The following is a 110,398-nucleotide window of genomic DNA, read 5'->3' on the forward strand; positions in this document are numbered from 1 at the left end:
CAGGCCGTCTCCGAGTTTGACGCCACGACCACGGGTCTGACCGTCAACGTCGAGGAGCTGTCGCGGAACGTGCCGATCGCGCGTGACGCCGGCGCCGTGGCCCTGCTGGCCCCGGGCGTCACGGCTTCGGACAATGCGTTCGGCGGCATCCCGACCATTGGCGGCTCTTCGGCCGGTGAGAACACCTACTTCATCAACGGCCTGAACATCACGAAATTCCGTGAGTTCACAGGTTCGTCGACCGTTCCGTTCGAATTCTATCAGACGCTCGAAACCAAGACCGGCGGCTATTCGTCGGAATTCGGTCGCGGCACCGGCGGCGTGCTGAACGGCACGACCAAGTCGGGCGGCAACGAGTGGGAGTTCGGCATCACCGCCTACTGGGAGCCCGATACGCTGCGTTCGGACTCGCCGGACACCTATCTGGCCCAGAACCACTTCGACGAAGTCAACTCGTCGGACATCATCGTCGACTTCGGCGGCCCGATCATCCCGGACCGCCTGTTCATCTTCGGCCTGGTCGACTTCCGCGACCGGGAGTTCCTCAACATCGGTGCCCCGACGGTCGATCCGGCGTTCGGTGCCGGTGCCAACGGCGCCCGTGTGACGTCGGACGATCCGTTCTACGGCGCCAAGGTCGACTATCTGATCAATGACGACCACCGTCTGGAGTTCACCTATTTCTCGGACGAGCAGACGCAAGAGACGAACAGCATCTTCGTCAACACCAGCGGGAACTACGTCGGTGAGTTCACGCCTTCGAGTTTCAAATTCGGGGGTGAAAACTGGATCGCCCGCTACACCGGCATCTGGACCGACTGGCTGACGACCTCGGTGGCCTACGGTGTGAACCAGTACAACGAAGCCCGGACGTCGCCCGGCGACGACTGTGCCTACATCTCCTCGACCCGGCCGGGTGACCCCCGTCGGGGATGCTGGGGCTCGCTGACCAGTCAGGTGGCGCTGAACGATGACCAGCGCACGGTTTTCCGGGCCGATGTCGACATCTACGCCGACTTCCTGGGGTCGCACCACTTCCGCCTCGGTATCGATAACGAGACGCTCGAATCCTATCAGGAGCTCGACTACTCCGGCTCTGGCTACAGCTACTGCCGCCCCGGCGGATTCACGCCGACAATTACCTGCACGGGCGACGTGACCGGTGGTATCTGGTACCGCTATCAGAACCACTTCAGCGCGACGAACTTCCCGGCCGGCCGGCCTGATCTGGAAGGCTCGCCACGCCGCGTCCGCATCCGTGCCTACGACAACGATGGCGGCTGGAAGTCGACGCAGAATGCGTTCTACATCCAGGACTCCTGGCAGGTGACGGACCAGTTGACCCTGAACCTGGGCATCCGGAACGAGGGCTTCGAGAACGAAAACCTCGCCGGCGTGGCCTTCGTGGACCTGCAGGACCAGTGGGCGCCGCGTCTGGGATTCACCTACGACGTCACCGGCGATCGAACCTCCAAGCTGTTCGGCTTCTATGGCCGCTATTTCCTGCCGGTGGCCGTGAACACCAACCAGCGCCTGGCCGGAGCCGAGTTCTTTATCTCGGACACCTGGAACCTCGACCTGACGGGCGGGCCGAACGACGCCAACGCGGACGGCATCGACGATACCACCGGCGAGCCCATTCTCGGGACCTGGGCCGGCGCCAGCACCTTCGCTGACGGCTCCCTGAAGCCGATCGCCACCCAGGTCGACAAGGACCTGGACCCCATGTACGTCGACGAATTCATCCTCGGCTATCAGCAGGAGCTCTGGGACGGCTGGACCGTGGGTGTCACCGGCACCTATCGCGAACTGGGCAAGGCGATTGACGACGTCGCGATCGACGCTGCCGTGCTGGCCTATTGCGACACCGCAACCGACCTGGACTCGTCGATCTGCTACAACGTCTGGTACGGCTTCCACCAGTATGTGCTGACCAATCCGGGCGAGGACATGGTCATCACCCTGTCGGGTGCCGACCTGACCGCTGCGGATGCCGGCCCGGGCGGTCTGGGCCGCACCTTCGATGATCGCGAGATCACCCTGTCGGCGGCCGATCTCGGCTATCCGACGCCGGACCGGACCTACCGGGCGGTGGAAGTGTCGATGGAGAAATCCTTCGACGGTATCTGGGGCGCCCGGTTCAGCTACGTCTGGTCGGAAAGCGAAGGCAACTACGAAGGCGCTCTGAAGTCGGACAACGGCCAGACCGACCCGGGGCTGTCGCAGGACTTCGACCAGCCGGGTCTGACGGACAATGCCTACGGCCTGTTGCCGAACCACCGCGCGCACACCTTCAAGGCGTACGGCAACTGGCAGGTCTCGCCGGCCTTTAACATCGGGGCCAACCTGATCATCCAGTCGCCGCGCAAGTTCGGCTGTATCGGTGAACATGCGACCGATGACTTTGCCTATCAGTACGCCAACGCGTCCTGGTTCTGTGATCTGGACGGCAACGGCACGCTCGAGCCTTCGCCGCGCGGTTCGCAGTTCGAGAGCGACTGGTTGAAGAACCTGGACCTGACGTTCGCTTTCAACCTGTCGGAAGTCTTCACCATTCCCGGTGACTCCCTGGTTCTGCGGGCCGACGTGTTCAACGTCTTCGGCTTCGAAGCCGAGACGGACTACAACGAGTACGGAACCCTGGGTGACATCACGGGAACTGGCTTCATCGGGGTGGATCCGAATCTGCCCTCGACCCTCAACCCGAACTACGGGCGTCCGACGTCCTATCAGGCCCCGCGTTCGGTTCGGCTGAGCCTGGCCTACCGCTTCTAAAGCAGGGACAGGCGAAAAACTGGGGCGGCGGACCGGGAGGTCCGCCGCCCTTCTTCTTTGGACGCAGGCGTGCGCCGGGCCGATGCAGCGCCGGGTGGGATCGCCTAGTCGTTGCGCCTTCTGTGCAGGGGGAGGTGGTCCCGCAGACGCTCGACATAGCTGCGACCCACTTCGACCCTTGCCCCTGACTCAAGCACCAGCACCAGCTGGTTTCGGCGGGACCGTTCGACTTCGGTGATGGCCGCGGGCCGAACGAAGTAGGACCTGTGCACGCGCGTCAGCTCCAGCGGGTCGAGCCGGCGCTCAAGATCGCTCATCCGGGCACGCAGGATGTCGGTACGCGTGGCCGTGTGAAGGAGGACGTAGTCTCTCGCTGCCTCGATCCAGACAATCTCTGACGTGCCCAGCCTTTTCATGCCGCGGGCCGTCGGTATCCACAGCTCGCGCTCGTAGGGATCGGGTTCAGCCGTCTCCGGAGATGCTGCTGGAGGCGATTGGTCGGGGACTGGCCCCCGTAGCCGACGCCGGGCGCGGTCGATGGTCTCCTGCAGGCGCCGCGCATTGAATGGTTTCAACAGGTAGTCGAGCGCGTCGAGCTCAAAGGCACTGAGCGCAAAATCGGAATAGGCGGTCAGGAAGGCGAACAGCGGCGGCGAGGGGGACTGGGCCACTGTGCGGGCCACATCGAGCCCCGTCAGTCGGGGCATGGCAATGTCCAGAATGGCCAGATCCGGCTTGTGCTGCAGAATGAGGTCCAGCGCCTCATCGCCGGATCTCGCCGCGCCGACGATAGAGATGTCGTCAAACCGACCGAGCGCCAAGGTCAGCGCTTCGAGTGCAAACGGCTCGTCCTCTGCGATGACGATGTTCACCTCGCCGCTCCCTCCCGTGTGATTTCGGGCAGATCAAGGGTGACGCAAAAGCCGTGAGGGGTGGGCCCCGCGACGAGAGCCGCAGCGTCACTGTACAGGGCGCGAAGCCGGTCCCTCACATTGGCAAGACCAATCCCCAGGCCGGGCGCGGCGGTCGTAACCGGACTGGGGTCCTCGCATCGATCGAGGACAGTCAGCCTCAAACCGGCCGGCCGACGCTCGGCCCGGATAACCACATCGGTGGTCGATGTGTTGCGCGCCACGCCATGCTTCACGGCGTTCTCCACCAGGGGCTGGAGGATGAAGTTCGGCACCAGGAAATCAGCCTCATCGGCGCCCGCTTCGACGACAACGTTCAGGCGCTCCTGAAACCGGACCGCCTCGACGGCCAGATATTCCTCGGCCAGTTCGATCTCGGCTCTCAACTCGGAAAACTCGTGCGGTGACGTGTCCGTAACGCCGCGGACGAACCGACTGAGACGGTGGACCATCTCTTCGGCGTCGTTCTTTCGATCAAGAGCGATCAGCGAGGCCACGGCGTTCAGGGCATTGAAGACAAAATGGGGATTGATCTGCAGCCGAAGCGCCATCAACTGGGCCCGGCTGGCGCGGCTTTCGGCCATGGCCAACCGCTCCCTGCGATCGCTGTCGCGACGGACCAGATCGAGCAGCACGCCAAAGCAGAACACCAGGCCGTAGATGAAGACGAAGGAAATGAAGTTCATCGCCATCAGACGACCGAAGGATCCCAGGGGACGGCCGAAGATCCACGGCTCTATGGCGACGCTCGCGAAGGCGTGAAACAGGCCGAGCGCGACTGCCGTGCCGGCGAGCCGGGCCCCCATCGTCAGGTCGATTGACCGTGCCCGTCGCACCAAAGGGCCGAGGGCGAACTGCCAGGCGGTCGCGCAAAGGACAAGGCCGATAATCGAGCAGATCGCCGTGTAGGCGATCAACCCGGGCGTGGTCGTATTCCAGTTGCTGGAGAAGATCAGCACATAGGCGAGACAATAGAGCCCCCACAGTGTGAGGTTCAGCCCCTGTATGGCGATTGTCTCGATCTTCAAGTCGGCTCCGGGACGGTCTCGAGTCTGCCCCACCTATAGCGCCGTTTGATGTCGTGAGCGTTCCTTTCGTCGCGACTGAAGCGCGGTTGGTCGCAATGCCGGCGTGGCGGGGTCGTTTCGTCGAATGTTGGCTGCAACGAGGGGGCACTGGCCCGATCAGCCGTCGGATTGACGGGCGTTCGCCACGAACGCGATGGGCGGATGGCCGCAGGAAAGCCGATGAGGGGTCGAACCCGGATCACAATCCACCTGGACACTGGCCACCTGGACAATGGTGATCATGCCGGGGCAGCAGAGATCGAGCGTCGCGTCTCTCGACTGGTGTCGGAAATCAACCGGGACTGCGCCCCCGTAGCGTGCCGATACAGTCGCGCGGTCGAGCCTTCCGTTGACTATTCGAGGACCGGGGGCCCGACAGTCCCGGCCAATCGGGAGCGCGTTCTGGGGGCGCTCGCTTTGGCACGACGGGTTTTGCCCAGGGCCTCTATCAACGCGATGCTGGTTTTTCTCCACGTCTGCGAGCGGGAAGGGCTCAGCATGCGTGAACTGAGGTATCTGACGGGTATGAGCGATCCCATGATTTCGCGCACATCGCGCGGGCTCGTCAGCCGCAGCGCGCCGGGGGCCCTGGCACCCGCTCTCGGCTGGCTGGATGTTCGGGTCGATCCCGCCGACCGCCGAAGTCGCACCCTGCATCTTACCGCCCTGGGCGCCGAACTGCGGGATCGGCTGGACGATTGCGGCTGTGCGGCCGGTGAAATCGGGCAGGCACAAAACGATCCCGGGGCGGACAGGCCGGACTCCCCGGACGTGGCGGACCCGTCAGTCGATGCGAAGTCCGCCGCGATAATCGATGTAGTCCCGGTGCTCGACAACCATTCCGTCTGAAAGGGTCACGATTGTCACGGCAGGATAGCGATAACGCACCGGGCCGTCGGGGCCATCCACCTCGGTCAGGACGTCGCCGACGAAGACCACCCTGTCCGCAGCCTCAAATATGGAGGAAAGCTCGTAGTCGATGTGGCGGAGCGAGGCTTCACGCCACCCGCGTATGCCGGCCAGAATCGCGTCCCGTCCTTCCCAGTTGAATGGATCAGGCAGGATCAGCGAGGTCTCATCGACGAAGCGGGCATCCTCCGCATAGATCCGCGACAGGGCATCGACGTCCAGATCTCCGTAGGTGTCGAGGTAGGCCACCGCGGAGGCAATGGTAGCGGCGTTGCCGCTCTCATCCGGGGACTGGGCCAGGGCCGGCGTCGCGGCAATCCAGCCGAGCAGGATGACCAGTCGCGATACATATCTGAGCATGGAAGGTCCCCGGAGCGTAGTTGAGGTCACTTTTGAGCGGCGTGTTCCGAGTGAATACAATAAATAATACAGTAGGAATAGGTCCGTACGTGGTTGTGGAACATACTTGCAGCCTTGCAAGAAATATACGCGTCCAGAATGTCGGGGTTGCCGGTCGTAACTCGTGGCCAAGTTGCATGACGTCGTCGATATGATGCGGCCATAATGACGGTAAATGGGGCGGATTATTAAATAACGGGTGCGCCGTAGGGGTAAGATTACAGGAGATTCACTTGGCGAGCGCGCACGCCATCATATGGTGCGGAACGCACTAATGATTGGCGCCCTGATCGCCGCAACGCCCCAGGAGAGACTCTGATGATGCGCAACTCCCTCGCCGCCGCGCTGGCGGCAATGACGCTGGCAGCAGGGAGCGGCGTCGGCCCCGTTCTGGCTCAGTCCGCGCCGGTTCCGGCCGGGCATCAGCCGTCTGACCAGGCCGAGCAGATCGCCCGACGGTACGTATCCGCCTATTCCGAAGCCGACTGGGACACGATGTCGGCGCTGATGTCGGACGACTTTGTGTTTGCGGACCGGACCAGTCCCGAACTGGGGGGGCAGGAATTCGACAAGGAGGGCACCCTGGCGATGTTCCGCCAGTACGAGACACAGGGGCGCATCGTGGGCCTGTTTCTCGACTTTCCGCGCGTCTTCTCCAGCAATGGCGTGGTCGTTTTTTCCGGCCACGTGAACGCCTTGAGCCGGACGTCCGATCCCGACTACGGGATCCGGTGGCGGGCCGAGCAGGTTCTGATTTTGACCGTTCGTGACGGTCAGGTGGTCCGGCACGACGACTTTGCCAACTACGCGGCACCCGTGATCTCGCGCGAGCGGCTGGAGGCTGACCAGTGAAGGCCGGCACACTGCGTAGCCGCCTGCTGGCGACAGCCTTCGGCGCCATGACGCTCGCAGCCCAGGCCGCCTGCATCTCGACCGCGCAGGCCCAGGACCGAGCTGTCGAAGCCCCCTCCTCCGCAGGGGTGCTGGTTTTTACGCCGGAGGATTTTGCCTGGGCGCGCCCTAACACCGCTCTCGATATGGCGACCCGAATCCCGGGTTTTGCTGTGGACGACGGGGACCAGTTGCGCGGTTTTTCCGGGGCAGCCGGCAATCTGCTGATCAATGGGCGTCGGCCGGCAACCAAGGGCGAGAGCGGCTCGTCTGCGCTGGCCAGAATTCCCGCCGACCAGGTGGTGAGGATAGAGCTGATCCGCGGCGGGGCGCCCGGCATCGATATGCAGGGGTTCAGCGCCGTCGTGAACGTGGTGGTGTCCCGCGACTCCGCCGAGCTTCAGCAGACCCTTCAGTACAGTGTTACAGCCTTCGAAAATGCCGACACCCTGCATGGTGCCCGCTACGAAGCCGAACTGCGTCGGGGTGACCATGTGTTCAGCGCCCTGGTCGTCGACGATGTCTCCTACAGTGACGATCAGGGGGTCGCACAGGTCACGCGCATTGACGCGAACGACGCCGTGACGACCGCGCAGGAGACGACACAGTTCGGGGGTGGCTCCAGCTATCTTCAGCTGGGCTACGGGGGCCCCCTTGCAGGCGGCCGGATCGAGTCGACAGCGAAGTACGTCGTCTATGACTTCACCTCCCGCACGGATGCGGTCGCGCCGGACCGGCAGGGTCTCAGCCTGTCGGTTCAGGACGGATCCGAGTACGAGGCGGGACTGACCTTCACGCGCCCTCTGGCCGGCCCCTGGGGCCTCGAGGCGCGGCTTATTCACTCATCGTCGGACGAGGATGGCCTGGCCCTGGACGAAGGGGTGACAGGGGGCGTCAGCGACCCCATCCAGCGCTTCGACTATCTCCGCTCTGCATCGGAGACGATCGCTCGCACCGTTGTGCGCCGCGAGCGGGGCGACGGCGTGGGCTGGGAGTTCGGCGGAGAGGTCGCCCTGAACACCCTGGACAGCGCCCAGAGCTTCGAGGTCGGGGGCGTCGCCGTACCGCTGCCGTCAGCCTCGATCAATGTGGAGGAGGTTCGGGGCGAAGTCTTTGCGAGCGCGAACTGGAATCCGCGGCCCGATCTGAGCGTCGAGGGTGGCGCGCGGATCGAGACGTCGCGGTTGAGGCAGAGCGGGGATGCGAGCGCGGAAACACGCCTCACCTATGTGAAACCGCGATTGCTGGCGACCTGGACCCCTCAGCCTGGAAACCAGTGGCAGTTCCGCTTTGAGCGGGAGGTGGGCCAGCTCGACTTCAACGACTTCGCCGCGTCGGTCGACCTGGCAAATGACGATGCTTTTGGCGGCAATGTCGACCTCCGTCCGGAAACGCGCTGGGTAGCCGAGGCCGGATGGGAGCGACGCTTCATGGAGACCGGGGCCCTGACCGCCACGTTCCGCCATAGTGCCGTCTCGGACGTCATCGACATCATCCCGGTCGGGCCGCAGCTGTCGGGCGTCGGAAATATCGGTGACGGCAGATCGACGGAGATCGAGGCCTCCCTCAGTCTGCCGCGGGGGTTCCTGGGCCTGACCGGCGGCCGCATACGGATAGACGCGCGTCGCCAGTGGACCTCGGTCACCGATCCGACCACCGGCCAGAGCCGCCCGTTTTCCTACAGGTCGCCCTGGGCGGGATCCTTCGACTTCGAGCAGGATATTTCCCGCTGGAAAGCGCTCTGGGGGTTCACCTACCATTTCGATGAGCGCAGGACCCAGTACGACCCGGATGCCACAAGAACCCTCAACACGGACGGCTATCTGTCGGCCTTCGTGGAGTACAAGCCTGATCCTTCGCTCTCTGTTCGCCTGACGGTCTCCAGCTGGCTGTCGATCAACACCGAGCGCACACTCTACGCGGACCGCGCAACCCGCAATGTCGCCCTGGTCGAGCGTCGTGACGTCGACACGGACACGGTTTTCAGGTTGCAGCTTCGCAAGGCGCTCTAGCAACCGCCCGCCAAGGCCGTGGCCTGCCGGACGGGCATGACCACGGTCGGCCGGGCAAGGCCTTGGCGGCCGCTATCGGAGCGTGGGGAGCAGGAATTTACCGGGATGGGGCCAGACCTCATGCTCCGGTCGATCAAACTGAAGCAGTTCGATCAGGGCATTCCCGTCCCGGATGAACGCCGTGGTCACACCCACGGAAGGCGTGGCGGGTTCCAGCACGACCTGCCGCCCCTTGAGCGCCGAATGGAGATCATCGACGACGTAGGCCACGTGGATCTGCTCCTTGATGAGCCGAGGCAGGGTGTTGTCGTCGTCGAACCTCATCCACTCAATGGCATACGGGGCATCGAAATAGCCCAGGGCATGCATTCTGAGTTCAGGAACATGGACCATTCCCGGCATCACATCCGGGACCGGGATGCCGATATGGTGGAACGTCAAACGCTGCGCTGAAGCGGCCGGGTCAGGGGTCATGGGCGTCCTCTCCTGCGATGCCGAAAGGGAAGCGGACCGGGACAGTCGTCTTGCGATTAGCCCAGCCTCCGGATCGACGTGTGGCGTTTGCCGACCGGCCCAACCGAACGGCGCCGTCGTGGTCACGCCCGGCTTCGCGCCCAGTGCCTGATCCTGTTGGAAAAGAACGACACTGTTCCGATGCCTATCATGCTGCGGACCCCTGGTTCAGCCTCGACGGTTGCTGTGTGTCGCTCTGCGGGCGTCGCTCGTCGCAAAGGCTGGAACGTGGCGGTTCGACCAAACCGGCGCGGGCCGCGTGCTCCGGTGGTGATCCGTCACCGTTGTCGCCAGGGTTCGCCCGCCCTATAGGCTGGCGGCACAGGGCAGACACGGGAGGGCCGTCATATGATCGTTTCTCAGCAGCTGACCTCGCGTCCCTTGGGCCTTCGGCGGTGAGGAACGGCGTGTCGGCCGGAGACCTTACGGATCGAGAGAATGTGGTGATGTCGCTGGTCTGGGGCCACCAGCCGGTCACGGCCTACCGGATTCGCCGCTTCTTCGCCGAGTCGATCGTCACGCATTTCACCAACAGCACCGGCACCATCTACCCCATCATCCGCCGTCTGGTCGAGCGCGGCCTGCTCGTTTCGACCCCTGTTGCAGAGAGTGGGCGCGGGGCAGAAATGCTGACGTGCTCGCCGAAAGGGGAGGCGGCGATTGCGGCCTGGATCCGGCGTATCGACGGGGCGGAAATGGTCCTTGAGGACCCGATCCGCACCAAGATGTCCGCCATGGATGTCCTGCCGCTGGCCGAACGGCTGGCGTGGCTGCGGGATCTGCAGGCGGCCATGACTGCTGAGCTGATTGCCTTGCAGGCCTTCGCCGAGCGCAACAGCGACATGCCGTACCAGTTGCTGCTGCACGACAATGCGCGGTCAACGCTCGTCAGCCGGCTGGAATGGGTTTCGCGGGCCTTGATTCTGCTGACTCGTGACGAGCCGCCCCAGGTCTGACCCGCCTCGCTATCCATGCTGAGGGAGGTCCTGACGGAGATGACCGGTTGATTCAGCCGGCTATTGATACGAACTGACTATGCGAGCGACCTGGCTCCCGGGGCGCTCGAAACGACTTCAAAGGACCCATGATGACCGACACACTGCGGCTTTCCCACTGGATCAACGGCGAGCGCACGGCTGCCGACCTGTCCGGCGAAAGCCTGAACCCGTCGGACACGCGCGATGTGGTGGCCCGCATGCCGGTCGGCAGTGCGGCCGAGGTCGATCAGGCGGTCTCCGCCGCGAAGGCCGCCTTCGACGGTTGGGCCGGGGTGTCTCCCGAAGTGCGCTCGGACGTGCTGGACCGGGCAGGTTCGCTCGTCATGGAGCGGCGTGAGCACATCGGCCGGCTGCTGTCGCGCGAGGAGGGCAAGACCTTGGCAGAGGGGATCGGCGAGACAGCGCGTGCCGCCCGGGTTCTGAAGTACTTTGCCGGGGAGGCGCTTCGCCTGCATGGGCAGAACCTGGCGTCGATCCGCCCGGGCGTGGAGGTCCAGACCTATCGCCAGCCCATCGGCGTGTTCGGGCTGATCACCCCCTGGAATTTCCCGATTGCCATCCCGGCGTGGAAGATCGCGCCGGCCATCGCCTTCGGCAATACGGTCGTGATCAAGCCGGCCAGCCTGACACCTGCCACCGCCGAGGCTCTGATCGCTATCCTGCACGAAGCGGGTCTGCCGGACGGGGTGGTCAATATGGTCATCGGCGACGGCGATGTCGGGCGGGCCATCGTCGCGCATGATGATGTGGCCGGGATCAGCTTCACCGGCTCCCAGAAGGTCGGGGCGGGCGTGGCGGAAGGCGCCATGAAACGTCAGGCGCGCGTGCAACTCGAGATGGGCGGGAAAAATCCGCTGATCGTGCTCGACGACGCGGACCTCGATCGTGCGGTCCAGATCGCTCTCGATGGCTCCTTCTTCTCGACCGGCCAGAGATGCACGGCCTCCAGCCGCCTGATTGTCCAGGACGGCATCCACGATCGCTTCGTCGCGGCCCTCGTCGAACGGCTCAAGGGGCTGAAGGTGGGCGATGCGCTGGATCCCTCCACCAACATCGGCCCTGCGGTGAGCGAGGACCAGCGCGAGGTGAGCTATCGCTATATGGACGTCGCGCGCGGCGAGGGGGGGCGCATCATCACCGGCGGGGACCGGCCCCAACTGGACAAACCCGGCTGGTATGTCAGGCCGACCCTGATCACCGACACGGCGCCCGCCATGCGGATCAACAACGAGGAGGTCTTCGGCCCCGTCGCGTCGACCATCCGGGTGGCCTCCTATGAAGAGGCGCTCGACGTGGCGAACGGCGTCGAGTTCGGCCTGTCGGCGGGGATTGTGACGTCCAGTCTCAAATACGCGCGTGATTTCCAGCGTCGGGCGAAGGCCGGCATGACGATGGTCAATCTGCCGACTGCCGGCGTAGACTATCATGTCCCCTTCGGGGGCTCGAAAAAGTCATCCTATGGAGCCCGCGAGCAGGGCTTCGGCGCCGCCGACTTCTATACCCAGATCAAGACCAGCTATTCGGCAGGTTGAGGGGACGGACGCCGAACGCGTCCGGGACCTGAAAGGCCGGTGAGGCGAGGGGCGATTTCTGGCCACCGGTGGTAAACCGGACAGCGTCCCTGAGGCCGTCTATCTGAAGCGCCGCGCGAACTATTGCTGTAAAGGGATCGGGTGTCGTCACGCTCCAGGCTTGTTGCCGCATCCGCATTCGCCCTGACCCGCTGGCGTGCCCGGACGCTAGCGGATCGCGGGCGGCTGGAGCGCTATCAGGTCGCGCGTCTCAAGGCGCTGAAGGCGGATGTCAGCCGGACGATGGCCTACTACCGGCCTTTCAGGGATCAGCCATTCGAGGCATGGCCCGTGATCGAAAAGGCCGAAATGGCCGCGCATTTCGACCAGATGAATCTGGCGAGGATCGACGCCGCGACCGTCCGGGCCGCCATCGCTGCGGGACAGGAACGCGTCGGCGGTTTCGTTGTTGGACAGAGCACCGGGACCAGCGGCAACCGCGGCTATTATCTGATCAGCGACAGGGAGCGTTTCGTCTGGCTGGGGGTCATTCTGGCCAAGACCCTGCCGGACGCCCTGTGGCGGCGGCATCGGGTAGCGCTTGCGCTGCCGGGCCTGTCATCCCTGTACCGTTCGGCCAGCAGCGGCAGCCGGATCAGCCTGGGCTTCTTCGATCTGGGCGAGGGGGTGGAGGCCTGGGCCGATGACCTGACCGCCTTCGCGCCCGACACCATCGTGGCGCCGCCCAAGGTGCTGCGCTGGCTGTCGGAGCAGGGGCGCCTCTCGGCCCAAACGATTTTCAGCGGAGCCGAGGTGCTGGACCCCGTTGACCGCGAGATCATCGAGGCCGCCACCGGCCGCGTCGTATGCGAAATCTATATGGCGACCGAAGGCCTGTTCGGCGTCAGCTGCCCTCATGGCGTGTTGCACCTGGCCGAAGACGTCGTTCACTTCGAATGGAGCCGGCCGTCGCGGGACAGTGCGCTGCAATCGCCGATCGTCACCGACTTCACCCGCCGGACACAGGCGCTCGTGCGGTACCGCATGAATGACCTTCTGGAGCTCTCGGACCAGCCCTGCCGCTGCGGTTCGCCGTATCAGGCGGTGAAGCGGATCGAGGGGCGGGCCGACGACATGCTTCAGCTTGCGGGTGCCGGCGGCGCAGTACGGATCGTGACGCCGGACGTCGTGCGCAACGCCATCGTCGACAGCCACCCGTCGATTCGGGATTTCCGGCTTGTGCAGACCGGGCCGGCGACGATCCGTGTCTGGTTGGCGGCCGATGTTCCCGGCGAAGCCGAGGACCGGGTCAGGACCGGGCTGGGCGCCCGGCTCGCAGCACTCGGTGTTCTGCCGGAAATCATTGTGGCGCGGGGCTTCGACCTTCCGTTCGACCGCAAGCTCCGGCGCGTGCGCCGCGATTTCAGCTAGAGCGACATCTCCAGGCGGGTTTCCTCTTCGGGGCAGGGCAGTCCGTTGGCGTGCTGCCAGATCGGCCGGGCCAGCACATCCAGCGGACCGGTGGCGTACCGCTCGCGGGTCCGGTTGCGCTCCTGCAGGCGCAGCATGCGCCGGTCCTGTTGCAGCACAGGCCAGTGAAAGGCCTTGAGGGCCAGTTCCTTCACGATCGCCGGCAGCCAGCTGCGGGTGCTGGCGAAATGCGCCCAGGGCCGCGTCACGCCCACGTCGACCGGGGTAAAGACCACCACGATCGACAGCATCGCCCCGCGCGCGGACTCCAGACGCACCTCACCGATCGTCGGCGGCCACAGCCGACCGATGCTGCGCGCCCGCGACCCCTCCATCACGGCAGACAGCAAGGCGGTGTTGCGGCGATGCTCGAAATAGACGGCCTCGGCGCCCCACTCCCCGCTACGCACCGCGACGGAAACGGGATGCCGCCTGTCGGGCGGCCGGACCAGCCAGGGGTGGACGAAGTGCGGATGGGCGGGGTCGAGATGGTTCTCCAGCGCATCAAGCAGGCCCGCCTCCGAGGGTGCCAGCCGCCACCAGAACCGGTCCAGGTCCGCGTCGCGCATCGCATCCGGCAGCGTCGGGAAAGGCGGCGGCGTTTCCGCCAGACAGGTCCAGACCAGCCCCACCTCGACCCGAACGGGCAGAACGGAGGCGGACACGGACGGGCAAACGGCTGCGCCCGGCACCTCGATACATCGGCCTTCGCTGTCGAAGCGCCAGCCGTGATACGGGCAGGTGATCGCGCCGTTCGTCATCCTGCCGTGCGACAGGGGCGCGCCCCGGTGCGGGCAGCGGTCGCGCAGCACGGTGACGCGGTCCCCGGAGCGGAACAGGACCAGGGGCTGGCCCATCAGCCTGGCCGCATGCGGTCGCCTGGAGCTGATCTCATCCAGCGAGGCGACAGGGTGCCAGCCTTTGGCAATCGCGACGGGCCAATCCATCACCACCCCTCTTTCTGCATCAGCGGTACGGCGTAGCGCTCAAGCAGGTGCGAGAGCCCGCGCACCACGGCCCGTCGGCCGGGACCGAGATGGCCAGCATGGATCGCCATATATTCGATCACCCCGCGCGAACCCCGGTTGCGCTTGAACTCGCCCGCGCCGGCCGATCCATGAAGCGCCATCCCATGCTCCATCGCCCAGTCGGAATAGAGATAGCTGGCGATACGATAGAGGGCCTCATTCCGGGGCCGGGCGGTGTCATAGCCGACGACCGGCGGGGTCGCGACTCCGTTCCTGGCCCACACGCCGACCACAGCCATGATCCGCCCCGAGGGGTCCCGCGCGACCCGGTGATGCAGCAAACCGATCTCCTGGGTGAAGGCGATGAAGCGCGGGGTGAAGACCGGGTTGAGCCCTGAATATCGGCCCACATAGAGCATGTGGTAGAGCGCGGCGATGCGCTCGGCGTCGCCCGCGTTGATGGTCGTCAGATCCTCGACGGTCAGGCCCGACCGGACGAGCGCCCGACGATCCCGGACGGTGTGGTTGCGAGGCCGCCAATCGCGCGCGGGATAATCGACTACCCAGACCTGCCGCGACGGCAGCAGCAACCAGCCATCGGCCCGCGCCGCCTCAAGCAGCCTCGGGCTGGCCCAGGTGTCCAGCGAGCGCAGGATCAGGAAGTGATCGGGGAACCGGTCGGCGAGAAGCGCGCGCGCCCCGGCAAGACCGGCGCCGTCCCAGTCGCCGTGAAGGTTGGTGGACAGTAGCCAGTTGTCCAGATGAACCGCCCGATTGATCCGTACGGCGCGCAGCAGGCCGTCGAGCACCCCGATGGCGGTGCGGGCGGCGAGGCGGCCCCGCGTCATCCCCACCATGTCCATCTCTTCGCGGGCGTACAGAACATAGGCGCTGTGCGGGCTGGACACATAGCTCCGGCCATAGCCGCCGTCATCGACTGTGACCGGCAGACTGTGGTCGCCGAGGCGCATCAGCATCGGCCGCGATGTGGCGTTGGCGACCAGCGCCGGAGCGCCTTCGCGGGCCAGGGCGGCGGCGTAGCGGCCGGCGAGGGAGCCGTCCCGCGTCATCGCTTCGGCGTCCTCGATCAGATGCGGGGTCACGACATCACCTCGCCGTCCCATTCGATATCGGCGGTCGTGGCACCCGCAGGTGAGCGCGCCGATCGCAGCGCCTGGAGAGTGAAGCCGACCGCATCGGCCAGACACCCGACGGTCACGCCACTATTGCCTTCGCGGTCGATCACGTCGCACGACTTGTGCCAGTCCGCAGCCAAAGCCCCCGGTCGACCGGTCGCCAGTGCGGTCGGCAGGCCCAGCAAGGCCATGGCCGGCCCCATGTGCCGCAGCGTTCCGCATCGAGGTTCAGGACAGGCGACGCCCTCGACCACCGCCCGGGCGAGGGCAGGGTCGGCATCGAAGAGGTGCAGGCCGCTGACCGCACGCGGATTGCATTCTATGGGCCAGGTGATCCCGTCCGCATCGACGATGACATCCAGCGACAAATGGCCCGTCATGCCGGTCGCCGCGCCGATCCTCGCGCTGATCTCGCGGACGGCGGGCAGGGCCACGGCCTCGACCATGAAGGCGGCGGCGCGACCCGCCCGCCAGCGGGGGCGATAGGCGCCGAAGGATGAAACCCGACCTTCGTGCAGAGCAGCCCAGGAACAGTATTCCTCACCCCTTACGCGTCGCTGAGCCACCCACCGCCGTGGGGGCGAACGGTGGAGGCGGGAGATCTGACGGGCGGACGGCCCGATCACCGTCTGGGCGCCGAAGCGGGAGAACTCGGGCTTCAGCACCAGGTCCGGCAGGGGATGCGGCAGGTGGGCGGGATCATCGAGAAGGGCGGTTTCAGGCACGTCGATCCCGAGGCTGGCCGCAAACGCCGGAAAATCCGCCTTGGAATGCAACTTTCGCAGCAGGCCGAGGTCCGGTGCGAACAGGCGGTCGGCATAGCCGTCCCTGTGGGCGGCCTCCGACAGCCAGAACACTTCCTCGCAGGTGGGGATGATCCGGTCCGCACCGATCGCATCGACCAACTGGCGCATGGCTGAGCGGAAGGCGCTGAAGGCGTGGCGTGGCGGAGGCAGGCGATGCACCGGGAAGGCGGGTCGCAGGGCGCGGGCCGCATGAGCGGGCGCGCTGTCGGCCAGATGCACCTCATAGCCGGCGGCGCGGCAGGCGCGGGCGAGGTCCTGGGCGACGGGCGCGCGGGCACCGGTGATGAGAACCGTCCGGCTCATGCCTCCGCCTGCGCCTCAGCGGCCCGCTCGCGACAGTGGCTGGGTGTGAGGCGAATATCGGGGCTGCGGCTCCAGACCTGATGCAGGGCGTTCAGCGTCTTCCGGCCAGAGCCCGTGTCACCCAGGAAGGCCGTAGTCAGCCCCGGAGGCGGCATGTCCCGGCGTATGGCGTCAGATGACCAGGCAGCATCGGCCACAAGGAAATGCGGCCCCCGGCGCGCATCCTCGATCAGAAGGCCCCAATGGCCGGGGCAGTGACCCGGCAGCTCCACCGCCAGCAGCGATCCGTCGCCCAGCAGGTCTGCCCCTCGCTCGAATGGTGAGAGCCAGGACGGCAACGGCGTGGACGGGGCATCCTCGAAGAACCGGGCCCGGGCGGCTATGTCGGCGGGCAGGAGCGCGCGCAGGATGCCGCGGCGGGTGCTGGTCAGACGCCCCCCGCGCCCGACATCCTGCAACCCCGCCCGGGCACAATGAATCTGCGCATTGGGAAAGGCATGGATGCCCGCGACATGGTCGCCGTGGAAATGCGACAGCACGAGGTGCCGGACAGCCGTGGGCTCGTAGCCGAGCGCCGCGCACTGGCTGGCTGCATCCTGTCCCGGTGTGTGGCTCACCGGAGTGGCCCAGCGGTAGAGACGCTCCGGAAAGGGGCGGGTGGCCGCCATGAAGGCCGGGTCATAGCCGGTGTCGAACAGGACAGGGCCTTCGTCCGGATGGATGAGCAGCGTCGCCAGGGCGGGGAAGGCCACCGGCTGCCAGCGTCCGTCGCGGAGGGTCATGCACTCCGGATGACGGCAATGGCCGGTCAGCAGCGGGATCGCGTGAATCTCACGCATGGGTCGCCTCAGCCAGAGCCCATGCGACCGACTCCGCCGGCTGACGGCCGGGGTTCCAGCCAAGCGCTTCGCGGGCTGCGTTCATATCGAACGTCTGGGACCAGCCCAGCACCATGGCGACATAAGGAGTCAGGATTGGTTCGGGGCGGCCGGGCAGCCGCTGCGCCACGCCCTGGGCAAGGCCCGCGGACGCCAACGCCAGATGGGCGGGGATGTCGAAGATGCGGACCCGACGGCCCAGATGCGCGAAGACCAGCGCGGCCAGCTCGGCGACAGGCAGGGCGATCCCGCCCGAGATGTTGAACGCCCGTCCGCTCACCGCCTCGGCCCGCGTCTCGGCGGCGAGAAAGGCGTCGGCGGCGTCACGCGCGTCGGTGGGCTCTATCAGGGCGCGTCCGCCGCCGGGCAACGGCAGGACGCCCTTTCTCGCCGCGCGCAGCAGGCGAGGCAGAAGCACGGTGTCATGCGGGCCTATGATAGCGCGGGGGCGCAGGGCCACGGTCGCGAAACCTTCCCGCGCCGCACCCAGCGCCAGGCGCTCGGCGGCGTGCTTTGTCGCGGCATAGGCGTTGGCGAAACGATCGGGCAGGGGCGAGTGCTCGGTCAGGCCCAGCTGGTCCTGCGCCCGTGTGTAGATGGATGGCGTCGAGGCGAAGATGAAGCGGCGGCAGCCCGCCCTTTGCGCGGCTTCCAGCAGCCGCGCGGTCGCCTCGATATTGGCTGCCCGGAAATCCCTCTCGCAGCCCCACGGGGCCGACAGGGCCGCCAGATGGAATACGGTCTGCACGCCGTCGAGCAGCGGCTCCAGCGGATCGCATGTCAGGTCCGCAGGCAAGAAGCGCAGGTTCGGGTCGGCCATGGCGCCGCCGACCGTCGTGTTCCGCCCGGTCGCCCGAACGTCCCGCCCCCTGGACCGGAGCTGCGCCGTGAGGATCCGGCCGAAGCCGCCGGTCGCACCCGTCACCAGCGCCGGGCCGGTCACCATCGGATCACCGCGCCGCCCAGCGAGACCCCGGCCGAGGTGCCGATAATCAGGCCGTGCCGGCCCGGGTGCAGTAGCCCGCGCTGGCGCGCCACATGCCAGGCGAAGGGCAGGCTGGTGGCGATCTGATTGCCGATGTCGGCGAAGATGTCGACGACCTTTTCGTCACCGGACGGAATGGCGCGCTTCAGATGCTCGAGGCCGGCAGCGCTGGCCTGATGCGGAATGACGACGTCGAGGTCCGCAGGCGAGATACCGGCGGTGGACAGCAAGCCAGCGAGAAATCCGCCGAAGCGCCGACTTGTCGCCCTGAACACGCCGCGCCCCTCCATGTGGAATTTCGAATGGGCCATGAAGGCGTCGAAATCCTCATCAGGCCGAAGCCGCGTCCCGCCGGCCTCGAGCCGGCAGACGTCGGCGGCCTCCCCATAGGTGTTGAACCGGTACGCCAACCGCACATGTGGGCCGTTGGCCTCCAGCGCGAACGCCGCCGCGCCGTCGCCGAACAGCACCGAGGCCTCAGGGTCCGAAAAGTCGAGCGCCGCAGAGGCGATGTCGGCCGACACAATCAGCGCCCGTCGCCAGCGGCCGATGGAGAAGCCTGTCAGCACATGGTCCAGGGCCAGCAGGAACGACAGGCAGGTGGCATTGATGTCAAAGGCCGGAATGCCGCTGTCTCCCAGCCCCAGCCGACGCTGGATCAGCACCGAGGTTCCCGGAATGGGCTGTTCCATCACCCCGCAGGCCCCGAGGATGACATCCAGGGACGCCCGGTCCCATCCGGCTTCAGCCAGCGCGGCCTCCGCGGCCCATGCGCCCATTTGCGAACTGGTTTCGGCGGGCGAGGCCCATCGGCGCTCCCTCAGATGGAAGCTCGCGGCTGTGGAGCCTTCCGGCCGGTTCGTCAGGGCGTCGAGTTCGCGGGCGGTGACCACCCGCTGCGGCAGGTAAACGCCGCTGCCCGCGATTGCGAAGCTGTCTGATCGGTCACGTTCACCCGTCACGCGCAAGACTTAGCGGCGTGAACGCCCTCCGTATAGCCGGGTTCTGGGGGGGGCCTTGGCGGGGCTGTCAGTCCAACGCCAACAAGTCTCCGCTTCGGGCCCGGCGTGGCTCGCGTGAGCGGAGGTGAAGGGCGTGCGGCCACGTTCGTTCAAGCGGCATTGGTTTCTGGCGGACGTCGTTCGCCGGGCGACCTGGCTGTATTTCCAGCCACCCTCAGCTTCCGTGATGTCGAGGAGCTGCTGGCCCAGCGGGGTATCGATGCCAGCTGCAAGACCATACGTTGCTGGACGATCAAGTTCGGCCCGCCGCAGCCAAGCCCCGTTCTCAGATTCTGTCGGATCGGGAATTCAGGGGTAGGCGATGGCGGTGCTGTCAGTCCAACGACAACTCGTCTCTGGAAGACGCAGATAGGCGGGGGGCGCGGGAGCTCGGCCGGTGGCGGCCACGACTGCCTGAGGCCGGGAGGGAAGGGCGAGTTTTGGCCACCGGTGGTCAACCTGTCAGCGCTGAAATCCTTGCGTGCGCTGTGCAGCTGGAAACCAAAGATGTGCAGGACCGCCTGCGGAACGTTCATTGTCCAGAAGGCGGGGAGGGACCGCTTCCGATACCCTGCGGCATCCGGTAGTGGAAGGAGTGCCATCCGCTGATCAGACCCATAGCGTCGACGACTTCAGAGCTCTGGCGCGCCGACGACTGCCGCGTCCGATCTTTGACTATCTGGACGGAGGCGCCGACGCGGAGTGGTCTCTGGCCCGCAACGTCGATGCGTTCGGAGATTACGAGATCGTCCCCGACGTCCTGACGGATGTTTCATCGATCCGGACGGCGACCACGATCTTTGGACAGCCCGCCGCGTGGCCGCTGATGCTTTCGGCGACGGGCCTCACCCGGATGTTCCATGGCTCTGCGGAGCCGGCGGTGGCCCGGGCAGCAACAACTGAGGGCATTCCGTACTGTCTGTCGACCATGGGCACGACGCGCCTGGAAGATCTGGCGGCGGCGGTTCGCGTCCCGATGCTGTTCCAGGTCTATGTGTTCAAGGACCGTGGGCTGACGCGGGAGTTCGTGTCCCGATGTCGCGAAGCCGGATATGCCGGACTGTGTCTGACAGTGGACACGCCGGTCGCGGGCAACCGGCTGCGTGACCGCCGGAGCGGTCTGTCTCTGCCGCCGAGGCTGACCGCGCGCTCCCTTGTGGATTTTGCCCTTCATCCCGGCTGGTCGATCCCGGCGCTGACGGGGGCCCGGTTCGATCTGGCCAATGTCAGTCACAGGACCGATGCGCTGGCGACGAATCCGATGAGCCTGTTTGATTTCATCGGCCGTCAGTTCGATCCCGGCCTGACCTGGCTCGACGTCGAATGGCTCGCTGCCGAGTGGAACGGCCCCCTCGCGATCAAGGGGCTGATGACGCCAGAGGACGCTACGCGCGCGATCCGTTCCGGGGCGAACGGTGTGATCCTCTCGAACCATGGGGGACGACAACTGGATGGCGCGCCCGCCCCGATCGATCAGGTCGCCGCCGTGAGAGACGCGCTGGGCGACGGCCCCGATGTCATATGCGACGGGGGCGTTCGGCGGGGCTCAGACGTATTTAAGGCTCTTGCTCTGGGCGCGACGGCGTGTTCGATCGGCCGGCCGTATCTGTATGGTCTGGCCGCAGCGGGCGAGGCCGGCGTCGCCCGAACGCTCAAGATCCTGCGCGCGGAGTTTGAACGCACACTGGCTCTGGCGGGGGTGCCAGAGATACAGACCCTGTCGAGACGTCACATCCGGCACAGGCCGCGGTAGCAGCGCGACACCTGCCGGGTGCAGGTCAGGAAAGCCCCCGACCCACCATGCCGGACGAGGCAAGCATGTCGCCGATGGCGCGGTCGAAATGTTCGTCCATCGCCTTGCGGGCCGCCTCTGCATCGCGGCGCAGCACGGTCTCCGCCATCTCGAGGTGTTTGGCGATGATGGCGGCATGTTCGGCGTCGGTGCGGCGCGTTCGCCAGGCGGCCGGAACCGCAGACTCCAGAAGGGGCTCGAAGGCGCCGATGATCTTGGCCATCAAGGCATTGCGACTGGCATCCGCAATGGCCTTGTGCATGGCGATGTCGGCCTCGATCAGGGCGGGCGATCCGCGCGCGGCGTCGGCCATGGCCCGGGCCAGATCCCGGATGCGCAGGGCCTCGTCGTCCGAACGGCGCACGGCGGCCAGCGCGATCGTCTCGGTCTCGAGACAGCGACGGGTCTCCCAGACCTGCTGCACGGTGATCTGTTCGGTGCGCACCGCATGGTCCAGCGAGATTGACAGCGTCTGGCTGGACAGGGCGCTGACCCGGGGGCGACGGCCGTTGGCGGTGTCGATGATGTTGAGCGCGGCCAAGGCTCCGAAGGCCTCGCGCACGACCGGGCGGCTGACGCCCAGACGTTCGCCGAAGGCCGCTTCGCTGGGCAACTGATCCCCGACCTTCAACTGTCCCTTGCCGATGTAGTCTGCGACCTGACGCATCACATACTGGACGCGCGTTTCGTCGGGACGGCTGTCAGCGAGCATGGCGGGGGCACCCGGATCGAATGGGAAGGTCAGGCTATCACAGTCACGAAAGGCGCCGCTAGGCGGCGTTGAGGGCCACCTGCCCGCCGGCCCGCCGGTAGTCGCTGGGGCACAGGCCAAAGCGGCGCGTGAAAGCTCGGGCGAAGCTGGCATTGTTGAGATAGCCGGCGTCATAGCCGACCACCGAGACCGGCCGGTCGCTGGAGGTCAGATCGCGTGCCGCGCGCGACAGCCGCTGATCGGCCAGACAGTCGGCAACGCTCTGGCCGAAGACTTCCCGAAAGCCCTGGGTCAGCTTGGTCCGGTTCAGCCCCGTGGTCCGGGCAATCCGGTCGAGGGTCAGTTTCTCGTCGAACCGGTCGGCGATCAGACGCCGCGCCGCCATCAGCCGTTCCATCTCGGTCCGGCTCAGACTGGTCGAAGGCGTGTGGGGGACCAGTTCTCCGCGCTCCGCAGCCTCAAGGATCTCGCACAGCAGTTCCTGACATTTGGCCCGCCGGTACATGTCGCGGGCCGCGCCCTGAATGGCGGGGGCTGCGGCGGCTGTCGCCAGGGCCGCGAGGCGGTCCCCCATATAGAAGTCGCCGTCGCCGGCCCCGGCCAGAATGCCCCCGAAGGGGCCCTCGCCGATAAAGGTGACCGTGAGAGACGTCGCGCTACGGTCCGATGGATTGTCCATATCGGCCGCGGTCCCCAGGGACAGGATCGCCTGCGCCCCGCGTCGTCCTGATCCCTCCCAGTCGAGCGTGCAGCGCATGACGCGCACATCGACGGCCTCGATCAGGGGAGGTTGGCCAGCCCGGCCGATCATGACCCTCAGGCCGGGCTCAAGCGTGAGATGCAGGGGAGCGTCGATCACAGGCTGTCCTGTCGTTTCCGCGCGGCGTCGGCCCTGGGCTCTGTCCATCCGCTGTTGGGTTACCGTACCCTATCAGACAGGTTTTGCAATGCCTGTATTACAGGTTGGGGGTGGCGGGCCGCGCAGCTTTCCTGCGGCTCGGCATAATCGCGGCTGCCCGCTGGATGGGAATGGAGGTTAGGGTCCGGCAAACGGAGGACTGACCCATGGCTGAACCGATGATCCGGCTGGCGGAAGGCGAGGTGAAGGGTGCCCGGGAATCCGGCGCGCTGCGGTTCCGGGGCGTGCCCTATGCCGCCGGGCCCATGGGCGACCGACGCTTTCGGCTGCCGGAGGCCCACCCCGGCTGGACGGGCGTGCGCGACGGAACAGTCGCCGGACCCAACGCCCCGCATGTCGTCAAACCCTTCCCTGGACTGGACGTCACCCCGCTGATCGGCACCGGCTGGATCGAGGGCGACGACTACCTGAATGCCGACATCTGGCTGCCGGACGATGGCCGGACGGGCAGGCCCATCATGGTCTTCATTCATGGCGGGGCGTTCGTGCTGGGCTCCAGCACGGCCGCTGTGCAGGACGGCACGGCCTTTGCCCGCGACGGCATCGTCATGGTGTCGATCACCTATCGCCTCGGGATTGAGGGGTTCCTTCCGGTCGACGGGGCTCCCGCCAACCTGGGCCTGCACGATCAGATCGCCGCGCTGAAATGGGTGCGGGCCAATGCAGCGGCCCTCGGCGGCGATGCCAACAACATCACCGTCTTTGGCGAATCAGCCGGCGCCATGTCGGTGGCCTGTCTGGTCGCGTCGCCTCTGGCGCAGGGCCTGTTCCGTCGCGCCATCATCCAGAGCGGTCACGGGTCGATGGTGCGCCCCCTGCCGGTCGCGCGACGCCTCACGCGCAAGGTCGCGAAGATGCTGAAGGTCCGGCCGGACGCCGACGGCTTTCGTCGCATCCGGATCAAGGACATGCTGCGGGTTCTCGAGGCGGTCATCCAGCCGACGGTGCGGCTGGACCTGCGCGACGAAAGGGGCCGTGAGCCCACCTATGGGCTCAGCAAATTCCTGCCGGTGTTCGGAGATGAGGTCCTGCCCGAGCGGCCGCTCGACGCGCTGGGCAAGGGCGTCGGGCGCGACATCGATATGCTCATTGGCAGCAACCACGAGGAAATGAACCTCTACTTTGTGCCGACCGGCGTGCGCGCCAAGCTGCCGGGATGGCTGGCGCCCCTGATCCTCGGACGGGTCGAACGGAACGCCGGCAGGATCCTGAAGGCCTACAGGCAGAAGGGTGAAAAGCCCGGCTGGACATTTACCCGTGCGCTCAGCGATCTGGTGTTCCGATATCCCGCCCGGCAGTTCGCTGCCGCCCATGCGGGGCGCACCCACGTCTATGAAATGGAATGGCAATCCCCGGCCTCGGGCGGTGAGCTGGGCGCCTGCCACGGCATCGAGCTGCCGTTCGTGTTTGACACGCTGGCGTCGACGACCGGCCCCGAGGGCCTGACCGGCGAAGCACCGCCGCAGACCCTGGCCGACCGGGTGCACGGTCTCTGGGTCCAGTATGCGAAAACCGGAGACCTGCCTTGGGGGGAGTATTCCGCCGCCGATCCGCAAGTCTATGCACTGGACGCCGGCGAGGCCCGGGCCGAGCCGTCCATGGCCTGCGCTGCCATCCTGAGTTGAGTTCGAGATGTATCTGGACAAGCTGAAGCTGACCGACCGAGTTGCGGTGGTCACGGGCGGAGCCGGGGCCGGGGGCATCGGTCTGGCCGCCGTCGAGGCGCTGACTGAAGCAGGGGCCCATGTCGTCATCGCTGATCTGGACGAGGCCGTGATCGAGGGCGCCCGGTCGACGCTGAGAGGCAAGGGGTATGAAACCGATGGCGTGGTGATGGACGTCACCGACCGGGACCGGGTCGAGGCCGTCGCGGCCGAGGTTCAGGGTCGACACGGACGCATCGACATTCTGGTCAACAATGCCGGGATTGCCCTCAGCGAAATTGCCGCCGAGGACATGGAGGAAGCGCGCTGGAGCGCGGTGCTGGACGTCAATCTCAATGGCACCTTCTGGTGTGCCCAGGCGTTCGGCCGGCATATGCTGGACAGGGGGCAGGGCGCCATCGTCAACGTCGGATCCATGAGTGGCTTCATCGTCAACCGGCCCCAGGGACAGGCGCACTACAATGCCTCCAAGGCGGCCGTCCACCACCTGACCCGCTCGCTGGCGGCCGAATGGGGCGGGCGCGGCGTCCGGGTCAATGCGGTCGCCCCAACCTATATCGCTACGCCGCTCAATGCCTTTGCCGACCCGGACGCGCCCATGTTTAAACGCTGGATCGACTCGACGCCGATGGGGCGTCTGGGAGAACCGCATGAAGTCGCGTCGGTCATCGCCTTCCTCGCCTCCGATGCCGCCAGTCTGATGACCGGAGCGGTCGTGCTGACCGATGGTGGCTATGTCTGCTGGTGAGCGCCCGGTCGCCGGCATTGAACTGGGCGGGACCAAATGCGTGGCCGTGCTGGGCACGGGTCCGGACGACGTGCGTGACGAGGTCCGCGTCCCGACCACGACATCTGACGAAACCCTCGGGCGACTGACCGATGTGCTGGCCGGATGGGCCGAAGGCGGGGAGATCAGTGCCGTCGGCGTTGGCAGCTTCGGTCCCCTGCAACTGGAGCCCGACGCTCCAGACTATGGCCGGATTGTCCGCACGCCCAAGCCGGGCTGGAGCGGCGCGGACCTGACCCGTCTCGCGATCCCTGACTGCCCCTTTGGCCTGGACACAGACGTGACCGGCGCCGCCCTGGCAGAGGCGCGCTGGGGGCGGGCGCAGGGTCTGGCCAGCCACATCTACATCACGGTCGGAACCGGTGTCGGTGTCGGCATCATCGTCAATGGTAACCCCGTCGGCGGCCTCGGTCATTCAGAGGCGGGCCATCTTCGCGTCGGTCGATTGGCGGGCGACAGCTGGCCGGGCGCCTGCCCGTGGCACGGCGATTGCGTCGAGGGGCTGGCCAGTGGCGCGGCCCTGGCGGCACGTCTGGGGCAGTCGGCCGAGACCCTGTCAGAGAGCGATCCGGTCTGGGAGACCGTGATCCACGCGCTTTCCGGCCTGATGCACAATCTGGTGCTGACTGCGACGCCGCAGCGGATCCTGCTTGGCGGCGGCGTGGTCACGGGCAAGCCCTGGCTTTTGACCCGGCTGCAGGAGGCGCTTGTGGAGATCCTTGCCGGCTACGCCCATGCCGAGGCGCTCGAAATGAGGCAGTATCTGCAATCGCCCGGCTTGGGAGATCGGGCTGGCCCGATGGGCGCGCTGGCGCTCGGGTTGCAGGCTCTGGACAAGGTTTCGTGCCGATCGGCACAGTGACCAACCTTTCATACAGGTCGGGTTTACCCTAGCCCTAGGGGCAATCGCTACCGGACTCATCCGGAGCACTCCGAGGGGGGACAAACCATGCGCTACGCCACAATTCTCGCCACCAGTGTCGCCACGCTCGCGCTCAGCGCCGGCGCGACTTTCGCCCAGCAGGCTCCTGCGACGGAACCCGCTGCCACCCAGGTCGACGAGATCATCGTCACGGCCCGGAAGCGCGAGGAACGTCTCGCCGACGTGCCCCTCTCGGTCACCGCCATCACGGCGGAAACGCTGGAGCGCCGTCAGTTGACCTCGGTCCGCGACGTTGCGCTTGTGACCCCCGGTCTGAACATCAACTCGGACGCTGCCGGACGCGGCTTCCTGTCGATCCGGGGCATCGGCACCACCCTGCTGGACTCGGTTCAGCCGGGCGTCGGCATCTTCGTCGACGGCGTCTATCAGGCCAACACCTCCTATCTGAATAGCCCGACGCTGGCCGTCGAGCAGATCGAGGTGCTGCGCGGGCCGCAGTCGACCCTGTTCGGCCAGAACACCCTGGGCGGAGCGATCAACGTCACCACCAAACAGCCGACCAACACGCCGGAAGGCCGGGTCACCGCCACCTATGCCGGCCCGGACAACTATTACATCTTCGGCGCCACGGCTTCGGGACCGCTGATCGAGGACACCCTGTTCGCCCGGGTCTCGGTCGGAACGCAGGGCCGCGACGGCTTCATCGAGAACAGCCTGCTCGGCTATGAGGACGCCAACCGCCTGGAGCAGAGCACCGTGCGCGGCGCCCTTCGCTGGCTGGCCCCGGGCAATGCCGTCATCACCGTCAATGCGTTTGCCGACTCCGTCGATGGCACGGCGCCGCTCTATGCCGTGACCAGCGGACCGACCGACTATGTCGATGATGCCCAGACCAATGTCCGCAGCCAGGCCGAGTACGACTACACCGGCATCAACGGCAAACTGGAGTTGCCGCTGGGCGAGGCCACCGATCTGACGGCCATCGTCTCGTACGACCGGCGCGACAACGAGGTGTCTTCGGACGGTGATTTCCAGCCGCTGGACCTGATCCGCTCCACCGGTTTCGGCCAGCTGGAAACGACCAGCGCCGAACTGCGCTTCGACACCCGTTGGTCTGACAGCGTCTCGACCCTGTTCGGCGTGTTTAGCTCCAACCAGACCAATGAACAGAGCTCGACCAACCAGTTGATGTTCCTCCCGGGCACCCCGTCCGTCACGGCCAATGCCGAGTCGGACGCGGACATCTGGGCTGTGTTCGGAACGGCCTTCTGGGATATCGCGCCGGATCTCGAGCTGACCGTCGGCCTGCGTTACGACAACCAGGTGATCAATTTCCAGAACGTCGTGACCTCGCGCTACGAGGCCGAGGAGTGGCAACCGCGTGTGGCCCTGCGCAAGCGGCTGGACGACAATACCATGATCTACGCCTCGGTGGCGCGCGGCTTCCGCGGCGGCGGCACCAATGGGCCGGGCGCGCCCAACCCTGTCTACGACGGTGACTCGGTCTGGACCTATGAGGCTGGCACCAAGCTCAGCAGTGCCGACAACCGCTTCACCCTGGCCGGTGCGGTCTTCTACAACGACTATAGCGACATCATCGCCCAGAACAGCCTGGCGCCCATCGTCGGCGGCGGCGGCTTCGTCGGCATCAACCTCAACACCGGTGACGCCGAAAGCTATGGCATAGAGGTCGAGTTCACCGCGCAGCTGACGGACGTATGGACGCTGAGCGGCGGTGGTCTGCTGCAGAACGCCCGCATCACAGACTCGACCCAGTATGAGGTGATCACCGGCCGGACCCTGCCTAGCGACCGGATCCCCTTCCTGCCCGACTGGACGGTCAATCTGCAGAGCGACTACGTCATCCCCTATGGCGCGGGCGATTTCGTCTTCACCGCCGGGGTGTATGGCAAGGGCGACCGCAACGGCGCCAGCCTGTCGAACACCTTCGCGCCGAAGCTGGACGAATACTTCCTGGTCAACACCTCCCTGACCTATCAGGGCGATGGCTGGGAGGCCTCGATCTTTGCCAATAACCTGCTCGATGAGGACTATTACGAAGCCTATATCGACAGCTCGGTTCTGACAGTCGCGGGCCTGCCCGCGCTGGGCAACCTCGGGCAGATCGGCGACGGTCGCCGCGTCGGCATCCGTCTGGGCTACAGCTTCTGAGGCCTGACGTGACCGACCTTGTCATCGCGCATGGGCCGGCGGGGAGGGGGGGATGAACGCCCCCTCCTTCGCCCCGGGGCCGACCGGCCTCAAGTCCGAACTGGTCGACCGCCTGCGCGCCCTCTTCGGGGAGCGGCTGAACCTGACCGAGGCGATCCGGGCCCAGCACGGTGCCAGCGAGTCGCACTTTGCGACCGTGCTGCCGGATGCCGTGGTGTTCCCCCAATCGACCGAAGAAGTGGTTGCCCTGGTCAAGGCCTGCGTCGCGCATGACACCCCGATCATCCCCTATGGCGCGGGCACCTCGATTGAAGGCAACACCACGCCGGTCCGGGGGGGTGTGACGGTCGACCTGTCGCAGATGGACGCCATCCTCGAGGTCAATGCCGAGGACTTCGACTGCACGGTTCAGGCGGGTGTCCGACGCGAGCAGCTGAACGCGCACCTGCGCGATGTCGGCCTGTTCTTCCCCATCGACCCAGGCGCCAATGCCACGATCGGCGGCATGGCCTCGACCCGAGCTTCGGGCACCAATGCGGTGCGCTATGGCACCATGCGCGAGGCCATCCTCAGCCTGCGGGTGGTCACTCCCGACGGGCGCGACATCCGGACCTCGCGGCGGGCCCGCAAATCGGCCGCCGGCTATGACCTGACCCGGCTGATGATCGGGGCCGAGGGCACGCTCGGCATCATCACCGAAGTCACCCTGCGCCTGCATGGTATCCCTGAGTCCATCCTGTCGGCGGTTTGCAGCTTCGACACCATGGCGGGCGCGGTCGATACGGTGGTCCAGTCGATCCAGCTGGGGATACCGCTGGCCCGCGTCGAGATTCTGGACGACGTCCAGATGCGGGCCGTCAACGCCTGGTCCGATCTCGACTATCCCGAGACCACCACCCTGTTCTTCGAGTTTCACGGCTCCGAGCGCTATGTCCAGGAGCAGGTCGAGACCGTGTCCGAACTGGCCACCGGCAATGGGGGCAATGCCTTCCAGTGGGCGGTTCTCCCTGAGGATCGCGACCGGCTGTGGAAAGCCCGGCACCAAGCCTACTATGCGGCCGTCGGCCTGCGGAAGGGCTGCGTCGGCTGGCCGACCGATGTCTGCGTGCCCATCAGCCGGCTCGCTGAGTGCATTCTGGAAACCAAGGCCGACCTCGAGACCGCGTCCATACCGGGCCCCATTCTCGGCCATGTCGGCGACGGCAATTTCCACGTCGTCTTCGTCATCGATCCGAACAAGCCCGAGGAACAGGCCGAGGCCGAGGCGCTTAACCACCGTCTGGTCCGGCGCGCCCTCGACATGGGCGGCACATGTACAGGCGAGCACGGGATTGGCCTCGGCAAGCAGGACTGGCTGGTCGAGGAGTTGGGCGAAGCGGTCGAGACCATGCGCCTGATCAAGCGCGCGCTGGACCCGAACGACCTGTTCAATCCCGGCAAGATCTTCAGTCTTTGACCCGCCATTTGGGAGTATCCTGATGGGAACCGATGCCGGCCTCACGGTCACGGATGCCGTGGCTGAAGCGGCTACACCCCCAGCGCCCCCGCCGACGTCGCTGACGCGCACGGCCTGGGGTGGGATCCTGCTGCTGGCCCTGATCGTCCTGTGCGGGGCCACAACCCGCACCCTGTTCGCGCCGATACAGGAGGTCGCAAAGATCAGTCTCGGCCTGTCCGACTTTCAGATCAGTCTTGTGCAGGGCATCGCCGCAGCCGTGCCCGTGGCCATCATCTCCCTGCCGCTCGGCTGGCTGGCGGACCGGGCGACGCGGACCCGGATCCTGATCGGCCTGGCGATCGCCTGGACGGTCGGGACGATCGCTACGGCGTTCGCACCCAATTTCGAGATGCTGTTCCTCGCCCGGATGCTGGCGGGTGTCGGCGGGACCTGCGTGGTGCCCGTGGCCATTTCGGTGGCGGCGGACATGTCGCTGCCCGCCAGCCGCGGCCGGTCCCTGCTGTTCCTGTCGATGGGCAATGTGTTCGGCGGCGCGGCAGCCTTTGTCGCGGGCGGGGCCCTGTTCACCCTGTTCTCGGGACAGGTCGACCCGCCCTTCGTCCAGCTGGAGGCCTGGCGCGAAGTCTGCCTTTTGCTGGGCGTGTTGAGCGCGGTCCTGATCCTGCCCCTTCTGGCCCTCGCCGAGCCAGCCCGCCAGGAGGTTGAACAGGTCAATGCCAGCTTCCGCGCCATGACGTCGGCCCTGTGGCGCCGCAGGGGCTTTCTGGCGCCGCTGTTCGTCGGCCAGATCACAGTGACCATGGCGGATGTTGCGGCCACCATCTGGGCCGCGCCGGTCCTCAGCCGCGACTTTGCCCAGAGCCCCGGTCAGGCGGCTGCCCTGATCGGCGGCGTGCTGATTATCGCAGGGGTTGTCGGGTCCATCATGGGCGGCGTGGTCGCCGACTGGGGTCACAAGCGCAACCTGCGGGGGGGCGTCCTGATCGGGGCCGTGGTTGCGGCGGCCATCGGCGTGCCGGCCGGCCTGTTTCCGATCATGACCGATACGACGATGTTCGGCCTGGTCCTGCTGATCCTGATGATTTCCGGCACCGTCTGCGGGCTGGTGACTGCCACCGCCATCGCAGTACTGGTCCCCAACGAGGAACGCGGCACCTGCCTCGGCGCCTTCATGATCCTCGGGACACTGATTGGTATGGGGGCGTCTCCGATCCTCGTCAGCCTCGGAAGTCAGATGCTGGGCGGCGAGGCGAAGCTGGCCTTGTCGCTCGCCATCGTCGGAGTCGGCGTGGGCGTCGTGTCACTGGCGGGCTTCGTGATCGCGATGCTGAACGCGCCAAAGCCCGTGCCCGATGCCACAGCGGACTGAGGGCGCAGGCGGTTGATCAGCAGATCCCGGGTAGCCGGTGGCGTCGCTCAGATGGAGCCGACGTGCCAGCTCCCCTTCGAGTCCGCGGGGTCTAGGGCGACGCTATTTAATCGTCGATATTCTGTGGGTAGCGATGGCGGACAGAGAGGGATTCGAACCCTCGGTACGCTTTCACGTACACACGCTTTCCAAGCGTGCGCGATCGACCACTCCGCCACCTGTCCATTTCCACATCGCGGAAACGCGCGGGCAGTCGACCCGCGAGAGGCGAGGCTGATAGAACAGACTGGCCCTCTCGGCAAGTCGGGGGAGACACCCCATATGCCTTGCCTCACTTGTTTTGATCGAGACCCGCCATGTTGTCGCAAAAGACCCAAATGCCCACGGCCGAGACCGCCCTGCCGGGCCGCGCCGAGCCCCTGCCCACCGATGAGTTCCACTTTGTCAGCGGTAATCCGCTGAAGGGCCCTTATCCCGAGGGGTTCGAGACGGCGGTGTTCGGCATGGGCTGTTTCTGGGGCGTCGAGCGCATCTTCTGGCAGCTGCCGGGGGTGTGGGTGACGGCGGTCGGCTATTCCGGCGGGATGACCCCCAATCCGACCTATGAGGAGACCTGCACCGGGCGCACGGGCCACACCGAGGTTGTCAAGGTGGTGTTCGACCCGAAGGTGATCTCCTACGGCGACCTGCTGAAGGCTTTCTGGGAGAACCACGACCCGACCCAGGGCATGCGCCAGGGCAATGACATCGGCACCACCTATCGCTCGGCTATCTATTATGTGAACGAGGCCCAGAAGGCCGAGGCGGAGCGGTCGCGCGAGGCCTACCAGGCGGCGCTGGCCAAGGCGGGTCGCGGAGAGATCACCACCGAGATCGAGGCGCTGGGGCCCTTCTATTACGCCGAGGACTATCACCAAGGGTATCTGGCTAAGAACCCGGCCGGCTATTGCGGGATCGGCGGGACCGGCGTGGTCTGCCCGATCGGCGTCGGCGTGGAAGCCTGATCGATGGACCGGGCGGGGATCGGACGGGTCTGCCTGGCGCTGCCGGCGACGGAGCTGACCCATTCGTTCGGCGAGGACCACGACGTCTACAAGGTGGGCGGCAAGATGTTCGCCATCGTGGGCGGTGAGGGCGCGCTCAGCTTCAAGGTCTCGGACATTGCCTATGAGGTGCTGACCGAGGCCGGGCACGCGGCGCCCGCCCCCTATATGGCGCGCGCCAAATGGGTGCAGGTCGAGGATCCGGCCAGCTGGGACGAGACCGACCTGGCCGATCACCTGAAGACCGCCCACGCCCTGATCGCGGCGAAGCTGACGAGGAAGGCGAGGGCCGAGCTGGGGCTGGGGTAGGGGGTGAGGCTCCTGTCTTCTGACGGCGGCGCTGCCCCCTCCACCCTCCTTCGCCCTTCGGGCTTCGGACGGTCCCCCTCCCCCGATGGGGGAGGAGATGAGCGGAAGCGCCTCTCGCCGCGCGCGGCAGAGGTGGAGGGCAGGCGGAGCGCCGGGCCTTCGCCCGGAGAAGATGTGTTTTACCGTTTCGACGAAGGCTGACGCTCCGCGCGGTGGTTTTCCGGAAGCTTGCGTCGGGTGGCGGTGTTATCGCCTTACCGCAGCGCCCCCGGCGGGCGGGCGAGGCCTGCGCCCCGTCCCGGAACGGCCGAGTATCCCCCTCGACCCTTGCCCTGATCCCGCACCCGGAGGCGGAGATCGAGGGTGTTCAGGCCCTGAGGCCTGATCCCGCTCCATCGCTCCCGCCGCTCACAAGGTCGCAGGCCTTACGAGCCCTCCGTGCAACGGGACGGGGGGAGAGTCGCACAGGCTTGGGCCGAGGCGGGGAAGTCGGGGCGGGAAACGGTGGGGGTGTTGAACGGGCGGAGGAATTCGGGGGCGGCTATCGTAGCTGTGCCCTTTAGCCCATCGTCATCCTCCGACTTGATCGGAGGATCGGTCCATCCAGACCGTCTCCCGTCGCGGGCGGCACCGATCCTCGGGTCAAGCCCGAGGATGACGGACTTTCTGTCTCCTCCCATCACGGATGGGGAGGAGACAGGCGAAATCAGCTGCGTTTCAGGAGCCGGTGGATGCGCGGATGGATTGGGCATAGGCCTGGGCCGATCCGAAGCCGGGACCCGGGGGCATTTGCCCGTCGCAGACGGCGTTGGCGGCCCCGAGGTTCCCTTCTTCTTCGTTGATCGGGGCAGGGTCCGACGGCCAGTCAAACTCTTCGATGAGGGTGCCATCCAGGGCAAAGAATGTGATCTTGTCGGCGCCGAAGGTCAGTGCTTCACAGTTGAACACGAGGTCCACAATCAAATATCCGGAAAGCCCGTCGGACTGGGGGGAGACCCGGACGCCGAGGGCTTTGCGGGCAGTTGGAGGACCGCTGATGCTGTTCACATCCAGAGCAGCGAAGAATTCAGGGCCTTCATCGACCTGACGCCAGTCGCCCGGCTCCTGGACGCCGGACATGAGGCTGGTTGCGGCCGCGATGATGGCGATGAAATTGAGCATCCTGGGCTTTCCTTGAGGGTCAAACGGAGGGCGGCAACCGGGTCGTCACTCCTTCGCCCGCTGCGTTTCGATCCAGCGCTCCATGTGATCATCCAGCAAGCCAAGCGGCAGCGGGCCGGGGACGAGCAGGGCATCGTGGAAGGCACGGACGTCAAAGTCCTCGCCCAGGGCGGTCTCGGCGCGGGTGCGGATCTGGCGCAGGCGGATCTCGCCGATCTTGTAGGCCGTGGCCTGCCCCGGCCAGCCGACATAGCGCTGCAGTTCGGTCTCGATATTGTGCGGGGCCAGGGCCGAGTTCTCAGTGAAGCAGGTGCGCGCCTGTTCGACGGACCAGCCCATCCAGTGCATGCCGGTGTCGGCCACGAGGCGGCAGGCGCGCCACATCTCGTAGCTGAGGCGGCCGAAGCGTTCGTAAGGGGTGCGGTAAAAGCCCATCTCCTCGCCGAGGAATTCGGCATAGAGGCCCCAGCCCTCGGTAAAGGCAGTGACATTGGCGTCGCGCCGGAAATAGGGCTGATCGGCGGCTTCCTGTTGCAGGGCGATCTGCAGATGGTGGCCGGGCACGGCCTCGTGCAGGGTCAGGGCCGGCAGCTCGTACAGCGGGCGCTGATCCAGTTTCGAGGTGTTGACCATATAGCCGCCGGCGACGCCGTTTTGCATGGAGCCGGGAAAGTAGCGGCCGGTGGTGTAGTTTGCCTCGATCCCGGCGGGGACGGGCCGGACGCCATAAGGCAGGCGGGGCAGGGTGCCGAACAGGGCGGGCAGGCCGTCATCGGCGCGCTTGGCCATCTCCGAGGCCTTTTCCAGCAGCTCTTCGCGGGTGTTGGCGTAGAATTGCGGGTCGGTACGCAGGAAGGTCAGGAAGCCGGGGAAGTCGCCGGTCCAGCCGGCGGCGCGCATCTCGATCTCCATCCGGCCGCGAATACGGGCGACCTCATCGAGGCCGATCTGGTGGACCTGTTCGGGGGTCAGGTCGGTGGTGGTGTAGCCGCGGACCAGCCAGGCATAGATGTCGCGGCCGCCCGGGCGATGGACCAGTCCGGGGGTTTCGGGCGCGACCGGCAGATAGTCGTCCTTGAGGAAGTCCCGCCAGGCGCGGCGGCGCGGTTGGATGTGGTCGCGGACGATGGCTTCGGCGCGGGCCTGATAGGCCAGTCGCTCGGCCTCGGGGAGGGAGGCCGGAAGGTTGGCGGTGGGGCGCAGCAGGGGATCGGTGGCGGCGGTCAGGGCGACATCGGTGTCGGCAAGAAGCAGGGCGCTTTCGACCACGGAGCGCGACTGGAGAAGGCCGGTGTCGAGGCCCCGGCGGGCATTGGCCAGGGTGGCGTCGAACAGGGGGGCCATGTTTTCCAGCCGGGTCAGCCAGGCCTCGACAGCGTCGCGGTCGGTCAGGCGCGCCGAGCCGGCGATATAGGCCGCCGACTGGCCAAAGCCGCCCTCGGAGTTGAAGGCCATGCGCGAGACGTCGAGGTCGATGCCCTCGATGGCGCGGGTGATCAGCCAGCTGGCAAAGGCGTGGTTCTGGGCCTCGGCCGGGCTGAGGGCAGAGACGTCGATAGCGGCCAGACGCTCGGACAGGGCGACCAGCTCCGGGCGGCGGGCCAGTTCGCCCTGACGCGACAGGTCGGGCAGACGGGATTTCGCGGCCTCGTCGCCTTCCTGCGCGGCACCGAACGGGTCGTGGCGTTTGAGAAAGGACTCATAGTCCGCGATGACGGCGGCCAGGGCCTGACTGGCGGTGGGGGCCGTGGCGGTGGGCGGCGTCGCCGGTCCGGAGGCCGGTGTCGCGCAGGCCGAGGCGCCGATCATGAGCGCCGCGAGCGCCGTCGCAAGAACCGGTCTGTTCATATGTCTTTCCCCCTGACGTCGAGCGGCCAGTCGAGACGAGGGGGCTCGTCCCGTCAAGCGAAGGCTCAGCCGCAGAAGGCGAAGAAGCGCTCTACGCCGCCAGAGGAGGCAGGGTGGGCGACCATCAGGGCGCGGCCGTCGGCATCATGGAGCCCCAGCCAGCCCAGCCGACGGAATCGCTGGAAGACCGGGGGCGTGGTCGATGCCTCGGCGATGACCTCGCCATGCTCGAACAGCTCGGAGGCCTCGATGCGGCCCGTGAAGCGCTCGGTCTCGCCGCCGGACTCCAGATAGATGACCGGCTGGCGGTCGGCGTCGGCCGGGCGCATCAGTTCCAGCCGGCCGCTGCCGCGCAGGCATGACAGGGTCAGCCAGACGTCGTCGCTCTCGACCCGGCCGTAGACCAGGCTGGCGGCGTCCGGGTCGCTATCGAGGAACCAGTCGTGGTCGGCGATCGGCTGGGGCGCTCCGTCCGGATTGCCCGGGGGCATCAGCTGATCCGGCGTGGCCTCCATGGAGGCGCAGGCGCCCAGCGACAGGGCGCCGCCGACGGCGACGATCAGGGGCCAGGCGGAGGGGCGCATGACGGGTCCACGGCTAGCGAGCGCAGGAGCGCGCTCAGTCCGCACAGATTTCCGTGAAGCGGCGCAGCTTGGCAAGGTGGGGGCGCGAGAAGGTGACCACACGGGTCTGGTCGCCGGACACGACCTCCAGAGAGCCGGTGGCGACGAAATTGGCCATGGCCGGATGGTCAGTGCGCAGCGTCAGCGAGAAGGGATCGGAGGCGTCTCCGGCCGCCATTTCGGCCGTGCCGCTCGCGTCACCGGAGCGGAAGCTGGCGAAGCCCGACCGGGCCGGCAAGTCATAGAAGCTGACGACCACCCGGCCCGAGCCCGGCGCGCAGGCCAGCGTGGTGGTCAGCCGGTCGGTGTCGGGAATTTCGCGGGCGAGCACGGTCTCGCGGGCGTCCTCATAGAGCGACCACACCCAACCGTCGGCCTGCGACGGCCCGGCGGTCAGGCTCAATAATGCGGCAAGCGTCGTCAGGACCATGGTTCCCTCCCCGGTCCGGAAGAGATGATCAGCCGCGCGGGGTTCCGCAAGAGGCGAAGAAGGCCTTCACGGCCGCCTTGTCCGAAGACGACGTACCCAGAGCGGTCATGCCATTGGCCGTTTCGACCGTCATAGTGCCTGTGGCGGCCAGCGCATTCAGGGCCGAGTCCGCCTTGTCGATGGCGGCCTCGTGCAGGACGCCGCCGGTCATCGGGTCTTCATAGGATTGTTCGTCAGAGGCCGTCTCGGCGACGGCGCGGACCGAGCCCAGAGTGGCGACCTTGTCGTCGCCCGCCGTGCAGGTCAGCATCAGCACCAGCTGGTCCGAATTGGCAACGCCATAGGCCAGCTTGGCGGTGTCGCCTTCCTTGTGGAAATGCCAGTCCAGCGCGGGGGCGGGCGGGGCAATCTCGACCGGAGCCGCAGCCACGCTGTCGAGCAGCGTCGGGGCGACGCCCTCTTCGGCGGTATAGCTCTGCGCAGCGTGGGCAACCAGGCCCAGGGCGGCGACGGCGGGGATCAGGATCTTCAGCATGGCAACACCTCTGTTGCCGGAAGAAACGCGGTCGGCCGTTAACGGTTCACGGCCAAGCTTGGACCCCCGGCAAAAACTGCCGGGGGTGCGTCGGGGGATAGGAGGGGAGCGATCAGAACGGGCTGAAGCGCTCGACCAGAGACTGGGCCGCCGGGGTGGCCTGCATGCGGCTGATGTCGCCCCGGCCACCGTAGGAGATGCGGGCCTCGGCGATCTGGGTGTGGTCGATGCTGTTGGCCGAGGAAATATCCTCGGGGCGGACGATTCCGGCGACCGTCAGCTCGCGCACCTCGCGGTTGGTGCGGACCTCCTGACGGCCCTGGATAATCAGATTGCCGTTGGGCAGAACGTCGGTGACGACCGCGGCGATGGTCAGATTGACCCGTTCCGAGCGGTTGACGCTGCCCGAGCCGGAGGCGTTCGCCTGGCCCTGGACGCCGACCATGTTGGCGGGGTCGAACCCGCCGGGGAAGGCCTGGCCGAGGCTGTTCTCCAGCCCGAAGAAGTTGGTCACGCCGCCGGAGGCGTCATTGGTGCGGCTGCGCTCGGTGGAGTTCTGGGTCTGGGCGCGGTCGTCGATGTTGATCCGAACGGTGACGATATCCCCGACGCGCCGGGCGCGCTGGTCACCGAAGAAGGTGCGCGAGCCGCTGCGCCAGAGGCTGTTGGCGCTGGCGGGCCGGGTCTCCGGTGCGGGCAGGTATTGCTGCTGGACCGGAACGAGGGCGGCGGGATAGCCGATCGGGGCCAGTTCCGGGCCGCGCACGGCCTCGACGGCGGTCGAACAGGCGCCCAGCGACAGCGGCAGGGCCAGGGTCAGGGCGGCGAGGGTCAGGGCTTTGCGCATCAGGGGCCTCTTAACGACGGGACGCGGTACGGAAGGTCTGGGCGGCGGGGCCGACCATGGCCTGGCCGGGGGCAGTGGCGATGGCCTCGATGGTGCGGCCGGACTGTTGATTGACGATGGGCACGGGCTCACCCACGGCGGCGTCACGGGTGGCGCGGCCGGTGATGGTCAGGGTCAGGCCCTGATCGACGTAGGAGACCTGCACCAGATCGTTGCGGGCGATGACCTGCGGCTGGGCCAGATCGCGGGCCAGCACCGGGGTGCCGGACCGCAGGGCGCGGCGCGCCGTCAGGCCGATAACCTCTTCGGCGTCCGCCGGGCCGCCGACCGGGGCGCGATGAGCCTGCACCGGGGTCCAGGCCACATCCTCGGGCCGCACAATGTCGCCGGCGGCGAGGCTGCGGGTGAAGGTCAGCACCTCGACGGTCTCGCCCGGACGGCTGGCCGTAGTGGAGGCGGTGGTTGCGGGGGCTGCGCCGGCGCCGCCCTGACGGACGACCACGCGACGCAGGCCGCGCGGGTTGGTCCAGACCAGACCGGCCTGACCGGCGCGGGACTGAACCATGGCGGCGTCGAGCACGACGGTCGGGCCCGCGCGGCGGGCGATGACGATGTCGGCGGCAGCGCCTGCGCCCTCGAACAGCTCGCCGAGGGTCACCTGGCCGTCGTCGTCGACCGGATTGTCGCGCAGGGTGACGGGCGCCGTGGCCAGGGCCGCCGAGGCGGCGAAGGCGAGACAGACACCCAGGGTGAGGCGGCGGATCATCCGGGCCATCATCCCTTCACCTGGGCTGAGACCGACATCATTTCGTCGGCGGTCGAGATGACCTTGGAGTTCATCTCATAGGCGCGCTGGGCGATGATCAGGGCGCTGATCTCGGAGACGGCATCGACGTTCGACGCCTCGGTATAGCCCTGCAGCAGCTGGCCGAAGCCGGGCTCGCCGGGGGCGCCCGGGGTGGCCGGGCCGGAGGCCGAGGTCTCTAGCAGCAGGTTGTCGCCGATGGCCTCGAGGCCGGCCTCGTTGAAGAAGGTGGCGATCTCGATCTGGCCGACCACGGTCGGTTCGGTCTGGCCCGACTGGATCACCTGAACCTCGCCCGCCTTGGAGATGTAGACGTCGATAGCGTCCTGCGGGATGCTGATGGCGGGCTCCAGCGCATAGCCGTCGTCGGTGACGACCTGGCCCTCGCCATTGACCGAGAAATTGCCCGCGCGGGTGTAGGCGGTCTCGCCCGAAGGCATGGTGATCTGGAAATAGCCCTTGCCGTCGATGGCCAGGTCCAGACGGTTGCCGGTCTGGGTGGGCGCGCCCTGCTGGGTGATGCGATAGACGCTGCCCGCCTTCACACCCGCGCCGATCTGGATGCCGGTCGGCACCACCGTGCCCTGGGCCGAGGAGCTGCCGCCCATCCGCTCGACGTTCTGGTACAGCAGGTCCTGGAACTCGGCCCGCTGACGCTTGAAGCCAACCGTGTTCATGTTGGCGATGTTGTTCGAGATGACCTCGACGTTCAGCTGCTGGGCAGCCATGCCGGAGGCGGCGGTCCGAAGCGCGCTCATGAGCGATGTCTCCTTGAAGCGAAGGGGGTGTGGGGGCGGCGGGCCATCAGGTCACGCGCCCCAGCCGCTCGACGGATCGGCGGCTCAGATCATTGTTCTGTTCGATCATTTTCGAGATCCGCTCATAGCTGCGGCTGATCTCGATCAGATTGGTGATTTCGAGGATCGAATTGACGTTCGACCCTTCCAGCATGCCCTGGTGGATGCGGGCGTCGGCGGCGTCGACGGGCTGGGCGTTCGAGGTGTTGCGGTAGAGGCCGTTGCCACCCTTTTCCAGCACCGACAGGGTGTCGAAGCGGACGACCGACAGGCGCCCGACGACCTGTCCGTCCTGGCTGATGGTGCCGTCGCCGGCGACCTGGGGGGAACCCCTTGCCGGGTCGAGGCGGATCTCGCCCCCGTCGCCCAGGACCGGCAGGCCACCGGCCGTGACCAGCAGGCCTTCGGGGCTGATGGTGAAGGCGCCGTCGCGGGTGTAGGCCTCGCCCGCCCCATCCTGAACGGTGAAGAAGGCGCCTTCGCCCTCGATGGCGAAGTCCAGCACGCGCCCGGTCTGTTCCAGTTGGCCCTGGCCGTAGTCGCGGCCCACGCCCCGATCGAGCACGAAACTGACGCCCGGACGGATGGCGTCATTGCGCGCGCCCTCGCCGATCTCGGTGCCGACCATCAGCTGCTCGACCTTGAAGCCGGTGGTGTTGGCATTGGCGATGTTGTTGGCCACCACGTCGAGCTCGCGACGCAGGGTCATCTGGCGGGACAATCCGATGTAGGCGACGTTTTCCAAGGCGGAACTCCTTCGCTCCGACCGTCGCAAGCGCCGTGCCAGTAAGGTTAACGCATTAAAATCAGTGCGTTAGGTTTTTACTGCGACGCTTTGCCCGGCAGAAAATGCCGGTTCTAAACGCCCCGTTAACCAAAACCCGGTTCTTTAGGCGGGTCAGAGTGGGGCCAGAGCGCATGCTGAAATTTGGCAAGAAGAAAAAGGCCGATGCCACCGATGTCGCCGTGGCCGAAGGCGGCGAGGGCGCGGAGGGCGAAGGCGAGGGCGCACCCGCCAAGAAGAAGCTGCCGCTGCTGTTCATCGTCATCCCCGTGGCCCTGCTGGTGCTGGGCGGAGGCGGGGCCGGGGCCTTCTTCATGCTGTCGCCCAAGCCTGCGGCGGCTGAGGGTGGCGAGGAAGCCGGCGGACATGACGCGCCCAAGGCGGACGGCCACGGCGCCAAGAAGGCCGACAAGGGCGGTGGTGGACATGGGGGCGGCGCTGCCGAGCCCGATCCGGCGCTCGGCAAGATCACCGAAGGGCCCGATGGCGTGACCTTCTACACCCTGCCCGACATGGTGGTGAACATTCAGACCGCCGACGGTCGCCCGGCCTATCTGAAGCTGCGCCTGACGCTGGAGCTGGAAGATGCCCATCTGGCCGATCAGCTGATGGCCGAGATGCCGCGCCTGCAGGACATGTTCCAGGGCTTCCTGCGCGAGCTGCGCACCGAGGACCTGAACGGCTCGGCCGGAAACTTCCAGCTGCGCGCCGAAATCCTGCGGCGGGTCAATCTGATCCTGGCACCCGGGCATGCGAATGCCGTGCTGATCGAAGAGATGCTGGTGAACTAGGATGAGCCAGGCCGCCCTCGCAGACAGCGAAGACGATCCGTTCGGCGCCTCGGGGTCGGGCGAGGAACGCGCGGGCCTGATGCCCGAGCGCGTCCTGAACCAGGAAGAGATCGACAGCCTGCTCGGCTTCGACATGAGCGGCGACGATGATGAGCGGTCGGGCATCCGGGCGATCATCAACTCGGCCCTGGTGTCCTACGAGCGCCTGCCGATGCTCGAGATCGTCTTCGACCGCCTGGTGCGGCTGATGACGACATCCCTGCGCAACTTCACCAGCGACAACGTCGAGGTCAGCCTCGACAACATCTCGTCGATCCGCTTCGGCGACTATTTGAACTCGATCCCGCTGCCGGCGATCCTCGCCGTGTTCCGGGCCGAGGAGCTGGACAACTATGGCCTGCTGACGGTCGACTCGAACCTGATCTATTCGATCGTGGACGTGCTGCTGGGCGGCCGTCGCGGTACGGCGGCACTCCGGATCGAGGGGCGGCCCTATACGACGATCGAACGGGTGCTGGTGCAGCGCATGGTCGAGGTGGTGCTGAACGACGCCCGCGCGGCGTTCGAGCCCCTGACGCCCGTGCATTTCAACCTGGACCGGCTGGAGACCAATCCGCGCTTTGCGGCCATCGCCCGCCCGGCCAATGCCGCCATCCTGGTCAAGCTGCGGATCGACATGGAGGACCGCGGCGGTCGGATCGAACTGCTGCTGCCCTATGGCACGCTGGAGCCCATCCGGAAGATGCTGCTGCAGCAGTTCATGGGTGAGAAGTTCGGCCGCGACAACATCTGGGAAGGCCACCTTGCCACCGAACTCTGGACGACGGGCACCGAGGTGCGCGCCGTGCTGGACGAGCAGCAGGTGCCCCTGTCGAAGGTTCTCGACCTGAAGGTCGGCGACACGCTGATGCTGAATGCCACGCCGGACTCGGCCATCTCCATCCGCAGCGGGTCCATTCCGCTGACCACCGGGCGGATGGGCCGCAAGGGCCAGAAGATCGCGGTCCGCGTGGAGGCGCCCATCCGCGCCGAACTGGCCGAACGACTGGCAAGGCAGAAGGGATAGCCATGATCGGAACCGTTCTCGATGCCATCCTGATGCTGCTGCTGGTCAGCGCCATCGCCTACGGCGTGCGGCTGGACCGGCGCCTGAAGGCGGTCAAGGAAGGCCAGGCGGCCTTTGCCGGAGCGATCGCCGAACTGAACACCGCGGCCGGACGGGCCGAGTCGGCGCTCAAGACCCTGCGCGATGCCGGGCAGGAGACCGACCTGCTGCACGACCGGATCGTCAAGGCGCGCGCCCTGAAGCAGGAACTGGAAGCGCTGATCGCGCGCGAGGGACGCGAAATCCGCACGGCGGTTGCGGCCCGACCCGAGCCGGTCGCCGACGAGGCCCCCCGCGCCGCTGCACCCTCCGATCTGTTCGAGAAGGTCGAGAGCCTGGCGGTGGCCCCCGGGGTCAAGCCCGAGGCGGTCGACCGCTTTGCGCCGGTGCTGCAGGCGCTGGCCGCTAACCACGCTGCGAAACAAAGCCTGAACCGCGCCCGCCGTAGTCTGGACGAAGACCTCTTCGCCGCCTGACCTCATCCTGAAAGCCCCCATGTCCAAACTGCCCCGCATTCTGCCGCTCGTTGCCGTCGCCATTGGCGGGGTGATCGCCGTGCGCGCCGCCGGTACCGTGCCGGGCCTGTTCGAGGGCGCGGTCGCCTGGGCCGAGGAAGCGCCCGCCGCCGAGGGCGCCGCCCCCGCGCCCCAGACGCCGGTGACCGGAGTCTGTACCCTGACCGACGAGCAACTGGCCGATCAGGCCGGGATCTCGCCCGCCGAACTGCGGGTCATCCAGTCGCTGTCCGGACGCCGGGTCGAGCTGGACGCGCGGGAAGAAGAGCTGGCCACCATGCTGCCGCTGCTGATCGCCGCCGAACAAAAGATCGACGCCCGCATCGCCGAGCTGAATGAGGTGAAGGGCGAGGTCGAGACCATGCTCGGCCAGCTGGACGAGAAGGAACAGGCGGAGGTCGACCGTCTGGTGCAGGTCTACTCGGCCATGCGTCCGCGCGATGCGGCGGCGGTGTTCACCACCCTGGACGACGATGTGCGCCTGCCGGTCGCGGCGGCCATGCGCCCCCGGGCCCTGGCGGCCATTCTGGCGCAGATGCCGCCCGCCGCTGCCCGCGAGCTGACCGAGAAGCTGGCCAACCGCAACAGCCGTCCGGATCTGGAAGCCCGTGCCGCGGCGGCCAGCCAGGGCGCTCCCGCTCCGGCCGCCACCCCGCCCGCTGCGACCCCGCCGGCGCCTGCGCGCACCCCGCCGGCCCGTCAGCCCGCACGCCAGACACCGGCCCGCACGCCGGCCGCGAACCCGCCGGCCCGCCAGACACCCGCGACCCCTCCGCCGGCTGCCGAGCGCGCCACGCCGCCCGCGGCGACGCCGTCGGATACCCCGGCCAGCCGGACGCCGGCCCGCCAGACCGTCCAATAGGCCCGACCGACCGACGGCCCCTTGCCTTGATCGACCAAGGCCCTATGACGGCGGCCTTGATCCGTTTCCGCCCGAGGGCCTGACATGTCCGATACCCCGCCCGACCGCCTGTGCGTCGATCCCGACAGCAAATTCCACGATGAGGCCGTGCTGGCCCGTGGCGTCGGCATTCGCTTCAAGGGCGAGGAAAAGACCAATGTCGAGGAATATTGCGTCTCGGAAGGTTGGGTGCGTCTGGCCGTCGGTAACCGCGTGGACCGTCGGGGCAAGGCCCTGACCGTCAAACTGCAGGGGCCGGTCGAGCCCTATTTCCAGGACGTCTGAAGCCACCCTCGCGATCAGGCTTTGCGCCCCCGCCTGGACCCGTTAGGACTGCAGGTCTGTGATCGAGGGGAGAGGGCCATGCGGCTTGCAGCATCAGCACTGGCGGGGGCCATGGGCCTCCTGATTCTGGCGGGCGGATCGACCGCCCTGGCCCAGAGCGTCGAGGACATCCGCATCGCTGAACAGCTGCGCGACCGCGCGCTTGAGGGCAGCGGGGCCTTTGAAATCGTCGAGGAACTGACCACCCGGTTCGGGCCGCGTCCGGCGGGATCGGCGTCGGAACAAGCGGCGGCGCGCTGGGGCGCCGAGCTGCTGACCGGCATGGGCTTTGCCAATGTGCAGGTCGAGTCCTTCCCCCTGAAGCTGTGGGAGCGCGGCGAGACCCGCGTCGAGATCGTCTCGCCCTTCCCGCAGGCGCTGGTCGCGACCGCGCTGGGTGGAACGGTGTCGACGCCGCGCGGCGGCATTGAGGCCGAGGCGGTGATCTTCGAAACCTATCAGGACCTGCTGGACCAGCCGGAAGGCTCGCTGACCGGCAAGATCGTCGTGGTGCTGCAGGATACCGTGCCGGCCCAGGACGGGCGCGGCTATGGCACCAGCTCGCCGATCCGGGGGCAGGGGCCGTTCGAGGCGGCCCAGCGCGGCGCGGTCGGCTATGTGCTGCGCTCGCTGGGCACCCATGACCACCGCTTTGCCCATACGGGGGCGACCCGGGTGGGCGAGGGACAGATCCCGGCCTTTGCCATCAGCCCGCCGGACGCCGACCAGCTGCGCCGCGCGTCGCACCTGACCGATGACCCGATCCGCATGCGGCTGGTCTCGGGCGCGGGCTTTGTCGCCGACAGCCATTCCCAGAATGTCGTGGCCGAGGTGGTCGGCTCGGAATTCCCGGATCAGGTGATCGTCATCGGCGGCCATCTGGACAGCTGGGACCTGGGCACCGGCGCCATCGACGACGGGGCGGGTATCGCCATCACCACCGCCGCGCTGAAGCTGATCGAGGACCTGCCGGTCCAGCCGCGCCGCACGATCCGCGTGGTCTGGTGGGGCTCGGAGGAAGTCAGCCAGCCGCCGCCCGCCCAGGGTCTGGCCGGGGGTCGCTTCTATGCCGAACGCCGGGCCGGAGAGCTGGAGATGCACGTCGCGGCCAGCGAGAGCGATTTCGGCGCCGGCCGGATCTACAGCCTGGCCCTGCCGGCCGGGGCGGGCGACAGCGACCTGCGTCGCGCGGCCATGCGCGTGCTGACGCCGCTCGGCATCCTGTTCGACGGGGCTCCGGCGACCGGCGGCGGACCCGACACCACGCCGCTGGTGCAGGGGGGCGTGCCGCCCTTTCGCCTGAACCAGGACGGCATGGACTATTTCGACACCCACCACACCGCCGATGATGTGCTGGACCGGATCGATCCCGGGAATCTGGATCAGAACGTCGCCGCCTGGGCCGCCTTCCTGTGGCTGCTGGCCAATTCCGACGTCGACTTCCGGGCCTTACGACCGGCGCAATAGTCCCGGGCGAGCGTGGCGAAACTGGTAGACGCAAGGGACTTAAAATCCCTCGACTTCGGTCATGCGGGTTCGATCCCCGCCGCTCGCACCAGCCCCTGCGGGGTCACTTCGTGTTTCGCGGGGAGGGTCGGCCTTAACGCGGGCGGAAGGGCTTGGCACAACAGGGGCTCCTCCAGCCGAACGGACCCATGAAAAGAGCCCGACACGCCCGCATCGTCGCCACGATCGGACCCGCCAGCCGCTCGCCCGGCATGGTCAAGACCCTCGCGCAGGCCGGGGTCGATGTCTTTCGTCTGAACTTCAGCCACGGCTCGCATGACGACCATGCGGCCGCGCTGAAGGCGGTGCGCGGCGCCGAGATGGCGTTGAAGCGACCGCTGGGTGTGCTGGCTGATCTGCAGGGGCCCAAGCTGCGGCTGGGCCGGTTCCGGGATGTCGAGATCGACATCAAGCCCGGGCACATGATGCGGTTCGACCTGAACCCCGAGCCCGGCGACGAGACGCGGGTGCAGATGCCGCATCCGGAGATCTTCAAGGCCCTGCGCGAGGGCATGTTACTGCTGCTTGACGACGGGCGGGTGCGCCTGCGCGTCGGCAAGCGGACGGACGACTGGGCGGATGTCACGGTCGAGAGCGGCTCGAAACTGTCGGACCGCAAGGGCGTGGCCGTGCCGGAAGCGGTCATCCCGGTCTCGGCCCTGACGCCCAAGGACCGCGAGGACCTGGCCTTTGCGCTGCGGATCGGCGTGGACTGGGTGGCGCTGAGCTTTGTCCAGAAGGCCGAGGACATGGCCGAGCTCAAGCGGCTGGTGAACGGCAAGGCGGCCTGTCTGGCCAAGATCGAAAAGCCCCAGGCCCTGAACGAGCTGGAGGCCATCCTCGACTATTCGGACGGGGTGATGGTGGCGCGCGGCGACCTCGGCGTCGAGCTGGATCCCGAAGAAGTGCCGGTGGCGCAAAAGGCCATCATCCGCGCCGCTCGCCACAGGGGGGTGCCGGTGATCGTGGCGACCCAGATGCTGGAGTCGATGACGGGCGCGCCGGCGCCGACACGGGCCGAGGCCACCGACGTGGCCAATGCCGTCTATGAGGGGGCCGACGCCCTGATGCTGTCGGCCGAGACGGCCTCGGGCGACTATCCGGTCGAGGCGGTCACCATCATGAACCGCATTATGGAGCGGGTCGAACGCGATCCGGTGTGGCCCAGCCTGATGGACGCCGAACACGCCGGCATGGACGACATCGACGCGGATGCCTTGGTCGCCGCGGCACGCAAGGCCGGCGAGGCCCAGTCGACGGCCTGTATCGTGGTGTTCACGACCCTGGGCGGTACCGCCCGGCGGATGGCGCGCGAGCGGCCCCTGCACACGGTTCTGGCCCTGACGCCCAATCCGGACACGGCGCGCAGACTCGCGCTGGTGTGGGGGCTGGAGCCGCGTCTGGGACGCCAGCCGGACTCGCTGGAACAGGTGACGGACGATGCTGTGGCCGGGGCCATGGACTATGGGCTGGCGCAACCGGGGCAGAGGATCCTGATCCTGGCCGGGACGCCGTTTGGCGCGCCGGGGGCTGCGAATCTGTTGCGGCTGGCGCATGCTCCGTCGAAGGTTAAACGGCGGAAGTGATCCTCCCCTGCTGAGCGTAGCGAAACGGGGGAGGGGGACCGCGCGCAGCGGGGTGGACGGGGCGACCCCTGACACCGGCGCTTGTTGTCGCCCCCTCCACCACTCCGTGGTCCCCCTCCCCCGCGGGCGGGGGAGGAGATGACGTTATGATCAAATATATCGGCTCGAAGCGGGCGTTGCTGGGGCAGGTGACCTCGGCGATCGGCGCGCTGGCGGGGCCGGGGGCGACCGTCTGTGACCTGTTCAGCGGCTCAGCGCGGGTCGGGCATGCGCTGAAGCGGGCGGGCTATTCGGTTTGGTCGAACGACCACAATGCCTATGCCCACACCCTGGCCACCGCCTATGTGCAGGCGGACCGCGAGCGGTGGCTGGACCGGGCGGAGGCGGTGCTGGCCGAACTGCGCGCGCTGAAACCCGAGGCGGGCTGGTTCACCCGGGCCTTCTGCGAGGACGCCCGCTATTTCCATCCCGACAACGGCGCCCGGATCGACGCCATGCGCGAGCGGATCGAGACGCTGGATCTGGAGCCGGAGCTGAAGGCGATCACGCTGGTCAGCCTGATGGAGGCGGCCGACCGGGTCGATTCCACGGCGGGCGTGCAGATGGCCTATATGAAGCGGTGGGCCCCGCGGGCGCTGAAGCCGCTGGAGCTGCGGATGCCCGATGTGCTGTCCTCTGTGGGGGCACCGTGCCGGGCGACGCAGGCCGATGCGGTCGAGATCGCGCCGGAGGTCGAGGCCGATCTGGTCTATCTGGACCCGCCCTACAACCAGCATTCCTATCTGGGGAACTACCACTGCTGGGAAAGTCTGGTGCTGTGGGACAAGCCCGAGACCTACGGCGTGGCCAACAAGCGGATCGATGTGAAGACACGAAAGAGCGCCTTCAACAGCCGGCCGGGCATCGGGCCGGCGCTGGCGGCGGTGATCGACGGTCTGCGCGCGCCCAATCTGGTCGTGTCCTTCAATGACGAAGGCTATCTGGACCGCGAGACGCTGGTCGGCATGCTGTCGGCGCGCGGGTATGTGCAGGTGATCGAGATCGCCCATCCACGCTATGTCGGCGCGCGCATCGGCATCCATAATCCCAAGGGGGAAAAGGTCGGCACGGTCGGCCGCCTGCGGAATGTTGAGCTGCTGTTTGTGGTGACGCCCGACCCGGTGGCCCTGCCGTACGCGGCCTGAAGGCGGGAACCCGGGGGGGATGCCCCCCGTTTGGTGACCATGCAAACGATCACCGACAGCCGCACCGAAAGCCTGGGCCACGAGGTCCGTATTCCCCGACGCGCCCCCGTGCGGAGCGCTCGCGCCGCCGATGCCTTTCAAACTGTCGCCTGGCGCGCGCCTGAGCCTCGCCGGGATCGCTACACCCCCGCCAATGTCGCGCACGACCCCTATGCCGAGGACGAGGAAATCCCGCACTGGATGATCCTGGTCGGCGGCGGGCTGCTGGCGGCGCTGATGGGCGCCCTGCTGGGCGGCGCGATGGCGCTCTAGGCGCTCATCCTTTCCTCGATCAACAGCCGGATCGGCGCGAACGAGCGCCGGTGCTGGGCGCAGGGACCCAGGCGGTCCAGCGCCTGCCGGTGCAGGGGTACGCCATAACCCTTGTGCCGGGCAAAGCCATAGCCGGGGTGCTCTCTCTCAAGCTCATGCATCAGCCGGTCCCGCGCCGTCTTGGCGAGGATCGAGGCGGCGGCGATCGAGGCCGAGCGCGCATCGCCCTTGATCACTGCGACCGAGCGGCATCCGACATCGAGGGCATGATTGCCGTCGATCAGGGCGAGGGCGGCACAATGGGCCAAACCCTGGACTGCGCGACGCATGGCCAGTTCGGTGGCGCGCAAGATATTCAGCCGGTCGATCTCCTCGACCGTGGCGAAGGCTACAGACCAGCACACAGCTTGCGCCTTGATCGCGGCCTCGGCCTCCTCGCGGGCCGCCTCGGACAGGGCCTTGGAGTCGTTCAGGCCCGGGGGCAAACACGCCGGATCGAGGATCACAGCGGCCGCGCTGACCGGTCCGGCCCAAGGGCCCCGGCCGGCCTCGTCCACGCCGCAGACCAGGCCGTGGCCGGCCCATTCCTGCTCGAGCGAAAAATCGGGAAGGCCGGTCACGCGGCGATGCCCCCGGCCAGCGGCGCATGGCGGTGGCAGGTCGTCACATGGTCGTTGACCATGCCGGTCGCCTGCATGAAGGCATAGACGATCACCGGACCGCAGAATTTGAAGCCTTCGGCCTTCAACGCCTTGGCCATGGCGACCGACTGCGGGGTCTGGGCCGGGACCTGTTTCATCGACGGCCAGGCATTCTGGACCGGTTCGCCGTCGACGAAGGACCAGAGCCATTCGGACATGTCGCGGCCTTGATCCTGCAGCTCCAGCCAGCGCCGGGCGCCCGAGATGGTGGCGTCGATCTTGGCCGCCGATCGCACGATGCCGGCATCGTTCAGCAGCCGCTGACGGTCGGCCTCGCCATAACGGGCGACCGTCTCGGGGTCGAAGTTGTCGAAGGCCGCGCGAAAGGCCTCCCGCTTCTTCAGGATGGTGATCCACGACAGGCCCGCCTGGAACCCGTCCAGCACCAGCTTCTCCCACAGGGCGCGGGAGTCGCGCTCGGGCACGCCCCATTCCTGGTCGTGATAGGCGACATAGAGGGGGTCGGTGCCGCACCAGCCACAGCGGCCGGTCGTGTCGGGCACGGGCGAGTCGGTCATGCCCCCAGAGTCGCCGGGCCGGGTCGCCGACGCAAGAGTCACGTCCCGTCAGGTCCGGCGAGCCAGCCGCTGTGGCAAGGGGAAAGGGTGAGCCGCCCTGTCCTCCTGTCTGCGCTGTTCGTCCTCGGCCTGGTCCTGCTCGGGGCCGGGGAAAGCCGGGCGCAGGACAGCAAGATGATGTCCCATACTCCCGGCGTGGTCGGCGAACTTGGCCAGACCAGTCCCGATGCCCTGATCGCCTCGCAGCTGTGGATGGCTGAGGCCTATGAGCGCGAGGGTCTGATCGATGAGGCGATCCAGACCTATGAAGCGGCCCTGCTGTCGATCCTGCAGTTCCGGGGACAGGGCCATGCGTCGATGGCAGAGCCCATGGTGCGGGTGGCGCGGCTGACGCAGGATCCGGAGACCCGGATGCGGTGGCTGGAGTCCGCGCTGCGGATCCGGGAGGTTGGCTGGGACACCGGCGATGCGCGGCGGATGGCGCTCCGGATGGAGCTGAGGCGGGCGTCCGATGGACGGCTGGGCCCTCTGGCGTGATCCCGGGAGGGGGACCGACCGAGGTCAGGGGGCTGGACAAGTCCTCGCCGAAACGAAACAACCACGGCTTCCACTCACGGAGGATATAACCATGCGTATCGCCCTTTTCGCCGCCGCTGCTGCCGCTCTGGCCCTTGCCGCCTGCTCGCAGGAGACCGGTGACAATGCCGCCGAGACCGCTGACGCCGCCGGCGCCACCGTCGCCTCGGCCGCCGAAGACACCGCCGAGAATGCTGACGCCGCGGCCGAGAACACCGCTGAGGCCACGAACGAAGCGGCCGAAAACGTCGACGCCGCGATCGAGACGCCCGCAGAGCACTAACTCGACGATCAAGAGAGACGCGCCCGGAGTTCGCTTCGGGCGCGTTTTTCGTTTCAGAGGCCGGTCCAGTCCGGGCGTTGGACCCTTGCGGGCGTGCCCTCGACGGTCAGGTCGCCGTCCAACCGGTCGAGTCTCAGCAAGGCCATCACGCGGTTCCCCTGGCCGGACAGGGTCTGGCCCGCGCGGCGCTCGCCGTTCAGGACCTCGGTGCCAAAGGCGGGCAGGGGGCCGTCAATGTCGAGGGGCAGCATGCGGTTGCGGATGGCGCCGCGCCGCTTCATGCGTGAAGTCGTCTCCTGACCGATGAAACAGCCCTTGGAAAAGTCGATGCCGTTCAGCAGGTCAAAGTTGGCCTCGATCGGATAGGTGGTGTCCTGACCGCCGTCTCGGGCGGGGTCGGGAATGCCCAGCGAAAGTCGGTGATGGTGCCAGGCCTCGGGCGTATCCGTGACGGGCAGGGGCTCGCCATAGCGCCGGTGGCCGAGGGTGGAAAGACGCGGGTCGGGTGCGCCGGGCACATCCGGGGCAGCCGGCCACAGGACCTGGACCGTGCCGTCGATGGGCTCGATCGTAACGTGGGCGCGCAGCCGGTAGAGGTTCAGCCGCTGGATCAGGGCATCGCGACGGTCCGACGCCACGTCGATGAGCACGCCGTCTTCCTGGCCCAGCAGCAAGAGATCGAACAACAGCCGCCCCGGCGGAGACAGCAGGGCCCCGAAGCGCAGATCGCCGGGCTGGAGCGTCAGTACCTCCTGTGTCAGCAGGCCGTTCAGGAAGGTGCGGGCGTCCGGACCGCTGACCCGGATGAGGGCGCGATCAGGGAGGGAGGCGATGCGGGGCGACATGGTCCACAGATAGGAGGCCGAAGGGACCTTGGCGAGGGGCCCCCCGCCCGCGAGGACCGCTGCCGTCGGCCAAGAATCCGTATACGGTGCGACCATGCCCGCCGCCTTTCCAGTGCTCTACATCGCTGAAGCCGACCCGGAGATGGCGGTGATGGGTTCGGGCGTGCTGAACCATCTGGTCGAGGCCCTGCCGCAGGCGCGCTTCACCGTGGTGGGATCGCCAGCCAGCGCGCCGCTGTTCGCCGGCGTGCCGCGGCTGGACCGGACGCTGGTCCTGAAGGGCGAGGGCGTGGCCGAACTGACCGGTCTGTGGAACCAGGTGCGGGGAACGCACTGGGGTCTGGTCGTCGACATGCGCGGCACGAAATTGTCGGGCTGGCTGCGGCGCAAGAAGCGGGCGGTGCGCGGCGAGATGCCGGAGGGACTGCACGCCGTCGAGGCGGCGGCGCGGGTGCTGCAACTGGACGAGGTGCCCGCCCCCTGCCTGCATCCGACGCACGATGATGTGGCCGAAGCCCAAGCCTTGCTGGGGGCGGTCGAGGGCCCCTTGCTGGCCATCGGGCCCGGCGCGGACTGGATCGGGCGGCTGTGGCCGGCGGAGCGCTATGCCAAGGTTGCGCTGGCTTTGTTGGGCGAGGGCGGTCCGCTTGAGGGCGGGCGTTTGCTGATCGTCGGCGCGGCGGGGGATCGCGACGCGGCTCACACCATCCGGCTGGCGGTACGGCGCGAGCGGGTGATCGAGGCGCAAGGAAAGCTCTCGCCGCTGGCCGCCGTCGCGGCGCTAAGGCGGGCGGACTTCTATCTGGGCGGAGATTCGCTGTGGACCCAGCTGGCGGTCGCGGCCGGTGTGCCGGTGACCGCCGTGTTCGGGCCGTCCGATGAAACCCTACGCGGGCCCTGGGGCGGCCAGACGCTGCGGGGGCCGCGCAGCTTCGAGGAATTCCGCACCCTCGACCCGCGGTTCAACCAGGCGCTTCAGCATATGATGGACCTTCCGGCCGAGAGGGTGTTGAAAGCCTGCGTGCGGCGCCTGACCACGGACGCCGCCTGATCTGACCGGCAGGAGGTTCGCCATGGGCAACAGCTATGACCTGATCGTGCGGGGCGGCGAGGTCGCCAATCACGCCGGACGGGGGCCTGCCGATGTCGGGGTGCGCGACGGGCGGATCGCCTTCGTCGGAGACCTGTCGCAGGCCTCGGCGGGGGAGGAGGTGGATGCCGCCGGCCTGACCGTGCTGCCCGGCGTGATCGACACCCAGGTCCATTTTCGCGAGCCGGGGCTGGAGTGGAAGGAAGACCTCGAGACCGGCAGCCGGGCGGCGGCGCTGGGCGGGGTGACGGCCGTCTTCGAGATGCCGAACACCGACCCCACGACCACCGATGCCGAGGCGCTGGCCGACAAGCTGGCCCGGGCGCGTGACCGGATGTGGACGGACCACGCCTTCTACGTCGGCGGTACGCATGAGAATGCGGCCTATCTGGATGAGCTGGAGCGGCTGCCGGGCTGCTGCGGGGTCAAGGTCTTCATGGGCGCCTCGACCGGCACCCTGCTGGTCGCCGACGACGACGGGGTGCGCGACATCCTGAAGCGGGTGAACCGGCGGGCGACCTTCCACTCCGAGGACGAGTACCGGCTGGCCGAGCGGCGCAGTCTGGCGCGGACCGGCGACTGGACCAGCCACCCGGAGGTGCGCGACGTCGAAAGCGCGATCCGCAGCACCCGGCGTCTGGTGGGGCTGGCCCGCGAGGTCGGGGCGCGCATCCATGTGCTGCACGTGACCACCGCCGAGGAGATCGAATTCCTGGCGGGCGCCAGGGATGTGGCGACGGTCGAGGTGACGCCCCAGCATCTGACGCTGGACGGGGATGAGGCTTACGTCCGGCTCAAGGCGCTGGCGCAGATGAACCCGCCGATCCGCAACCGGCCGCACATCGAGGGGCTGTGGCGCGGCATCGCCCAAGGGGTCGTGGATGTTCTGGGCTCGGACCACGCCCCGCATACGCTGGAAGAAAAGGCCCGGCCGTATCCGGCGTCACCGTCCGGCATGCCGGGCGTGCAGACGCTGGTGCCGGTCATGCTGGACCATGTGGCGAAGGGGCGGATGACGCTGGAGCGGTTCATCGACCTGACCTCGGCCGGGGCGCAGCGCATCTTCAACATCGCCGGCAAGGGGCGGATGGCCGAGGGCTATGACGCCGACCTGACGCTGGTCGACCTGAAGGCGAAGACGGTGCTGAAGCACGCCGACATGGCCACGCGCTCAGGCTGGACCCCGTTCGACGGCATGGAGGTCCAGGGCCTGCCCATGGCCACGATCGTGCGCGGCCGGGTGGTGATGCGCGACGGCGAGCTGCAGGGCAGCGCCCACGGCCGCCCGGTGCGCTTCCAGGAAACGCTGGCACCTAGCGCGGGCTGAGGATGAAGGCGGCGATGTCGGGCACCACCGGCGCGGCCAGCGGCAGGTCCGGGTCGCCATAGGTGCGGATGTTGGCGGCGCGCTCGGCGGGCGCCTCCTTGAGCACGTGGTTGACGCCGTCCCAGACGACGAGGGTGGCGTCGGGCTGCGCGGCCTTCATGGCGTCGGAATCGACCGTGGTGACCTGAATATCGGTGGTGCCCTGGGCGATCAGGACGGGACCTTCATACGCGGCGATCAGCTTGCGGGGATCGAGCGCCAGCCAGGACATCAGATAGGGCTGGACCGAGGGCCGGAACAGCGCCTCCAGCCCGGGGATGGGTTCGACCTCGCGCCCGGCCTCCAGCTCGGCCAGCGCGGTGAAGGCCTGTGTCCGCATCGGTTCGGGCAACTGCGGGCCCAGCTGTTCCTCGAGAATGATGCGGGCCGGGCGACCGGCGCCGGAGACCAGCACCAGACCACAGATGGCCGAGGTGTCGCGTTCGGTGGCGGCAAGCGCGACCAGCGTGCCTTCGCTGTGACCGATCAGCCAGGCGCAGGGCAGGCCTGCCCGCGCGGCAGCCTGTTCGGCCCAGTCCACGGCGTCATCAACCATATGAGAAAAGCGCAGGTTCTGCTCGGGCATGCCGGTGAACAGGCTCTCCCCGACGCCGCGCTTGTCATAGCGGACGGTGGCGATGCCTTCTTCGGCCAGACCCTCGGCCAGCAGCCGATAGGTCGAGGCGCGGATGCCTTGGGCAATGTTTCCGTTGCGATCGGTCGGACCTGAGCCTGCAATGATGACGCCGACCGCGCGGGTCTCGCCGGACGGGGCCAGCAAGGTGCCGTGCAGGGGGCCGGCCTCGGTCTGGAGGGTGACGGCGGTGCCGGGGTCCTGAACGGTCAGGGACAGGGCGGCGGCGGCGAGCAGGGCGGACAGCATGAGAGTCTCCCGGGCAGGTGCAGGGTCAGAAGGGCTGGCGGTCGGGGTCGGCGCGCCAGACCCGCCAGCTCTCGACCACGGACAGGATGGCCGCGACGAGCACGGCGACGACGACGGCGATGACGCCGAACGGCTGGGGCACGAAGGGCGCGCAGGCCAGACCGAACAGACCGATCAGGAACAGCAGGCGACCGGCGAGGCGGTTCGAGCGCTCCCACGCCAGCTTGCTCTTGAAGGCCCATGGCGTGCGGACGCCGACGACGGGGTTGGGGCCGACCCGGCCGAGGAATGCGCCGGTGAGCATCAGGATGGCGCTCAGACCCGCCATCGGCAGCACAGTGTCGATCGAGGTGGCGCCGGACAGGCTGAGGGAGGCCACGAACAGGGTGACTCCGGTCATGGACAGCAGGATCACCAGCTGGGCGAAGCGCAGCGACCGGGCGCGGGCGGCGTCGCCTGCGTGGCGGGCGAACCAGCCCATGCCGCCGCTGAGGACCAGCAGCAGCGCGCCCAGACCGAAGATGAGGGCGCCGACTGTCTCGCGGCCCGCCCAGTCATCCGCCTCGCCCCGGATGTTGAAGTGGACGGGCATCAATCCGGTAGGCCCTGCGAAAAAGACCCAGAGGCCGATGCCGAGGATGATGGCGGAAATGCCGAGCCCGGCGAGGTCGAGGGCCGAGGCGGGTCTGCGGGTGTCAGTCACGGTCCTTGTCTCCATCAGCGGGCGCACGGGCCCCGGTGATCGACAGGAGGAAGGCGAGGGCCTCCTCCACGGCGGAAATGTCGAGGCGATAGCGGATGGTGGTGCCGTCGCGCTCGGGGCTGACCAGGCCGGCCTCCTTCAGCGCATTGAGGTGGCCGGTCACCGTAGGCCAGGTCATGTCGAAGGCCCCCGCGATGTCGCCCGAGGCCATCGGACCTCGCCGCAGCATTTCGATGATCCGGCGCCGCACGGGATGCGACAGGGCCTTGAACAGGGTGTTCATGGTATCTTCCTAATTAGGAAAAACCCTAAATGCAAGGCATGGGGGCATGATATCGTCATCCTCGGACTTGATCCGAGGATCGGGCCGGGCAGTCGTTTTGCTGCGATGCACAGACTGAGCGGCCTCGCCGGACAGGGCAGAGAGCTGCACCGATCCTCGGGTCAAGCCCGAGGATGACGCGGACTGTCAGATCGAGAAGCTGACGCCGCAGCCGCAGCTGGAGGCGGCATTGGGGTTGCGGACGACGAACTGGGCACCCGCGAGATCGTCGACGAAATCGATCACCGAGCCGGCGAGGAAGGGCAGGGACACCGGATCCACGACGGCAGTTCGGCCGTCGGCACGGATGGCGATGTCATCCTCTTCGGCGGTCTCGACCAGATCGAACCGGTACTGGAAGCCCGAGCAACCGCCGCCATCGACCGCGACCCGCAGCATGAGGGGCGTGCCCCGCGTCTCAGACAGGCGCGCCAGCCGCGTGGCGGCGGCCGACGACAGGCTCAGGCCGTGAGAGGCCGCGCGGGCCGCGGCGTCGCCTGTGGCCTCGACCCGGAAGTCTGTGGATCGTTCGGTCATACCGCCCTATATGAGGCCGCCACGGGCTACCGCAATGCCTGTCACCCCATCGGGATCAAGTCCGCTGACCGATCGTCGCCTCGCCCCCTATGCCCTGGATGCCGCAAACACGTTGGGACGGCGTGTGCCGGAGCCCGCCAGCCGAACGCGCACGGCCTTTGCCCGCGACCGCGACCGCATCATCCACTCGACCGCTTTTCGACGCCTGAAGGAAAAGACCCAGGTGTTCGTGGCGCATGAGGGCGATCACTACCGCACCCGCCTGACGCACAGTCTGGAGGTCGCCCAGATCGCCCGCTCGCTGGCCCACGCTCTGGGTCTCGACACCGATCTGGCCGAGGCCGTGGCGCTGGCGCATGACCTTGGCCACCCGCCGTTCGGCCATGCGGGCGAGGATGAGCTGCAGGCCTGTATGGAGCCGTGGGGCGGCTTTGATCACAACGTGCAGACCTTCCGCGTCGTGACCCGGCTGGAAGAGCGCTATCCGGATTTTCTCGGCCTGAACCTGAGCTGGGAGACGCTGGAGGCCATCATCAAGCACAACGGCCCGGTCGACGGGATGCTGGATCGCCCGGCATGGAAGCCGGTGGCGGAATTCTCGAAGGACTGGGACCTGAGGCTGGACAGCTTCGCCTCGCTGGAGGCCCAGGTCGCGGCCATCGCCGACGACATCGCCTACAACAACCACGACGTGGACGACGGGGTTCAGGCGGGCCTGTTCACCCTCGATGACCTGATGGAGGTGCCACTGATCGGGCCGATCCTGAAGGGCACGCGCGAGGACTGGCCCGATCTGGATGCGCGGATGATCCGGCTGGAGGCCGTGCGGCGCATGATCGGGGCCATGATCGAGGATGTTCTGGCCGAGACGTCGCGCCGGCTGAAGGCCGACGCCATCGAGACCGTCGAGGATGTGCGGAAGGCAAAGCGGATGCTGGTCGCCTTTTCGCCCGACATGCTGGCCGATCTTGGGGCGCTGCGCCGGTTCCTCTTCACGCGCATGTATCGGCACTACCGGGTCAATCGCACGCGCAGCCAGGCGCGGCGGATCCTGTCCGAGATGTTCCAGCTGTTCGTCGCCGAGCCGGACATCCTGCCGCCGGAATGGGCGGCACGCGCCAGCAGCAGCGACGCGGGCCGTCGGGCGCGTGCCGTGTGCGACTACATCGCGGGCATGACCGACCGCTATGCGATCGAGGAGCATCGCAAGCTGTTCACCCTCGATCTGGCGCTCGATCTGTGATTCGAATGCGGAGGTCCGGGGCGCTAGGATAGGCGCCCGGACGCGCGATTCGCGTATTCACCACCTCGAGGGCCCCCATGTCGCACGAAGACCCCTATCGCCAGGATCCGGGCGCCGGTCGCGAACGCGGCGCCTATACCCCGCCGACCGACGAGGACCTGCCGTTCCGGCGGGGCGGGGGCGGCTATGACGCCCGCCGGGGCGGAGCGGGCGGGCCGCCGGTCACCCTGATCATCAGCGCGGCGGTCCTGCTGCTGCTGATCATCGTCGTGGTGCTCTATTACCGGGCGGGGCCGCGGGGCTCCGAGGATGCGCCGCCCGCGATCGGCACGCCGGTCGGTGAGTTGAAGGTCGAGGCCGCCGAGGATGCCCAGCCCGTCGATCCGGCGGAAGGCATCGATGTCTATGACGAGGCGGAGCCGATCGTCACCGCCCCGACCTATGTGCCGCCGCCCGAAGCGGTCCAGCCCAACGCCCGTCCTGCCGAGACCCCGGCCCCGGCGCGGGCCGAGCCGACGCCCACTCCGGCGCCGTCGTCCTCGGTGGCCGTCGGCGGCAATTCGGCCGTCCAGATCGGCGCCTTCTCGACGCCCGGACTGGCCGATCGTGAATACGGCCGGGTGGTCGGGCGCTACAGCCAGTACACTGAGGGCGCGGTAAAGCGGGTGCAGGAAGTGACTTCGTCCAGCGGATCGACCCTGTACCGGACCATGATCTCGGGCCTGAGCCGCGAGCAGGCCCAGGGGCTGTGCGATGCCATCAAGGCCTCGGGCGGCGACTGTATTGTGCGCTGATCCGAGGTGACGCGGGCGATCATCCTGGGCTGTTCGGCCCCCCGGCTAACCGAGGCGGAGGCCGACTTCTTCGCCGAGGCCCAGCCGTTCGGCTTCATCCTGTTCCGGCGGAATATCGAGGACCCGGAGCAACTGGCCGGGCTGGTGAGCGCGCTTCGCGCCACGGTCGACAACCCGGAAGCGCCGATCCTGATCGATCAGGAGGGCGGGCGGGTGCAGCGGATGATCCCGCCCCACTGGACGCGCTATCCGCCGGGTGACGCCTATCTGAAGGCCGCACGGGATCTGGGCGAGGCGCGCGAGGCCGCCCGGCTGGGCGCGCGTCTGATGGCGCATGACCTGCACGCCATGGGCATCGACGTGGACTGCCTGCCGGTGCTGGATGTGCCGGTGCCGGGCGCGCACGACATCATCGGCGACCGGGCCTATGCCCACGATCCGGAGCGGGTGGCCGTCCTGGGCCGGGCCGCCGCCGAGGGGCTGATGGCGGGCGGGGTGCTGCCGGTCATCAAGCACATCCCCGGTCACGGCCGCGCCCTGTCGGACAGTCATCTGGAGCTGCCGGTCGTGAACGCCGACCGCGATCACCTGGAGGCGTGGGACTTCCTGCCGTTCAAGGCCATGTCCGACATGCCGATCGCGATGACGGCCCATGTGGTCTACACGGCGCTGGACCCCGACCGGCCGGCCACGACCTCGCCTGTGGTCCTCGACATGATCCGCGAGGAGATGGGCTATCAGGGCCTGATCGTCTCGGACGACCTGTCGATGCAGGCGCTGAAGGGTGATCTTGAGCACCGGACCAAGCGCGCGCTGAAGGCGGGCTGTGACGTGGCCCTGCACTGTAACGGCGACATGGACGAGATGCAGGCCGTGCTGGCGGGCTCCAAGCGACTGAAGGGCAAGAGCCTGCGTCGGGCCGAGGCAGCGCTGGCGCGTCGCGTGCGGACGCCCGAACCGCTGGACGTCGTCGAGGCGCGGGCGCGCTTCGACCGTATGATGGCTCCGTATCTTGAGGCGAAGGCCGGGCCGGACGTCGGGGAGGCGCAGGGGTGACCCGGCCGTTCCAGCCCAATCTGAACTTTGCCGCGGTCGAGGCGGTCGAGCCGGAGGAGGCCTTCGTCGTCGATCTGGACGGCTATGAGGGGCCGCTGCATGTGCTGCTGGCGCTGGCGCGGAACCAGAAGGTCGATCTGCTGACCCTGTCGATCACGAAGCTGGCCGAACAGTATCTGGCCTTTGTGCACGAGGCGCGACGCCGGAACTTTGCCCTGGCGGCGGACTATCTCGTGATGGCGTCCTGGCTGGCCTATCTGAAGTCGCGCCTGTTGCTCCCGCGCACCCAGGCCACGCCCGATGCCGAGATTCCGGCGGAGGAAATGGCGGCGGCCCTGGCCTTCCGCCTGCGCAAGCTGGAGGCCATGCGGACGGCCGGCGAAGCCCTGATGCGCCAGCCGATCCTGAAGCGCGATGTGTTCACCCGGGGCGACCCCGAGGCCACGGTCATTGTCCCCTCGGACCAGATCGATGCCAGCCTCTATGAGCTGATGAGCGCCTATGTGAACCAGCGGCGTCGGGCCGAGCGGCGAGCCTATAACCCCGGCCTGCGGGTCGAGGCCTTTCCGCTTGAGGCCGCACGGGACTGGCTGCGTGACCGGCTGCCGGACATGGACGGCTGGACGGCGCTGGGCGAGATCGCTCCGCAGGCTGAAACACCCGACGAGAGCGGTGAGCGGGAGGGGCCCAGCCAGGCCAGCTATGTGGCCTCGACCCTGTCGGCCAGCCTGGAACTGGTCAAGGAAGGGGCGCTGGACGTGAACCAGGCCGAGGCCTTTGCCGATGTCTATCTGCGGCGCCGCGCCCAGGGCCAGCCGCTGGAGCTGACGCCATGAGCGACGAGGCGACCGAGGGGAAAAAGGGGTTGGCCTTCCGCCCTGATGACACCGAGATCGAACGTCGGGTCGAGGCGCTTCTGTTCGCGGCGGCCGGGCCCTTGTCGGCGGCGGACATCGCCCGGCGCCTGCCCGAGGATGCCGATGTCGGACGGGCGCTGGCGCGGCTGGTCGAGCGGTATCGCGACCGGGGCGTGACCCTGCAGGTCGTGGCCGATCGCTGGAGCTTCCGTACCGCGCCGGACCTGTCGTTCCTGATGACCGAGGAGCGCGAGGAACCGCGTCGCCTGTCAAAGGCCGCGCTCGAGACCCTGGCCATCGTCGCCTATCACCAGCCGGTGACGCGTGCCGAGATCGAGAGCGTGCGCGGCGTGTCCCTGTCGAAGGGCACCCTCGACCAGCTGCTGGAGATGGGCTTCGTGCGGCTGCGCGGACGGCGGCGAACGCCCGGCCGGCCCGTCACCTACGGTACCGCCGACCAGTTCCTCGAGCATTTCGGCCTGGCCAGCCTGAACGACATGCCGGGGGTTCAGGAGATGAAGGCCGCGGGTCTGCTGGACATGTCCATGCCCAGCGGCTTCGAGGTGCCCGACCCGGGCCGCGCGTCGGACGGCGATGACGAGCTGGACCTGCTGGACCACGAGGACGCGCCCGAGTTCGCCCAGGACTTTGTGGGTGACCCCGAACGCTAGGCGGGCGGCAGGCGATTGACGCCCAGGATCCAGCCTTCCTCGGTCTCGACCTGACGGATCAGCTCCTCGGAGGCACCCTTCGGCGGGGCGAAGGCCGCCGCCAGTTCGCCGCGGTCATCCATGTGGGCAAAGGCCTCGGCGGTGACCCGGACCTGGGCCTGGTCCTTGAACTCGCCCTCGTTCGGTTTGGCATCGAACAGCGACGGCCAGACCTCGACGACCAGGGCCGACAGGGGCTCGATGTCGGATGCGTCGAGCGCGCGCCAGCCCGTGCCGAAGGGCCAGACGGCGGCGGAGGTATCCAGCTTTTGCAGCAGCCGGTTGACGGCGGCGATGCCGACCAGGGTCTGGCCGCCCACGGCGCCGGCGCCATGCATCTGCCAGACGCTCTTGGGTTGCAGGCGCCCCTGCCGGGCGGCGTGCTCGGTCGCGCGGAACTCGGGGATGTCGGCCCCGGCGCCCTCGGGCGGCTTGGTCGCCGTCAGCCAGCGCTGGGTCTGTTTGGCGGGCGCCCCCCAGAACGGCCAGGCCTGATCGGTCATCAGCCGGTTCATCTTGGCCGCGACCTGATAGCGGTTGTTGGTATTGTCCGCCTTGTCGACCACGTTCGAGGCGATGAAGTTCCACATGCCCCGCCAGCTGGTGTCCTTCAACTGAAGACGCGCGGCCGTCCCGGCCGGATAGCCGAAGTTGAAGTCGAAACCGACCAGCACCCGGTCGCCGCGCTTGCGGTGATCGGCCAGCAGGGAGGCGATCAGCGCCTCGCCCTCGGCGCGGGTCGCGACGTTGTGGGTCTCGGTATAGAGGCGGAAGCGCACGTCGCGCTTGGCCACGCCGACCCACAGCGACTGGTCGCCCAGCTTGCGGCTCTCGGCGGCGGTCCAGTCGGCGATCAGATAGGCGTCAAACAGGCGGGCCACGGCGGGCGCTCCCAGAGAAAAGGCGGAACAGGAATGGGCGGGCTTCTAGACCCGCAGGAACTGAACGCAAAGCGCAAAGGCGGGGTTCAGGGCCGGATCAGGGCCTCGAGGTGCGACAGCCAGCGGCGTCCGAGGCGCAGGGCCTCGGACGGCGAGCCCTCTGGCGACGGGGCTGCCGTATCCCACAGGTTCAGCTCGAACTCGGGATGGCGGGCGTCCATGAACATCAGGCGCAGGACGACCAGTTCGGCATCTGGTGCCAGGATGTCGAGCGCCTTTCGGGCCTCGCCACGACGCACGCGGGCGACCACATGGCCGTCGACGATGATCTCGGCGCCGTCGATCTCTTCGAAGCCATAGACGAGACCATGGGCCCCGCGCGCCCAGAGGACGGCGATCTGGCCCTCGTCGAAGTCGAGACCGGCCGCCTTGCCCTCGGCGGGCGAAAAGGCCTCGACCTCGGGCGGCACGCCGAGGGTCTTGAGCAGGGTACGGCGGAGGCGACGCTCGCTCTCCATCCACCAGGCGAGGGCCAGCATGACGGTGGTCAGGGCCGCGGCCGCCAGCGCGACCAGCAGCATGAAGCGCACCGCCTCGCCCACCTTCAGTCCTCCAGCGTCACGACCACCGGCACGTGGTCACTGGGCTTGTCCATCTCGCGCGCCTGGCGATGGGTCTGGATGCCGGCGAAGCGGTCGGCGGCCTGGGGCGAGAGCAGGTGGAAGTCGATGCGGATGCCGTGGTCACGCTGCCAGGCGCCGGCCTGATAGTCCCAGAAGGTGAAGGTGCCCGGGGGCTCGTGGCCCAAGGCATGGCTGTCCGACAGGCCGAGGTTGCACAGGGCGCGGAAGGCCGCGCGGCTCTCGGGCTGGAACAGGGCGTCATCGACCCAGGCGGAAGGATCGCGGGCGTCTTCGGGCGTCGGAATGACATTGTAGTCGCCGCACAGCACGAAGGCTTCTTCCAGCGCCAGTAACTCGCGCGCGTGACGGTTCAGGCGGTCGAACCAGCCGAGCTTGTAGCTGAACTTCTCGGTGCCGACGGGATTGCCGTTGGGCAGGTAGAGACCGCCGACGCGGACGGGCCGGGGGCCTTCGACCACGGCCTCGATATAGCGGGCCTGTTCATCCGACGGATCGCCCGGCAGGCCCTTGCGCACATCCGACAGCGGCAGTTTCGACAGCAGGGCAACGCCGTTGTAGCTCTTCTGGCCGTGGGTCTCAACGTTGTAGCCGAGCGACTCGAAGGGCTCGCGCGGGAATTTTTCGTCCACGCATTTGATTTCCTGAAAGCAGGCGACGTCGGGCTGATGCTCGCCCAGCCAGGCGAGCACGGTCTCGAGGCGGGCGTTGACGGAGTTCACGTTCCAGGTGGCGATGCGCATGGGCGGAAGCTAGTGCGATTTCCCGCGCGAGGCGAGGGGGCGGGCAGAGGCCCTTTCGCCCACGAAAAAGCCCGGCGCACCGTGATGCGCCGGGCCGTTCCATTGCCTGGGGCGAAGCTTATTGTTCCGGGACGTTTTCCGGTTCCACGGTGGCGCCCAGGGCGTCGCCGGTCAGCTCGCAGGGCTTGCTGAAGATCTGCACGGCGTCGACGCAGGAATAGACCTGCTGGGTCGAGCCGTTTAGGAAGCGCACGATCATGCCTTCGCCGGTCGAGCATTTGACCTCATAGAAAGCGCCACGATCGGCCGGGCCGTCGCCCATCCAAGATACGTCCTCGACGTTGCAGGCGGCGACCTCGGTGTTGGCGACCAGCTTCGGCCATTCGCCGCGGGTTTCTTCGGCGGTGGTCAGCTGGCAGGTGCCGGTCGAGATCAGGGCATAGCGCCAGCAGGGCATGGCGCTCCAGCTGCCGGACTCACTCTTCTCAAGGCGATAGCCGTCGGCGCTGGCGCAACCCAGCTCATACACGCGGGTGTTCAGCGCGACCGCTTCGTCCGCGTCGCATGAGACGCCCGCCTCCCGCGCATAGGCGCTGATGACCTGGACGCGGTTCTGGTTGCCCGGCAGGGCGCACTGCAGGCCGACCTCGGCCTCAGGATTTTCACGGCGCAGTTGCCAGGCGAGGCTGGACTGCAGCACGCAGTCGGAGGCCGTTGGTGCGCCCTCGACCGCTTCCAGAATGTAGCCCGGGCCCGAGGCGCAGGCGACTTCATACAATTTGGCGCCACCCTCGCGCATGCCGAGCAGCGAGGATTCGGTCACTTGGCAGGAGGGGACGGCGACGGCGGCGACGCTGGTCGCCTGGGCCATCACTTCCTCAGCCGTCGGGGGCGCGGGCTGACGACCGCGCTGGCGCTGCTGGTTGCGATCACTGCGACCGCCGCCGATCCGACCGGGCAGGACGACCTCACCCTGGACCTGGCCAGAGGCTTCGGACGACTCCTCGCTACGATTATTGCCGCGGTTGTCCTGAGCCAGTGCCGGGCTGGCACCCAGCAGGGCGAGGGCGAGGGCGGACCCGGCAAGGGCGGTGAGCTTGATCGATGAGGACACGGAGGAGGCTCCTGGCAACTTTCACTTTTGTAACCCTTGGCGTGCCCATGTGACAGGGTCAAGGCAGGAACAGGGCAATCTCCCCGGGTGGACGCCCAAAGGCGAAATGGTCTATCGAAGGTTTCGATTGGAGACGCACTTGGCCGACGGCGTGATACGCGAGGACGGGGAGAGGGAAGAGACGGCCCGCGGCCTGACCTGGCCCTTTGCGCGCATCCCGGAGGCCGGAGAGGCAATCAGCGTGGCCGACGGGGTGTGGTGGCTGCGCCTGCCACTGCCGATGGCGTTGAACCACATCAATCTCTACGCGATCGAGGACGGGGACGGCTGGGCGATCATCGATACGGGCCTGTTCACTCCCGTGTCGGTCGAACTGTGGGAGGATCTGCTGGCGGGTGCGCTGAAGGGCCGTGCCGTGACGCGCGTGATCTGCACCCACATGCACCCGGACCACATCGGCATGGCGGGCTGGCTGTGCGACCGGTTTGAAGCGCCGCTGCTGATGTCGCGGCTGGAATATGTGACGGGGCGGATGCTGGTCGCGGACACCGGCCGACCGGCGCCGGAGTCGGGGCGGACCTTCTATCGCGCGGCAGGCTGGACCGAGGAGCAACTGGCCGGCTGGGGCCGCGATTATGGCCAGTTCGGACGGGTGGTCAGCGCGATGCCGGATGCCTACCACCGCCTGACCGAGGGCGATGTGCTGTCGATCGGCGGGGAGGACTGGGAGGTCGTGGTCGGTCAGGGCCACAGCCCGGAGCACGTCTGCCTGTGGCGGCGCTCGGACGATGTGTTCCTGGGCGGCGACCAGATCCTGCCGAAGATTTCGTCGAATGTATCGGTCTGGCCGACCGAGCCGCTGGCCGATCCGCTGGGCGACTGGCTGGCCTCGCTCGACAGACTGGCAGAGCTGTTGCCCGAGGACCTGCTGGTGCTGCCCTCGCATGGCGAGCCCTTCCGGGGCGTGCAGGCGCGACTGGCGGCCCTCAAGCGAGGACACGGCCAGGCCCTTGCGCGGCTGGAACGCCGGCTGGAGACGCCGATGCGGGCCGTCGACACCTTTGCCAGTCTGTTTGCCCGCCCGGTTGGCGACGGGCTGCGCGGCATGGCGACCGGCGAGGCGGTGGCGCATCTCAACTATCTGGAACGGCAGGGCCGCGCGGTGCGCGAGGCCGATGCCGAGGGCGTCGACTGGTGGCGCCAGGCCGACACCTTGCAGAAATCGAACGGGGAGTGACCGACGTGTCCGAGACCATCCACACCGAACTGGCCGACGGCGTCCTGACCGTTACCCTGGCAAGGCCGGAGAAGAAGAACGCCATCACCCAGGCCATGTATGCGGCCCTGGCCGAGGCGACCGAGCGCTGTCGCACCGATGACGCCGTGCGGGTGATGCTGATCCGGGCCGAGGGCGACAGTTTTTCGGCCGGCAATGACATTGCCGACTTCATCGCGCTGGGATCGCAGGCCTCGTCGCCCGCCGACATGGCCGTGTTCCGGTTCCTGAAGGCGCTGGCCGATCTGGACAAGCCCTTGGTCGCCGCCGTGAAGGGGCGGGCGGTCGGTATCGGCACCACCCTGCTGCTGCACTGTGACATGGTGGTCGTCGCCGAGGATGCCCTGCTGTCGGTGCCCTTCATCAATCTGGCGCTGGCGCCCGAAGCGGCCTCGAGCCTGCTGCTGCCCCGGGTGATCGGCCACCAACGGGCCTTCGAGATGTTCGCGCTGGGCCAGCCGGTCGATGGTCGCACGGCGCTGGCCTGGGGGCTGGCCAATCGCGCGGTGGCCGCCGAAGCCGTGGACGAGACCGCTGCCGATCTGGCGCGCCAGCTGGCCACGCGCGCCCCGAACTCGATCCGCAAGACCAAGGCGCTCATGCGGGACGCCGCTGACATGTGGGCGCTGATGGAGCGCGAGGGCGAGGCCTTTGGCAGCCAGATGAAGAGCCCGGAGGCGATGGAGGCCTTCATGGCCTTTACGCAAAAGCGGGCGCCGAATTTCGGCTGAGACATTTCGGCGATTGCGTCGCTGCCCCGCGCCCTGTAGCAGCGCGCGCCTATGGCCCAGCCGCTTGCCCAGACCCCGTCCGACCTGCCCCATCCCGGGGGTGCGGTGCTGCGCGCCGAACAGGCGGGTGATGCGGACGCGATCGACCGGATCGTACTGGCGGCCTTTGGTCCCGGACGCTTCGCCAAGACGGCCGAGCGTCTGAGGGAGGGCGGCTCGGTGGCCGCGGGCTTCGTTACCTGTGTCGACGACCGCCCGGTCGGCAGTGTGCGTCTGTGGTCGATCCGGGTGGGTGGGACGCCCTGCCTGTTCCTCGGGCCGATCGCGGTCGAACGCTCGGAGCGCAGCGAGGGCCTGGGCGCAGCCATGGTGCAGGCCTGTATCGATCAGGCGCGCGAGGCCGGGGCCGCGGGCATCCTTCTGGTCGGGGACGCGCCCTATTTCGGACGGTTCGGCTTTGCCCGGATCGACGGCGTAGCCCTGCCCGGACCGGTCGATCCGGCGCGGGTTCTGTGGCTGCCGCTGGCGGTCCCGGATGTGACAGGGCCGGTCACCCGCGCCTGAAGCGACTTTGCCTTAAGCCGGACAGCGCCTAAGTCTGGAGGATGGCAGAGAAGGAACCGAACACACTGGACGGGCTGGCACGGCTGGCGTCGGAACAGGGCGGGCGCGGCCTGCCGCCGGTCCATCTGTGGCACCCGGAGCATTGCGGCGACATCGACATCGTAATCCAGGCCGACGGCATCTGGATGCATGAGGGTACCCCCATCGGGCGGCCCGAACTGACGCGGCTGTTCTCGACGGTGCTGAGGAAGGACCCGGACGGCTATCATCTGGTCACGCCGGTCGAGAAGCTGAAGATCACGGTCGAGGACCTGCCGTTCCGCGCAATCCGTCTCAAGGCGGTCGAAGGCCATCTGGTGTTCGAAACGGATCAGGGTGACACGGTCATCGCCGGGCCCGATCATCCTCTGGTCGTCGAGACCGACCCGGAGACGCAGGAACCGGCCCCGCGCCTGCATGTGCGCGCCGATCTGTGGGCCCGGGTCAGCCGGTCGCTGTTCTATGAGCTGGTCGAGCGGGCCGAACCTGTCGACGGGCGGCTGTCGGTACGCTCGGGCGAAGCGGTCTTTGCCCTCGGCCCTGTCGGAGCCGGGCTGGAATGAACCCGGCGGAGGCGCTCAAGACGAGCCTGATGGCGGCACTGGATCCTGCGGACGGTCCGGCGGCGACGGCGGCGGCGCGATCCGACTTTGACCTCAACCCCGGGGCCGACCGACCGGCCCGGATGCTGCGGCCTGCGGCGGTGCTGATCCTGGTGATCGCCGAGGGGGTGGGACCGCGTGTGCTGATGACGCGGCGGTCCGACAGTCTGGCCAGCCATACGGGACAGATCGCCTTTCCCGGCGGGCGGCTGGACCCGGGCGAGACGGTGGTCGAGGCCGCCCTGCGTGAGGCCCGCGAGGAAGTGGCCCTCTCGGGCGAAGGAGTCGAAGTGCTGGGGCTGGGCGACCCGTATGAGACCGGAACCGGCTTTCTGGTGACGCCCGTGGTGGCCTGGATCGACCGGATGCCGTCGGTCGCGCCCAGTCCGGACGAGGTGGCCGAGGTGTTCGACGTGCCCTGGCATTTCCTGATGGACGCCGCCAACCACCGGCAGGATCACTATGAGCGTGACGGCGAGCCCCGGCGCTATTTCTGGGCCATGCCCTATGGCGAGCGCTACATCTGGGGCGTGACGGCAGGCATTCTGAGGGCCCTGCACGACCGGCTGGTGGCGTCCGGCGCCGAGGTGGTGGCGTGACCGCGCCGTCCCTGTCAGATGCGGCGTGGCTGACCGATCCGGCGACGCGGGCGGTGATGGCGGCGCTGGCGGCGCGGGGCGGGCCCGACGCTGCGCGCTTCGTGGGGGGCTGTGTGCGCAACAGCCTGCTGGATCGTCCGGTCGACGACGTCGATATCGCCACGCGACTGGAGCCGCACGAGGTCATGGAGGCCCTGAAGACGGCCGGACTGAAGGCGGTGCCCACCGGCCTGGACCACGGCACGGTGACGGCGGTGTCGGACCACCGCCCGTTCGAGATCACCACCCTGCGCCGCGATGTGACGACGGACGGCAGGCGCGCGACGGTCGCCTTCACCGGCGACTGGGCCGAGGACGCCGGACGGCGGGACTTCCACATCAACGCCCTTTACGCCGATACGGAGGGGCAGGTGTTCGACCCCACCGGACAGGGGCTGGCGGACATCGCGGCCCGGCGCGTGGCCTTTGTCGGAGACCCGGACCGACGCATCCGCGAGGACCGCCTGCGCATCCTGCGCTTCTTCCGCTTTCAGGCCTGGTACGGGCGGGGCGTCCCGGACCCCGCCGGGCTGGCCGCATGCGTGCGCGAGGCGGAGGGCCTGTCCGAGCTATCCGCCGAACGGGTCTCGAAGGAGCTGTTGAAACTGCTGGCCGCGCCGAACCCGGTGCCGACCGTGGCGATCATGGCCGAGACCGGCATCCTGCAGCGGCTGCTGCCCGAGGTGCCGGGACTGGAGGCGTTTCAGGGCGTGGCGAAGGTCAGCGACGACGCCGTGCTGCGCCTGTCCGCCCTGATGCCCCTGGATGTCGGGGCGCGGGACAGGGCGGCGCGGGCCCTGCGGCTGTCGAACCGGGATCGGGTGCGGCTGGTGGCGCTGGCCGGGCCGGTGCCCGACCTCGAGCAACTGGGCGAGGCGGCCGTGCGGGCCATGGTCTATGCCGACGGCCGTCAGGCCACGCAGGACCGGCTGACGCTCGCGCTCGCAGCCCGCCCCGGTCAGGTCGAGCGGCATCGCACCCTGAACAAGTTGGTGGAAACCTGGCCCATCCCCCGCATGCCCGTGGGCGGCCGCGAGGTTGCGGCCATGGGCGTTCCTCCGGGCCCCGAGACCGGCGCGCTGCTGGCGGCCTTCGAGGCCGGGTGGATCGCTGATGACTTTCCCGCCGACGGACACGCCGAGCGGCTGCGGGCCCTGATCGATCAGCGACCCGGCTGAGGTCGGGCCCGGGTGACGCGGCTCACGACCGGATAATGGTCGGATCCCGTGCGCTTGCCGATCCGGCGCGACAGGAAGACCAGTTCGTCCGAACGCCATTGATGGTCGATGCCGATGCCCAGCCATGACGGCAATTCCGTGGGCCAGGTGCCGGGCCAGGCCGGGGCGGGGGTCAGGCCGGTTTCGGCCTTGACCTGACGCCCGATGCGGGCGCTGGACACTGCATTGAAGTCGCCGGCCACGAGGATCGGATCGGTCACATCCTCCAGACGCTCGGCCAAGGACATCGACTGGATGATCTGGCCCCACTGGTACTGGAACGGCCAGGGTCGGGTCAGATGCACACCGACCAGATGCACGGGGCCGAGCGGGGTGTCAGATACGGCTTGCAGGGCCGAGAGCTGGTCGGGCCGCCCCGGCACGGGCGTAAGCGGGTAGCGGGATGCGAGGATCACGCTGCCGCGACTGCCCTTGGGCACGATGGTCTCCGACGCATGCTGGTAGGGATAGTCGGCGAGCACCTCATGGCGGGCGGCGAAGACGGCGGGGCTGACCTCGATCAGCAGGATGAGGTCGGGCCGGGCCGCACGGATGCTGGCGGCGACAGCCTCGACGTCGCCGTTTTCGGCATTGAGGTTGGCGGAATAGACGGTCAGCACGGGGGCCCCGCGTTCCGGGGCGCCGCGCGGCGGGGAGGCCTGCGGGATCACCGCTCCCGTACAGATTAGCAGAGTGCCGAAGGCGATGATCATCAGCGGGGGCCGCTTCATCGCCATGACCAGCAGGCTGGCGATCACCGAGCCGATCAGGGCGGGACCTGTGAACTGGGCGAGGATGTCGACCCAGCGATGCCCGTTGCCGCTTATGTGGGCCGCCGCCGGAATCAGCCACGGTCCGCAAAGGATCAGGCAGACTGCCCATGGCCACAGCACAAGAAATCCGGCCTTCAGTCTTGCCAACATGATGAACGTCGGTCTCCGTAGTGCGTTGAGGGGAGCGGGCAGGAGGGAAGCATGGTCAAATCGGTTGCCGACGTCGAGAACGTCTGGCTCAGTGTCGAGCGCATCAAGAAGATTTCGGACCGGGTGATCGGGATCGGGCCCTTCGGGCTGGGCCTCGATGGTCTTCTGACCTGGATTCCCGGACTGGGCACCATCTATACGCTGGGGGCCGGCGGCTGGCTGGTCGTGCAGGCCCTGCGCGTCAAGGCGGGACCCGCCACCCTCGCCCGCATGGTGGGCTATCTGACGGTCGATACGGCGACGGGGGTCGTGCCCATTGCCGGTGACGCAATCGACGCCCTGTTTCCCGGGCACCTGATGGCCGCCAAGGCGCTGCAGAAGCACATCGAATCGACTCACTGGGTCGAAATGTCCGAGCGCGAGGCGCACGAGCAGGGCGTGCACGACTCCCACCGCGAGGAAATGCGCGCCAATCGCAAGCTTAAGCGTGTGATCTACCTGCACGACTGATCGTCGGGATTGACGGAGGGGTGCCCTGCCGTCCAACTGCGGGTCTGCGTCTTCGGGAGCCAGGATGACCGCCGTATTCGATCGTGATGCCCTGTCCGAGGCGCTGGGCCAGACCGGCCAGGGAGACCGTGCGGCGTTTCGCCGGGTCTATGAGGCGACCTCCGCGAAGCTGATGGGCGTGTGCCTGCGTATCTTGTCTGACCGGCAATTGGCCGAGGACGTCATGCAGGACATCTATCTGACCGTGTGGAACAAGGCCGCCAGCTTCGATCCGGCGCGCGCCAGCCCCATCACCTGGCTGGTGACCATTGCCCGCAATCGCTCGATCGACCGCCTGCGCGCGGGCGGCGTGGCGCGCAACAGCGTGCCCGTCGATGCGGCCTATGACCTGGCCGACGACGGCCCCTCGGCCCTTGAACAAGTCCAATTGGCCGATGAGGCCGGGCGGCTGGGCGTCTGCCTCGACGAACTGGACGAAAAGGTCAGCCGGGTGATCCGCACGGCCTTCTTCGAGGGCGTCACCTATGAAGTCCTGGCCCAGCGCGAGGAGACGCCGCTCGGCACGATGAAGAGCTGGATCCGCCGGGGCCTGCTGAAGCTGAGGAGCTGTCTGGAACAATGACCGCTTCCGATCACGACGACCGCATCGCCCGCGCGGGCGAATATGCCCTGAGGGTGCTGGACCCGGCCGAGGAGGCTGAGGCCCGCGCCGAGGCCGCGCGCGACCCGGCCTTTGGCGCCGAGGTTGACCGCTGGAACAGCAGGCTGAGCCAGCTGGCCGACGGAATTGCTCCGGTTGAGCCCTCGCCCGGCCTGTGGCCGCGCATCCTTGCAGTGACGGGCGTGGCCGCCAACGACAATGCCGTGCGCTTCTGGCGGCGCTGGGCCATCGGGTCGACCGGCCTGCTGGCGGCCAGTCTGGTGGCCGTGGTGGTGATGGTCTCGCGGCCCGAGCCGGTAATCACGACCCCGCCGGCGCCCACCGCATCCCTGACCCGCGTGGCCACCCTCAAGCTGGACAATGGCGCCGCCGCCATGACGCTCGTCTATGACAGCGCGACGGGCGAGCTGTACCTGGCGCCGACCAGCGAGATGGAGGGCGACACCCGCATTCCGCACCTGTGGCTGGTCATGCCCGACAATGCCGGGGTGCAACTGGTCGGGGCCATCGACGGGCATGACACCTCGCGCCACAATCTGCAGGGCGTGATGGTCGGCCAGGCCACCCAGGCCATCGCCGTCGCCGTGTCCATGGAACAGCCGGGCCATACCCCGCATGCCGACCACCCGGACGGCCCGGTGGTGGCCCAGGGCGAGTTCCAGCCCCTCTGACCGCATCCGACGACCCGCTCCGGTCGTAGCTGAAGCGATGCGGGCCGGGTGACCCCTCCGCAGTCCGGCGCGCATCCAGCGGGGAGGCCCTTCCTCCGTCCAGCCAAAACCTCCCCGCTGACCCGCCTGCGCCAGATATGCGCCCCGGCCGAAAATTCCTGAGCCTGTTCAAACCGCCCGACTGATCCCGACGCGATCTGCACGACCGGGTTGGCGCCATCGCCAGACTGATCTCCGGACTTTTCGGGAGATTGGTGATGAGCGATTCCAGTGCACGGCTGGGCCTGCCCTATCTGGCGGCCGGCCAGATGCAGAAACATGTGACCCTCAACGAGGCCCTGACCCGGCTGGACGGGCTGGTGCAGTGCCAGGTCGTCAGCCGCACGATGACGAGCCAGCCGGATGGGGTCGACGGCGGCAGCCTCTACATCCTGCCCGAGGGCGCGACGGGCGAGCGATGGTCGCTTTACCCTGCCGGAACCCTGATGCGCGCGGAAGGCGGCGGCTGGACCGCCGTTCCGGTCCCTTCGGGCGTGATCGCCATTGTCGAGGATGCGGATGAGATCGTGGTCCGGCGGGACGGTAGCTGGACTCCACTCGCGGCCCTGATCGACGCGCTGCAGGACCTCGACCGGCTGGGCATCGGGGCCACGGCCGATGCGGCCAATCCCTTTCTGGCGAAGCTGAATTCCGCCCTCTGGACAGCACGAGAGTCCGGTGATGGCGGCACGGGCGATCTGCGGCTGGTGCTGAACAAGGCCGGACCGGGCCAGGTGCTGTCACTGATCCTGCAAAGCGCATGGTCGGGGCGGGCCGAGCTGGGCCTGATCGGCGAGGACCATTTCGAACTGAAGGTCAGCGCGGACGGATCGACCTGGCGCGAGGCCCTCAAAATCGATCCCGAAGACGGCCGGGTGCGCTTTCCGCAAGGGGCCACCCGCCGCGAGGCTGTTCTCGTCACGGCGGATACGGTCTGGTCGCCCCCGGAGTGGGTCCGGTGGGTCGAGGCCAGCGTCGTGGGCGGCGGCGGCGGCGGGGCTGCCGGTGCCTCGGGCCCTGCGGGCACTGAACGTGTCGGCGGCGGCGGAGGCGGAGGCGGTGGTCAGAGCCACGCGGTCTGGGCCGTCGACAGCCTGCCGGGCGCGCTGGACCTGACGGTCGCCACGGGCGGGGCTGAAGGTGCCGACGGCGGCATGACCCGCATCCTGTCAGACGGCGTGCAGCTGCTCTCCGCCGGGGGCGGGAAGGGCGGTGCATCCGGTGCGTCCGGCGCGGCGGGGGATGGTCTCCAGCCTGCTGCCGGGAGCGGTGGCGTGGGCGGCAGCCTGACAGCGGCCGATGCCTTGGTGGATGCCGTCAATGGAGGAAGCGGCAATGTGCTGCGGCGTCCCGCGCAAGGCGGTGCCGCCGGGAGTGCGGGTGAAGCGATCGTCGAGCCGATCCACGGCCTGTGCGGCGGCGGCGGCGGAGGGGGCAGCCCCTCGCTCTCGTCCGGCCAGGGCGGAGGCACGGGCGGCCACTACGGCGCCGGCGGCGGGGGCGGTGGCGCGGGTGTCGATGCCGGAGGCGCAGGGGGCGCGGGGGCCGACGGCGCGATCCTGCTGGTGTGTGTCGGATGAGCGTCCGCGACCAACGACGGCAACGCGCGCTGAACCTTCCCGTGCTCGACGCCGAGATGTGGGAGGCCCCCGAGCGCCTGAGCCACCGCGACTGTCTGGATGAAATCGCCGGGGACCTGTGCAGTCCCGACCGCGATCGGGAGGACGATCAATGAAGGAGACCCCCATGGCGGATACGCCGCCGTCCCTGGCGGAGGGGCGCTGGCTGTGGCGTCGCCTGTTCGTCTTCATGACCAGTGTGATCCTGTGGGCGCTGGTGCATCGGGCACTGGCCCGGGTGCCTGTCGAGGCCCTGCCGCCGCTGGTCGACCGGCTGCTGATGCTGATCGCCCTGATCACCCTGCTGTATCTGGTTGCGCCGACGGCCCAGCAACTGGTGACGCTGGCGGTCCGCTTCCGGCCGGGAGGACGGCCATGAGCTTCGTCTTTTCTGCCCGGTCGCGTCGGGCGTTGACCGGCGTGCATCCGGATCTGGTGGCCGTGGCCGAGGATGCGCTCGCGCTTAGTCCCATCGATTTCCGGGTGATCGAAGGCCTGCGCAGCCCGGCGCGGCAGGCCGAACTGGTCCGGGCCGGGGCCAGCCGGACGCTCAACTCCCGCCATCTGACGGGGCACGCGATCGATGTGGTCGCTCTGATGGACGGCAAGGTGCGCTGGGACTGGCCGCTCTATCCGCGCATTGCCGCCGCCTTCAAACAGGCCGCCCGCAATCGCGGGGTGAATCTGGTCTGGGGCGGAGACTGGGCGCGTCTGCGCGACGGCCCGCATTTCGAACTGGACCGGAAGGCCTATCCGGCATGAGCGGGCGGGGGATGCTTCACCTGGCCGGGGTGGCGTTGGCCGCCCTCGCCGTCCTGTTCCTCGCGCGAGGGGTCGGCCTGCGCTGGGACCCGTTCGATCTGCAGGGCCGGCGCCTGGAACAGGCGCGGGCCCGCGCCGAGCAAGCCGGGGCCGAACACCGCGCGGCGGCCGCCGAACGGGACGGGGAGCGCCAGATCACCGAGGCCCTGACCCATGTTCATCAGACAGAGGTCGCGCTCGCCCGCGCGACCGCCACCGCCATTCAGCAAGCGAGACAGGCCGATGATGCCGACCAAGCCCTGGCGCCCGATCGGGTGCGCCGCCTTCATGACCATGACCGCCGCCTGTGCGAGCACGCCCCCGACCTCTGCGCCGCCGCGCGTCCAGGTGACCCTGCCGGCTGAGGCGACGCGCCCGTGTCGGCTGCCCACCCTGGCGCCGTCTGCGGACATCGGCGCGCTGGAGGAAGCCTATATGGCGCGGGGAGAGGCGCTGGTGGCCTGCGACGCCGCGCGTCGGCTGGCGGTGGTCACGCTGCTGGCCGAACGGGCGGCTGACGCGGCCGCCCGGGCGCGATGACCGGCACAATTTGCCCATCACCCGGCAGGTTTTGCCGCTTCGCGTCGCCAGCCCGGCAGAGATTGCCGGGTGAGAAGCGTGGTTAAGGCAACCTAACGGATAAAAAACAGCAACTTGGCCTCTGGCCCGATTTTGCGGCGCTGGCGCCCGTCTTGCTTGTCAGGGTCCTGAGCAAAACGCTCCCGGCAGCCAAAATGGCGTCGGACACCTTGAAAGAAGGACTATCGGTATGCCGCTGAACAGCGTCAACACGAACACGGGCGCCATGGTCGCCCTCCAGAACCTGCAAAACACCAACAACGAACTTTCCGTCGTCCAGTCGCGGATCAACACCGGCAAGAAGGTGTCGAACGCCAAGGACAACGGCGCCATCTGGGCCATCGCCCAGGGCCAGCGTTCGGAAATCGGTGCGCTCAACGCCGTCAAGGACAGCCTGCAACGCGGTCAATCGGCCGTGGACGTCGGCATTGCGGCCGGTGAGTCGGTCTCCGACCTGCTGGTTCAGCTGAAGGAAAAGGCCCTGGCTGCCAGCGACACCTCGCTGACCACCTCGGCCCGCAAGGCCCTGAACGAAGACTTCAAGTCGATCCGTGACCAGATCACGACCGTCGTCACGAATGCCAAGTTCAACGGCGTCAACCTGCTGGACAACTCGACCGGCACCAACGGCTTCAAGGCGCTGTCGAACGCCTCGGGCTCGACCATCAAGGTGGCCGGTGAAAACCTGTCGCTCGGTGGTGCGAACGTGACTCTGGCCGCCACGGCGACCATCGGCACCTCGACCCTGGCCAACTCGGCTCTGGCGACGATCAACACCTCGATCGACAACGTGTCTTCGGCTCTGGCCCGTCTGGGCACGGGCTCGAACTCGCTGAGCACCCACCTGAAGTTTGTCAGCAAGCTTCAGGACACCCTGGAAACCGGCGTGGGCAACCTGGTCGACGCCGACCTGGCCAAGGAAAGCGCCCGACTGCAAGCGCTGCAAACCAAGCAACAGCTGGGTGTGCAGGCTCTGTCGATCGCCAACTCCTCGACTTCCATCCTGCTCGGACTGTTCCGCTAAGGAGCGCCAACCGGGAGCGGGGGCGTTCGCGTCTCCGCTCCCACCTCCGAGCCTTGAACCGGAGACGTCGGTCTAACCCCGACGATGGGAGATATGGATACCAATGCGAATGTGATTCCTGTTGCCATGGTGCCGGCCAACGCGGCCCCCGTTGCTCCCGCAGGCTCTGCTGCCGGGAGTGATTTCAATGAGTCCCGCAACTCGCGGGACGCGGAACGGATGGCCCGCTATCGTCTGGTGATCGAGCAGGGCTCCCACATGGGAGTCTTCATCTACAAGGTGCTGGATCGCGAGACCGGAGAGGTCGTGCAGCAGCTGCCCCGTGAGGAAGTGGCTCGCATGGGCAACCAGAAGGGCTACGCCGCCGGCACGGTGATCAGCACCACGGTCTGACGGGACCCACAGTTTGAGCCTTGAGGCCGCGCAGGGACCGCCCCGCGTGGTTAAATCTCGTGGTTAGCGCACGTTAACCATGTGCAAATGAAATCGGGCCTAGCGTGCTGCAACGCACTGAGAGGCTCGATCCGGATGACGAACAGCGTCCACACCAATACTGCGGCGGCCGTCGCCCTGCAGAACCTGACCCGCACCAATGAGCGGCTGGGCGATGTCCAGAACCGCATCAGCACCGGGCTGAAGGTGCAGGGGGCCAAGGACAATGCCGCCATCTGGGCCATCGCCCAGGGGCAGCGCGCCGACATCGGCGCCCTCTCGGCGGTCAAGCAGAGCCTGGATCGCGCCACCTCGATCGCCGACGTGGCTCTCTCGGCCGGCGAATCCATCTCCGACCTGCTGAACCAGCTCAAGGAAAAGGTCGTCGCGGCCAAGGATGAGTCTCTGAAGACCCAGTCGCGCGTGCTGCTGGACGCCGACTTCAAAGCGCTGCTTCGTGCCCTGCAGTCCTCGGTTCAGAACGCCAGCTTCGACGGCGGCAATATCCTCGACGGCAGCCTGACCAATGGCATCAAATTCCTGGCCAATGCCGACGCCAGCTCGTCGATCACCCTGTCGAGCAAGGATCTGAGCCTGAGCGGCTCGATCATCAGCCTGTCGCTGACGGATGAGCTGCTGACCCTGACCGGCGCGACCAACGCTCTGTCCAAGCTCGACAATTCGATCACGGCCCTGAACTCGGCGCTGGGTGAGATCGGCGCCCAGGCCAAGCAGATCCAGGCCCACAACACCTTCGTCACCAAGCTGGTCGATACCCTGGAATCCGGCGTCGGCAATCTGGTCGATGCGGATCTGGCCAAGGAAAGCGCCCGCCTGCAAGCCCTGCAGGTCCAGCAACAGCTGGGTGCCCAGGCCCTGTCGATCGCCAACCAGGCGCCGCAGGTGATCCTGTCGCTGTTCCGCGGCTAAGAGGCCCTAGGACAGCCCTGACCGTCCAATCAGGATCGGGGCAGGGCGTCCGCGCCGCTCGGGGCGAGGGGTCAGGCCGTACAGGGACAAGAAGGATATCAGCAGCCTACTCAACGCAACCATGGGCACACGCTCCATCGGGCTGTTTCAGCGAACTTGCCGTTAACGATTATCCCGATTCGGGGTTCCGTACGCGGACGTTAAGACTTCCTTCCGACCACTCGCGCCAAAAGGGATCAGGCGCGCCATGATCGACAACAGCTATCTTCTGGGCCTGTTTGGAGGCACCTCCACCTTCTCGTCGTCGCAAGGCGTTGCGACGGCGTCGGCGCTTGCCCGCAAGAAGGCCCAGCCGACCCCGCCCTGGTCCTCGAGTGCCGTGGTGCCCGAGCAGGATGCGCTGGTGCGCTCCGCCCTCGGTGGGCGCCGCCTGATTGACGAGAGCGGGGCCAAGCTGGACGTCTCCTCGGCGTCCGAGGATTACCGTCGGCTGTTCGCCCTCTATCAGGGGCTCGACACCCTGAACGCCCTGGTCAACCGCGCCGGCACCAAGGGCATCAGCACGACCGAAATGTCCCTGATCACCAAGCGGTTCGATCAGGGCCTGAAGGAAATCGGCAGCTATGTCGCCAGCGCGCCGCTGAACGACGTGCGGCTGGTGGCGGGGGTCACGGAATCGATCAGCAAGAGCAGCGCCGGGGTCCGGCGGGACTCGGCCGTATCGATCACCTCACCGATCCATGAGGGCGACGTCGACGCCCCAGTGGCCGCCTTCGACGGCGCGGTGGTATTCGACATCAACGTCAAACGCCTGAACGACACCTTCAACGTCCGCATCGACCTGTCCGAGATGGGCGGCGCAACCCGCACGCTGGGGTCGGTCACCGCCTTCATCAATGACAAGCTGGAGGCCGCGGGCCTCGAGACCCGCATCGGGCGTGAGCGCAAGGCCGCCGAGCCGCGCACCATCCAGTCCGGGGGAAAGACCATCACCCTGCCGGCGGGCCCCGACCAGTGGTCACTGGCCATCCGGGGCGTGTCCACCGAGGCGGTGTCTTTCGCGGCGCCCGATCCCTCCGACGCCGTCTATGTGGTGCAGGGCAACGGCACCGCAGGCGGGCACCAGCTGCTGAAGTTCCAGGCCGATACGGCCTCTGCCGCGACAACGGCTGCTCCCCGGATCGGCGAAACCCAGTGGGTCGAGGGCCGCGTGGCCCAGACGCCGCTGCCGGACGGCATCCGCACCGTGCGGGCCAGCGCTACCGGCCCCGACGGCTCGGTCTGGCTGGTCGCGGACATGGAAGAGGGCCTGGGCAACCAGCCGATCAAGGGTCAGTCCGACGTCGCCCTGATCAAGCTGGACTCGGCCGGACGACTGGTCAGCAGCCGCGCGCTCGGTGCCGCCAGCACTGCCTCGGGCTATGCCCTGGCCGTCGATGCCGACGGCCGGGTCGCGGTCGCGGGTTCGGTGACCGGTGCGCTCGTGCCCGGTCAGAGCGGCGAGGTCGCGACCGAGGCCGACAGCTTCGTCACCCTTTTCGATGCGGCAGGTCAGGAACTGTGGAGCCAGCGGCGCGGTGCCCGCGCGGCCGACGAGGCCACCGATGTCGCCTTCAGCGCCGACGGCCAGATCGTCGTCACGGGCCGGGCCAAGTCGTCCATGCCCGGCGCGGCGGCGCTTGGCGGCTGGGACTCCTACGTCCAGACCTTTTCCAGCAGCCAGCCCTATCCGACCGCGGCCTGGACCGCGACGCTCGAAGGCACGCTCCAGTTCGGCACCTCCGGCGATGACGCCGTCCAGGCGACCGCTGTCAGCGGCAACAGCCTCTACACCGCGGGCGAGGAAAACGGCCGGCTGGTGGTGCGCCGGTTCCAGCTGACTCCGGGCGGCGCGCCGCAGCTGCTGTCGACGCGCGACCTCGGGGCCATGAGCGGCGAGATCAAGGGACTGGAAGTCGATCAGGGGCAGGTGATCATCGCCGGCGTGACCCGCAATGCCGGCCTCGACGTCGGCACCATCACCCAGGCCCACAACGGCGGCAAGGATGCCTTTGTCGCCACCCTGTCCGAAGACCTGACGTCGTCGGGGGCAGAGCGGCTGACCTATATCGGCACGGCGGACGAGGAGGCGGTTTCTGACGTCCGACTGCTGAACGGCAAGATCTGGATGACCGGCACGGCCGCCCGTCCCCTCGGTGTCGACGAGAAGGAGCCGGTCAACGGCTACCTCAGCCGGATCGACCCGCTGACCGGCGCCGTGGAATGGAGCCAGACCTGGGCGGGCGACTCCGCTAAGGCCCAACCCCTGACCCTGGCCGTGGCGACCGGGGGCACCAGCTTCCTCGACCGGCTGGGCCTGCCGTCCGGTGAGATTGTCCAGAGCGAGTCGCGCCGACTGGTGGATGCGACCTCGCTCAGGGTCGGGGACCGGTTCGCGGTCGTGCCGGCCTCCGGCGGTCGCCCGGTCAATGTGACCATCGACGCCCGCGACACCCTGCAAACCCTGGCGCGCAAGATCGAAATGGCCTCGGGGGCGCGGCTCAAGGTGACGGTCGCCTCGGAAAGCGCGACCTCGGACAAGGCGCCGAAGGGCCTGAACGCCGTCCAGGCCGGCATGCAACGTCTGTCGATCATGGCGCGCGACGGTCGTGAGGGCGCCGTCCTCGTCTCGGGCGAGCCGGGCCGGGATGCGCTGGCGGGTCTGGGCCTGTCAGCCGGTTTCATCGGCCCGACGGCAACCAACGACGGCCCGCGAACCTTCGGTCTGGATCTGCCGCAGGCTCTCAGTCTGGCAACCAAGGAGGACCGCACGGCCTCGGGCGAACGCCTGCAGGCGGCGATGAAGGCGGTACGCGATGCCTATCGGGCGCTGGCTCCGGCACCTGCGCCCAGCGCGTCTTCGGGCACGGTTCCGGCCTATCTGACCAACCAGCTGGCCAACTATCAGGCGGCCCTCGCGCGGCTTGGGGGCTGATCACGGCGATCGGCCGGAAGGCGGTTGACGCCACGGGCCGGGTCGGGGTTATTGGTCGCCTTCGCAAGTTCCAGTCGAGCGCTGCCGCATGGCCACCCCTCCTGACAACCGCATCATCCTGGCGATCGGGGCCGGTCTGGCCATAATCCTCGCGATCGTGCTGGCGCTGCTGTTCACGCGCGGCGGTGGCAGTGAGGCGCCGGCTGGTCCCAAGGGCAACCTGCAGGTCGATGTGGCCGAGCCGGAATCGCTGGAGCCCACGCGCCAGCTGCGCTGCTTCGTGGAAGGCCAGTTCGTCGGCATGCTGACCCTGGATGAATGCGCCCGTCGCAACGGTCTGGCGACCGAGGCCCTGGACGTGGGCATCGACGAAACGGGCGAGCTGGTGGCCGCCCCGACCGCCTCGCTGGCGCCCCCGCCGACCCTGCCGCCCGTGCAGGTCGAGGACGTGCCCCCGGTGATCGACTCGCCGGTCGAGCCGGTCGATACCCCGTCGCGCCCCGGCGCGGCCTGCCTGCGCCATACCGGATCGGACTGGCGCTCGCTGTCCAGCAATATGGGCATGGAGGCCTGCGTGCGGGCCCTGTATTCCGGTACCTGCGTGCGGCCGGGTGAGGCCCGCTACGGGCGCTGGGGCGACATGACCCTGCGGCTGGTGCCGGGCCGGGTCGAGCAGTCGTCGGACAACACCAACTTCCGCACCCTGACCGAGCAGGATCGCCGGACCTGCACCTTCCCGGAGCTGGGCTGATGCGCGCACTTCTGCTGGGAGTCGGCGTCGCGGCCCTCGGGCTGACGGCCTGCAACACGGCCTTTGAGGCCCCCTATGACGAGGGCGTCTGCTACTATGTCGTGCCGGCCGAGACCGAAGGTGAGGACCCCAGGCTGAACGTGGTGGCCCGCGACCAGCCGCAGATCGAATTCTGCGCGGCCCGGCTGGAGGAGATGCGGGTCAACTTCCTGCGCATGGGCGGCACCAACCGCGAGATCATCGGCGCCTATCAGGGGCAGTTCATCTTCATCGACCAGTATGGGGTGAAGTTCGGCAAGACCCTGACCGGCAGCCGCTTCTTCGCCCTGGCCCGGACGGGCGACGGTCGCCTGGCCATGCCCGGGGCCATTCGTCGGGCCGAGGACGGTCGCCCGGTGGCCGTGGCCGGCAATCCCGAGACCGCGCCGACTGAATAGCCCGGCTTGACGCCACGGCCCGGACGGTCGAGAACATTAACAGAACATAGCGGCCCGACAGGGGCCCGAGAAACGGAGTTGGAAGATGGCGGGCAGCGTCAACAAGGTCATTCTGATCGGCAACCTGGGGCGCGACCCCGAGATCCGCACCCTCAACAGCGGCGACCGCGTGTGCAACCTGCGCATCGCCACCTCGGAAACCTGGCGGGACAAGTCCTCGGGCGAGCGCAAGGAGAAGACCGAGTGGCACCAGGTCGTGATCTTCAACGAGAACATCGTGAAGGTCTGCGAGAACTACCTCAAGAAGGGCTCGACCGTGTACGTCGAGGGCTCGCTGACGACCCGCAAGTACACCGACCAGCAGGGCGTCGAGAAGTACACGACCGAGGTGGTCATCCAGCGCTTCAACGGCAATCTGACCATGCTGGGCGGACGCGGTGACGGCGGCGGTGGCGGCGGGGGCGGCGGCCGTTCGGACGACGACTACGGCTCGGGCTTCTCGTCGGGCGGACAGGCCCGTTCGTCGGGGCCGAAGGAAAGCTACGACCTCAACGACGACATCCCCTTCTAGGGCTCACGAGGCTGAAACCGTCCGTCACCGCTGTTGACGGGCGGGCCCGCGGGAACTGTGCCACAAGCGGCTGTGACCCAGACGCCTCCCGTGAAAGCCGCCAAGCCGGTTCCCCATGACCTGACCCTGCTGGAGATCGCGGCCATCCTGGCCGTGATCGTCATCTGGGGCGTCAACAATGCCGCGGCGAAGGTCGCGACCGACTCCCTGCCGCCGCTGATGACCGGCTCGATGCGGTTCGCGCTGACGGCCCTGTGCCTTGCCGCCTTCATCCGGCCGCCCTTTCCGAACTGGAAGAGCCTGCTGCTGATCGTGGGGGTCGGCGGGCCGCTGCACTACGGCCTGATCTATGTCGCCTTCTGGCTGGCGGATGACGTCAGCCCCGTGTCGGTGGCGGCCCAGCTATGGATCCCGTTCACCGCCCTGTTTGCCTTCCTGCTGCTGGGAGAGCGGCTGAAGCGCCCCGCCCTGGCCGGGCTGGCGGTGGCCTTCGCCGGCGTGGTGTGGATGTCGGCGGACCCCAATGTGCTGCACGATTGGGACGCCATTGTGGTGGGCATTTCGGCGGCAGCCGCCTGGGCGCTGACGACGGTGATCGCGCGGCGCACCACCTCGATCCCGCCGCTCAAGATGCAGGGCCTGCTGGCCATGGTCACCATGCCGGTGCTGGCGCTGGCCTCGCTGGCCTTCGAACGGGACCAGATCGCTGCCGCCATGACCGCGCCCCCGATCGCTTGGGCGTCGGTGCTGTGGGGCGGGCTGGCCTCGTCGGTCGTGGCCACGACCCTGGTCTTCTGGCTGGTCCAGAGGCGCGAGGCGGGGCGGGTGACCCCCTATCTGCTGGCGACGCCGGTGGTGTCGATCCTGATCGGCTGGGGCCTGATGGGCGATGTGCTGACGCCGCAGATCCTGATCGGGGCGGCCCTGACCATGGGCGGCGTGGCGGTCGTGGCACTGGCCGAGCGGGGCCTGCGGGCCGGCGCGGCCAAGGCCTGACCTCAGCCTAGGCCGGCACGACGCGCGGATTGCCCGCCTCGACCGCAAAGGTCGCCCGGGTCGACAGGGTCCCGGACCGGTCCGACACCTTGTCCAGCACCTTGAATTCGGTCTGCCAGCGCTCCGCCGTCACGTCGCAGACGGCATAGCCCCGCTGGGCGTTGTTGAACTTGAGGAACGGGTTGTCTTCCAGATAGCGGCGGCCGTCGGCCCGCTGGTCGCTGCCGTCGCCCGAGGAGCTGATCGAGGTGGTGACGAACTCGGTCGCCACCGGCGTGCCCGACGGATCGCGGCCGTCAATGTGCAGCTCTCCGGCATAGTTCTGGTGCTCGTCGCCGGTCAGGACCACGAGGTTGTCGATCCGGCGATCACGGACGCGCTCCAGCAGGCGGCGGCGCGGGATGGCATAACCGGCCCAGGTGTCGAGGTTGTAGCCCAGATCGGGTCCCTCCTTGCGGTCCAGATCCATGACCATGATCTGCTGGGCCAGCACCTTCCAGCGCGCGTCAGAGCGTTCGAGGTTGCGGTACAGCCATTGTTCCTGCGCCTCGCCCAGCACCTGGGCCTCGCGGGCCGACACCCCGGCGCAGGTCACGGCCCAGTCGTTGTCGCAGGGCTGGTCGGAGCGGTACTGGCGCGTGTCGAGCAGGTTCAGGTCCAGCAGATTGCCCCAGCCGGTCTGGCGATAGAGCTGCAGTGCCGAGCCTTTCGGGAAGGCCGACCGGCGGACGGGCATATTCTCGTACCAGGCCTGCATGGCGGCCTGCTGGCGCAGCATGAAGACCTCGGGCGGGGTGCCGTCCTGGTCGAAGGTCGAGACCCAGTTGTTGTCGATCTCGTGGTCGTCCCAGGTGCAGAACCAGGCGGTCGAGGCGTGGCTGGCCTGGAGGTCCGCGTCCATCTTGTACTGGGCGTAGCGGCGGCGGTAGTCGTCGAGACTGTAGACCTCACCGCCCAGATGCTGGCGGGGGTTCTCGAAGGTGCCACCCGAGCCGTTGTAGAGGCGGCTGGCCCGGCCCTCATAGATGTAGTCGCCGTAGCAGTAGATGAAGTCGAACCGCTCGTCGGCCGCCTTGCGGTGGGCGGTATAGAAGCCCTGCTCATAGGCCTGACAGCCCAGCACACCGAAGCGCACACGGTCGACCGCCGCGCCGGCCGCGGGGGCGGTCACGGCGCGGCCGGTGGCGCTGCGCTCGGCGCCGGCGACAAAGCGATAGAAATAGGGACGGCCGGGCTGGAGACCTTCGACCTCGACATGGACACTGTGGCCCAGTTCCGGCCGGGCCATGGCCTCACCCGAGCGGACCGGGCTGGAAAAGCCGGTGTCGGTGGCGACCTCCCACTTCACCGGCACGGCCGCCGACGGCATGCCGTGGCCGATCTCGAGCGGGCGCGGCGCCAGTCGCGTCCAGATGACGAAGCCGTCGGGCAGCGGATCGCCCGAGGCGACGCCCAGCTGGAACGGATAGTCGATGAACACCGGATCGGCGATCGCCGGCCGCGCCCCCGACAGCGCCACGCCCCCCATGCCGAGGGACAGCATCATCTGACGGCGGGAAAGGTCGGGCAGGCGCATGAGAGGGGCTCCGGAGTTCCACGCTGGGACTAGCGGGGGATTGTGACGACTGATGCGGGGCGAGGGGAGGGGGAGGGCGGGAATTCAGACGGTCGGGTGTGAGAAAAATACCGTCTGAATGGTCTGAATGGTCTGAAATGGCTGCGCTTCCGTCGGCGGGGCTTCGGCAACCGGACAGTATGGTCGAGCCTACAGCCAGGGCGAGCTGAAAGGCGCGAGGGGCGCGGGGTCCGTTGAAAGGACGGAGAAATTGGTGGGCAGGCGTCGCACTTGCTGTCTCCTCCCTATCGAAGATGGGGAGGTGGCACGGCGGCGAAGCCGACGTGACGGAGGGGATCTTGAATGAAACTGCGCGTCGAAGAACCCCTCCACCACTCCGTGGTCCCCCTCCCCATAAAATGGGGAGGAGACGGGGCGAGCGAGTTACCGCCCCGCCTGCCAAGCCCGCAGTTCGGCGAGTTCGGTGGTGCGGGTGTCGAGGGTGGTCTGGGCGATGCGGCGGATTTCGGGGTCGGTAGACTCGGCGAGGGCGACCTTGGCCATGGCGATGGCACCTTCGTGGTGCGCGATCATCCTTGCGGCGTAGGACTCTTCAGGTGTGTGACCCGACGCAGCGGCCATGCTGGCCTGCAGAGCTCTATCCGAGCTTCGGAATGCGTAATCGCTCCGAGTGGGGCGGCCTTCCCAGTGGCGTTCACCGACGTCGGCTGCTTCCTGTGTCGGTTCTGGCCCCGACACCGTGCCATCCTTGACCAGCGCCGCCTGCCGCTCGGCCGAGGCATCGCGCAGGGCCTGCTGGACCGGGTCGCCACCGCCGTCGCAGGCGGCGAGGGTCAGGGCGAGGCCGGCGAGGACCACAGGGCGGATCATTGTCCGCTTTCCGGCGGCAGGCGCGAGGCATGGGTGCGCCCGTCGATGTGGGTGACCATGGTCGGCGCGCGGGAACTGTAGGGCGGGATGAGGGCGACAATCCCGTCGTAGAGTCGGTTGGTGGCGGCAACGGTGTCGGTCAGGATGCAGAGGGAGGATTCCCCCTCGCGCCCCCAGGTGTCCTCCGGCCAGGCCGCCGCGTCGGAACCGTCCTCAACGAAGGAGAGGACGCGGGCCTTCAGCTCCTGATCCACGCCCATGCCGTAGCTGCCGAAACTCACCGTCACGTCGCAGCCGTGCTTGAGGATCACCATCGTTTCCCCGCTCGTGTCGGCGGGGGGAGGCGCGGAGGCGCAGGCCCCCACCAGCAGACAGAGCGCGACGAGGGCCCGCATCAGGCGCGGCCTTCGATCCAGTTGGGCATCCAGCCCTCGTGCATTTCGCGCAGGTGGTCGAGGGGGATGCGGAACAGGTCGGCCCCCGGTGCCCCGGAGGCGAAGTCCTTGCCCTTGGCGGTACCGACGACCGAGGCGTGCAGGCCGGCGGCCTGTGCCTTCTCGATCAGGGTCGAGGGATCGGACACGGCGACCAGATAGCGGGCCTGGTCCTCGGCAAACAGAAGCACGTGGGCGTGTTCGGGCGAGGTGGCATCCAGCTCGACGCCGCAATCGCTGGCCAGCGCCATGTCGGCCGCCGCCCCGATCAGGCCCCCGTCGCTGAGGTCGTGGACGCAGGTCAGCTCGCCGGCCTCGATGCGATCACGGACGAAGTCGCCGGTCTTCTTCTCCAGCGCCAGATCGACGGGCGGCGGGGCGCCGTCCTCGCGGCCCAGCACTTCGCGGAGATAGAGGGAAGCGCCCAGCTCGCCGCGCGTCTCGCCGATCAGGACCAGGGTTTCGCCCTCGGTCATGCTGCCAAAGCCGGTCACGACATCATAGTTGGGCAGCAGGCCGACCGCGCCGACGGTCGGGGTCGGCGGAATGGCGACCCCGTTGGTCTCGTTGTAGAGGCTGACATTGCCCGACACGACGGGGAAGTTCAGCGCGCCGCAGGCCTCGGCCATGCCGTCGATGGCGCGCACGATCTGGCCCATGATCTCGGGCCGCTGCGGATTGCCGAAATTCAGGTTGTCGGTGATGGCGATCGGTCGGCTGCCGACGGCGGTCAGGTTGCGCCATGCCTCGGCCACGCACTGCTTTCCGCCTTCATAGGGATCGTTCTGGACATAGCGGGGAGTGCAGTCGCTGGTCACCGCCAGCCCCTTGTCCGTGCCGTGCACGCGGACCACGCCGGCGTCGGCGCCGGTGGCCGAGTCGTGCAGGGTGTCGGCCATGACGTGGCGGTCGTACTGCTCCCACAGCCAGCGCTTGGAGGCCATGTCGGGGCAGCAGACCACGTTCAGCACGGCGTCGGGCCAGCTGTCGGGGGCCGGCACATCCTTGGGGTCGATGCGCGGGTGCAGTTCGGGCTGGACCCACGGCCGGTCATAGAGGGGGGCGTCGTCGAACAGGGGCGCCAGCGGCACGTCGCAGACGACCTGGCCCTTGTGGTTCAGGACCAGACGGCCAGTGTCGGTGGTGCGGCCGATGACGGCGGCGTCCAGCCCCCACTTCTTGAAGATGCGATAGCCGTCTTCCTCGCGACCCGGCTTGAGGACGGCCAGCATGCGCTCCTGGCTTTCGGAGAGCATCATCTCATAGGCCGTCATGCCCTCTTCGCGCTGGGGTACGGCGTCCATGTCCAGCTCGATGCCGACGCCGCCCTTGCCGGCCATTTCAACCGAGGAGGAGGTCAGGCCCGCGGCGCCCATGTCCTGGATGGCGGCCACGGCACCCGAAGCCATCAGCTCCAGCGTGGCTTCGATCAGCAGCTTTTCGGCAAAGGGGTCGCCGACCTGTACGGTGGGGCGCTTTTCGTCCGAGTCCTCGTCGAACTCGGCCGAGGCCATGGTGGCGCCGTGGATGCCGTCGCGGCCGGTCTTGGAGCCGAAATAGACGACAGACAGGCCCGGCCCGGGGGCGGCGGAATAGAAGATGCTGTCGGCCTTCGCCAGGCCCACGCACATGGCGTTGACCAGGATATTGCCGTTGTAGCCCCGGTGAAAATTGGTCTCGCCCGCCACGGTCGGCACGCCGACGCAATTGCCGTAGCCGCCGATACCCGACACCACGCCCGACACCAGACGGCGGGTCTTCTCATGGTTCACATCGCCGAAGCGCAGGGCATTCAGCAGGGCCACGGGCCGGGCGCCCATGGTGAAGACGTCGCGCATGATGCCGCCCACGCCGGTCGCCGCGCCCTGATAGGGCTCGATGAAGCTGGGGTGGTTGTGGCTCTCCATCTTGAAGATGCAGGCGTCGCCGTCATCGATGTCGATCACGCCCGCGTTCTCGCCCGGGCCACAGATGACGCGCGGGCCCTTGGTCGGGAATTTGCCGAGGTGGATCTTCGACGACTTGTAGGAGCAGTGCTCGGACCACATGACCGAGAAGACGCCCAGTTCGACGTCATTGGGCTCTCGCCCCAGACGGTCGAGGACGACCTGATATTCAGCGGGAGACAGGCCGTATTCGGCGGCCAGTTCGGCCATGGACTTGGGAGCGCTCATGGCTGGCGCTTCTAGCGATGTTCCTCGCCAAAGTCAGCCTTGTGGATCGGCCGGCGGCGTATTTCTGACGGGCGCGAGGCGGAAGCTGAGGATGATGGCGCCGACCAGCACGGCGACGCCGGCGGCCAAGGCTACATAGGCGAGCAGGGCGTTGCGCGGTTGCTCGGCCACGAACACGGCCAACAGGCCCCAGGCGATGGGCAGGGCATAGGCGATCTGGCGCAGGCGGGCGGTGACCAGCAGCGCGGTCAGGGACACCAGACCCACGGCCAGAATGGCCCATGAGGTCGGCGGCAGGACATCGGGCAGGGCCTCGTTGCCGGTCACGACGGTCAGCAGGTTCACCGGCGCGGCAATCGTCAGCCAGCCGGCCAGCAGCATCAACGGCCAGGCAGTCAGCCACAGCTCGGGATCCTTCGGCTTCAGCGCCCGGATCTGGCGCGCCTTGAGCAGCAGGGGGATCAGGATCACCAGCAGGGAGGCGAAGATCAGGACGACGGTGGTGGTCTCGGCATCCAGCGCCGCCGCCACGACCCACCAGCCGATGCCCAGCAGGGCGCCGACGGCCGGCCAGCCCAGGGCCTCGGTCAGGGGGCGATCGCGCCCCTGCGGCAGGAGCTGGAAGACGGCATGGGCGAACAGACCCAGATAGATGAGGCCCCAGATGGCAAAGGCATAGCTGGCGACCTTCAGCGTCTCGTCGCTGTCGGCCGAGAACTCCGCCGGGCTCTGACCCCAGCCGATGGCCGTCTGGGAATAGCCGATGGCAATGGCGAAGATCACCGCCGAAAGCAGGATCAGCCGGCGGATGAGGCTGGTGGAGACCGAGTCAGGCGTTTGCATATCCGCACTACGCGCGGAAACGGCAAAGGTTCAAGTCCGCGACGTCAGGCCGCGTCCATGATGCTGCGGAACAGGGTGGCGCCGTCGGCAGAGCCCAGTTCGGCCTCGAAGGCGCGGTCGGGGTGGGGCATCATCCCCAGCACATTGCCGCGCGCATTCTGGATGCCGGCGATGGCGTTCACCGAGCCGTTCGGGTTGTCGACATAGCGGAAGACCACCTGGCCCTCGCCCTCGATGCGCGCGAGCGTGTCGGCATCGGCGAAGAAATTTCCGTCGCCATTGCCCTGGGTCATGATGACCTCGGACTGGTCCTGATAGCCGGCCGTGAAGCGGGTGTTCGGGTTGGCGACCTGCAGCGAAATGGGCTTGCAGACGTATTTCAGCCCGGCGTTCCTGAGCAGGGCGCCGGGCAGCATGCCGGCCTCGCACAGGATCTGGAAGCCGTTGCAGATGCCCAGCACCGCCACGCCGTCGTCGGCCGCCTTTTTGACCGCCTGCATGATCGGCGACTGCACCGCCATGGCCCCGCAGCGCAGATAGTCGCCGTACGAAAACCCGCCCGGCAGGATGATCAGGTCGAGGCCCGTGGGCAGGTCGGTCTCGCCGTGCCAGACCATCTCGACGCGCGCGCCGGTCGATCGCTCGACGGCGACCTTGCAGTCACGATCACAGTTGGACCCGGGAAAGACGATGACGGCTGCGCTCATGGCGCGGGCATCTAGCAGGGTTCGAGCCGCTTGTCAGGACGCTGGCGACGCATCGCCGTAGTTGTAGCGATGCCGGATCAGGATAGCCCCGTCGTTGTCCTTCTCGGCATAGGTATACATCTCGACGTCCTGATAGAAGGAGCTGCCCCGCGTCGTGTTCACCCAGGTCCTGGCGCGCACGATGAAATCCTCGGGGTTCGGGCCGGTTTTCTCGGCCCCGGTGGTCGTGCCACCTTCCCAGCCGCGCGTCAGGGCAAGGGCTTCGGAGCGGCTTATGCCAGGGTCGTGCACGGCACAGACCAGTCCGGATGTGTGGTCGACACCGGCGACGCCATAGACGTAGCGCGTGCCGGGCCGCAGCTCACCGATCCATGCGGTGGTGCGGCGGCCGAGATGGTTGAGCGCCACCCACTGTTCGCGGACGATCTCGCTGTCGCGCACACCATGCGGGCGGCGAGGTTCGCCGTCGTCCGGGGTGGCGCCCAGGGCTTTCGCGGCTTCGTCGAACGCCTCCCATGTGAAGCCGGCGGTCGGACACAGCAGGGCGAACTGGCTGGCAAAGTTGACCGCCGCCTTGGTGTTGGGATCGACCGGAGCAGGGGGCTCGCGCCCGCAGGCGCCGAGGGCCAGCAGGGCCCCCACGATGAATACAGCTGTGCCCTTCTGGCGCGATCGCTCCATGTCGGTCCCCCTTTGCCTGATGAAGGAAGCGTAGCAGTCGCCCATCGAAACGCCAGTGTACGGTATCTGACATTGGGTGTGTGGCAGGGCCGATGGATTGACCGCCGGGGCGGCGCGCGCATCATGGCGCCATGATCCGCACGATCGCCACTGCAGCGCTGGTTCTGGCCGGCGGCGCCCTTCTCCTCACCTGGCTGGAAATCCAGAAGGCGACCCGCGTGATCGCGCCGGAAATCCACGTCGCGGTGGTCGCCGCAGTCTTTGCGCTCGGCGGTCTGTGGTGCGGGTGGTGGCTGGCGACCCGGCGGCACGGGCCGCGTTTCGTGCTGAATGTGGCCGCCGTCCAGTCCCTCGGGCTGACCGGTCAGGAAATGCGGGTTTTGACGGCTCTGGCAGCGGGCGGCGCGAACAAGGACATTGCCCGCGCGCTGGGCCTGTCGCCCAATACGGTGAAGACCCATCTGGCCCATCTGTTCGCCAAGCTGGAGGCGGGCACCCGGACCGAGGCGGTGGGACGGGCGCGCGACCTCGGCCTGATCCCCTGAGGGGGTGAAGCGGTCGAATTCACCCGTTCGGGTGATAGGCGGCGGCCCGATCCCGGCGCAGGGTGGGCCCCACATCAGCGGGAGGCCGTCATGGCGCGCATCATCTTCATCTATGGGCTGGTTGCCGGCCTGATCATCATTGCCGGAATCATCGGCACGGTCGCGCTTGCGGGCGACCAGCCGCACGGCAATGTCTGGCTGGGCTATCTGATCATGCTGCTGGGCATGTCGGCGGTCTTCATGGGGATGAAGCGCTATCGCGACCGCGAGCGCGGGGGCGTCATCCGCTTCCTGCCGGCGCTGGGCGTGGGTCTGGCCATCGCCCTGATGGCCTCGCTGGCCTATGTGCTCGTGTGGGAAATCTATCTGGCGGCGACCGACTACGCCTTTATGGACCAGTACATCACCGCGACGCTGGAAGCGCGCCGGGCGGAGGGCCTGTCGGGTGAGGCCTATCGCCAGCTGGAGGCCAGCTATCGCGAGATGGCCGTGGCCTATCAGTCGCCGCTGTATCGCCTGCCGATGACCTTTGCCGAGATTTTCCCGGTTGGGCTGCTGGTCTCGATCGTCAGCGCCATCCTGCTGCGCAACAGTCGCTTCCTGCCGGCGAGGGCGCGGGCATGAGTGAGCGGGAGGCCGTGTTCGAGGCGCTGCGGGCGCTGATGCTGCATCACAGCGATGGCCTGGACGTCAGGCGGGACCAGCCGGGCGATCTGGTGGTGCGGACGCGCCAGCCGGATGCGAAGGGGCAACCCGGCTGGTTCGGCACGGTGACGGCGCGCAAGAGCTATGTCGCCTTCCACCTGCCGCCGCTCTACGATCATCCAGCGCTGGCCGAGGCTCTCTCGGACGAACTGGAACGTCGGCGGCAGGGCAAGACTTGCTTCAACTTCAAGGCCCTTGAGCCTGCGGTGCTCGACGAACTGGCGGCCCTGACCGAGCGGGTCAGAGCCGCCGTGGACGGCGCCTGAGTCTCAGCCGACGTTCTCGTAGGTCGCCGTGATCGACGCCCTGGCGAGCGTGTGGAAATGCAGGTTGAAGCCGTATTTGGCGCCGGAGTCCTCGGGCGTGACGTCCAGACGGTCCGTGTCGACGGCGAAGACGGTGAAGATGTAGCGGTGCGGGCCGTGGCCGGGAGGCGGGGCGGCGCCGCCGAAGCCCGGCTCACTGAAATCGGTCCGGCCCTCGACCGCCCCGGAGGGCAGGGGACCACCGGCCGCGATTTCGGTCACATCGGCGGGGATGTTGGCGACCGTCCAGTGCCAGAAGCCCGAGCCGGTCGGGGCATCGGGATCGAAGACGGTGATGGCGTAGGACTTCGTGCCCTCGGGGGCCCCGGACCACTTCAGGTGAGGCGAGGTGTTCCCCTTCGCCTGAACCTGGGCGTCGGGCAGCACGCCCCCGTCGGTGAGATCGTTTGAGGTCAGGGTAAAGGTCATGGGAATCCTCAATGCGTATCGAACTCGGTCAGTGAGGTCTCAAGTTCGAGCGCAGCATAGAGTTCCAAAAGGTACTGATCGATCGGATCATCGACAGTCAGGTAACGGACAGTCATTCCCATTACCTCGCCCAACGCTCTGGCGAACGCAGCCGCGAAAACGGGGTTGGCCATCAGGGCGGATCGGCCCTCACCTTTCCTGTAGGAGGCGTACAGGCCCGTTTCCGCCCGGGCGCGCTTGAACGCGAAGGAGGCGGAGTAATGACTGGATGTTACGTGGCCCCGGAGTCGCTGCCGCAAATTGCGCGACCTGCCGACATGCACCGGCACGCCTTCGGAGTAGAAAACATAGATGGCGGGCGCTTTGGGAAACGTCGTTCCCGTTACCGCGCGCTCGGGTTGCGCAACCAGATCAGCAAAAAGCTGCGGTATGCGGTCGACGTGGAGCCGCCACTTCAAATCACTCCACCTCGATACGGTAGCTCTCGATGACGGTGTTGGCGAGCAGGGTGTCGCACATCTTCTTGACCTCGGCCTCGACGTCGTCACCGGCGTAGTCGAACTGGATCAGCTTGCCGACGCGGGCCTCGCTGACGCCGGTCCAGCCCAGGCCGTTCAGGGCGCCCTCGACGGCCTTGCCCTGCACGTCCAGCACACCGGGCTTCAGGAACACATGAACCTTCACCTTGGCCATCAGTGCAGTCCCCCCTGAATCACGGTCGGCATATCCTTCATGATGCCGAGGCGGCGGGCCACCTCGGTGTAGCTTTCGATCACATTGCCCAGGTCGCGGCGGAAGCGGTCCTTGTCCAGCTTCTCGCCGGTCGAGGTGTCCCACAGGCGGCAGCTGTCGGGGCTGATCTCGTCGGCCAGGATGATGCGGCTGAAGTCGTTTTCCCAGATGCGACCGAACTCGATTTTGAAGTCGACCAGGGTGATGCCGACCGCGCCGAACATGCCGGACAGATAGTCGTTTACGCGGACCGTCATGGCCAGGATGTCGTCCAGCTCCTGGGTCGTGGCCCAGTTGAAGGCCGTGATGTGCTCTTCGGTGACCATGGGGTCGTTGAGCTCATCCTTCTTGTAGTAGAATTCGATGATCGAGCGGGGCAGGGGGGTGCCCTCCTCGATGCCGAGGCGCTGGCTCATCGAACCGGCCACGATGTTGCGGCACACCACCTCGAGCGGCACGATCTCGACCTCGCGGATCAGCTGCTCGCGCAGGTTCAGCCGCTTGATGAAGTGGTTGGTCACGCCGATGCCGTTCAGGCGCGACATGACGAATTCGCTGATGCGGTTGTTGAGAACGCCCTTGCCCTCAAGCTGGGCCTTCTTCTCGCCGTTGAAGGCCGTGGCGTCGTCCTTGAAGTACTGGATCAGGGTGCCGGGCTCGGGGCCTTCGTAGAGAATCTTGGCCTTGCCCTCATAGAGCTTCTTGCGCTTGGCGTTCATGTGCATTCCGAAGGCCGGCTCACCGGCGGGACGAAGGGACTCGCGGGCTGGAATTGCCATTCGGGCCGCGGAGATTTCCGGGGCATGCGGAGAAAGGCAGGACCGGGCCGTTGAGGGGAAGAGGTTGCGGCCCTCCTTAGCGGAAGCCGGGCCGGGTGACAAACGGGCGGGGGCCCTGTCGGGGCATGCGACAACGACTTTTGTTGCGTTCGGTCGCGGGCGGGGTATAGACCGCCCTGCGCGCCATTGCGGGCACGCGACAGGAGCAGTTGACGCCTATGACCACCTTCGACGATCGGGAAAAAGGGTTCGAGTCCAAGTTCGCCCTCGATCAACAGCAGGAGTTCAAGGCCGTCGCCCGGCGCAACAAGCTGCTGGGCCTGTGGGCTGCGGACAAGATGGGCCTGTCGGCCGAGAGCGCAGAGCAATACGCCGCCGCCGTCGTGCGCGCCGACTTTGAACAGCCGGGCGAGGAAGACGTGTTCCGCAAGATCGCCGGCGACTTCAAGGGCGCGGGCCTGACGGTGTCGGAAGGCGAAATCCGAAGCAAGATGGACGAGCTGGCCTCGGTGGCGCGCGAGCAGATCCGCACCGAGAGCTGATCGCCCTCACATCCCGGACATGACAATGGCCACGCCCGCAAGGACGTGGCCATTTCCATGCGGGGAGCCCGCAGCATCAGCCCGGGCTCCGCGCTGTCCGCTTCCGCGCGAGGAAGGATGAGGGCTGCGCGGAAGCGAATCGCGTGGGATCAGTTCGGCATCACCACGGTGTCGATGGCGTGGATCACGCCGTTCGAGGCCGCGACGTCGGTCATGACGACCTTCGAGGTGTTGCCGGCTGCGTCGGTCAGGGTGACCGTGCCGTCGACGACGGTCGCCGTCAGCGTGCCGCCCTGGACGGTGGTCAGGGTGGCCGAGCCGCCGCCCTGTTCGATCTGCTGGGTCAGGGCCGCAGCATCCACCCGGCCGGGCACCACGTGATAGGTCAGGATGCCGGAAAGGGCTTCCTTCTGGGCGGGCTCCATCAGGCTGGTGCGCGTCTCGGCAGGAATCTTGTCAAAGGCGGCGTTGGTCGGCGCGAAGACGGTGAAGGGGCCCGGGCCGTTCAGCGTTTCCACCAGGTCCGCGGCCTGAACGGCGCTGACGAGGGTGGAGAAATCAGAGTTGCCCTGGGCGACGGTCACGATCGTGCCGTCGGCTGCTGGCGTCGTCATATCCGTCGCAGCGGGCTCCATGGCGTCGGTCTCGGGCGTGGCCGGCTCGCTGTTGCAGGCGGCAAGGCCGAGCAGGGCCACGGCGGATACGGCAGTCAGCGTGCGGGTACGGGTAAATTTCATGGTCGCTTCTCCTGAGGCGAGCCGCTTGATGCGGCACTCCACCAGATACTGATCAGCGGCCATAAGGATGCATCGAGGGGGGCGCGACACGACCGCACACCCGCCTGACAGGTCTGCCCGTGTCCGGATCAGCCCTCGCCGAATACCCGGGCGAAAATCGTGTCCACGTGCTTGGTATGATAGCCGATATCGAACAGGGCCTCGAGCTCGGCCTCGGACAGGACGACCCGCTCGTCGGCCTTGAGGAAGTCGAGGAACCGGCCCTCGCCACGCCAGACCTTCATGGCGTTCTCCTGAACCGCCGCATAGGCGTCCTCGCGGCTGACGCCCGCCTGGGTGAGGGCCAGCATGACGCGCTGCGAGTGGACCAGTCCACCCAGCCGGTCGAGGTTCTTTTCCATATTGGCCGGATAGACATTCAGGCGCTCGACCACGCCGGCCAGCCGGTGCAGGGCAAAGTCGAGGTGGATGGTGGCGTCCGGGCCGATGCCACGCTCGACCGAGGAATGACTGATGTCGCGCTCGTGCCAAAGGGCGACGTTTTCCATCGCCGGGGTCACGGCCGAGCGGACCAGCCGGGCCAGACCGGTCAGGTTCTCGGTCAGGATGGGGTTGCGCTTGTGCGGCATGGCCGACGAGCCCTTTTGCCCCTTGTCAAAGAACTCCTCGGCTTCGAGCACCTCGGTGCGCTGCAGGTGGCGGATCTCGACGGCCAGCCGCTCGACCGAACTCGCGACGACACCCAGGGCGGCAAAGAAGGCGGCGTGGCGATCCCGGGGGATGACCTGGGTCGAGACCGGCTCGACCGACAGGCCCATCTGTTCAGCGACATAGGCTTCCACGCGGGGATCGACATTGGCGAAGGTGCCGACGGCGCCCGAGATGGCACAGGTGGCGATCTCCTCGCGCGCCGTGACCAGCCGCCGGCGCGCGCGCTGGAACTCGGCGTGATAGCCGGCCAGCTTGAGGCCGAAGGTGACGGGCTCGGCATGGATGCCGTGGCTGCGGCCGACGCAGGGCGTGAACTTGTGCTCCTTCCCCCGGGTCTCCAGCGCCACCAGCACCCGGTCGACGCCCTCGATCAGGAGGTCGGCGGACCGGGCCAGCTGCACCGAGAAACAGGTGTCCAGCACATCCGACGAGGTCATGCCCTGGTGCAGGAAGCGGGCTTCCTCGCCGACGATCTCGGCGACGTGGGTCAGGAAGGCGATGACGTCATGCTTGGTCGTGCGCTCGATCTCATCGATGCGGTCGGCATCGAAGGTCGCGTCCTCGCCCTTCGACCAGATGGCCTCGGCGGCGCTGGCCGGGATGGTGCCCAACTCGGCCATCTTCGTTGCGGCATGGGCCTCGATCTCAAACCAGATCCGGTACTTGGTTTCCTGGGACCAGAGGTCGGCGGCGACGGGGCGGGAGTAGCGCGTGATCATGGGCTGGCGTTTCGGTCGCCGGGCCGGGGGAGTCAAGGGCAGGGCCGGGCTTGCAGGCCGGGCGAGCGCCGTTCATGGAAGCGTCGAGCAAGGGACCCCCGCGATGAAGCTGATTCTCGGCAACAAGGCCTATTCCACCTGGTCGCTCCGGCCGTGGCTGATCCTGAAGCGATGCGGCGCGACCTTTGACGAGGTCATGATCCGCCTGAACGAGGCCGACACGGCCGAGCAGATCGCTCGCCACGCCCCGGCGGGGAAGGTGCCGGCGCTGGAGGTGGAGGGGGTGACTGTCTGGGACAGTCTGGCCATCGCCCTGTGGGCCGAGGAGCGCTATCCCGACGCGGCCCTGTGGCCGACAGATGCCCATGCCCGCTGGGTGGCGCGGTCGGTGGTGTGCGAGATGCACTCGGCCTTCGGCACCCTGCGCAATGATCTGGGCATGGGGCCGGACCATCCGATGGTGGGCGAGCCGGGCGAGGCCCATGCCCCGTCGGCCGCCCTCTCGGCCGAGATCCGGCGGATCGTCGGCATGTGGAAGGATGCCAAGGGCCGTTTCGGCGAGGGCGGGCCCTATCTGTTCGGCGACTGGTCGATCGCTGATGCCTTCTTCACCCCGGTGGCGGCGCGATTCCGCCATTTCCGCATCGATCTGGCGGCCCATGGCGACGACGGGACGGCGGCGGATTATTGCCGGACATTGCTGGCCCAGCCTGACTTTCTGGAGTGGAGCGCGGCCGGGCTGGCAGAGATCGGTTAACCGTCACCGAACACCGCTTTTTAGGGGAACATGTGCAGGGTGGTCGGCGTTCATTCCGGACACTGCCCCCTAGCCCCTCGAGCCCCCGATGTCCTCGCCCCTCGTCCCCGGACCCGCTACTGCCGCCCAGCCGGGCTGGGTGAGCGTTCTGGTGAGCATCGTCGTGGCGTGCAGCCTTTGCGCCCTGCTACTCAGCAGCCTGCTCTGAGGCCGGCTCGGCCGCAGGCGCTTCCGGCGCCGGCGGCGGCGGCACATAGTCCAGATACAGCGAAATCGCCGTCTCACCCGAGGCCACGGCCTTGAGCGTGTTCAGCGGGCGTCCCTGCATGCGCTGGTAGATCCAGTAGGCGGCGACGACCTTTTCGACATAGTCCCGCGCCTGGGGCACATCGATCGTCTCGATCAGCAGCAGGGGGTCGGCCTCCGGCCCCAGCTTGCGCAGTGCACCTAGCATCGGCCCGGGTCCGGCATTGTAGGACGCCACGGTGCGCAGCACGTCGCCGTTAAAGGCCGACAGTCCCAGCATCTTCAGCACATAACCCTGACCGAGGCGCATGTTCACCTCGGGCTGGAACAGCCGCTCGGGGTCCGAGATGAAGCCGCGATCGCCACTCAGCTCGGCGGCGGTGGTCGGCATGACCTGCATCAGGCCATAGGCTCCGGCAGAGGAGCGGACGCGCGGATTAAAGCCGGTCTCCTTGCGCGCGATGGCGTAGACCAGCGACGGCTCGATGGTGAAGCCGCCCTCGGGCAGCAGCTCCGGGATCGGATAGCGCGCGGCGTCGATCATCTCGGCCTCGCGATTGCGCGGAGTGAGGGGGCGCGCAAAGGCGCGCCCGAGGGCCGACCAGAGCTTGCGGTCCTCTTCGCCCGGCGCCGAGCGGAAGCCGCTGCGGAACTGGTCGCGGGCCTCGTCCAGCCGTCCCAGCTCGATCAGGGCGACCACGCGGCGGGCCTGGGGCTCGCGCTCGATGAAGGCGATCAGGGTGTCATCGTCGATGCGGATGTCGGGCGTGAAGGCAATGGCGCGCAGGCCGTCGTCCTCGACGACGCCATAGGGCTGGGGACCCCAGTTGCGCAGGGTCGGCTCGATGTTGAGCTGGTAGAGGGCGATCTGGCCATAGAAGGTCGCCGGCCAGGAGGCGGACAGGCGAAGCAGGGTGTCGATCTGGTCCTGCTGGCCCGACCAGGCGGCCGCGCGCGCGGCCCAGAAGGCCGCCCCGGCCCGGACCCAGGCATCCTCGGTCGGATCCCAGGCCACGCGCTCAAAGGCGGTGAAGGAAGTGGCGAAATCGCCCAGCCGCCAGGCTGACAGGCCGACGACCCACCAGTCGCCGATCGCGACCCCGGTCGCCTGGGCGCGGTCCAGGTCATTGTCGTTGAAGGCGATGCGGGCGGCCTTGGCGCCTTCGGCCTCGGTCAGACTCTCCCATGTGCGACCGTCGACGCGACGGGGGCGGCGCGGCTCGGGCGCGCCGTCCGGCCGCCGACGCAGGGCCAAGGCATAGACGCGGGGCGCTTCGGGCAGGTCGGCATAGTCCTCCAGCCAGGCGCTCAGCTCCTCGAAGCTGGAGACATAGTCGGGGTGAAACAGCCGCTCGAACTCGACCTGGCCCAGCAGCACATGGTCGTCGGCCTCCCGGGCCGAGGCGCGCGCGGCCTCGAGGTCGCCGCGCCGGAGCGCATCATAGGCATTGGTGTAGCTTAGCCGGTCGGAACTGCTGAGCACGCGCACCTGGGCCGAGGCCGTGGTCGTCAGGCCGGTGGTGATCAGCACCGCGAGCAGGGCCGCGAAAAGCCCACGCGCCGCAAGGTCTGAAAGCCGTCGGATCATGCCGCCCCTCTGGATCACTCTGTCCGGTCTGTCCCGTATCCGGTCAGCGCACCGCCGGACGAGGGGACACGCGCAAGGCGGATGCCAGCCAGCGCCCGGCGCCCCGAAGCGCGCATAGCTGTCGCCTCAATGGGGCGATTTTGAGTCGTCGCCGTCCAGTCGCGCGGCCAGCTCCAGCAGATCGGCCCAGACCATCGCCTTGGCCTGGGGCTGGCGCAGCAGGAAGGCGGGATGGAGCGTGGGCATGACCGGGGCCGAGACGCCGCCTTCGGCCAGATGCCATTCGCCCCAGTTCCCGCGCAGGCGGGTGATGCCCTCGCTGGTGTGCAGGACGGCGCGCGCGGCGGCCGCGCCGACAGTGAGGACCAGTTTCGGCTTCACCAGTTCAAGGGCGCGGGCGACGAAGGGGGCACACACCGCCTGTTCGTCGGCGGTCGGGGTGCGGTTGCCGGGCGGGCGCCAGAAGACGGTGTTGGTGATCATCACCCGGCCGTCCAGACCCGCCGCCTTCAGCATGCGGTCCAGCAGCTGTCCGGCCTTGCCGACGAACGGCAGGCCCCGCGCATCTTCCTCGGCCCCCGGGCCCTCGCCGACGATCATGACCGGGGCGGTGGCCTCGCCGCGCCAGACCACCGCCTGTCGGGCGCCCATGCCGCTGAGGGGGCAGCCGTCAAAGGCCCGAATCGCATCGGTCAGGGATTCCAGTGATTCGGCGGTGCGGGCCGCGGCGCGTGCCCGCGCCACGGCATCGGCCAGGGCTTCGGTTGCGCCGATGCCTGAAGGGGTCGGGCGAAGCGGCGTGACCGTGCCCGTCGTCTGCGGTGGAGCGGATGCAGGGCGTGCGGCCCGGGGCGGCGGGGCTGTCTCGCGCGTGCGATCGACGGGCGCAGCCTCGTAGCAATCCTCGACCCCGGCCTCGTGCCAGAAGGCCAGAAGCGCGGTCAGGGCATCCGAAGCGGCGGGCGAAGCGTTCATACAGGCCGGATCACAGGGTTGATCATGCGGGTGTAAGCCTTGACCACCCCCACGTCACCTTCTGATAAGGGATCAACGACGGACCGAACCCGGTTCGGACAAGCAAGACAAGGGGAGCCGACCACATGGCCGAGGATGCCACCGAAGGCGGAGCGAAGAACGCCTGGCAGGAAGCCGTCATCGACCGCCTGCCTGCCGTGGAGGCCCTGACCGGTGCCGAGCGCGAGGCCATGGAATACGATGTGGTAATCGTCGGAGCCGGCCCCGCCGGCCTGGCCGCCGCCATCCGCCTGAAGCAGAAGGCCGCCGCCGAGGGGCGTGAGGTCTCGGTCGCCGTGCTCGAGAAGGGCTCGGAAGTCGGCGCGCACATCCTGTCCGGAGCCGTCATCGATCCGTCGGGTCTGAGCGAACTGTTCCCCGACTGGAAGGAAAAGGGCGCCCCGCTCGAAACCGCCGTCACCCAGGACAAATTCCTGGTGCTGGGCCCTCAGGGGCAGCTGGACATCACCCTGCTGCCGCAGCCCGCCTATATGAAGAACCACGGCTGCTACGTCGGGTCGCTGGCCAATCTGGCGCGCTGGATGGGCGAGCAGGCCGAGGCGCTGGGCGTCGAGGTCTATCCCGGCATGGCCGCCAGCCATGTGGTCTGGGACGAGCCGTCCGGCCGCGTCGCCGGCGTGGTCGCGGGGGTGTTCGGCCTCGACCGCGAAGGCAAGCCGACCGACGATTTTGAGCCCGGCATCGAGGTGCGGGGCAAATATGTCTTCATCGGCGAGGGCGTGCGAGGCTCGCTGGCCAAGACCATCATGGCCCGCCACAACCTGTGCGACACCGCCGAGCCGCAGAAGTTCGGCATCGGCATCAAGGAGCTGTGGCAGGTCCCGGCCGAGAAGCACCGCCCGGGTCTGGTGCAGCACACCCTGGGCTGGCCGCTGGACGACAAGACCGGCGGCGGCTCGTTCCTGTACCACTTCGGCGATCGCTATGTGTCGGTCGGCTTTGTGGTGCACCTGAACTACAAGAACCCCTTCCTGTCGCCGTTCGACGAGTTCCAGCGCTTCAAGCACCACCCGGCGATCGCGGATCATCTGGAAGGCGGCGAGCGCATCTCGTACGGCGCCCGCGCCATCACCGAGGGCGGCTATCAGTCGGTGCCCAAGCTGGCCTTCCCCGGCGGCGCGCTGATCGGCTGTTCAGCCGGGTTTGTGAACGTGCCGCGCATCAAGGGCAGCCACAATGCCGTGCGCTCGGGCATCCTCGCGGCCGATGCGGCCTATGAGGCGCTGAAGGCCGGGCGTTCGGGTGACGAACTGGTCGAATATCAGGCGGCCTATGAGGCTTCGGACATTGCCCGCGAGCTGAAGCTGGTGCGGAACGTCAAGCCGCTGCTGTCCAAGTACGGCGCCTTCTTCGGCACCCTGCTGGGCGGGATCGATATGCAGATCACCAGCCTGTTCCGCGGCTGGTCGCCGTTCGGCACGCTCAGCCACGGCAAGACCGATGCGGCCTCGACCGAGCCGGCGTCGAAGCACAAGCCGATCGCCTACCCCAAGCCGGACGGAAAGCTGAGCTTTGACAAGCTGAGCTCGGTGTTCATCTCGAACACCAACCACGACGAGGACCAGCCCTCGCACCTGAAGCTGCTGGACCCGTCGGTGCCGATCCAGGTCAATCTGCCGAAATACGGCGAACCGGCGCGGCTGTACTGCCCGGCGGGGGTCTATGAGGTGCTGTACGACGAGGACGGCAAGTCCAATCCGCGCTTCCAGATCAACGCCCAGAATTGCGTCCACTGCAAAACCTGCGACATCAAGGATCCGTCGCAGAACATCGTCTGGACGACCCCGCAGGGTGGCGGCGGACCCAACTATCCGAACATGTAGGATTCGCGCGGGGCGAGGGGGCTCTTGCGGACGGTCCGCAAACCGTGAAGGCTTGAACGCATGACGCGTAACCTCCCCCTGACCGCCGGTTCCCTCATCGCCCTCGGGCTGGCGCTTCTGGCGCCGCCCGTGCTGGCCCAGGAGACTGCGCCTCCGGACGCCGATGAGGCGCCGGTGGTGTCCGACGATCGACCGGTGGCCTTCGACGCCGAAGGGCGGTCGTCCTACGGGCTGTTCCTGGTCGGACGGCTGGCGGCGACCGAAGGCGAGGCCGGCATCGGGGCCGACTATCTGCGCCGCGCCCAGATGCTGGAGCCGGACCTCGAGCCGTTGCAGCTGCAGGCCTTTACCTCATCCCTGATCGGGGGCGATCTCGCCTATGCGGGCAGGCTGTCGCCGGAGGGCGAGGACGTGCCGCCGGTCCTGTCCGAGGTGGGGCATCTGGTCGAGACCGTCCAGCTGCTGATCGCCGACCGGCCCGAGGCGGCCTGGACCCTGCTACAGGGCCAGCCGATCGGACGCCCCCATGCGCGGGCGGGCCTCTATGTGACCCCCTTCATCGCCGCGTCCGCAGGGGACTGGGAGACGGCGCTGGCACCGGTGACCGGCAGCGCGACCAATGCCAACACCCTGTTCCAGCGCGCGCACCGTGCCCTGCTGCTGGAAATCCACGGCCAGTATGACGAGGCCGAGGCCGAGTATCAGCGGCTGATCGCCATGCGCGGGGGAAGCCAGCTGTTCACCTTCAACTACGGCGAATTCCTTGAGCGGCGCGGACGCCGGGCCGATGCGATCGCTCTCTATGACGCCACCCGCGCCGAGGTGGGCGATGACCCTGTGCTCGAAAGGGCTCGTCAGCGCGCCAGCGGCCGGGGGCGGGCGCCGGCCCTGCCGACCCTGCGAGAGGGAGCGGCCCTCGCGCTCGAGAACGCGGCCCTGCAGTCCAGTGTCGAGGGCGCCCACGAGTTCTCGGCGGTCTATCTGCGGCTGGCCTATGGTCTGGCGCCCAGGCCCGAGACCCTGCTGAATGTGGGCGTCAGCCTGGCCGAGGGTCAGCTGGAAGTGGCCGCCCGCAACACCTTCGCCCGGATCGGGCCGGACGCGGGGCGCTATTACACCGAGGCGCGGGTTCAGTCGGCGCTCAGCTATCAGCGCGAGGCCATGCCGGAAGCGGCGCTGGCCGAGCTGGAGAAGGCGTTTGGCTCCGCGCCGTCGGACAGTGGGATCGCCTTCATGCTGGCCCAGCAGCTGGCATCTATGGAGCGCTATCCGGAAGCGCTGGCGCTGGTCGAGGGGCCGCTGCTGGATACGGCGGGGCAGGACCACACCGTCCGCTATCTGCGGGCGGGCATCTTTGATGCACTGGGCCGGATCGACGAGGCCGAGGCCGAGCTGTGGGCCGCCCATGTGGCCCAGCCGGACGATCCCACCATCCTCAACTATCTGGGCTATCTGTGGGTCGATACGGGCCGCCGGATCGAGCAGGGCACCGAGCTGATCGTCCGCGCGGCCGAGATCGATCCCGGCAACGCCAACATCCAGGACTCGCTGGGCTGGGCGCGCTACCGGCAGGGCCAGTACGAACAGGCCGTGGGCATCCTGGAGGGCGCCCTCGACAAGGCCCCGGCCAATGCCGTGATCTATGACCATCTGGGGGATGCCTACTGGCAGGTCGGCCGCCGTCGCGAGGCGGTGTTCCAGTGGACCCGCGTGCTGACCCTCGACCCCGATGCCGAACTGCGCGCCGAGGTCGAGCGCAAGCTCGAGGACGGTCTGCCGGTGCCGGGTGCGTCCTCGGACGGATCGTTCTGACGCCGGCCATGCAATGGCATGAGGCCGCGCCGGCCAAGATCAATCTGTTCCTGCACGTCGGGCCGGTGGGCGACGACGGCTATCACCCGCTGTGCAGTCTGGTGGCCTTTGCCGATGTCGGCGATGGGCTGACGCTGGACCCTGACGGGCCACCGGGTCTGACGGTGGTCGGGCCGTTCGCGGATGCGCTTGCCGAAGATCCGGTCGGACCCGCGGGCAATCTGGTGACGAAGGCCCGGGACGCCTTGCAGCGGATGACGGGCGTGGATGCCTCCGGCCTGTCGCTGACACTGGACAAGCGTCTGCCCATCGCCGCCGGACTGGGAGGCGGGTCGTCCGATGCAGGTGCTGTGCTGAGGCTGGCGCGGCGCTATCTGGCCCCGGACATGGATATGCAGGTACTGGCCGACGTCGCCGCCGCGCTGGGTGCCGACGGTCCCATGTGTCTGGCGGCCGTGCCTGCCTGGGCCGAGGGCAGGGGCGACGTGCTGACGCCCGAGCCGCGCCTGCCGGTCCTCCATGCCGTGCTGGTCAATCCGGGCGTGCCCTCGCCGACGGGGGCAGTCTACCGCGCCTATGACGCCCTGGCGCGCGGAGAGGCCGACCGGCCTGCGGCGCCTGCAGCCTGGGATGCGGCGACCGTGATGGCCTGGCTGGCGCACCAGCGGAACGATCTGGAGGGGCCTGCCGTGCTCAACGCCCCCGCCATCGGCCCGGCGCTGGAGGCCCTGCGACAGGCGGGCGGGGCGAGGCTGGTGCGCATGTCCGGGTCGGGCGCCACCGTCTTTGGCCTGTACGACGGTGCGACGGACGCGGCGCGCGCGGCGCAGGCGATCGAGGCCGACCATCCCGGCTGGTGGGTGCGCGCCACGACACTGGGCGCCGGACCTTCGGCTTAACCGGGCGCAAACCGGTGATCGGCTAGGCTTTCGCCATGAAAGCACTCGGCCCCGACCTGATCGCCCGCTTCACCGCCGTCCGGGACCGTGTGTCCGCTGCGGACCGCGAGACCCTGGCCGCGCTGGCGCCCGCCGCCGCTGAATCCGCCGCCGCCTCGGCCCCGCACTGGGATTTCGACCAGCCCGGCCACCGGGTGGAAGAGGCGCTGCAGCAGGCCTTTGCCGACAGGCTGACGGATGATCATCGTCGGGCCATGATCGCCCACTATGCCTTCGACCTGCCCGGCCGGATTGCGGCCGAGCATCTGCCCGAGGCCAGTCTGGAGCTCTATCCCGAGTGGATCGGCCGGATGGCCGACTTCCTGACGGCGGGCGCCGACCCCTATGACCGCGATTTCTGGGCCAAGGATGTGCGGCTGTCGCTGGCACTGAGCGTGCCGGGCGCCCGCACCCAGATGATCGACCTCTCCTCGCCGCTCGGGCCGGGACAGGTGCTGCGCCACGCCCGCGAGGGCTGGGGCTGGTCGGTAATCCCGGCCTATGCCGCCGCCCAGGCGTGGAAGCCCTGGCTGGAGGTTCACACCGAAAGCCGCGAACTGTCCGATTTCAACGCAGCCGGCTGGGACCGGGCCTGGGCCACCGCCGCCGAAATCCTCAAGACCCGTCCGCACATGGCCGGCATGCTGGGGTCCAGCTGGTTCTACGATCCGCCGCTGGAGACGATCAGCCCGCGCCTGGCCTATCTGCGGCTCAATCCGCTCCAGCACGGCGCCTTCATGGTCCATCAGGGCCCGGGCGACATCCATACCGAACGGGCCGCCACCAGCTCCCCGACCCGCAAGGCCCTGATCGAGGAAGGCAAATACACGGCTCGCTCGTGGATCATGGCCTGGCCCCGGGCCGCCCTGATCCGCTGGGCCGATGCCCGTAAGGCTGCAGAGGTCGCCGAGGCGGCCTAGGCCGCCGCCCGGGCCTGCATCACGCATTCCGACCACGCCTGACCGATCGGCAGGATCGTCAGGCCGGCCTGCTTCGCCAGCGTCAGCACCCGGTCGAGATCGGCGGGGGTGCAGCCATAGGGCGTCGGGTGGTCCGAGACGTCATGGGCATAGGCGGTCAGCCAGCCCCGGTTCGTCGCCGCCTCGGCCATCATGGCCTCGAGGTCATAGCCGGGCAGGCGGCGGCTCTCCATGCCGAAGCTCTTGATCAGCATACGGTCCTCGCGGCCGACGTTCAGACCTTCGCGCACGCCGCGCGCCAGATCGAAGCGGCGCCGCAGGGCCCGCTTGGCGCCAAGGGATGCATCGCCGAACGGGTAGGCGAAGGTCTGCATGCGATAGCCGTCCAGCCGTTCGGCCACCCAGCGGGCGTTGCGATCCAGACTGTCGGCCAGCGCCGGGCCGTCCAGCCGCAGCACGCTGTCGTGGCCAAAGGTGTGGCAGCCGACCTCGTGGCCGGCCGCATGCAGGGCCTGCAGCTGATCGGTGGTGAACTGGGGCAGGTCCAGGTTGGTGCCGCGCTCCAGCCCGCCGCAGACGTAATAGGTGGCGAGAACCCCGTGGCTGGCGAGGATCGGACCGGCCTCGGTCCACGCGCTCTCGGGGAAGTCGTCGAAGCTGAGGCTGAACAGGCCGCGCGCGGGCGCCACGGTCACCGGCTCGATCTCCAGATAGCGGGCGGCGCGCCTGCGGAATTGGTCCAGCTGTCTCATGGCGCCATCCTGCCCGGCGACGTTTAAGGAACGGTGCAGTCGCCTTGTCGCCAAGGCCCGGCGCGTCTAGGGTCCGCCGCCTTCTTCCCCGGACGAAATGCCTGACGTGACCACCGAACCTCTCTCGTTTCAGGACCTGATCCTGACCCTCCACAAATACTGGGGCGATCAGGGGTGCGCGATCCTGCAGCCCTATGACATCGAGGTGGGGGCGGGCACCCTGCACCCGGCCACCGTGCTGCGCGCGCTCGGCCCGCGCCCGTGGAAGGCCGCCTATGTCCAGCCCAGCCGCCGCCCCGGCGATGGCCGCTATGGCGAAAATCCCAATAGATTACAGCACTATTACCAGTATCAAGTGATCCTGAAGCCGAACCCGGAGGACCTGCAGGCCCTCTACCTCGGGTCGCTGAAGGCCATCGGTATCGACCCCGCCCTGCACGACATCCGCTTCGTCGAGGACGACTGGGAGAACCCGACCGTCGGGGCCTGGGGCCTGGGCTGGGAAGTCTGGTGCGACGGCATGGAGGTGACGCAGTTCACCTATTTCCAGGGCGTCGGCGGGATCGAGGTCGATGTGGTCTCGGGCGAGCTGACCTACGGGCTGGAGCGCCTGGCCATGTACGTGCAGGGCGTTGATAATGTTTACGATCTGAAGTTCACCAAGGAGGGCCTGACCTATGGCGAGGTCTTCCTCGAGAACGAACGCCAGCAGTCCGAAGCCAACTTCCACGGCTATGACGTCGACGGTCTGAAGCGCCGGTTCGAGGACATGGTGGCCGAGGTTTCGCGCCTGCTGGCGATGACCGGCCCGCAGGGACAGGCCTTGGTGCTGCCCGCCTATGACCAGGTGCTGAAGGCCTCGCACCTGTTCAATCTGATGGACGCCCGCGGCGCCATCGCCGTCGCCGAACGCCAGAGCTACATCGGCCGCATCCGGGATCTGTGTAAGGCCTGCGCCACCGAATGGGTCGAGCAGGAGCGAAGCCGGGCATGATCGGAGGCGATCACACGCCTCCCTTCCCCCTTGATGGGGGAAGGGCCGGGGATGGGGGTGCTGCGACGCCGCGTCCCCGCCACGCGCCTGGAGTTGTGCCGCGTGCTCGCAGACTGCGCCGGGAACAGACCGTGGCCGAGCGCCTGCTGTGGCAGCGGCTTCGGCTTAAAAGGATGAACTTCCGGCGGCAGGCCCCGATCGGACGGTTCGTGGTCGACTTCGCACATTTCGAGACGCGTCTCGTGATCGAGATTGACGGCTACCACCATCAGCGGCCTGAGCGGCAAGCCCAAGACAGGCTGCGGACCCTGTGGCTCGAAACGCAGGGCTTTCGCGTGATCCGCTTTGAGGAAAGCCGGGTCCGAAACGATCTGGATGCCGTGATCGAGGAGATCCTTGTTCAGGCGGCGCCACCCCCAACCCCGACCCTTCCCCCATCCAGGGGGAAGGGCGCAGATAGATACGACGTCCGCTAAATGCCCCAGCTTCTTGTTGAACTGTTTTCCGAAGAGATCCCGGCGCGCATGCAGGCCGGGGCGGTGCGTGATCTGGAGCGGATGGCGACCGACCGGCTTAAGGCTGCGGGCCTGACGTGGGAGGCGCTGACGACTTTTGCCGGGCCGCGGCGGCTGACGCTGGTGGTCGAGGGGCTTCCGGCGGCGACGCCCGACCGCGAGGAAGAGGTCAAGGGACCCAAGACCAGCGCACCCGAACAGGCGCTGGACGGCTTCCTGCGCAAGACCGGCTTGACCCGCGAGCAGCTGGTCGAGCGGGACGGCGTGCTGTTCGCCGTGATCTCGGAAAAGGGGCGGGCGACCGCGACCCTGATCCCCGAGATGGTCGAGCGGATCGTGCGCGACTTCCCCTGGCCCAAGTCGATGCGCTGGGGCACCGGCACCCTACGCTGGGTGCGGCCGCTGAAGCGGATCGTCTGCCTGTTCGACGGGGCGGTGGTGCCGTTCGCCGTAGACGGCATCGAGAGCGGCGATACGACCGAGGGCCACCGGTTCATGGGCTCGGGCCGGCCGTTCGCGGTCAAGGATTTCGCCGACTATCGCGCGAAGCTGGAGCGCGAGCATGTGCTGCTGGACGCCACCGACCGCCGGCTCAAGATTCTGGAGGCGGCGCGCGCCGTCTGTCACGCGGAGGGGCTGGAGCTGGTCGACGATGACGGCCTGCTGGACGAGGTCTCGGGCCTCGCCGAATGGCCGACGCCGATCCTGGGCGCCATGGACCCGCAGTTCCTCGACCTGCCGCCCGAGGTCATCCGTCTGTCGATGAAGGTGCACCAGAAGTATTTCGCGGTGCGTGATCCGAAGACCGGCGGACTCGCCCCGAACTTCGTCGTCGTCGCCAATGTCGAGGCGACGGACGGCGGCACGGCGCTGGCCGCCGGCAACAGCCGCGTGCTGTCCGCCCGCCTGAACGACGCCCGCTTCTTCTGGGACGAGGATCGCAAGGTCGGCTTTAACGTCTGGCTGGAGAAGCTGAAGGGCGTCACCTTCCATGCCAAACTTGGGACCATGGCCGAGCGGGTCGACCGCATCGCCGCCCTGGCCCGCGAGATCGCCCCGCTGGTCGGCGCGGACGCCGATCAGGCCGAACAGGCCGCTCGCCTCGCCAAGGTTGACCTGGCCTCTGGCATGGTCGGGGAGTTCCCCGAACTGCAGGGGATCATGGGTGGGTACTATGCGCGGCTTGCCCCCACCCCCGCCCTCCGGGCGGACCCTCCCCACAAGGGGGAGGGAGACGGCGCTGATCTCCCTCCCCTTGATGGGGAGGGTGGCCGCGAAGCGGACGGGTGGGGAGACGCCATCGCCGACGCCGTCCGCGACCACTACAAGCCGCAGGGCCCGAACGACGCTGTGCCAACCGCGCCGCTGACCGTCGCCGTCGCGCTGGCGGACAAGCTGGACACCCTGGTCGGCTTCTTCGCCATCGACGAAAAGCCCACGGGTTCGAAGGACCCGTTCGCGCTGAGGCGCGCGGCGCTGGGCGTGATCCGTCTTGTGCTGGAGAATGGGGTGCGGGTGCCGCTGATGCCGCAGCTTCGCCGGCAATTCGCAGTTATCCTGACGGACCTCTACTACAACCGTCGCCACGCGTTGCTCGACGCTGCGAGATCGCTCAAGAGCTTAGGCGTCCCTGACAACTGGGCCGACGAACTGGTCCTGAAGCTTGGCGGCGCAACCAAAGCGGTCATTGTAGAGCCTGGAAGTTGGGGTATCCTTGAGTTCATGCCTGATAGAGGTGCCGCTATCGGTGAGCCTCTCCTCGCCTTCTTCGCCGACCGTCTGAAGGTCCTGCTCCGCGATCAGGGTCAGCGGCACGATCTGGTGGATGCGGTGTTTGCACTGGGCGATGACGATCTGGTGCGCATCGTGCGGCGGGTCGAGGCGCTGGGGGCCTTCCTCGAGACCGAGGACGGCGAGAACCTGCTGGCCGGCTACAAGCGGGCGTCGAACATCCTGCGCGCCGAGGCCAAGAAGGGTGACCTGCC

117 protein-coding genes, 2 tRNA genes and 1 pseudogene (1 of these 120 cut by a window edge) are annotated in these 110,398 nt (G+C 67.8%); 69 read left to right on the forward strand and 51 right to left on the reverse strand.

Annotated elements, in window-relative coordinates:
• Positions 1-2,775, forward strand: a 2,775-nt coding sequence (locus tag LC068_RS11915; RefSeq protein WP_226637498.1) for a TonB-dependent receptor plug domain-containing protein, incomplete at its 5' end; no start/stop codon positions are given.
• A gap of 104 nt (positions 2,776-2,879) precedes the next feature.
• Here LC068_RS11915 and LC068_RS13890 read toward each other — a convergent pair.
• The 3 genes from LC068_RS13890 to LC068_RS11930 all read right to left on the reverse strand — a co-directional run bounded on the left by LC068_RS13890 (position 2,880) and on the right by LC068_RS11930 (position 6,022).
• The gene (locus LC068_RS13890) at positions 2,880-3,647 is read right to left on the reverse strand and encodes a LytR/AlgR family response regulator transcription factor (RefSeq protein WP_226637499.1); all 768 of its coding nucleotides are present in this window, start codon (positions 3,645-3,647) and stop codon (positions 2,880-2,882) included.
• Positions 3,644-4,714 carry a sensor histidine kinase gene (locus LC068_RS11925; RefSeq protein ID WP_226637500.1) on the reverse strand — a complete coding sequence of 357 codons (1,071 nt, stop codon included), beginning with the start codon at positions 4,712-4,714 and terminating at the stop codon, positions 3,644-3,646. Before LC068_RS11925 ends, LC068_RS13890 begins: the two co-directional genes overlap by 4 nt.
• A gap of 822 nt (positions 4,715-5,536) precedes the next feature.
• Positions 5,537-6,022, reverse strand: coding sequence for a nuclear transport factor 2 family protein (locus tag LC068_RS11930; protein WP_226637501.1), 486 nt, complete (start codon positions 6,020-6,022; stop codon positions 5,537-5,539).
• Positions 6,023-6,379: 357 nt separating this feature from the next.
• Here LC068_RS11930 and LC068_RS11935 point away from each other — a divergent pair, with 357 nt between their 5' ends.
• Both LC068_RS11935 and LC068_RS11940 read left to right on the forward strand, forming a co-directional pair.
• The gene (locus LC068_RS11935) at positions 6,380-6,913 is read left to right on the forward strand and encodes a nuclear transport factor 2 family protein (RefSeq protein WP_226637502.1); all 534 of its coding nucleotides are present in this window, start codon (positions 6,380-6,382) and stop codon (positions 6,911-6,913) included.
• Positions 6,910-8,964, forward strand: a complete 2,055-nt coding sequence (locus LC068_RS11940; RefSeq protein WP_226637504.1) for a TonB-dependent receptor plug domain-containing protein — start codon at positions 6,910-6,912, stop codon at positions 8,962-8,964. The genes LC068_RS11935 and LC068_RS11940 overlap by 4 nt, the downstream gene beginning before the upstream one ends.
• Before the next feature lie 72 nt (positions 8,965-9,036).
• Here LC068_RS11940 and LC068_RS11945 read toward each other — a convergent pair whose 3' ends face one another.
• Entirely contained in the window at positions 9,037-9,438 is a 402-nt protein-coding gene (locus tag LC068_RS11945; RefSeq protein WP_226637506.1) for a VOC family protein, read from the reverse strand.
• A 485-nt stretch (positions 9,439-9,923) separates the two neighbouring features.
• On the opposite strand from LC068_RS11945, the gene LC068_RS13915 reads away from it, so the two are divergent.
• The 3 genes from LC068_RS13915 (at position 9,924) to LC068_RS11960 (ending at position 13,417) form a co-directional block, all read left to right on the forward strand.
• Entirely contained in the window at positions 9,924-10,433 is a 510-nt protein-coding gene (locus LC068_RS13915) for a PadR family transcriptional regulator (protein ID WP_404825216.1), read from the forward strand.
• A 131-nt stretch (positions 10,434-10,564) separates the two neighbouring features.
• Entirely contained in the window at positions 10,565-12,007 is a 1,443-nt protein-coding gene (locus tag LC068_RS11955; RefSeq protein ID WP_226637508.1) for an aldehyde dehydrogenase family protein, read from the forward strand.
• A 141-nt stretch (positions 12,008-12,148) separates the two neighbouring features.
• Entirely contained in the window at positions 12,149-13,417 is a 1,269-nt protein-coding gene (locus LC068_RS11960; RefSeq protein WP_226637509.1) for a F390 synthetase-related protein, read from the forward strand.
• Here the strand turns inward: LC068_RS11960 and LC068_RS11965 are convergent.
• Genes LC068_RS11965 through LC068_RS11990 form a run of 6 tightly spaced genes read right to left on the reverse strand, consistent with a single transcriptional unit; the run spans position 13,414 to position 19,494 of the window.
• Positions 13,414-14,403 (reverse strand): aromatic ring-hydroxylating oxygenase subunit alpha, encoded by a 990-nt coding sequence (locus tag LC068_RS11965; RefSeq protein ID WP_226637510.1) that lies wholly within the window; start codon positions 14,401-14,403, stop codon positions 13,414-13,416. The genes LC068_RS11960 and LC068_RS11965 overlap by 4 nt on opposite strands.
• Positions 14,403-15,527: a hypothetical protein gene (locus LC068_RS11970; RefSeq protein ID WP_226637511.1), complete on the reverse strand. Its 1,125-nt coding sequence runs from the start codon at positions 15,525-15,527 to the stop codon at positions 14,403-14,405. The genes LC068_RS11965 and LC068_RS11970 overlap by 1 nt, the downstream gene beginning before the upstream one ends.
• Positions 15,524-16,669, reverse strand: coding sequence for an ATP-grasp domain-containing protein (locus LC068_RS11975; protein WP_226637513.1), 1,146 nt, complete (start codon positions 16,667-16,669; stop codon positions 15,524-15,526). Before LC068_RS11975 ends, LC068_RS11970 begins: the two co-directional genes overlap by 4 nt.
• A complete protein-coding gene (locus LC068_RS11980; protein WP_226637514.1) occupies positions 16,666-17,508 on the reverse strand; it encodes an MBL fold metallo-hydrolase in 843 nt (280 codons plus the stop codon). Before LC068_RS11980 ends, LC068_RS11975 begins: the two co-directional genes overlap by 4 nt.
• Positions 17,501-18,493: an NAD-dependent epimerase/dehydratase family protein gene (locus LC068_RS11985; protein ID WP_226637515.1), complete on the reverse strand. Its 993-nt coding sequence runs from the start codon at positions 18,491-18,493 to the stop codon at positions 17,501-17,503. The genes LC068_RS11980 and LC068_RS11985 overlap by 8 nt, the downstream gene beginning before the upstream one ends.
• Positions 18,487-19,494 (reverse strand): 3-oxoacyl-[acyl-carrier-protein] synthase III C-terminal domain-containing protein, encoded by a 1,008-nt coding sequence (locus LC068_RS11990; protein ID WP_226637516.1) that lies wholly within the window; start codon positions 19,492-19,494, stop codon positions 18,487-18,489. Before LC068_RS11990 ends, LC068_RS11985 begins: the two co-directional genes overlap by 7 nt.
• 133 nt (positions 19,495-19,627) lie before the next feature.
• Here LC068_RS11990 and LC068_RS13940 point away from each other — a divergent pair.
• A pseudogene (locus LC068_RS13940) lies at positions 19,628-19,815 on the forward strand (IS6 family transposase); the annotation flags it as partial.
• Positions 19,816-20,128: 313 nt separating this feature from the next.
• Positions 20,129-21,286 carry an alpha-hydroxy acid oxidase gene (locus LC068_RS11995; RefSeq protein WP_226637517.1) on the forward strand — a complete coding sequence of 386 codons (1,158 nt, stop codon included), beginning with the start codon at positions 20,129-20,131 and terminating at the stop codon, positions 21,284-21,286.
• A 25-nt stretch (positions 21,287-21,311) separates the two neighbouring features.
• Here the strand turns inward: LC068_RS11995 and LC068_RS12000 are convergent, their stop codons facing one another.
• Together LC068_RS12000 and LC068_RS13895 are read right to left on the reverse strand one after the other, a co-directional pair.
• Positions 21,312-22,037, reverse strand: a complete 726-nt coding sequence (locus LC068_RS12000; RefSeq protein ID WP_226637518.1) for a FadR/GntR family transcriptional regulator — start codon at positions 22,035-22,037, stop codon at positions 21,312-21,314.
• 58 nt (positions 22,038-22,095) lie between these two features.
• Positions 22,096-22,896, reverse strand: a complete 801-nt coding sequence (locus LC068_RS13895) for a helix-turn-helix domain-containing protein (RefSeq protein ID WP_226637519.1) — start codon at positions 22,894-22,896, stop codon at positions 22,096-22,098.
• A 206-nt stretch (positions 22,897-23,102) separates the two neighbouring features.
• Between LC068_RS13895 and LC068_RS12010 the strand changes: the two genes are divergently transcribed.
• From LC068_RS12010 to LC068_RS12035, 6 genes are all read left to right on the forward strand, one after another.
• Entirely contained in the window at positions 23,103-24,581 is a 1,479-nt protein-coding gene (locus tag LC068_RS12010) for a carboxylesterase/lipase family protein (protein WP_226637521.1), read from the forward strand.
• A gap of 7 nt (positions 24,582-24,588) precedes the next feature.
• Entirely contained in the window at positions 24,589-25,368 is a 780-nt protein-coding gene (locus tag LC068_RS12015; protein WP_226637523.1) for an SDR family NAD(P)-dependent oxidoreductase, read from the forward strand.
• Positions 25,355-26,269, forward strand: a complete 915-nt coding sequence (locus LC068_RS12020; protein WP_226637524.1) for an ROK family protein — start codon at positions 25,355-25,357, stop codon at positions 26,267-26,269. Before LC068_RS12015 ends, LC068_RS12020 begins: the two co-directional genes overlap by 14 nt.
• A gap of 87 nt (positions 26,270-26,356) precedes the next feature.
• Complete coding sequence (locus LC068_RS12025; protein WP_226637525.1) at positions 26,357-28,462, forward strand: TonB-dependent receptor; 2,106 nt, start codon at positions 26,357-26,359, stop codon at positions 28,460-28,462.
• A gap of 52 nt (positions 28,463-28,514) precedes the next feature.
• Positions 28,515-29,918 (forward strand): FAD-binding oxidoreductase, encoded by a 1,404-nt coding sequence (locus LC068_RS12030; RefSeq protein ID WP_226637526.1) that lies wholly within the window; start codon positions 28,515-28,517, stop codon positions 29,916-29,918.
• 22 nt (positions 29,919-29,940) lie between these two features.
• On the forward strand, positions 29,941-31,290 hold the full coding sequence (locus tag LC068_RS12035) for an MFS transporter (RefSeq protein ID WP_226637527.1): 1,350 nt from the start codon (positions 29,941-29,943) through the stop codon (positions 31,288-31,290).
• 134 nt (positions 31,291-31,424) lie between these two features.
• Here the strand turns inward: LC068_RS12035 and LC068_RS12040 are convergent.
• Positions 31,425-31,514 (reverse strand) — tRNA-Ser (locus LC068_RS12040).
• A 132-nt stretch (positions 31,515-31,646) separates the two neighbouring features.
• On the opposite strand from LC068_RS12040, the gene msrA reads away from it, so the two are divergent.
• Complete coding sequence (msrA, locus tag LC068_RS12045; protein WP_226637528.1) at positions 31,647-32,294, forward strand: peptide-methionine (S)-S-oxide reductase MsrA; 648 nt, start codon at positions 31,647-31,649, stop codon at positions 32,292-32,294.
• A gap of 3 nt (positions 32,295-32,297) precedes the next feature.
• The gene (locus LC068_RS12050) at positions 32,298-32,642 is read left to right on the forward strand and encodes an MmcQ/YjbR family DNA-binding protein (RefSeq protein ID WP_226637529.1); all 345 of its coding nucleotides are present in this window, start codon (positions 32,298-32,300) and stop codon (positions 32,640-32,642) included.
• A 717-nt stretch (positions 32,643-33,359) separates the two neighbouring features.
• Here the strand turns inward: LC068_RS12050 and LC068_RS12055 are convergent.
• The 9 genes from LC068_RS12055 to flgF form a co-directional block, all read right to left on the reverse strand.
• Positions 33,360-33,803: a hypothetical protein gene (locus LC068_RS12055; RefSeq protein ID WP_226637531.1), complete on the reverse strand. Its 444-nt coding sequence runs from the start codon at positions 33,801-33,803 to the stop codon at positions 33,360-33,362.
• A 45-nt stretch (positions 33,804-33,848) separates the two neighbouring features.
• Entirely contained in the window at positions 33,849-35,651 is a 1,803-nt protein-coding gene (locus tag LC068_RS12060; RefSeq protein WP_226637533.1) for a DUF885 domain-containing protein, read from the reverse strand.
• A gap of 65 nt (positions 35,652-35,716) precedes the next feature.
• On the reverse strand, positions 35,717-36,235 hold the full coding sequence (locus LC068_RS12065) for a hypothetical protein (protein ID WP_226637534.1): 519 nt from the start codon (positions 36,233-36,235) through the stop codon (positions 35,717-35,719).
• Positions 36,236-36,269: 34 nt separating this feature from the next.
• Positions 36,270-36,704 carry a hypothetical protein gene (locus LC068_RS12070; protein WP_226637536.1) on the reverse strand — a complete coding sequence of 145 codons (435 nt, stop codon included), beginning with the start codon at positions 36,702-36,704 and terminating at the stop codon, positions 36,270-36,272.
• A 28-nt stretch (positions 36,705-36,732) separates the two neighbouring features.
• A complete protein-coding gene (locus LC068_RS12075) occupies positions 36,733-37,239 on the reverse strand; it encodes a hypothetical protein (protein ID WP_226637538.1) in 507 nt (168 codons plus the stop codon).
• Positions 37,240-37,351: 112 nt separating this feature from the next.
• Positions 37,352-38,086: a flagellar basal body L-ring protein FlgH gene (flgH, locus tag LC068_RS12080; RefSeq protein WP_226637540.1), complete on the reverse strand. Its 735-nt coding sequence runs from the start codon at positions 38,084-38,086 to the stop codon at positions 37,352-37,354.
• Positions 38,087-38,096: 10 nt separating this feature from the next.
• A complete protein-coding gene (gene flgA, locus LC068_RS12085; RefSeq protein ID WP_226637542.1) occupies positions 38,097-38,852 on the reverse strand; it encodes a flagellar basal body P-ring formation chaperone FlgA in 756 nt (251 codons plus the stop codon).
• Between the two features lie 8 nt (positions 38,853-38,860).
• Complete coding sequence (gene flgG / locus LC068_RS12090) at positions 38,861-39,649, reverse strand: flagellar basal-body rod protein FlgG (RefSeq protein ID WP_226637543.1); 789 nt, start codon at positions 39,647-39,649, stop codon at positions 38,861-38,863.
• 46 nt (positions 39,650-39,695) lie between these two features.
• Positions 39,696-40,433, reverse strand: a complete 738-nt coding sequence (gene flgF / locus LC068_RS12095) for a flagellar basal-body rod protein FlgF (RefSeq protein WP_226637545.1) — start codon at positions 40,431-40,433, stop codon at positions 39,696-39,698.
• Between the two features lie 173 nt (positions 40,434-40,606).
• Between flgF and LC068_RS12100 the strand changes: the two genes are divergently transcribed.
• The 10 genes from LC068_RS12100 to LC068_RS12145 all read left to right on the forward strand — a co-directional run bounded on the left by LC068_RS12100 (position 40,607) and on the right by LC068_RS12145 (position 48,696).
• Complete coding sequence (locus LC068_RS12100) at positions 40,607-41,263, forward strand: flagellar basal body-associated FliL family protein (RefSeq protein ID WP_226637547.1); 657 nt, start codon at positions 40,607-40,609, stop codon at positions 41,261-41,263.
• A gap of 1 nt (position 41,264) precedes the next feature.
• Positions 41,265-42,329, forward strand: a complete 1,065-nt coding sequence (gene fliM / locus LC068_RS12105; protein WP_226637549.1) for a flagellar motor switch protein FliM — start codon at positions 41,265-41,267, stop codon at positions 42,327-42,329.
• A gap of 2 nt (positions 42,330-42,331) precedes the next feature.
• Positions 42,332-42,844 carry a DUF6468 domain-containing protein gene (locus LC068_RS12110; protein ID WP_226637551.1) on the forward strand — a complete coding sequence of 171 codons (513 nt, stop codon included), beginning with the start codon at positions 42,332-42,334 and terminating at the stop codon, positions 42,842-42,844.
• Positions 42,845-42,863: 19 nt separating this feature from the next.
• On the forward strand, positions 42,864-43,745 hold the full coding sequence (locus LC068_RS12115; protein WP_226637553.1) for a MotE family protein: 882 nt from the start codon (positions 42,864-42,866) through the stop codon (positions 43,743-43,745).
• An 84-nt stretch (positions 43,746-43,829) separates the two neighbouring features.
• Entirely contained in the window at positions 43,830-44,069 is a 240-nt protein-coding gene (locus LC068_RS12120) for a DUF3297 family protein (RefSeq protein ID WP_209120360.1), read from the forward strand.
• Positions 44,070-44,147: 78 nt separating this feature from the next.
• Entirely contained in the window at positions 44,148-45,575 is a 1,428-nt protein-coding gene (locus LC068_RS12125) for a M20/M25/M40 family metallo-hydrolase (RefSeq protein ID WP_226637555.1), read from the forward strand.
• Positions 45,576-45,581: 6 nt separating this feature from the next.
• Positions 45,582-45,666 (forward strand) — tRNA-Leu (locus LC068_RS12130).
• A gap of 97 nt (positions 45,667-45,763) precedes the next feature.
• Complete coding sequence (pyk, locus tag LC068_RS12135; protein WP_226637557.1) at positions 45,764-47,200, forward strand: pyruvate kinase; 1,437 nt, start codon at positions 45,764-45,766, stop codon at positions 47,198-47,200.
• A gap of 146 nt (positions 47,201-47,346) precedes the next feature.
• Positions 47,347-48,384: a DNA adenine methylase gene (locus tag LC068_RS12140; RefSeq protein ID WP_226637559.1), complete on the forward strand. Its 1,038-nt coding sequence runs from the start codon at positions 47,347-47,349 to the stop codon at positions 48,382-48,384.
• 33 nt (positions 48,385-48,417) lie between these two features.
• Positions 48,418-48,696, forward strand: a complete 279-nt coding sequence (locus LC068_RS12145) for a hypothetical protein (protein ID WP_226637561.1) — start codon at positions 48,418-48,420, stop codon at positions 48,694-48,696.
• Here the strand turns inward: LC068_RS12145 and LC068_RS12150 are convergent.
• Positions 48,693-49,316: a ribonuclease HII gene (locus LC068_RS12150; RefSeq protein ID WP_226637563.1), complete on the reverse strand. Its 624-nt coding sequence runs from the start codon at positions 49,314-49,316 to the stop codon at positions 48,693-48,695. The genes LC068_RS12145 and LC068_RS12150 overlap by 4 nt on opposite strands.
• Positions 49,313-49,915: a DNA-3-methyladenine glycosylase I gene (locus LC068_RS12155; RefSeq protein WP_226637565.1), complete on the reverse strand. Its 603-nt coding sequence runs from the start codon at positions 49,913-49,915 to the stop codon at positions 49,313-49,315. The genes LC068_RS12150 and LC068_RS12155 overlap by 4 nt, the downstream gene beginning before the upstream one ends.
• Positions 49,916-50,002: 87 nt before the next feature.
• Here LC068_RS12155 and LC068_RS12160 point away from each other — a divergent pair, with 87 nt between their 5' ends.
• Together LC068_RS12160 and LC068_RS12165 are read left to right on the forward strand one after the other, a co-directional pair.
• On the forward strand, positions 50,003-50,452 hold the full coding sequence (locus LC068_RS12160; RefSeq protein WP_226637567.1) for a hypothetical protein: 450 nt from the start codon (positions 50,003-50,005) through the stop codon (positions 50,450-50,452).
• Positions 50,453-50,543: 91 nt separating this feature from the next.
• On the forward strand, positions 50,544-50,774 hold the full coding sequence (locus tag LC068_RS12165; protein WP_226637569.1) for a hypothetical protein: 231 nt from the start codon (positions 50,544-50,546) through the stop codon (positions 50,772-50,774).
• A gap of 53 nt (positions 50,775-50,827) precedes the next feature.
• Here the strand turns inward: LC068_RS12165 and ygfZ are convergent, their stop codons facing one another.
• On the reverse strand, positions 50,828-51,619 hold the full coding sequence (gene ygfZ / locus LC068_RS12170) for a CAF17-like 4Fe-4S cluster assembly/insertion protein YgfZ (RefSeq protein ID WP_226637767.1): 792 nt from the start codon (positions 51,617-51,619) through the stop codon (positions 50,828-50,830).
• Positions 51,620-51,713: 94 nt separating this feature from the next.
• On the opposite strand from ygfZ, the gene LC068_RS12175 reads away from it, so the two are divergent.
• Together LC068_RS12175 and LC068_RS12180 are read left to right on the forward strand one after the other, a co-directional pair.
• The gene (locus LC068_RS12175; RefSeq protein ID WP_226637571.1) at positions 51,714-52,670 is read left to right on the forward strand and encodes a glycosyltransferase family 9 protein; all 957 of its coding nucleotides are present in this window, start codon (positions 51,714-51,716) and stop codon (positions 52,668-52,670) included.
• 22 nt (positions 52,671-52,692) lie between these two features.
• Complete coding sequence (locus LC068_RS12180) at positions 52,693-54,036, forward strand: dihydroorotase (protein WP_226637573.1); 1,344 nt, start codon at positions 52,693-52,695, stop codon at positions 54,034-54,036.
• Here the strand turns inward: LC068_RS12180 and LC068_RS12185 are convergent.
• The 4 genes from LC068_RS12185 to erpA form a co-directional block, all read right to left on the reverse strand.
• A complete protein-coding gene (locus LC068_RS12185; RefSeq protein ID WP_226637575.1) occupies positions 54,023-54,958 on the reverse strand; it encodes an alpha/beta hydrolase in 936 nt (311 codons plus the stop codon). The genes LC068_RS12180 and LC068_RS12185 overlap by 14 nt on opposite strands.
• A 25-nt stretch (positions 54,959-54,983) precedes the next feature.
• The gene (locus LC068_RS13900) at positions 54,984-55,661 is read right to left on the reverse strand and encodes an SdpI family protein (protein ID WP_226637577.1); all 678 of its coding nucleotides are present in this window, start codon (positions 55,659-55,661) and stop codon (positions 54,984-54,986) included.
• Positions 55,654-55,944: a metalloregulator ArsR/SmtB family transcription factor gene (locus LC068_RS12195; RefSeq protein WP_209120375.1), complete on the reverse strand. Its 291-nt coding sequence runs from the start codon at positions 55,942-55,944 to the stop codon at positions 55,654-55,656. Before LC068_RS12195 ends, LC068_RS13900 begins: the two co-directional genes overlap by 8 nt.
• A gap of 186 nt (positions 55,945-56,130) precedes the next feature.
• Entirely contained in the window at positions 56,131-56,520 is a 390-nt protein-coding gene (gene erpA / locus LC068_RS12200; protein ID WP_226637579.1) for an iron-sulfur cluster insertion protein ErpA, read from the reverse strand.
• A gap of 34 nt (positions 56,521-56,554) precedes the next feature.
• Between erpA and LC068_RS12205 the strand changes: the two genes are divergently transcribed.
• From LC068_RS12205 to scpB, 5 genes are all read left to right on the forward strand, one after another.
• A complete protein-coding gene (locus tag LC068_RS12205) occupies positions 56,555-57,763 on the forward strand; it encodes a deoxyguanosinetriphosphate triphosphohydrolase (RefSeq protein WP_226637581.1) in 1,209 nt (402 codons plus the stop codon).
• 77 nt (positions 57,764-57,840) lie between these two features.
• On the forward strand, positions 57,841-58,557 hold the full coding sequence (locus LC068_RS12210; protein ID WP_226637583.1) for an SPOR domain-containing protein: 717 nt from the start codon (positions 57,841-57,843) through the stop codon (positions 58,555-58,557).
• Positions 58,558-58,563: 6 nt separating this feature from the next.
• On the forward strand, positions 58,564-59,613 hold the full coding sequence (gene nagZ, locus LC068_RS12215; protein WP_226637584.1) for a beta-N-acetylhexosaminidase: 1,050 nt from the start codon (positions 58,564-58,566) through the stop codon (positions 59,611-59,613).
• Entirely contained in the window at positions 59,610-60,449 is an 840-nt protein-coding gene (locus LC068_RS12220; RefSeq protein ID WP_226637586.1) for a segregation and condensation protein A, read from the forward strand. Before nagZ ends, LC068_RS12220 begins: the two co-directional genes overlap by 4 nt.
• Positions 60,446-61,141 (forward strand): SMC-Scp complex subunit ScpB, encoded by a 696-nt coding sequence (gene scpB / locus LC068_RS12225; RefSeq protein ID WP_226637588.1) that lies wholly within the window; start codon positions 60,446-60,448, stop codon positions 61,139-61,141. Before LC068_RS12220 ends, scpB begins: the two co-directional genes overlap by 4 nt.
• On the opposite strand, the gene LC068_RS12230 is transcribed toward scpB, so the two are convergent.
• From LC068_RS12230 to LC068_RS12245, 4 genes are all read right to left on the reverse strand, one after another.
• Positions 61,138-62,061 carry a cobalamin biosynthesis protein CbiG gene (locus LC068_RS12230; protein ID WP_226637590.1) on the reverse strand — a complete coding sequence of 308 codons (924 nt, stop codon included), beginning with the start codon at positions 62,059-62,061 and terminating at the stop codon, positions 61,138-61,140. The two genes, scpB and LC068_RS12230, sit on opposite strands and share 4 nt — an antisense overlap.
• A gap of 86 nt (positions 62,062-62,147) precedes the next feature.
• Positions 62,148-62,663, reverse strand: a complete 516-nt coding sequence (locus tag LC068_RS12235) for a hypothetical protein (RefSeq protein ID WP_226637591.1) — start codon at positions 62,661-62,663, stop codon at positions 62,148-62,150.
• Between the two features lie 2 nt (positions 62,664-62,665).
• On the reverse strand, positions 62,666-63,445 hold the full coding sequence (gene xth / locus LC068_RS12240) for an exodeoxyribonuclease III (protein ID WP_226637593.1): 780 nt from the start codon (positions 63,443-63,445) through the stop codon (positions 62,666-62,668).
• Positions 63,446-63,563: 118 nt separating this feature from the next.
• Positions 63,564-64,559 (reverse strand): hypothetical protein, encoded by a 996-nt coding sequence (locus LC068_RS12245; RefSeq protein WP_226637596.1) that lies wholly within the window; start codon positions 64,557-64,559, stop codon positions 63,564-63,566.
• A gap of 139 nt (positions 64,560-64,698) precedes the next feature.
• On the opposite strand from LC068_RS12245, the gene LC068_RS12250 reads away from it, so the two are divergent.
• From LC068_RS12250 to LC068_RS12275, 6 genes are read left to right on the forward strand one after another with little or no spacing between them, the layout of a single operon-like run.
• Entirely contained in the window at positions 64,699-65,796 is a 1,098-nt protein-coding gene (locus tag LC068_RS12250; protein ID WP_226637598.1) for an MBL fold metallo-hydrolase, read from the forward strand.
• A gap of 5 nt (positions 65,797-65,801) precedes the next feature.
• Entirely contained in the window at positions 65,802-66,566 is a 765-nt protein-coding gene (locus LC068_RS12255; protein WP_226637600.1) for an enoyl-CoA hydratase, read from the forward strand.
• A 51-nt stretch (positions 66,567-66,617) separates the two neighbouring features.
• Positions 66,618-67,130 carry a GNAT family N-acetyltransferase gene (locus LC068_RS12260; RefSeq protein WP_226637601.1) on the forward strand — a complete coding sequence of 171 codons (513 nt, stop codon included), beginning with the start codon at positions 66,618-66,620 and terminating at the stop codon, positions 67,128-67,130.
• Positions 67,131-67,171: 41 nt separating this feature from the next.
• Positions 67,172-67,732, forward strand: coding sequence for a DUF1285 domain-containing protein (locus LC068_RS12265; RefSeq protein ID WP_226637603.1), 561 nt, complete (start codon positions 67,172-67,174; stop codon positions 67,730-67,732).
• Positions 67,729-68,370, forward strand: coding sequence for a CoA pyrophosphatase (locus tag LC068_RS12270; protein WP_226637604.1), 642 nt, complete (start codon positions 67,729-67,731; stop codon positions 68,368-68,370). The genes LC068_RS12265 and LC068_RS12270 overlap by 4 nt, the downstream gene beginning before the upstream one ends.
• The gene (locus tag LC068_RS12275) at positions 68,367-69,587 is read left to right on the forward strand and encodes a CCA tRNA nucleotidyltransferase (protein ID WP_226637606.1); all 1,221 of its coding nucleotides are present in this window, start codon (positions 68,367-68,369) and stop codon (positions 69,585-69,587) included. The genes LC068_RS12270 and LC068_RS12275 overlap by 4 nt, the downstream gene beginning before the upstream one ends.
• Here the strand turns inward: LC068_RS12275 and LC068_RS12280 are convergent.
• A complete protein-coding gene (locus tag LC068_RS12280; protein ID WP_226637608.1) occupies positions 69,572-70,549 on the reverse strand; it encodes an endonuclease/exonuclease/phosphatase family protein in 978 nt (325 codons plus the stop codon). The genes LC068_RS12275 and LC068_RS12280 overlap by 16 nt on opposite strands.
• A 51-nt stretch (positions 70,550-70,600) precedes the next feature.
• Between LC068_RS12280 and LC068_RS12285 the strand changes: the two genes are divergently transcribed.
• From LC068_RS12285 to LC068_RS12315, 7 genes are all read left to right on the forward strand, one after another.
• Positions 70,601-71,059 carry a DUF4112 domain-containing protein gene (locus tag LC068_RS12285; protein WP_209120393.1) on the forward strand — a complete coding sequence of 153 codons (459 nt, stop codon included), beginning with the start codon at positions 70,601-70,603 and terminating at the stop codon, positions 71,057-71,059.
• Between the two features lie 64 nt (positions 71,060-71,123).
• Positions 71,124-71,681: a sigma-70 family RNA polymerase sigma factor gene (locus LC068_RS12290; protein ID WP_226637610.1), complete on the forward strand. Its 558-nt coding sequence runs from the start codon at positions 71,124-71,126 to the stop codon at positions 71,679-71,681.
• The gene (locus tag LC068_RS12295) at positions 71,678-72,391 is read left to right on the forward strand and encodes an anti-sigma factor (protein WP_226637611.1); all 714 of its coding nucleotides are present in this window, start codon (positions 71,678-71,680) and stop codon (positions 72,389-72,391) included. The genes LC068_RS12290 and LC068_RS12295 overlap by 4 nt, the downstream gene beginning before the upstream one ends.
• Before the next feature lie 257 nt (positions 72,392-72,648).
• Positions 72,649-74,010, forward strand: a complete 1,362-nt coding sequence (locus tag LC068_RS13845) for a DUF2793 domain-containing protein (RefSeq protein WP_264182408.1) — start codon at positions 72,649-72,651, stop codon at positions 74,008-74,010.
• Complete coding sequence (locus tag LC068_RS12305) at positions 74,007-74,165, forward strand: hypothetical protein (protein WP_226637613.1); 159 nt, start codon at positions 74,007-74,009, stop codon at positions 74,163-74,165. Before LC068_RS13845 ends, LC068_RS12305 begins: the two co-directional genes overlap by 4 nt.
• A complete protein-coding gene (locus tag LC068_RS12310) occupies positions 74,162-74,428 on the forward strand; it encodes a hypothetical protein (RefSeq protein ID WP_226637615.1) in 267 nt (88 codons plus the stop codon). The genes LC068_RS12305 and LC068_RS12310 overlap by 4 nt, the downstream gene beginning before the upstream one ends.
• A complete protein-coding gene (locus LC068_RS12315) occupies positions 74,425-74,811 on the forward strand; it encodes a M15 family metallopeptidase (protein ID WP_226637617.1) in 387 nt (128 codons plus the stop codon). The genes LC068_RS12310 and LC068_RS12315 overlap by 4 nt, the downstream gene beginning before the upstream one ends.
• On the opposite strand, the gene LC068_RS12320 is transcribed toward LC068_RS12315, so the two are convergent.
• The gene (locus LC068_RS12320) at positions 74,799-75,146 is read right to left on the reverse strand and encodes a hypothetical protein (protein ID WP_226637619.1); all 348 of its coding nucleotides are present in this window, start codon (positions 75,144-75,146) and stop codon (positions 74,799-74,801) included. The two genes, LC068_RS12315 and LC068_RS12320, sit on opposite strands and share 13 nt — an antisense overlap.
• Between LC068_RS12320 and LC068_RS12325 the strand changes: the two genes are divergently transcribed.
• The 9 genes from LC068_RS12325 (at position 75,139) to LC068_RS12365 (ending at position 83,544) form a co-directional block, all read left to right on the forward strand.
• Positions 75,139-75,390 (forward strand): hypothetical protein, encoded by a 252-nt coding sequence (locus tag LC068_RS12325; protein WP_226637620.1) that lies wholly within the window; start codon positions 75,139-75,141, stop codon positions 75,388-75,390. The genes LC068_RS12320 and LC068_RS12325 overlap by 8 nt on opposite strands.
• A gap of 229 nt (positions 75,391-75,619) precedes the next feature.
• Positions 75,620-76,453: a flagellin gene (locus tag LC068_RS12330; protein ID WP_226637622.1), complete on the forward strand. Its 834-nt coding sequence runs from the start codon at positions 75,620-75,622 to the stop codon at positions 76,451-76,453.
• Positions 76,454-76,672: 219 nt separating this feature from the next.
• Positions 76,673-76,846 (forward strand): flagellar protein FlaG, encoded by a 174-nt coding sequence (locus LC068_RS12335; protein WP_226637623.1) that lies wholly within the window; start codon positions 76,673-76,675, stop codon positions 76,844-76,846.
• A 135-nt stretch (positions 76,847-76,981) separates the two neighbouring features.
• Positions 76,982-77,815 carry a flagellin gene (locus LC068_RS12340; RefSeq protein ID WP_209120690.1) on the forward strand — a complete coding sequence of 278 codons (834 nt, stop codon included), beginning with the start codon at positions 76,982-76,984 and terminating at the stop codon, positions 77,813-77,815.
• A 247-nt stretch (positions 77,816-78,062) separates the two neighbouring features.
• Positions 78,063-80,789 carry an NHL repeat-containing protein gene (locus tag LC068_RS12345; RefSeq protein ID WP_226637625.1) on the forward strand — a complete coding sequence of 909 codons (2,727 nt, stop codon included), beginning with the start codon at positions 78,063-78,065 and terminating at the stop codon, positions 80,787-80,789.
• 88 nt (positions 80,790-80,877) lie between these two features.
• Positions 80,878-81,540, forward strand: coding sequence for a hypothetical protein (locus LC068_RS12350; RefSeq protein WP_226637628.1), 663 nt, complete (start codon positions 80,878-80,880; stop codon positions 81,538-81,540).
• Positions 81,540-81,977: a hypothetical protein gene (locus LC068_RS12355; RefSeq protein ID WP_226637629.1), complete on the forward strand. Its 438-nt coding sequence runs from the start codon at positions 81,540-81,542 to the stop codon at positions 81,975-81,977. The genes LC068_RS12350 and LC068_RS12355 overlap by 1 nt, the downstream gene beginning before the upstream one ends.
• Before the next feature lie 85 nt (positions 81,978-82,062).
• Positions 82,063-82,548 carry a single-stranded DNA-binding protein gene (ssb, locus tag LC068_RS12360; protein ID WP_226637631.1) on the forward strand — a complete coding sequence of 162 codons (486 nt, stop codon included), beginning with the start codon at positions 82,063-82,065 and terminating at the stop codon, positions 82,546-82,548.
• A gap of 90 nt (positions 82,549-82,638) precedes the next feature.
• Positions 82,639-83,544, forward strand: a complete 906-nt coding sequence (locus LC068_RS12365; RefSeq protein ID WP_226637633.1) for a DMT family transporter — start codon at positions 82,639-82,641, stop codon at positions 83,542-83,544.
• Positions 83,545-83,551: 7 nt separating this feature from the next.
• On the opposite strand, the gene LC068_RS12370 is transcribed toward LC068_RS12365, so the two are convergent.
• The 7 genes from LC068_RS12370 to LC068_RS12400 form a co-directional block, all read right to left on the reverse strand.
• Positions 83,552-85,120 (reverse strand): alkaline phosphatase D family protein, encoded by a 1,569-nt coding sequence (locus LC068_RS12370; RefSeq protein ID WP_226637635.1) that lies wholly within the window; start codon positions 85,118-85,120, stop codon positions 83,552-83,554.
• 423 nt (positions 85,121-85,543) lie between these two features.
• Positions 85,544-85,990 carry a DUF305 domain-containing protein gene (locus LC068_RS12375; RefSeq protein WP_226637636.1) on the reverse strand — a complete coding sequence of 149 codons (447 nt, stop codon included), beginning with the start codon at positions 85,988-85,990 and terminating at the stop codon, positions 85,544-85,546.
• Positions 85,987-86,385 carry a hypothetical protein gene (locus LC068_RS12380; protein ID WP_226637638.1) on the reverse strand — a complete coding sequence of 133 codons (399 nt, stop codon included), beginning with the start codon at positions 86,383-86,385 and terminating at the stop codon, positions 85,987-85,989. Before LC068_RS12380 ends, LC068_RS12375 begins: the two co-directional genes overlap by 4 nt.
• Positions 86,385-88,598 carry a phosphoribosylformylglycinamidine synthase subunit PurL gene (purL, locus tag LC068_RS12385; protein WP_226637640.1) on the reverse strand — a complete coding sequence of 738 codons (2,214 nt, stop codon included), beginning with the start codon at positions 88,596-88,598 and terminating at the stop codon, positions 86,385-86,387. The genes LC068_RS12380 and purL overlap by 1 nt, the downstream gene beginning before the upstream one ends.
• A 33-nt stretch (positions 88,599-88,631) precedes the next feature.
• Complete coding sequence (locus LC068_RS12390; RefSeq protein ID WP_226637642.1) at positions 88,632-89,441, reverse strand: hypothetical protein; 810 nt, start codon at positions 89,439-89,441, stop codon at positions 88,632-88,634.
• A 44-nt stretch (positions 89,442-89,485) separates the two neighbouring features.
• Positions 89,486-90,148, reverse strand: a complete 663-nt coding sequence (gene purQ, locus LC068_RS12395; RefSeq protein ID WP_226637644.1) for a phosphoribosylformylglycinamidine synthase subunit PurQ — start codon at positions 90,146-90,148, stop codon at positions 89,486-89,488.
• A 33-nt stretch (positions 90,149-90,181) separates the two neighbouring features.
• Positions 90,182-90,829 (reverse strand): hypothetical protein, encoded by a 648-nt coding sequence (locus LC068_RS12400; RefSeq protein WP_226637647.1) that lies wholly within the window; start codon positions 90,827-90,829, stop codon positions 90,182-90,184.
• A 131-nt stretch (positions 90,830-90,960) separates the two neighbouring features.
• Here LC068_RS12400 and LC068_RS12405 point away from each other — a divergent pair, with 131 nt between their 5' ends.
• From LC068_RS12405 to LC068_RS12415, 3 genes are all read left to right on the forward strand, one after another.
• Entirely contained in the window at positions 90,961-91,374 is a 414-nt protein-coding gene (locus tag LC068_RS12405) for a response regulator transcription factor (RefSeq protein WP_226637649.1), read from the forward strand.
• 90 nt (positions 91,375-91,464) lie between these two features.
• Positions 91,465-91,998, forward strand: a complete 534-nt coding sequence (locus tag LC068_RS12410) for a DUF4199 domain-containing protein (protein WP_226637651.1) — start codon at positions 91,465-91,467, stop codon at positions 91,996-91,998.
• Positions 91,995-92,345, forward strand: a complete 351-nt coding sequence (locus LC068_RS12415) for a hypothetical protein (protein ID WP_226637653.1) — start codon at positions 91,995-91,997, stop codon at positions 92,343-92,345. The genes LC068_RS12410 and LC068_RS12415 overlap by 4 nt, the downstream gene beginning before the upstream one ends.
• A 3-nt stretch (positions 92,346-92,348) precedes the next feature.
• Here LC068_RS12415 and LC068_RS12420 read toward each other — a convergent pair whose 3' ends face one another.
• The 4 genes from LC068_RS12420 to purC are packed head-to-tail and all read right to left on the reverse strand — an operon-like array spanning position 92,349 to position 94,264.
• The gene (locus LC068_RS12420; RefSeq protein WP_226637656.1) at positions 92,349-92,813 is read right to left on the reverse strand and encodes a YbhB/YbcL family Raf kinase inhibitor-like protein; all 465 of its coding nucleotides are present in this window, start codon (positions 92,811-92,813) and stop codon (positions 92,349-92,351) included.
• A gap of 8 nt (positions 92,814-92,821) precedes the next feature.
• Positions 92,822-93,271, reverse strand: coding sequence for a GIY-YIG nuclease family protein (locus tag LC068_RS12425; protein WP_226637658.1), 450 nt, complete (start codon positions 93,269-93,271; stop codon positions 92,822-92,824).
• Position 93,272: 1 nt separating this feature from the next.
• Entirely contained in the window at positions 93,273-93,506 is a 234-nt protein-coding gene (gene purS / locus LC068_RS12430) for a phosphoribosylformylglycinamidine synthase subunit PurS (protein ID WP_226637660.1), read from the reverse strand.
• Entirely contained in the window at positions 93,506-94,264 is a 759-nt protein-coding gene (gene purC, locus LC068_RS12435; RefSeq protein ID WP_209119969.1) for a phosphoribosylaminoimidazolesuccinocarboxamide synthase, read from the reverse strand. The genes purS and purC overlap by 1 nt, the downstream gene beginning before the upstream one ends.
• Positions 94,265-94,542: 278 nt before the next feature.
• Between purC and LC068_RS12440 the strand changes: the two genes are divergently transcribed.
• On the forward strand, positions 94,543-94,866 hold the full coding sequence (locus tag LC068_RS12440; RefSeq protein WP_209119968.1) for a DUF1476 domain-containing protein: 324 nt from the start codon (positions 94,543-94,545) through the stop codon (positions 94,864-94,866).
• A gap of 149 nt (positions 94,867-95,015) precedes the next feature.
• On the opposite strand, the gene LC068_RS12445 is transcribed toward LC068_RS12440, so the two are convergent.
• Together LC068_RS12445 and purB are read right to left on the reverse strand one after the other, a co-directional pair.
• On the reverse strand, positions 95,016-95,603 hold the full coding sequence (locus tag LC068_RS12445; protein ID WP_226637662.1) for a fasciclin domain-containing protein: 588 nt from the start codon (positions 95,601-95,603) through the stop codon (positions 95,016-95,018).
• 128 nt (positions 95,604-95,731) lie between these two features.
• Positions 95,732-97,033 carry an adenylosuccinate lyase gene (gene purB, locus LC068_RS12450; RefSeq protein WP_226637663.1) on the reverse strand — a complete coding sequence of 434 codons (1,302 nt, stop codon included), beginning with the start codon at positions 97,031-97,033 and terminating at the stop codon, positions 95,732-95,734.
• A gap of 103 nt (positions 97,034-97,136) precedes the next feature.
• Here purB and LC068_RS12455 point away from each other — a divergent pair, with 103 nt between their 5' ends.
• Complete coding sequence (locus LC068_RS12455; protein ID WP_226637666.1) at positions 97,137-97,790, forward strand: glutathione S-transferase family protein; 654 nt, start codon at positions 97,137-97,139, stop codon at positions 97,788-97,790.
• A gap of 187 nt (positions 97,791-97,977) precedes the next feature.
• Here the strand turns inward: LC068_RS12455 and LC068_RS12460 are convergent, their stop codons facing one another.
• Both LC068_RS12460 and LC068_RS12465 read right to left on the reverse strand, forming a co-directional pair.
• Positions 97,978-99,624 (reverse strand): lytic transglycosylase domain-containing protein, encoded by a 1,647-nt coding sequence (locus LC068_RS12460; RefSeq protein WP_226637668.1) that lies wholly within the window; start codon positions 99,622-99,624, stop codon positions 97,978-97,980.
• A gap of 126 nt (positions 99,625-99,750) precedes the next feature.
• The gene (locus tag LC068_RS12465) at positions 99,751-100,599 is read right to left on the reverse strand and encodes a uracil-DNA glycosylase (RefSeq protein WP_226637670.1); all 849 of its coding nucleotides are present in this window, start codon (positions 100,597-100,599) and stop codon (positions 99,751-99,753) included.
• Between the two features lie 125 nt (positions 100,600-100,724).
• Here LC068_RS12465 and LC068_RS12470 point away from each other — a divergent pair, with 125 nt between their 5' ends.
• From LC068_RS12470 to LC068_RS12485, 4 genes are read left to right on the forward strand one after another with little or no spacing between them, the layout of a single operon-like run.
• Positions 100,725-102,482 (forward strand): electron transfer flavoprotein-ubiquinone oxidoreductase, encoded by a 1,758-nt coding sequence (locus tag LC068_RS12470; RefSeq protein ID WP_226637672.1) that lies wholly within the window; start codon positions 100,725-100,727, stop codon positions 102,480-102,482.
• Between the two features lie 60 nt (positions 102,483-102,542).
• A complete protein-coding gene (locus LC068_RS12475; RefSeq protein WP_226637675.1) occupies positions 102,543-104,294 on the forward strand; it encodes a tetratricopeptide repeat protein in 1,752 nt (583 codons plus the stop codon).
• A gap of 8 nt (positions 104,295-104,302) precedes the next feature.
• Positions 104,303-105,193 carry a 4-(cytidine 5'-diphospho)-2-C-methyl-D-erythritol kinase gene (locus tag LC068_RS12480; RefSeq protein WP_226637677.1) on the forward strand — a complete coding sequence of 297 codons (891 nt, stop codon included), beginning with the start codon at positions 104,303-104,305 and terminating at the stop codon, positions 105,191-105,193.
• A 35-nt stretch (positions 105,194-105,228) separates the two neighbouring features.
• Positions 105,229-106,152: a hypothetical protein gene (locus LC068_RS12485; RefSeq protein ID WP_226637679.1), complete on the forward strand. Its 924-nt coding sequence runs from the start codon at positions 105,229-105,231 to the stop codon at positions 106,150-106,152.
• Here LC068_RS12485 and LC068_RS12490 read toward each other — a convergent pair.
• Positions 106,149-106,904, reverse strand: a complete 756-nt coding sequence (locus LC068_RS12490; protein WP_226637681.1) for a polysaccharide deacetylase family protein — start codon at positions 106,902-106,904, stop codon at positions 106,149-106,151. The genes LC068_RS12485 and LC068_RS12490 overlap by 4 nt on opposite strands.
• Positions 106,905-107,010: 106 nt before the next feature.
• Between LC068_RS12490 and LC068_RS12495 the strand changes: the two genes are divergently transcribed.
• The 3 genes in view from LC068_RS12495 to glyS are tightly spaced (each overlapping or abutting the next) and all read left to right on the forward strand, a layout consistent with a single transcriptional unit that may run on beyond the window.
• A complete protein-coding gene (locus tag LC068_RS12495) occupies positions 107,011-107,898 on the forward strand; it encodes a glycine--tRNA ligase subunit alpha (protein ID WP_226637683.1) in 888 nt (295 codons plus the stop codon).
• Positions 107,895-108,374, forward strand: a complete 480-nt coding sequence (locus tag LC068_RS12500; protein ID WP_226637685.1) for an endonuclease domain-containing protein — start codon at positions 107,895-107,897, stop codon at positions 108,372-108,374. The genes LC068_RS12495 and LC068_RS12500 overlap by 4 nt, the downstream gene beginning before the upstream one ends.
• Positions 108,375-110,398: the 5' portion of a glycine--tRNA ligase subunit beta gene (glyS, locus tag LC068_RS12505; protein WP_226637687.1), read on the forward strand. It continues 283 nt past the right edge of the window; 2,024 of the gene's 2,307 nt are visible here — the first part of the coding sequence; it begins with the start codon at positions 108,375-108,377; its stop codon lies off the right edge, out of view. It abuts the gene before it with no gap.

The sequence above is a fragment of the Brevundimonas poindexterae genome, assembly GCF_020524625.1.
GTDB classification, from domain to species: Bacteria; Pseudomonadota; Alphaproteobacteria; order Caulobacterales; family Caulobacteraceae; genus Brevundimonas; species Brevundimonas poindexterae_A.

What these genes read in the sequence shown, in the direction of transcription:
- LC068_RS12185 (WP_226637575.1), bottom strand. Translation starts at nt 54,958, where the DNA reads ATGCTGTCCGCCCTGCTCGCCGCCGCCGCCCTGTCCCTGACCGTTCAG.
- LC068_RS12455 (WP_226637666.1), top strand. Translation starts at nt 97,137, where the DNA reads ATGAAGCTGATTCTCGGCAACAAGGCCTATTCCACCTGGTCGCTCCGG.
- LC068_RS12280 (WP_226637608.1), bottom strand. Translation starts at nt 70,549, where the DNA reads ATGTTGGCAAGACTGAAGGCCGGATTTCTTGTGCTGTGGCCATGGGCA.
- LC068_RS12265 (WP_226637603.1), top strand. Translation starts at nt 67,172, where the DNA reads ATGGCAGAGAAGGAACCGAACACACTGGACGGGCTGGCACGGCTGGCG.
- LC068_RS12075 (WP_226637538.1), bottom strand. Translation starts at nt 37,239, where the DNA reads ATGCTGAAGATCCTGATCCCCGCCGTCGCCGCCCTGGGCCTGGTTGCC.
- LC068_RS12375 (WP_226637636.1), bottom strand. Translation starts at nt 85,990, where the DNA reads ATGATCCGCCCTGTGGTCCTCGCCGGCCTCGCCCTGACCCTCGCCGCC.
- LC068_RS12065 (WP_226637534.1), bottom strand. Translation starts at nt 36,235, where the DNA reads ATGCGCCCCTCCGCCTGGCCCCTGATCGTCGCCGTCGGCGGCGCCCTG.
- LC068_RS11975 (WP_226637513.1), bottom strand. Translation starts at nt 16,669, where the DNA reads ATGAGCCGGACGGTTCTCATCACCGGTGCCCGCGCGCCCGTCGCCCAG.
- LC068_RS12025 (WP_226637525.1), top strand. Translation starts at nt 26,357, where the DNA reads ATGCGCTACGCCACAATTCTCGCCACCAGTGTCGCCACGCTCGCGCTC.
- LC068_RS12470 (WP_226637672.1), top strand. Translation starts at nt 100,725, where the DNA reads ATGGCCGAGGATGCCACCGAAGGCGGAGCGAAGAACGCCTGGCAGGAA.
- LC068_RS12440 (WP_209119968.1), top strand. Translation starts at nt 94,543, where the DNA reads ATGACCACCTTCGACGATCGGGAAAAAGGGTTCGAGTCCAAGTTCGCC.
- LC068_RS12155 (WP_226637565.1), bottom strand. Translation starts at nt 49,915, where the DNA reads ATGACCGACTCGCCCGTGCCCGACACGACCGGCCGCTGTGGCTGGTGC.
- LC068_RS12325 (WP_226637620.1), top strand. Translation starts at nt 75,139, where the DNA reads ATGACCATGACCGCCGCCTGTGCGAGCACGCCCCCGACCTCTGCGCCG.
- LC068_RS13845 (WP_264182408.1), top strand. Translation starts at nt 72,649, where the DNA reads ATGAGCGATTCCAGTGCACGGCTGGGCCTGCCCTATCTGGCGGCCGGC.
- LC068_RS12355 (WP_226637629.1), top strand. Translation starts at nt 81,540, where the DNA reads ATGCGCGCACTTCTGCTGGGAGTCGGCGTCGCGGCCCTCGGGCTGACG.
- LC068_RS12405 (WP_226637649.1), top strand. Translation starts at nt 90,961, where the DNA reads ATGATCCGCACGATCGCCACTGCAGCGCTGGTTCTGGCCGGCGGCGCC.
- LC068_RS12120 (WP_209120360.1), top strand. Translation starts at nt 43,830, where the DNA reads ATGTCCGATACCCCGCCCGACCGCCTGTGCGTCGATCCCGACAGCAAA.
- LC068_RS12465 (WP_226637670.1), bottom strand. Translation starts at nt 100,599, where the DNA reads ATGAACGCTTCGCCCGCCGCTTCGGATGCCCTGACCGCGCTTCTGGCC.
- LC068_RS12390 (WP_226637642.1), bottom strand. Translation starts at nt 89,441, where the DNA reads ATGCAAACGCCTGACTCGGTCTCCACCAGCCTCATCCGCCGGCTGATC.
- LC068_RS12070 (WP_226637536.1), bottom strand. Translation starts at nt 36,704, where the DNA reads ATGGTCCTGACGACGCTTGCCGCATTATTGAGCCTGACCGCCGGGCCG.
- LC068_RS12305 (WP_226637613.1), top strand. Translation starts at nt 74,007, where the DNA reads ATGAGCGTCCGCGACCAACGACGGCAACGCGCGCTGAACCTTCCCGTG.
- LC068_RS12370 (WP_226637635.1), bottom strand. Translation starts at nt 85,120, where the DNA reads ATGCGCCTGCCCGACCTTTCCCGCCGTCAGATGATGCTGTCCCTCGGC.
- LC068_RS13915 (WP_404825216.1), top strand. Translation starts at nt 9,924, where the DNA reads ATGTCGCTGGTCTGGGGCCACCAGCCGGTCACGGCCTACCGGATTCGC.
- LC068_RS12270 (WP_226637604.1), top strand. Translation starts at nt 67,729, where the DNA reads ATGAACCCGGCGGAGGCGCTCAAGACGAGCCTGATGGCGGCACTGGAT.
- LC068_RS11930 (WP_226637501.1), bottom strand. Translation starts at nt 6,022, where the DNA reads ATGCTCAGATATGTATCGCGACTGGTCATCCTGCTCGGCTGGATTGCC.
- LC068_RS12210 (WP_226637583.1), top strand. Translation starts at nt 57,841, where the DNA reads ATGTCGCACGAAGACCCCTATCGCCAGGATCCGGGCGCCGGTCGCGAA.
- erpA (WP_226637579.1), bottom strand. Translation starts at nt 56,520, where the DNA reads ATGACCGAACGATCCACAGACTTCCGGGTCGAGGCCACAGGCGACGCC.
- purB (WP_226637663.1), bottom strand. Translation starts at nt 97,033, where the DNA reads ATGATCACGCGCTACTCCCGCCCCGTCGCCGCCGACCTCTGGTCCCAG.
- LC068_RS12295 (WP_226637611.1), top strand. Translation starts at nt 71,678, where the DNA reads ATGACCGCTTCCGATCACGACGACCGCATCGCCCGCGCGGGCGAATAT.
- scpB (WP_226637588.1), top strand. Translation starts at nt 60,446, where the DNA reads ATGAGCGACGAGGCGACCGAGGGGAAAAAGGGGTTGGCCTTCCGCCCT.
- LC068_RS12050 (WP_226637529.1), top strand. Translation starts at nt 32,298, where the DNA reads ATGGACCGGGCGGGGATCGGACGGGTCTGCCTGGCGCTGCCGGCGACG.
- LC068_RS11945 (WP_226637506.1), bottom strand. Translation starts at nt 9,438, where the DNA reads ATGACCCCTGACCCGGCCGCTTCAGCGCAGCGTTTGACGTTCCACCAT.
- LC068_RS12485 (WP_226637679.1), top strand. Translation starts at nt 105,229, where the DNA reads ATGAAAGCACTCGGCCCCGACCTGATCGCCCGCTTCACCGCCGTCCGG.
- LC068_RS12290 (WP_226637610.1), top strand. Translation starts at nt 71,124, where the DNA reads ATGACCGCCGTATTCGATCGTGATGCCCTGTCCGAGGCGCTGGGCCAG.
- purC (WP_209119969.1), bottom strand. Translation starts at nt 94,264, where the DNA reads ATGAACGCCAAGCGCAAGAAGCTCTATGAGGGCAAGGCCAAGATTCTC.
- flgG (WP_226637543.1), bottom strand. Translation starts at nt 39,649, where the DNA reads ATGAGCGCGCTTCGGACCGCCGCCTCCGGCATGGCTGCCCAGCAGCTG.
- LC068_RS12480 (WP_226637677.1), top strand. Translation starts at nt 104,303, where the DNA reads ATGCAATGGCATGAGGCCGCGCCGGCCAAGATCAATCTGTTCCTGCAC.
- LC068_RS12125 (WP_226637555.1), top strand. Translation starts at nt 44,148, where the DNA reads ATGCGGCTTGCAGCATCAGCACTGGCGGGGGCCATGGGCCTCCTGATT.
- LC068_RS12180 (WP_226637573.1), top strand. Translation starts at nt 52,693, where the DNA reads ATGGGCAACAGCTATGACCTGATCGTGCGGGGCGGCGAGGTCGCCAAT.
- LC068_RS12100 (WP_226637547.1), top strand. Translation starts at nt 40,607, where the DNA reads ATGCTGAAATTTGGCAAGAAGAAAAAGGCCGATGCCACCGATGTCGCC.
- purS (WP_226637660.1), bottom strand. Translation starts at nt 93,506, where the DNA reads ATGGCCAAGGTGAAGGTTCATGTGTTCCTGAAGCCCGGTGTGCTGGAC.
- LC068_RS12285 (WP_209120393.1), top strand. Translation starts at nt 70,601, where the DNA reads ATGGTCAAATCGGTTGCCGACGTCGAGAACGTCTGGCTCAGTGTCGAG.
- LC068_RS12195 (WP_209120375.1), bottom strand. Translation starts at nt 55,944, where the DNA reads ATGAACACCCTGTTCAAGGCCCTGTCGCATCCCGTGCGGCGCCGGATC.
- purQ (WP_226637644.1), bottom strand. Translation starts at nt 90,148, where the DNA reads ATGAGCGCAGCCGTCATCGTCTTTCCCGGGTCCAACTGTGATCGTGAC.
- LC068_RS12315 (WP_226637617.1), top strand. Translation starts at nt 74,425, where the DNA reads ATGAGCTTCGTCTTTTCTGCCCGGTCGCGTCGGGCGTTGACCGGCGTG.
- LC068_RS12035 (WP_226637527.1), top strand. Translation starts at nt 29,941, where the DNA reads ATGGGAACCGATGCCGGCCTCACGGTCACGGATGCCGTGGCTGAAGCG.
- xth (WP_226637593.1), bottom strand. Translation starts at nt 63,445, where the DNA reads ATGCGCATCGCCACCTGGAACGTGAACTCCGTCAACGCCCGCCTCGAG.
- LC068_RS12500 (WP_226637685.1), top strand. Translation starts at nt 107,895, where the DNA reads ATGATCGGAGGCGATCACACGCCTCCCTTCCCCCTTGATGGGGGAAGG.
- LC068_RS12330 (WP_226637622.1), top strand. Translation starts at nt 75,620, where the DNA reads ATGCCGCTGAACAGCGTCAACACGAACACGGGCGCCATGGTCGCCCTC.
- LC068_RS12260 (WP_226637601.1), top strand. Translation starts at nt 66,618, where the DNA reads ATGGCCCAGCCGCTTGCCCAGACCCCGTCCGACCTGCCCCATCCCGGG.
- pyk (WP_226637557.1), top strand. Translation starts at nt 45,764, where the DNA reads ATGAAAAGAGCCCGACACGCCCGCATCGTCGCCACGATCGGACCCGCC.
- LC068_RS12165 (WP_226637569.1), top strand. Translation starts at nt 50,544, where the DNA reads ATGCGTATCGCCCTTTTCGCCGCCGCTGCTGCCGCTCTGGCCCTTGCC.
- ssb (WP_226637631.1), top strand. Translation starts at nt 82,063, where the DNA reads ATGGCGGGCAGCGTCAACAAGGTCATTCTGATCGGCAACCTGGGGCGC.
- LC068_RS11965 (WP_226637510.1), bottom strand. Translation starts at nt 14,403, where the DNA reads ATGGATTGGCCCGTCGCGATTGCCAAAGGCTGGCACCCTGTCGCCTCG.
- LC068_RS12140 (WP_226637559.1), top strand. Translation starts at nt 47,347, where the DNA reads ATGATCAAATATATCGGCTCGAAGCGGGCGTTGCTGGGGCAGGTGACC.
- LC068_RS12380 (WP_226637638.1), bottom strand. Translation starts at nt 86,385, where the DNA reads ATGCGGGCCCTCGTCGCGCTCTGTCTGCTGGTGGGGGCCTGCGCCTCC.
- LC068_RS12340 (WP_209120690.1), top strand. Translation starts at nt 76,982, where the DNA reads ATGACGAACAGCGTCCACACCAATACTGCGGCGGCCGTCGCCCTGCAG.
- LC068_RS12055 (WP_226637531.1), bottom strand. Translation starts at nt 33,803, where the DNA reads ATGCTCAATTTCATCGCCATCATCGCGGCCGCAACCAGCCTCATGTCC.
- LC068_RS12015 (WP_226637523.1), top strand. Translation starts at nt 24,589, where the DNA reads ATGTATCTGGACAAGCTGAAGCTGACCGACCGAGTTGCGGTGGTCACG.
- LC068_RS12475 (WP_226637675.1), top strand. Translation starts at nt 102,543, where the DNA reads ATGACGCGTAACCTCCCCCTGACCGCCGGTTCCCTCATCGCCCTCGGG.
- flgA (WP_226637542.1), bottom strand. Translation starts at nt 38,852, where the DNA reads ATGATCCGCCGCCTCACCCTGGGTGTCTGTCTCGCCTTCGCCGCCTCG.
- LC068_RS12345 (WP_226637625.1), top strand. Translation starts at nt 78,063, where the DNA reads ATGATCGACAACAGCTATCTTCTGGGCCTGTTTGGAGGCACCTCCACC.
- LC068_RS11935 (WP_226637502.1), top strand. Translation starts at nt 6,380, where the DNA reads ATGATGCGCAACTCCCTCGCCGCCGCGCTGGCGGCAATGACGCTGGCA.
- LC068_RS12490 (WP_226637681.1), bottom strand. Translation starts at nt 106,904, where the DNA reads ATGAGACAGCTGGACCAATTCCGCAGGCGCGCCGCCCGCTATCTGGAG.
- LC068_RS11980 (WP_226637514.1), bottom strand. Translation starts at nt 17,508, where the DNA reads ATGCGTGAGATTCACGCGATCCCGCTGCTGACCGGCCATTGCCGTCAT.
- LC068_RS12400 (WP_226637647.1), bottom strand. Translation starts at nt 90,829, where the DNA reads ATGGAGCGATCGCGCCAGAAGGGCACAGCTGTATTCATCGTGGGGGCC.
- LC068_RS12020 (WP_226637524.1), top strand. Translation starts at nt 25,355, where the DNA reads ATGTCTGCTGGTGAGCGCCCGGTCGCCGGCATTGAACTGGGCGGGACC.
- LC068_RS12030 (WP_226637526.1), top strand. Translation starts at nt 28,515, where the DNA reads ATGAACGCCCCCTCCTTCGCCCCGGGGCCGACCGGCCTCAAGTCCGAA.
- LC068_RS12000 (WP_226637518.1), bottom strand. Translation starts at nt 22,037, where the DNA reads ATGCTCGCTGACAGCCGTCCCGACGAAACGCGCGTCCAGTATGTGATG.
- LC068_RS12060 (WP_226637533.1), bottom strand. Translation starts at nt 35,651, where the DNA reads ATGAACAGACCGGTTCTTGCGACGGCGCTCGCGGCGCTCATGATCGGC.
- LC068_RS12175 (WP_226637571.1), top strand. Translation starts at nt 51,714, where the DNA reads ATGCCCGCCGCCTTTCCAGTGCTCTACATCGCTGAAGCCGACCCGGAG.
- LC068_RS12010 (WP_226637521.1), top strand. Translation starts at nt 23,103, where the DNA reads ATGGCTGAACCGATGATCCGGCTGGCGGAAGGCGAGGTGAAGGGTGCC.
- LC068_RS12320 (WP_226637619.1), bottom strand. Translation starts at nt 75,146, where the DNA reads ATGGTCATGAAGGCGGCGCACCCGATCGGGCGCCAGGGCTTGGTCGGC.
- LC068_RS12205 (WP_226637581.1), top strand. Translation starts at nt 56,555, where the DNA reads ATGCCTGTCACCCCATCGGGATCAAGTCCGCTGACCGATCGTCGCCTC.
- LC068_RS12410 (WP_226637651.1), top strand. Translation starts at nt 91,465, where the DNA reads ATGGCGCGCATCATCTTCATCTATGGGCTGGTTGCCGGCCTGATCATC.
- LC068_RS12415 (WP_226637653.1), top strand. Translation starts at nt 91,995, where the DNA reads ATGAGTGAGCGGGAGGCCGTGTTCGAGGCGCTGCGGGCGCTGATGCTG.
- LC068_RS11985 (WP_226637515.1), bottom strand. Translation starts at nt 18,493, where the DNA reads ATGGTGACCGGCCCGGCGCTGGTGACGGGTGCGACCGGCGGCTTCGGC.
- fliM (WP_226637549.1), top strand. Translation starts at nt 41,265, where the DNA reads ATGAGCCAGGCCGCCCTCGCAGACAGCGAAGACGATCCGTTCGGCGCC.
- ygfZ (WP_226637767.1), bottom strand. Translation starts at nt 51,619, where the DNA reads ATGTCGCCCCGCATCGCCTCCCTCCCTGATCGCGCCCTCATCCGGGTC.
- LC068_RS12445 (WP_226637662.1), bottom strand. Translation starts at nt 95,603, where the DNA reads ATGAAATTTACCCGTACCCGCACGCTGACTGCCGTATCCGCCGTGGCC.
- flgH (WP_226637540.1), bottom strand. Translation starts at nt 38,086, where the DNA reads ATGCGCAAAGCCCTGACCCTCGCCGCCCTGACCCTGGCCCTGCCGCTG.
- LC068_RS12115 (WP_226637553.1), top strand. Translation starts at nt 42,864, where the DNA reads ATGTCCAAACTGCCCCGCATTCTGCCGCTCGTTGCCGTCGCCATTGGC.
- LC068_RS12350 (WP_226637628.1), top strand. Translation starts at nt 80,878, where the DNA reads ATGGCCACCCCTCCTGACAACCGCATCATCCTGGCGATCGGGGCCGGT.
- LC068_RS12335 (WP_226637623.1), top strand. Translation starts at nt 76,673, where the DNA reads ATGGCCCGCTATCGTCTGGTGATCGAGCAGGGCTCCCACATGGGAGTC.
- LC068_RS11955 (WP_226637508.1), top strand. Translation starts at nt 10,565, where the DNA reads ATGACCGACACACTGCGGCTTTCCCACTGGATCAACGGCGAGCGCACG.
- msrA (WP_226637528.1), top strand. Translation starts at nt 31,647, where the DNA reads ATGTTGTCGCAAAAGACCCAAATGCCCACGGCCGAGACCGCCCTGCCG.
- LC068_RS12310 (WP_226637615.1), top strand. Translation starts at nt 74,162, where the DNA reads ATGAAGGAGACCCCCATGGCGGATACGCCGCCGTCCCTGGCGGAGGGG.
- LC068_RS12110 (WP_226637551.1), top strand. Translation starts at nt 42,332, where the DNA reads ATGATCGGAACCGTTCTCGATGCCATCCTGATGCTGCTGCTGGTCAGC.
- purL (WP_226637640.1), bottom strand. Translation starts at nt 88,598, where the DNA reads ATGAGCGCTCCCAAGTCCATGGCCGAACTGGCCGCCGAATACGGCCTG.
- LC068_RS12460 (WP_226637668.1), bottom strand. Translation starts at nt 99,624, where the DNA reads ATGATCCGACGGCTTTCAGACCTTGCGGCGCGTGGGCTTTTCGCGGCC.
- LC068_RS12420 (WP_226637656.1), bottom strand. Translation starts at nt 92,813, where the DNA reads ATGACCTTTACCCTGACCTCAAACGATCTCACCGACGGGGGCGTGCTG.